This window comes from Aeromonas sp. QDB31 (assembly GCF_027707605.1).
GTDB lineage: Bacteria > Pseudomonadota > Gammaproteobacteria > Enterobacterales > Aeromonadaceae > Aeromonas > Aeromonas media.
In genome coordinates, this window is sequence record NZ_JAPCIX010000012.1 from 1 (window position 1) to 110,602 (window position 110,602).

Annotated in this window: 100 protein-coding genes, 4 tRNA genes and 1 riboswitch; of the genes, 65 read left to right on the top strand and 39 right to left on the bottom strand. The window is 60.9% G+C overall.

Annotated elements, in window-relative coordinates:
* Positions 1-492: 492 nt before the first annotated feature.
* On the top strand, positions 493-984 hold the full coding sequence (locus tag PG898_RS13210; RefSeq protein WP_202047961.1) for an RNA recognition motif domain-containing protein: 492 nt from the start codon (positions 493-495) through the stop codon (positions 982-984).
* Positions 985-988: 4 nt separating this feature from the next.
* Here PG898_RS13210 and murI read toward each other — a convergent pair whose 3' ends face one another.
* Positions 989-1,777 (bottom strand): glutamate racemase, encoded by a 789-nt coding sequence (murI, locus tag PG898_RS13215; RefSeq protein ID WP_270824402.1) that lies wholly within the window; start codon positions 1,775-1,777, stop codon positions 989-991.
* 115 nt (positions 1,778-1,892) lie between these two features.
* Complete coding sequence (locus PG898_RS13220) at positions 1,893-3,728, bottom strand: TonB-dependent receptor domain-containing protein (protein ID WP_226170935.1); 1,836 nt, start codon at positions 3,726-3,728, stop codon at positions 1,893-1,895.
* Positions 3,729-3,780: 52 nt separating this feature from the next.
* Positions 3,781-3,958, bottom strand: a riboswitch (cobalamin riboswitch).
* 209 nt (positions 3,959-4,167) lie between these two features.
* On the opposite strand from PG898_RS13220, the gene purE reads away from it, so the two are divergent.
* Positions 4,168-4,677, top strand: coding sequence for a 5-(carboxyamino)imidazole ribonucleotide mutase (gene purE, locus PG898_RS13225; protein ID WP_025325239.1), 510 nt, complete (start codon positions 4,168-4,170; stop codon positions 4,675-4,677).
* Positions 4,674-5,798 (top strand): 5-(carboxyamino)imidazole ribonucleotide synthase, encoded by a 1,125-nt coding sequence (locus PG898_RS13230; protein ID WP_270824401.1) that lies wholly within the window; start codon positions 4,674-4,676, stop codon positions 5,796-5,798. Before purE ends, PG898_RS13230 begins: the two co-directional genes overlap by 4 nt.
* Positions 5,799-5,869: 71 nt before the next feature.
* Here PG898_RS13230 and PG898_RS13235 read toward each other — a convergent pair whose 3' ends face one another.
* The 4 genes from PG898_RS13235 to leuE all read right to left on the bottom strand — a co-directional run bounded on the left by PG898_RS13235 (position 5,870) and on the right by leuE (position 10,556).
* Positions 5,870-7,066 (bottom strand): L-lactate MFS transporter, encoded by a 1,197-nt coding sequence (locus tag PG898_RS13235; protein WP_270824400.1) that lies wholly within the window; start codon positions 7,064-7,066, stop codon positions 5,870-5,872.
* Between the two features lie 109 nt (positions 7,067-7,175).
* Positions 7,176-7,907, bottom strand: coding sequence for a LytR/AlgR family response regulator transcription factor (locus PG898_RS13240; RefSeq protein WP_005326410.1), 732 nt, complete (start codon positions 7,905-7,907; stop codon positions 7,176-7,178).
* Between the two features lie 129 nt (positions 7,908-8,036).
* Complete coding sequence (locus tag PG898_RS13245; protein ID WP_005326409.1) at positions 8,037-9,710, bottom strand: sensor histidine kinase; 1,674 nt, start codon at positions 9,708-9,710, stop codon at positions 8,037-8,039.
* A gap of 207 nt (positions 9,711-9,917) precedes the next feature.
* Complete coding sequence (gene leuE / locus PG898_RS13250) at positions 9,918-10,556, bottom strand: leucine efflux protein LeuE (RefSeq protein ID WP_005326407.1); 639 nt, start codon at positions 10,554-10,556, stop codon at positions 9,918-9,920.
* Between the two features lie 222 nt (positions 10,557-10,778).
* Between leuE and PG898_RS13255 the strand changes: the two genes are divergently transcribed.
* Complete coding sequence (locus PG898_RS13255) at positions 10,779-11,999, top strand: MFS transporter (protein ID WP_270824399.1); 1,221 nt, start codon at positions 10,779-10,781, stop codon at positions 11,997-11,999.
* 82 nt (positions 12,000-12,081) lie between these two features.
* On the opposite strand, the gene PG898_RS13260 is transcribed toward PG898_RS13255, so the two are convergent.
* Positions 12,082-13,266 (bottom strand): NAD(P)/FAD-dependent oxidoreductase, encoded by a 1,185-nt coding sequence (locus PG898_RS13260; protein WP_041206615.1) that lies wholly within the window; start codon positions 13,264-13,266, stop codon positions 12,082-12,084.
* Between the two features lie 154 nt (positions 13,267-13,420).
* Complete coding sequence (gene ftnA / locus PG898_RS13265) at positions 13,421-13,945, bottom strand: non-heme ferritin (protein ID WP_005326403.1); 525 nt, start codon at positions 13,943-13,945, stop codon at positions 13,421-13,423.
* A 209-nt stretch (positions 13,946-14,154) separates the two neighbouring features.
* Here ftnA and PG898_RS13270 point away from each other — a divergent pair, with 209 nt between their 5' ends.
* Positions 14,155-15,930, top strand: a complete 1,776-nt coding sequence (locus PG898_RS13270) for a diguanylate cyclase domain-containing protein (RefSeq protein ID WP_041207114.1) — start codon at positions 14,155-14,157, stop codon at positions 15,928-15,930.
* Between the two features lie 143 nt (positions 15,931-16,073).
* Here the strand turns inward: PG898_RS13270 and fabV are convergent, their stop codons facing one another.
* The gene (gene fabV, locus PG898_RS13275; protein WP_270824398.1) at positions 16,074-17,261 is read right to left on the bottom strand and encodes an enoyl-ACP reductase FabV; all 1,188 of its coding nucleotides are present in this window, start codon (positions 17,259-17,261) and stop codon (positions 16,074-16,076) included.
* Positions 17,262-17,702: 441 nt separating this feature from the next.
* On the opposite strand from fabV, the gene PG898_RS13280 reads away from it, so the two are divergent.
* Together PG898_RS13280 and trpS are read left to right on the top strand one after the other, a co-directional pair.
* Positions 17,703-18,137, top strand: a complete 435-nt coding sequence (locus PG898_RS13280) for a universal stress protein (RefSeq protein ID WP_005326399.1) — start codon at positions 17,703-17,705, stop codon at positions 18,135-18,137.
* 192 nt (positions 18,138-18,329) lie between these two features.
* On the top strand, positions 18,330-19,343 hold the full coding sequence (trpS, locus tag PG898_RS13285) for a tryptophan--tRNA ligase (RefSeq protein ID WP_270824397.1): 1,014 nt from the start codon (positions 18,330-18,332) through the stop codon (positions 19,341-19,343).
* Here trpS and PG898_RS13290 read toward each other — a convergent pair.
* On the bottom strand, positions 19,322-20,281 hold the full coding sequence (locus PG898_RS13290) for a LysR family transcriptional regulator (protein ID WP_270824396.1): 960 nt from the start codon (positions 20,279-20,281) through the stop codon (positions 19,322-19,324). The two genes, trpS and PG898_RS13290, sit on opposite strands and share 22 nt — an antisense overlap.
* Before the next feature lie 90 nt (positions 20,282-20,371).
* Between PG898_RS13290 and PG898_RS13295 the strand changes: the two genes are divergently transcribed.
* Positions 20,372-21,271: a DMT family transporter gene (locus tag PG898_RS13295; protein ID WP_270824395.1), complete on the top strand. Its 900-nt coding sequence runs from the start codon at positions 20,372-20,374 to the stop codon at positions 21,269-21,271.
* Entirely contained in the window at positions 21,256-21,417 is a 162-nt protein-coding gene (locus tag PG898_RS13300) for a hypothetical protein (protein ID WP_005326376.1), read from the top strand. The genes PG898_RS13295 and PG898_RS13300 overlap by 16 nt, the downstream gene beginning before the upstream one ends.
* Before the next feature lie 105 nt (positions 21,418-21,522).
* Here PG898_RS13300 and PG898_RS13305 read toward each other — a convergent pair whose 3' ends face one another.
* Positions 21,523-21,999 (bottom strand): DUF6314 family protein, encoded by a 477-nt coding sequence (locus PG898_RS13305; RefSeq protein ID WP_218410686.1) that lies wholly within the window; start codon positions 21,997-21,999, stop codon positions 21,523-21,525.
* Positions 22,000-22,041: 42 nt separating this feature from the next.
* Between PG898_RS13305 and PG898_RS13310 the strand changes: the two genes are divergently transcribed.
* Positions 22,042-22,899 carry a DMT family transporter gene (locus PG898_RS13310; RefSeq protein ID WP_182787106.1) on the top strand — a complete coding sequence of 286 codons (858 nt, stop codon included), beginning with the start codon at positions 22,042-22,044 and terminating at the stop codon, positions 22,897-22,899.
* Between the two features lie 75 nt (positions 22,900-22,974).
* Here PG898_RS13310 and PG898_RS13315 read toward each other — a convergent pair whose 3' ends face one another.
* Together PG898_RS13315 and PG898_RS13320 are read right to left on the bottom strand one after the other, a co-directional pair.
* The gene (locus PG898_RS13315) at positions 22,975-23,838 is read right to left on the bottom strand and encodes a GGDEF domain-containing protein (protein WP_270824394.1); all 864 of its coding nucleotides are present in this window, start codon (positions 23,836-23,838) and stop codon (positions 22,975-22,977) included.
* A gap of 131 nt (positions 23,839-23,969) precedes the next feature.
* On the bottom strand, positions 23,970-24,674 hold the full coding sequence (locus tag PG898_RS13320; RefSeq protein WP_042650680.1) for a 3-deoxy-D-manno-octulosonic acid kinase: 705 nt from the start codon (positions 24,672-24,674) through the stop codon (positions 23,970-23,972).
* 140 nt (positions 24,675-24,814) lie between these two features.
* Here PG898_RS13320 and PG898_RS13325 point away from each other — a divergent pair, with 140 nt between their 5' ends.
* From PG898_RS13325 to PG898_RS13355, 7 genes are all read left to right on the top strand, one after another.
* On the top strand, positions 24,815-25,870 hold the full coding sequence (locus PG898_RS13325) for a glycosyltransferase family 9 protein (protein WP_270824393.1): 1,056 nt from the start codon (positions 24,815-24,817) through the stop codon (positions 25,868-25,870).
* 300 nt (positions 25,871-26,170) lie between these two features.
* Positions 26,171-26,797, top strand: coding sequence for a guanylate kinase (gene gmk / locus PG898_RS13330; protein WP_005326356.1), 627 nt, complete (start codon positions 26,171-26,173; stop codon positions 26,795-26,797).
* A 79-nt stretch (positions 26,798-26,876) separates the two neighbouring features.
* Entirely contained in the window at positions 26,877-27,152 is a 276-nt protein-coding gene (rpoZ, locus tag PG898_RS13335; RefSeq protein WP_005307060.1) for a DNA-directed RNA polymerase subunit omega, read from the top strand.
* 135 nt (positions 27,153-27,287) lie between these two features.
* Positions 27,288-29,405 carry a bifunctional GTP diphosphokinase/guanosine-3',5'-bis pyrophosphate 3'-pyrophosphohydrolase gene (spoT, locus tag PG898_RS13340; protein WP_005326354.1) on the top strand — a complete coding sequence of 706 codons (2,118 nt, stop codon included), beginning with the start codon at positions 27,288-27,290 and terminating at the stop codon, positions 29,403-29,405.
* Positions 29,406-29,625: 220 nt separating this feature from the next.
* A complete protein-coding gene (gene trmH / locus PG898_RS13345; protein ID WP_270824392.1) occupies positions 29,626-30,372 on the top strand; it encodes a tRNA (guanosine(18)-2'-O)-methyltransferase TrmH in 747 nt (248 codons plus the stop codon).
* Positions 30,362-31,402, top strand: coding sequence for an alpha/beta fold hydrolase (locus PG898_RS13350; protein WP_270824390.1), 1,041 nt, complete (start codon positions 30,362-30,364; stop codon positions 31,400-31,402). The genes trmH and PG898_RS13350 overlap by 11 nt, the downstream gene beginning before the upstream one ends.
* Positions 31,403-31,597: 195 nt before the next feature.
* Positions 31,598-32,401 carry a Cof-type HAD-IIB family hydrolase gene (locus PG898_RS13355; RefSeq protein ID WP_041207118.1) on the top strand — a complete coding sequence of 268 codons (804 nt, stop codon included), beginning with the start codon at positions 31,598-31,600 and terminating at the stop codon, positions 32,399-32,401.
* A 62-nt stretch (positions 32,402-32,463) separates the two neighbouring features.
* On the opposite strand, the gene PG898_RS13360 is transcribed toward PG898_RS13355, so the two are convergent.
* From PG898_RS13360 to PG898_RS13380, 5 genes are all read right to left on the bottom strand, one after another.
* Entirely contained in the window at positions 32,464-32,967 is a 504-nt protein-coding gene (locus tag PG898_RS13360; RefSeq protein WP_270824389.1) for an RICIN domain-containing protein, read from the bottom strand.
* A gap of 173 nt (positions 32,968-33,140) precedes the next feature.
* Positions 33,141-33,217, bottom strand: a tRNA-Pro gene (locus PG898_RS13365).
* Positions 33,218-33,275: 58 nt separating this feature from the next.
* Positions 33,276-33,361, bottom strand: a tRNA-Leu gene (locus PG898_RS13370).
* A 20-nt stretch (positions 33,362-33,381) separates the two neighbouring features.
* Positions 33,382-33,457, bottom strand: a tRNA-His gene (locus PG898_RS13375).
* Positions 33,458-33,506: 49 nt separating this feature from the next.
* Positions 33,507-33,583: transfer RNA gene (locus PG898_RS13380), tRNA-Arg, on the bottom strand.
* A gap of 258 nt (positions 33,584-33,841) precedes the next feature.
* On the opposite strand from PG898_RS13380, the gene PG898_RS13385 reads away from it, so the two are divergent.
* From PG898_RS13385 to gorA, 5 genes are all read left to right on the top strand, one after another.
* A complete protein-coding gene (locus PG898_RS13385) occupies positions 33,842-34,432 on the top strand; it encodes a TetR/AcrR family transcriptional regulator (protein WP_042650651.1) in 591 nt (196 codons plus the stop codon).
* Positions 34,429-35,535, top strand: a complete 1,107-nt coding sequence (locus tag PG898_RS13390; RefSeq protein WP_270824388.1) for an efflux RND transporter periplasmic adaptor subunit — start codon at positions 34,429-34,431, stop codon at positions 35,533-35,535. The genes PG898_RS13385 and PG898_RS13390 overlap by 4 nt, the downstream gene beginning before the upstream one ends.
* Positions 35,536-35,550: 15 nt before the next feature.
* Positions 35,551-38,631 carry a multidrug efflux RND transporter permease subunit gene (locus tag PG898_RS13395; RefSeq protein WP_270824387.1) on the top strand — a complete coding sequence of 1,027 codons (3,081 nt, stop codon included), beginning with the start codon at positions 35,551-35,553 and terminating at the stop codon, positions 38,629-38,631.
* A 121-nt stretch (positions 38,632-38,752) separates the two neighbouring features.
* Entirely contained in the window at positions 38,753-40,711 is a 1,959-nt protein-coding gene (locus PG898_RS13400; RefSeq protein WP_270824385.1) for an ATP-binding protein, read from the top strand.
* Between the two features lie 76 nt (positions 40,712-40,787).
* Positions 40,788-42,137: a glutathione-disulfide reductase gene (gene gorA / locus PG898_RS13405; protein WP_270824384.1), complete on the top strand. Its 1,350-nt coding sequence runs from the start codon at positions 40,788-40,790 to the stop codon at positions 42,135-42,137.
* A gap of 254 nt (positions 42,138-42,391) precedes the next feature.
* Here gorA and PG898_RS13410 read toward each other — a convergent pair whose 3' ends face one another.
* Genes PG898_RS13410 through PG898_RS13420 form a run of 3 tightly spaced genes read right to left on the bottom strand, consistent with a single transcriptional unit; the run spans position 42,392 to position 45,147 of the window.
* Positions 42,392-43,129: an SDR family NAD(P)-dependent oxidoreductase gene (locus PG898_RS13410; protein WP_270824383.1), complete on the bottom strand. Its 738-nt coding sequence runs from the start codon at positions 43,127-43,129 to the stop codon at positions 42,392-42,394.
* 51 nt (positions 43,130-43,180) lie between these two features.
* Positions 43,181-44,185, bottom strand: a complete 1,005-nt coding sequence (locus PG898_RS13415; RefSeq protein ID WP_270824382.1) for an NADP-dependent oxidoreductase — start codon at positions 44,183-44,185, stop codon at positions 43,181-43,183.
* A gap of 11 nt (positions 44,186-44,196) precedes the next feature.
* The gene (locus PG898_RS13420) at positions 44,197-45,147 is read right to left on the bottom strand and encodes an alpha/beta fold hydrolase (RefSeq protein WP_270824381.1); all 951 of its coding nucleotides are present in this window, start codon (positions 45,145-45,147) and stop codon (positions 44,197-44,199) included.
* Positions 45,148-45,256: 109 nt separating this feature from the next.
* Between PG898_RS13420 and PG898_RS13425 the strand changes: the two genes are divergently transcribed.
* From PG898_RS13425 to PG898_RS13450, 6 genes are all read left to right on the top strand, one after another.
* Positions 45,257-45,694 (top strand): winged helix-turn-helix transcriptional regulator, encoded by a 438-nt coding sequence (locus PG898_RS13425; protein ID WP_226170909.1) that lies wholly within the window; start codon positions 45,257-45,259, stop codon positions 45,692-45,694.
* Positions 45,695-46,024: 330 nt separating this feature from the next.
* On the top strand, positions 46,025-47,704 hold the full coding sequence (kdpA, locus tag PG898_RS13430; RefSeq protein WP_270824380.1) for a potassium-transporting ATPase subunit KdpA: 1,680 nt from the start codon (positions 46,025-46,027) through the stop codon (positions 47,702-47,704).
* Positions 47,705-47,771: 67 nt separating this feature from the next.
* Positions 47,772-49,835: a potassium-transporting ATPase subunit KdpB gene (gene kdpB, locus PG898_RS13435; protein WP_270824379.1), complete on the top strand. Its 2,064-nt coding sequence runs from the start codon at positions 47,772-47,774 to the stop codon at positions 49,833-49,835.
* 62 nt (positions 49,836-49,897) lie between these two features.
* On the top strand, positions 49,898-50,413 hold the full coding sequence (locus tag PG898_RS13440) for a potassium-transporting ATPase subunit C (protein ID WP_218410670.1): 516 nt from the start codon (positions 49,898-49,900) through the stop codon (positions 50,411-50,413).
* A gap of 252 nt (positions 50,414-50,665) precedes the next feature.
* Positions 50,666-53,254 carry a sensor histidine kinase gene (locus PG898_RS13445; RefSeq protein ID WP_270824378.1) on the top strand — a complete coding sequence of 863 codons (2,589 nt, stop codon included), beginning with the start codon at positions 50,666-50,668 and terminating at the stop codon, positions 53,252-53,254.
* A gap of 50 nt (positions 53,255-53,304) precedes the next feature.
* Positions 53,305-53,988: a response regulator gene (locus PG898_RS13450; protein ID WP_270824377.1), complete on the top strand. Its 684-nt coding sequence runs from the start codon at positions 53,305-53,307 to the stop codon at positions 53,986-53,988.
* 4 nt (positions 53,989-53,992) lie between these two features.
* Here the strand turns inward: PG898_RS13450 and PG898_RS13455 are convergent, their stop codons facing one another.
* Entirely contained in the window at positions 53,993-55,120 is a 1,128-nt protein-coding gene (locus tag PG898_RS13455) for a multidrug effflux MFS transporter (protein ID WP_270824376.1), read from the bottom strand.
* A gap of 93 nt (positions 55,121-55,213) precedes the next feature.
* Between PG898_RS13455 and PG898_RS13460 the strand changes: the two genes are divergently transcribed.
* Positions 55,214-56,002, top strand: coding sequence for an AraC family transcriptional regulator (locus PG898_RS13460; RefSeq protein ID WP_270824375.1), 789 nt, complete (start codon positions 55,214-55,216; stop codon positions 56,000-56,002).
* Here PG898_RS13460 and PG898_RS13465 read toward each other — a convergent pair.
* Positions 55,968-56,201: a hypothetical protein gene (locus tag PG898_RS13465; RefSeq protein ID WP_005326321.1), complete on the bottom strand. Its 234-nt coding sequence runs from the start codon at positions 56,199-56,201 to the stop codon at positions 55,968-55,970. The genes PG898_RS13460 and PG898_RS13465 overlap by 35 nt on opposite strands.
* Before the next feature lie 282 nt (positions 56,202-56,483).
* Here PG898_RS13465 and PG898_RS13470 point away from each other — a divergent pair, with 282 nt between their 5' ends.
* The gene (locus PG898_RS13470) at positions 56,484-57,737 is read left to right on the top strand and encodes a valine--pyruvate transaminase (protein WP_043132726.1); all 1,254 of its coding nucleotides are present in this window, start codon (positions 56,484-56,486) and stop codon (positions 57,735-57,737) included.
* A gap of 83 nt (positions 57,738-57,820) precedes the next feature.
* Here the strand turns inward: PG898_RS13470 and PG898_RS13475 are convergent, their stop codons facing one another.
* Together PG898_RS13475 and PG898_RS13480 are read right to left on the bottom strand one after the other, a co-directional pair.
* A complete protein-coding gene (locus PG898_RS13475; RefSeq protein ID WP_139751710.1) occupies positions 57,821-58,261 on the bottom strand; it encodes an Hsp20 family protein in 441 nt (146 codons plus the stop codon).
* Positions 58,262-58,353: 92 nt separating this feature from the next.
* Positions 58,354-58,767, bottom strand: a complete 414-nt coding sequence (locus tag PG898_RS13480; protein WP_025325189.1) for an Hsp20 family protein — start codon at positions 58,765-58,767, stop codon at positions 58,354-58,356.
* Between the two features lie 268 nt (positions 58,768-59,035).
* Here PG898_RS13480 and PG898_RS13485 point away from each other — a divergent pair, with 268 nt between their 5' ends.
* The 4 genes from PG898_RS13485 (at position 59,036) to PG898_RS13500 (ending at position 62,077) form a co-directional block, all read left to right on the top strand.
* Complete coding sequence (locus PG898_RS13485) at positions 59,036-59,806, top strand: MBL fold metallo-hydrolase (protein WP_139751711.1); 771 nt, start codon at positions 59,036-59,038, stop codon at positions 59,804-59,806.
* 94 nt (positions 59,807-59,900) lie between these two features.
* Entirely contained in the window at positions 59,901-60,860 is a 960-nt protein-coding gene (locus PG898_RS13490; RefSeq protein ID WP_218410708.1) for a helix-turn-helix domain-containing protein, read from the top strand.
* 65 nt (positions 60,861-60,925) lie between these two features.
* Positions 60,926-61,630: a helix-turn-helix transcriptional regulator gene (locus PG898_RS13495; RefSeq protein WP_042650675.1), complete on the top strand. Its 705-nt coding sequence runs from the start codon at positions 60,926-60,928 to the stop codon at positions 61,628-61,630.
* A 69-nt stretch (positions 61,631-61,699) separates the two neighbouring features.
* Positions 61,700-62,077 carry a VOC family protein gene (locus PG898_RS13500; protein ID WP_333563616.1) on the top strand — a complete coding sequence of 126 codons (378 nt, stop codon included), beginning with the start codon at positions 61,700-61,702 and terminating at the stop codon, positions 62,075-62,077.
* A gap of 118 nt (positions 62,078-62,195) precedes the next feature.
* Here the strand turns inward: PG898_RS13500 and gyrB are convergent, their stop codons facing one another.
* The 4 genes from gyrB to dnaA form a co-directional block, all read right to left on the bottom strand.
* Positions 62,196-64,607 (bottom strand): DNA topoisomerase (ATP-hydrolyzing) subunit B, encoded by a 2,412-nt coding sequence (gyrB, locus tag PG898_RS13505; RefSeq protein WP_042650676.1) that lies wholly within the window; start codon positions 64,605-64,607, stop codon positions 62,196-62,198.
* Positions 64,604-65,707 (bottom strand): DNA replication/repair protein RecF, encoded by a 1,104-nt coding sequence (gene recF / locus PG898_RS13510; RefSeq protein WP_005326309.1) that lies wholly within the window; start codon positions 65,705-65,707, stop codon positions 64,604-64,606. Before recF ends, gyrB begins: the two co-directional genes overlap by 4 nt.
* Positions 65,708-65,709: 2 nt before the next feature.
* Positions 65,710-66,813: a DNA polymerase III subunit beta gene (gene dnaN / locus PG898_RS13515; RefSeq protein ID WP_005326306.1), complete on the bottom strand. Its 1,104-nt coding sequence runs from the start codon at positions 66,811-66,813 to the stop codon at positions 65,710-65,712.
* An 83-nt stretch (positions 66,814-66,896) separates the two neighbouring features.
* The gene (gene dnaA / locus PG898_RS13520) at positions 66,897-68,267 is read right to left on the bottom strand and encodes a chromosomal replication initiator protein DnaA (protein ID WP_041206622.1); all 1,371 of its coding nucleotides are present in this window, start codon (positions 68,265-68,267) and stop codon (positions 66,897-66,899) included.
* Positions 68,268-68,577: 310 nt separating this feature from the next.
* On the opposite strand from dnaA, the gene PG898_RS13525 reads away from it, so the two are divergent.
* The 8 genes from PG898_RS13525 to mnmE all read left to right on the top strand — a co-directional run bounded on the left by PG898_RS13525 (position 68,578) and on the right by mnmE (position 74,934).
* Positions 68,578-69,336: an amino acid ABC transporter substrate-binding protein gene (locus PG898_RS13525; protein WP_042650677.1), complete on the top strand. Its 759-nt coding sequence runs from the start codon at positions 68,578-68,580 to the stop codon at positions 69,334-69,336.
* Positions 69,337-70,005: an amino acid ABC transporter permease gene (locus tag PG898_RS13530; protein WP_082030189.1), complete on the top strand. Its 669-nt coding sequence runs from the start codon at positions 69,337-69,339 to the stop codon at positions 70,003-70,005.
* A gap of 93 nt (positions 70,006-70,098) precedes the next feature.
* Positions 70,099-70,833, top strand: a complete 735-nt coding sequence (locus tag PG898_RS13535; RefSeq protein WP_005326294.1) for an amino acid ABC transporter ATP-binding protein — start codon at positions 70,099-70,101, stop codon at positions 70,831-70,833.
* 269 nt (positions 70,834-71,102) lie between these two features.
* Complete coding sequence (gene rpmH / locus PG898_RS13540; RefSeq protein ID WP_005307156.1) at positions 71,103-71,237, top strand: 50S ribosomal protein L34; 135 nt, start codon at positions 71,103-71,105, stop codon at positions 71,235-71,237.
* A complete protein-coding gene (gene rnpA / locus PG898_RS13545; RefSeq protein WP_025328882.1) occupies positions 71,237-71,596 on the top strand; it encodes a ribonuclease P protein component in 360 nt (119 codons plus the stop codon). Before rpmH ends, rnpA begins: the two co-directional genes overlap by 1 nt.
* On the top strand, positions 71,563-71,811 hold the full coding sequence (yidD, locus tag PG898_RS13550; RefSeq protein ID WP_010672280.1) for a membrane protein insertion efficiency factor YidD: 249 nt from the start codon (positions 71,563-71,565) through the stop codon (positions 71,809-71,811). The genes rnpA and yidD overlap by 34 nt, the downstream gene beginning before the upstream one ends.
* A 5-nt stretch (positions 71,812-71,816) precedes the next feature.
* Positions 71,817-73,463, top strand: a complete 1,647-nt coding sequence (gene yidC / locus PG898_RS13555) for a membrane protein insertase YidC (RefSeq protein ID WP_041206623.1) — start codon at positions 71,817-71,819, stop codon at positions 73,461-73,463.
* A 109-nt stretch (positions 73,464-73,572) separates the two neighbouring features.
* On the top strand, positions 73,573-74,934 hold the full coding sequence (gene mnmE / locus PG898_RS13560; protein WP_270824373.1) for a tRNA uridine-5-carboxymethylaminomethyl(34) synthesis GTPase MnmE: 1,362 nt from the start codon (positions 73,573-73,575) through the stop codon (positions 74,932-74,934).
* Between the two features lie 70 nt (positions 74,935-75,004).
* Here mnmE and fhuB read toward each other — a convergent pair whose 3' ends face one another.
* From fhuB to PG898_RS13590, 5 genes are all read right to left on the bottom strand, one after another.
* Positions 75,005-76,987, bottom strand: coding sequence for a Fe(3+)-hydroxamate ABC transporter permease FhuB (gene fhuB, locus PG898_RS13565; RefSeq protein ID WP_270824372.1), 1,983 nt, complete (start codon positions 76,985-76,987; stop codon positions 75,005-75,007).
* Positions 76,984-77,919 carry an ABC transporter substrate-binding protein gene (locus PG898_RS13570; RefSeq protein WP_396336606.1) on the bottom strand — a complete coding sequence of 312 codons (936 nt, stop codon included), beginning with the start codon at positions 77,917-77,919 and terminating at the stop codon, positions 76,984-76,986. Before PG898_RS13570 ends, fhuB begins: the two co-directional genes overlap by 4 nt.
* A gap of 151 nt (positions 77,920-78,070) precedes the next feature.
* Entirely contained in the window at positions 78,071-78,835 is a 765-nt protein-coding gene (locus tag PG898_RS13580) for an ATP-binding cassette domain-containing protein (protein WP_226170901.1), read from the bottom strand.
* 154 nt (positions 78,836-78,989) lie between these two features.
* Entirely contained in the window at positions 78,990-80,636 is a 1,647-nt protein-coding gene (locus PG898_RS13585) for a multidrug ABC transporter permease/ATP-binding protein (RefSeq protein ID WP_226170899.1), read from the bottom strand.
* Between the two features lie 61 nt (positions 80,637-80,697).
* Positions 80,698-82,806, bottom strand: coding sequence for a TonB-dependent siderophore receptor (locus PG898_RS13590; RefSeq protein ID WP_226170897.1), 2,109 nt, complete (start codon positions 82,804-82,806; stop codon positions 80,698-80,700).
* Between the two features lie 385 nt (positions 82,807-83,191).
* Between PG898_RS13590 and mioC the strand changes: the two genes are divergently transcribed.
* From mioC to glmU, 15 genes are all read left to right on the top strand, one after another.
* Positions 83,192-83,641, top strand: a complete 450-nt coding sequence (gene mioC, locus PG898_RS13595; RefSeq protein ID WP_025328874.1) for an FMN-binding protein MioC — start codon at positions 83,192-83,194, stop codon at positions 83,639-83,641.
* A 508-nt stretch (positions 83,642-84,149) separates the two neighbouring features.
* Positions 84,150-86,039 carry a tRNA uridine-5-carboxymethylaminomethyl(34) synthesis enzyme MnmG gene (gene mnmG / locus PG898_RS13600; RefSeq protein WP_139437145.1) on the top strand — a complete coding sequence of 630 codons (1,890 nt, stop codon included), beginning with the start codon at positions 84,150-84,152 and terminating at the stop codon, positions 86,037-86,039.
* A gap of 20 nt (positions 86,040-86,059) precedes the next feature.
* A complete protein-coding gene (gene rsmG, locus PG898_RS13605) occupies positions 86,060-86,686 on the top strand; it encodes a 16S rRNA (guanine(527)-N(7))-methyltransferase RsmG (protein ID WP_043132411.1) in 627 nt (208 codons plus the stop codon).
* 26 nt (positions 86,687-86,712) lie between these two features.
* Positions 86,713-87,516 carry a ParA family protein gene (locus PG898_RS13610; RefSeq protein ID WP_043132402.1) on the top strand — a complete coding sequence of 268 codons (804 nt, stop codon included), beginning with the start codon at positions 86,713-86,715 and terminating at the stop codon, positions 87,514-87,516.
* On the top strand, positions 87,513-88,421 hold the full coding sequence (locus PG898_RS13615; protein ID WP_005326273.1) for a ParB/RepB/Spo0J family partition protein: 909 nt from the start codon (positions 87,513-87,515) through the stop codon (positions 88,419-88,421). Before PG898_RS13610 ends, PG898_RS13615 begins: the two co-directional genes overlap by 4 nt.
* Positions 88,422-88,611: 190 nt before the next feature.
* Positions 88,612-89,022: an ATP synthase subunit I gene (locus PG898_RS13620; protein WP_161507796.1), complete on the top strand. Its 411-nt coding sequence runs from the start codon at positions 88,612-88,614 to the stop codon at positions 89,020-89,022.
* A gap of 8 nt (positions 89,023-89,030) precedes the next feature.
* Positions 89,031-89,813, top strand: a complete 783-nt coding sequence (gene atpB, locus PG898_RS13625; protein ID WP_025328868.1) for a F0F1 ATP synthase subunit A — start codon at positions 89,031-89,033, stop codon at positions 89,811-89,813.
* 58 nt (positions 89,814-89,871) lie between these two features.
* Positions 89,872-90,114 carry a F0F1 ATP synthase subunit C gene (gene atpE, locus PG898_RS13630; RefSeq protein ID WP_005307205.1) on the top strand — a complete coding sequence of 81 codons (243 nt, stop codon included), beginning with the start codon at positions 89,872-89,874 and terminating at the stop codon, positions 90,112-90,114.
* A gap of 54 nt (positions 90,115-90,168) precedes the next feature.
* Positions 90,169-90,639, top strand: coding sequence for a F0F1 ATP synthase subunit B (atpF, locus tag PG898_RS13635; RefSeq protein ID WP_041206628.1), 471 nt, complete (start codon positions 90,169-90,171; stop codon positions 90,637-90,639).
* 13 nt (positions 90,640-90,652) lie between these two features.
* Positions 90,653-91,186: a F0F1 ATP synthase subunit delta gene (atpH, locus tag PG898_RS13640; protein WP_043132405.1), complete on the top strand. Its 534-nt coding sequence runs from the start codon at positions 90,653-90,655 to the stop codon at positions 91,184-91,186.
* 15 nt (positions 91,187-91,201) lie between these two features.
* Positions 91,202-92,743, top strand: coding sequence for a F0F1 ATP synthase subunit alpha (atpA, locus tag PG898_RS13645; protein ID WP_005326253.1), 1,542 nt, complete (start codon positions 91,202-91,204; stop codon positions 92,741-92,743).
* Positions 92,744-92,785: 42 nt separating this feature from the next.
* A complete protein-coding gene (gene atpG / locus PG898_RS13650; protein WP_041206629.1) occupies positions 92,786-93,652 on the top strand; it encodes a F0F1 ATP synthase subunit gamma in 867 nt (288 codons plus the stop codon).
* Positions 93,653-93,685: 33 nt separating this feature from the next.
* Positions 93,686-95,074: a F0F1 ATP synthase subunit beta gene (gene atpD / locus PG898_RS13655; protein ID WP_041206630.1), complete on the top strand. Its 1,389-nt coding sequence runs from the start codon at positions 93,686-93,688 to the stop codon at positions 95,072-95,074.
* 18 nt (positions 95,075-95,092) lie between these two features.
* Positions 95,093-95,521: a F0F1 ATP synthase subunit epsilon gene (locus PG898_RS13660; protein WP_025328862.1), complete on the top strand. Its 429-nt coding sequence runs from the start codon at positions 95,093-95,095 to the stop codon at positions 95,519-95,521.
* A gap of 93 nt (positions 95,522-95,614) precedes the next feature.
* Entirely contained in the window at positions 95,615-96,976 is a 1,362-nt protein-coding gene (glmU, locus tag PG898_RS13665) for a bifunctional UDP-N-acetylglucosamine diphosphorylase/glucosamine-1-phosphate N-acetyltransferase GlmU (protein ID WP_161507795.1), read from the top strand.
* A gap of 50 nt (positions 96,977-97,026) precedes the next feature.
* Here the strand turns inward: glmU and creD are convergent, their stop codons facing one another.
* The 4 genes from creD to blrA form a co-directional block, all read right to left on the bottom strand.
* Positions 97,027-98,388, bottom strand: coding sequence for a cell envelope integrity protein CreD (gene creD / locus PG898_RS13670; RefSeq protein WP_270824371.1), 1,362 nt, complete (start codon positions 98,386-98,388; stop codon positions 97,027-97,029).
* A 117-nt stretch (positions 98,389-98,505) separates the two neighbouring features.
* Positions 98,506-99,300 (bottom strand): OXA-427 family carbapenem-hydrolyzing class D beta-lactamase, encoded by a 795-nt coding sequence (gene blaOXA, locus PG898_RS13675; protein ID WP_270824370.1) that lies wholly within the window; start codon positions 99,298-99,300, stop codon positions 98,506-98,508.
* A gap of 89 nt (positions 99,301-99,389) precedes the next feature.
* Positions 99,390-100,826 carry a beta-lactam sensor histidine kinase BlrB gene (gene blrB, locus PG898_RS13680; protein ID WP_226170889.1) on the bottom strand — a complete coding sequence of 479 codons (1,437 nt, stop codon included), beginning with the start codon at positions 100,824-100,826 and terminating at the stop codon, positions 99,390-99,392.
* A 34-nt stretch (positions 100,827-100,860) separates the two neighbouring features.
* Positions 100,861-101,535 carry a beta-lactam response regulator transcription factor BlrA gene (blrA, locus tag PG898_RS13685; protein WP_161507791.1) on the bottom strand — a complete coding sequence of 225 codons (675 nt, stop codon included), beginning with the start codon at positions 101,533-101,535 and terminating at the stop codon, positions 100,861-100,863.
* A 123-nt stretch (positions 101,536-101,658) separates the two neighbouring features.
* Here blrA and PG898_RS13690 point away from each other — a divergent pair, with 123 nt between their 5' ends.
* Both PG898_RS13690 and glmS read left to right on the top strand, forming a co-directional pair.
* Positions 101,659-102,432: a DeoR/GlpR family DNA-binding transcription regulator gene (locus PG898_RS13690; RefSeq protein WP_042650286.1), complete on the top strand. Its 774-nt coding sequence runs from the start codon at positions 101,659-101,661 to the stop codon at positions 102,430-102,432.
* A 56-nt stretch (positions 102,433-102,488) separates the two neighbouring features.
* A complete protein-coding gene (gene glmS / locus PG898_RS13695; RefSeq protein WP_161507790.1) occupies positions 102,489-104,321 on the top strand; it encodes a glutamine--fructose-6-phosphate transaminase (isomerizing) in 1,833 nt (610 codons plus the stop codon).
* Positions 104,322-104,389: 68 nt separating this feature from the next.
* Here glmS and PG898_RS13700 read toward each other — a convergent pair whose 3' ends face one another.
* Positions 104,390-105,166, bottom strand: coding sequence for a LuxR family transcriptional regulator (locus PG898_RS13700; RefSeq protein ID WP_005326226.1), 777 nt, complete (start codon positions 105,164-105,166; stop codon positions 104,390-104,392).
* 212 nt (positions 105,167-105,378) lie between these two features.
* On the opposite strand from PG898_RS13700, the gene PG898_RS13705 reads away from it, so the two are divergent.
* From PG898_RS13705 to PG898_RS13730, 6 genes are all read left to right on the top strand, one after another.
* Positions 105,379-106,140: a DUF3450 domain-containing protein gene (locus PG898_RS13705; RefSeq protein WP_161507789.1), complete on the top strand. Its 762-nt coding sequence runs from the start codon at positions 105,379-105,381 to the stop codon at positions 106,138-106,140.
* On the top strand, positions 106,137-107,432 hold the full coding sequence (locus PG898_RS13710; protein WP_270824369.1) for a MotA/TolQ/ExbB proton channel family protein: 1,296 nt from the start codon (positions 106,137-106,139) through the stop codon (positions 107,430-107,432). The genes PG898_RS13705 and PG898_RS13710 overlap by 4 nt, the downstream gene beginning before the upstream one ends.
* Positions 107,433-107,535: 103 nt before the next feature.
* Positions 107,536-108,066 (top strand): MotA/TolQ/ExbB proton channel family protein, encoded by a 531-nt coding sequence (locus PG898_RS13715; protein WP_025328851.1) that lies wholly within the window; start codon positions 107,536-107,538, stop codon positions 108,064-108,066.
* Positions 108,063-108,464 carry an ExbD/TolR family protein gene (locus PG898_RS13720; protein WP_005326222.1) on the top strand — a complete coding sequence of 134 codons (402 nt, stop codon included), beginning with the start codon at positions 108,063-108,065 and terminating at the stop codon, positions 108,462-108,464. The genes PG898_RS13715 and PG898_RS13720 overlap by 4 nt, the downstream gene beginning before the upstream one ends.
* Positions 108,461-109,123 (top strand): energy transducer TonB, encoded by a 663-nt coding sequence (locus PG898_RS13725; RefSeq protein WP_161507787.1) that lies wholly within the window; start codon positions 108,461-108,463, stop codon positions 109,121-109,123. Before PG898_RS13720 ends, PG898_RS13725 begins: the two co-directional genes overlap by 4 nt.
* A 2-nt stretch (positions 109,124-109,125) precedes the next feature.
* Positions 109,126-110,304, top strand: a complete 1,179-nt coding sequence (locus tag PG898_RS13730; protein WP_171272952.1) for a tetratricopeptide repeat protein — start codon at positions 109,126-109,128, stop codon at positions 110,302-110,304.
* Positions 110,305-110,602: the final 298 nt, after the last annotated feature.

Sequence of the window (110,602 nt, forward strand, 5' to 3'; positions counted from 1 at the left end):
TCGATGCTGTGAGTGCCCACACAGATTGCTTGATTCAAATTGTTAAAGAGCGTCACGCTTATCGCGTTGAGGAGGCGCATCTTACGCTCCTCACTTCGAAAGTCAAGCGGTTGTTTTCGCTTTTCTTTCGGCGCCTGCTTCACAAGGAAGCTGACTCATCAGTCCGGCGTGTTCCGCCGTGCTGGTAGGGGCGCATTATAGGGAGCCAGATCACGATGACAAGGGATTTTTTGAAGAAAGTCACGGAAACTTCAAATTATCCAGTTAGAAACAGCTTACCCAGTGTATATATACAATGTTATCCACAAGCCAATGATTTCAGCTCTGTTTTATTGGCATTTAACCGGGTCTTCCTTGCTTAAGGAATGCCATACTGAAGCGGATAATGTGTCCCTAGTGGTCCATGGTAGCGTCCTGTCGTAAAGCTGGTTACCATGGAGGTGAATAGAGTGTTGCACCTTTTTTGCTTTCATTTACAAAAGGTCTTTAAAGATGAATTTATCCAAGTTTCCCGTTTATGTGCAGGCGGCCGTTCTCGCTCTGGTGTTGGCGCTGGTCGGTTATCTGGTTGCCCAGGCCCTGCAGTTTTCCCTGAAAGCCGAAGTGATTTTTGCCGTAGGTCTGGCCATTGGCGGTTTCGTGGTACCGCTGTTCCTTAACCGGGCTCCTGCTGCTGCGGCCGAGCAGAATGCCAGCCAAGAAACATGCACCTTATATGTAGGCAACCTGCCCTACCGTGCCAACGAGATTGCCGTGCGCGAGCTCTTTGCCGAGCAGGGTCTGGTGATTTCCGTCCGTCTGATGAAAGACAAGGCCACTGGCAAGCGCAGGGGCTTCGGATTTGTTGAGATGCCGGTCGCCGATGCGGCCAAGGCCATAGCCGCGCTCAATGACAAGGAGTATCAGCAGCGCACCCTCAAGGTACGTGAAGCCAACGACAAGCGGGACAGAGATGAGAGGGAAGGCGCCGACGTCGACGCCTGAAGACTCAGCACAACACCTCTTCGAGTGATGACAGCCCCCATGCTTGCAAGGGGGCTGTCAGTTTTTGGGCCCGGGCATCCAGCAGGCTGCAATAGGCATGGCCCTGTCCTTCACCGATGAGGGTGGATGGAAGCGCGGCCAGTAGATGGGCCACCCGCCTTGCCACCGCATTACCCGAATCCACCAGTTGGCACTCCGGCATCAGTTGCCGGATTTCATCCCCCAGCAGCGGGAAATGGGTACAACCCAGTACCAGGGTATCCGGTCTCTCCTCCCCTTCTATCCAGTCAGCCAGCACCTTTCGCAGCAGAGCCATGTTGACCGGCTGTCCCGCCAGCTTGCGCTCGGCCTCGATCACCAGCTCGGTAGCCCCCTTGAGCAACACCCGCTTGCCCGGCGCGAACTGGGTGATGAGCTCATGGGTATATTCACGGCTGACGGTGCCCGGGGTTGCCAGCAAACCGATGCAGCCATTGCGGGTCAGGGCGGCGGCAGGCTTGATGGCGGGAACCACGCCTACCACAGGAATGCTCAGGGTGGCTCGCAGAGATGGCAGGGCTATGGTGCTGGCCGTGTTGCAGGCGATCACCACCAGATCGATGGCGTGTGCGGCCACCATGTGGCTGACCAAGCCGGTGCAGGCAGAAATCAGCTCTGGTTCGCTCAACTCGCCATAGGGGAAGTGGGCGTTGTCGAAGCAGTAGAAATAGTTGTGTGCCGGCAGGGTGCGACGGATTTCCCCATAGACGGTCAAGCCGCCCATACCGGAGTCGAACACGAGAATATTGGCCACCAGAGCTCCCCCTTGAATGCGAGGCGGCGATCATACTCCCGCCAACGGCCAATAGAAAAGGCCCCGTACAAGACGGGGCCTCGCTTTTTCCTCTCTATATAAGTAGAGCAGCGGATCAGAGACGGTAGTCGGCGGTCAGCTTGAACTCGGTGCCCGGTGAGGCATAGCCATAGGCCGGAACATAGTCACGATCGAACAGGTTGTCGATGCGACCGCCCAGGGTCAGCGCAGGTGTCACCCCGTAGCTGGCCCCCAAATTGACCAGGGTGTAAGAGCTCAGCACCACCCGCTCTGCGGGGAAGCTGCTGAAGTTCTTGTCGTCACGCTTGCCCACGTAGAGCAGCTCGGTCGACAGATCCACCGGGCCCAGCTGTGCCTGTGTCAGCCAGCTCGCCTTCTGCTTGGCGCGGCGCAGCAGCGGCTGATCGCCGTCGTTCTTGTCTTCGGTCTTGGTGTAATCGAAGCTCAGATCATGATGGAGCGGACCGGTTTCCAGCCCCAGCGCCACCTCCACGCCGCGGATCTCGGCATCCGTGTTGTCCGGTTTGCAGCTGGAGAAAGCGCTCTGGCAGGAAATCAGGTTCTGGATCTGGTTGCGATAGAGGTTAACTGACCAATCCCAGGCGGTATAACGGCCAGAGAAGTCCAGCTCCAGGTTCTTGCTCTCTTCCGGCTTCAGATCCGGGTTCTCATAACCGGGATAGTAGAGATCGAGGAAGGTCGGCGCCTTGAAGCCGGTGCCGTAGCTCAACCGCACATTGTGGTTGTCGTCGATGTCCAGCCCACTGGCGGCGGACCAGGTGTTGTGACGACCATACTGCTCGTTGTCATCGGTGCGGCCGGACAGCTCCCACAGCAGGGCCTGCCAGCGATAGCTGCCCACCGCAAACAGACCTGTATTGTCGCGATCCGGGGCATTGAAGGCCTGACCATAGCTGCGCGAATCGGACTTCATCTGCTCCTGCTGCCAATCGGCGCCACCGGTCAGGTTGAGCCCCTCGATGCCGCTCCAGCTGTTGATCCAGGAGAAGCGGGTCAAGCCGGTGTGGATCGGCTGGGCACTGGATTCCCCCTGGCTCTCCAGCCAGCTCTTCAGCTTGTTCTCGCCGTAGCTGGCTTCCAGCCGGCTGGTCAGGGTCGCGCTCTGGAACTTGAGGCCACCGTCGTACTGGAAGGCCTTCACCCGGCTTTGGTCGGCCGACTGATAGGCGTCATCCATCTCGGTCTGGTTGTCATAACCCTGGGCGTTGAAATCGGCACTCCAGGCGTCGTTGAAGGCATGGTTCATCCCGACCTGGCCATTGAGGCTGTCGAAACCGTCCCGATCCGGCTGCTGGGCACCGGCCACCACGTCGAACCCATCGGTCCGCTCATAGCCCACCAGCAGGTTCATGTCGGTCTGCTGACCCAGGGCCTGCACGGTGCGCAGTTGGCCCTGACCATATCCATGGCTGCCTGCGCCCCCCTTCAGGTGGGTCTCGCTGCCATTCTTGGCTGAGGTCTTGGTGATGAGGTTGATGACACCACCTATGGCATCCGAGCCGTAGACGGCGGCGCGCGGCCCGCGGATGTACTCGACCCGCTCTATGTTGCCAAGCGGGATCTGGCTGAGATCCGGCGTGCCAGCCACCATGGCGGCGATGGGGCGGCCATTCATCAGCACCAGGGAGTGGTTGGAGTTGGTGCCGCGGATGAAGAGGCTGCTCATATGACCCCGGCCACCCAGGGTGGTGATCTGTACCCCTGGCAGGGTCTTGAGCAGATCCGTCAGGCTCGATACCTGGCGGGATTCAATCTCGGCGCGATCGATCACCACCACAGGGGCCAGCACAGAACTGACGGGTTGTTCCACCCGATTGGCGGTGACCACCATGGTGTCATTGGCAGGAAGGGAAGACTGGGCAAAGGCCGCCGTTGGCAACAGGGCAGCCGCCAATAATTTCTTGGACATGAGAGATCCTTAAGTTCGCGTAAGCATCTACTTCGTGGCCGGTTTCTCTCGGCCCGAAATACGAACTTTGGCAGGTCTTCGGGCTTGGGGGCTGATGGCCTACAGCGACGGCTTCCCACCTGACGGCAGTGCCCTGATGTCGCTTCGTTCCCCCTTACCGCTGCGCGCCAGCTCCGGATTCTCACCGGATTCCCTTTTAAGCATGATGCGCCAAAGCGGGGGGATTATAGGCACAGCAGGATTGGATGTATAGCCATCTGGATTTCTGTCATCATTTTTCCCACAAGAGGGTGTCGAGTGGCACAATTACCGCCCTGCACCTCTGTCATGGCTGCCGTTGGGCGCAATCTGAAGGGGTCAGACGCAAGAAATGTTGAGCCAGGTCCCACGGCTTTTTGGTAACATGCGGCAAACGTTTGACACCCCCGAGGAAGCCGTAATGACGACCCCCCCAATGATCGGCCTGGTAATGGGCTCTGACTCCGATTGGCCCGTGATGCAAGCGGCCGCCCGCATCCTCAAGGAGCACGGCGTGCCCTATGAAGCGCGCGTCGTCTCAGCCCATCGCACCCCGGATCTGCTGTTCGAATATGCCGCCAGTGCCCGCGAACGCGGTCTGCGCGCCATCATCGCCGGGGCTGGCGGGGCCGCCCACCTGCCGGGCATGCTGGCCGCCAAGACCACAGTGCCTGTGCTCGGTGTGCCCATCCCGACCCGTCAGCTCAAGGGGATGGACTCCCTGCTCTCCATAGTGCAGATGCCCAAAGGGGTGCCGGTCGCCACCTTCGCCATCGGCGAGGCGGGTGCCGCCAACGCCGGTCTGTTTGCCGTCTCCCTGCTGTCGGTTGCCCAGGATGGCGACGCCCCTCGTTATCACCAGCAGCTCGACAGTTTCCGCGCCAACGAGCGCGATCGGGTGCTGGCCCTGCAACTGGAGGACCCGGCATGATACTGCCCCCCGCTACCCTCGGCATGCTAGGGGGCGGCCAGCTCGGCCGCTATTTCGTGATGTCGGCCCATCGCCTCGGTTATCAGGTGATAGTGCTGGATCCGGATCCCGCCAGCATCGCCGGCGCCGCGGCCGACGCCCAGATAGTGGCGGCCTATGACGACGCCGAGGCGCTGGCCGAGCTGGCTCGTCGCTGTGATGCCGTCACCTGCGAGTTCGAGAACGTACCGGCAGCCTCCCTGGCCCTGCTGGAGCAGCACCTGCCGGTGCGCCCTGCGGCCAGCGCCGTGCGTGTCTGTCAGGATCGCCGGGAAGAGAAAGCCTTCCTGACCCACGCCGGCGTGCCGGTCGCCCCGAACCTGACCCTGTTGCCGGGTGAGCCGCTGCCGGCCCTGCCCAGCGACCTCTTCCCCGCCATTCTCAAGACGGCCCGCGAAGGCTACGACGGCAAAGGACAGTGGACTATCCACAATGCGGGCGAATTGCCAGCGGCCCTGGCCGCCAGCGGCGTGCCCTGCGTGCTGGAGAAACGCCTGCCGCTGGAAGGGGAGTTTGCCCTCACCCTGGCCCGCAGCCCGAGCGGTGCCATCAGCGCCCTGCCCCTGGTGCAGAACTGGCACAGCGGTGGCATCCTGGATCAGACCCGCTCCCCGGCCAATGTCCCGGCCCTGGAGGCAGAGGCCCAGCGTATCGCCGAGCACATCATCGCCGCCCTCGACTATGTGGGGGTGCTGACGGTGGAGTTCTTCCTGGTCGGCGGCGCGCTGCTGGTCAACGAGATGGCGCCCCGCCCTCACAACTCGGGCCACCCCAGCATCGACAACGCCGGCTGCAGCCAGTTCGAGCTGCAGGTGCGCGCCCTGTGCGATCTGCCCCTGCCGGCACAGGCTGAGGTTCAACCCGCCATCCTGCTCAACCTGCTCGGTGATCTGTGGCAAGACGGTACGCCGGACTGGGCCGGCGCCCTGGCCCTGCCCGGCGTGCACCTGCACCTCTATGGCAAGGGCGACGCCCGCCCCGGACGCAAGATGGGCCATGTCACCGTCACCGGCCGCAACTGGCCGACGGTCGAGGCCACCGCCAGCCAGCTGCGCACCCTGTTGGGACTGCCGCCGCGCTAAGCGTCGCTGGTACCAACGAAAAGACCCGGGCCAAGGCCCGGGTCTTCTTTTTTACCGCAGTGGGGACCAGGTCAGCCCCGATCCGCCGCCACCGCAACGGGGGCCGGCAGCCGTATGGTGAGAGAGAGCACCAGGGCCACCACCAGCAACACCAGAATGAGGTTGAAGGTCGCCATGAAGCCGCCAAACAGGGAAGCCACGATGGAGCCTATGATGCTGCCCAGGCCAAAGCCCAGATAGATGACGCCGTAGTTCTTGGTCAGGTTGTTGAGCCCGAAGAAGTCGCTCACCAGGGAGGGGTAGACGGTGATGGTGCCGCCGAAGCTGAAGGCCACACAGGCCACCGCCACGAAGAACAGGTTGGCATTGAGCGGCACGAACAGCAGCAGAACCATACCCGCCAGGGTAATCAGCTGGGCGATGGTGATGACCCGGATGCGGGACATCTTGTCGGAGAGAATGCCCAGCACCAGACGACCACCCAGGTTGGCCATGGCGATGATGGCGACGGCGTTGGCGGCGACCACGGCAGGCAAACCCACCATCTTCTCGCCGATGTCCTTGGCCACCCCGATGACGTAGAGGCCGCTCATGCAGGCAGTGAGGAACATCAGCGCCAGCATCCAGTACTGCGGCTTGCGCATCGCCTCAGCCAGGGTGAAGTCGCGGCTCTCGGTCTGCTGCAGGGAGGCAGCCTGCTGGGGCGCATCCTTCATCAGCATGCCGCCCACCAGCACCATGGACATGGCAATCAGCCCCCACAGCTGGAAGGTGGTCTCAAGGCCGGAGCTGGAGAGCAGCGGCAGGTTGATGTACTTGAAGCCGAGACTGCCGAGACCATAGGCCCCGATGGAGCAGGCGGAGATCAGCCCTTTGCGCTCCGGGAACCACTTCACGCAGTTGGAGAGGGTCATCAGGTAACCGGTCCCGTCGGCGAAGCCCACCAGAATGCCGGCGCAGAGATAGAGCATGGCCAGATTGCTGGCGTGAGCGGTGAGGAAGAAGCCGATGCCGAGCAGCACGCCGGCCCCCAGGGTGACATTGCGCACCCCGAACCGCTCCTGCAGCTTGCCTGCCAGGGAGGAGGCCACCGCCAGGGAGAGGCTGAGCAGACCGAAGGCAAACGCCACCTGACTGACCGGCTCGTCCAGCTTGTCGGAGAGCTGGGCGTTGAACAGGCTCCAGGTGTAGACGGAGCCCAGCGCAAACTGGGTGATGATGGTACCGATCAGGGTCAGATACCGGGTGCGATTCATCTCTTTAGTCATGATGCGTCTCGGGGAATGGCCATAAGGAAATTGAGGCCACTATAGGCAAGACGCAGCTCGCGCCGATCGATTAAGGCATGAAATGCAGATCGGCGGGCATGAATGACAATCAGAGGCGCATCAGCTGACGGAACGCCTTGATGTTGCTGCGGCTGACCGGCACCTCGAACGGCAGATCATGGAGCCGGATGAGATAGGTGCTGTTGAACCAGGGCACTATCTCGCGGATCTTGTTGATGTTGACGCAGTAGGAGCGGTGGCAGCGGAAGAAACCCTCCGCCGGCAACCGGCTGACAAACTCGCTGAGGGCCATGGTCATCACATAACGATCGGTGCGGGTGTAGACATAGGTGAGCTTCTCGTCCGCTTCCGCATAGTAAATCTGCTCGCAGGGGGTGACGATGATGCGCTCCCCCTTCACCAGATTGACGGTGCGATTGTGCGGCGTGCCCGGCTCGCTCCCCTGCCCCACCTGCGACTTGCCTGCATGTTCGAGCTTTTGCAGCAGATTGATGATGCGCGGCTCGTTGTAGGGCTTGAGGATATAGTCGAACGCCTCCAGCTCGAACGCCTCCACCGCGAACTCCTTGTAGGCGGTGACGAACACGATGTGGGGCGGATGGCTCGACTTGTGCAGGTTCTTGGCCAGCAGCAGGCCATCGATGGAGGGGATCTGGATATCCAGGAACACCACGTCCACCTCGTGATCCTGCAGGTATTTGAAGGCCTCCAGCCCATCCTCGAAGCTCGCCACTATCTCGATCTGGCTGTGCTGGTTCACCAGATAGATCAGCTCCTCCCGAGCCAGATATTCGTCTTCCACTATGATGGCTTTCAGCATGGCATTGCCCCCTGAAGGCACGCAGGAGAGGCCAGCTCCTCCCGTATCAAACATTCATCTTCGACAATAATGGCTGTCAGCATGACAACACCTCTCGCAGCACACCCTTATCCTCAACCATGATGGCCCTCAACATGGCATCGCCTCCTGATCCGGCAGATAGAAACAGACTTCGGTACCCGGCTCCAGCCGCTTGAGGTGCAGGCCGTCACCGTACAGCAGCTTGACCCGCTGATGCACGTTCATCAGGCCTATGCTGCGGCTCTCCACCCGGCCGGCGGCCACCCCGTCGATCACCGTCTGGCTGATGCCGTAGCCGGTGTCCCGCACCGCCACCCGGATACCGCCCGCCAGCTGTTTCACCTCTATGATGACCCGGCCCGGGGCGCTGCGGGGCTGGATGCCGTGCAGGATGGCGTTTTCCACCAAGGGCTGCAACAGCAGGCTCGGCACCTGAATGTGTACGTCGTCCACCTCGAACACCACCTCCAGCTTGTCGCCGAAGCGGGCCTGCTCGATGGCCACGTAGTCACGCACCTGCTGCAGCTCCTCCTGAATATCGATGAGCTCATCCCCCTTGTTGAGGTTGTAGCGCAGGTAGTCCGCCAGATTGGCGATCAGCTGGCGCGCCTGCTGGGGCCGGATGCGGATCAGCGACGAGATGGCGTTGAGGGCATTGAACAGGAAGTGCGGGTTGATCTTGCTCTGCAGTGCGGTGAACTCCGCCTTGCGGGTCATCTCCTTGAGCTGCTCGATGCGCGACACCTCCATCTGAGTGGAGATGAGCTGGGAGAGGCCCACCGCCATCTCCTTGAGGGAGCTGGTGATGCTGTGGGTGCGGCGATAGTAGATCTTGAGAGTGCCGCTCACCGAGCCGTTTTCCCGCAGCGGAATAATGATGACCGAGTGGAAATCGGAGAGGTGATACTGGCGCAGATCGTTGTTGATGATGATCTGGTCGAGCAGCACCGCCTGCTGGGTCATGCCGCTAATGGCGTGGTGCTCGTCCAGCTCGTAGTAATCCTTGCCGACCCCCACGTAGGCCAGCACGTCACGGGTATCCGTGATGGCCACCGCATCGGCATGGATCTCGCTCCTGATCACGCCGCACACCTGACCGAGGGAGTGGCGATCAACCTTCTGGAAGAAGGGCAGCGTCTGGTTCGCTATGTCCAGCGCCAGCTTGGCCTGCTTGGCGGCAATCAGCTCCTTCTCGTCATCCAGATCCTGCACCAGCTTGATGATGAGGCCGATACAGAGCGCCCCAGCGATCATGGGATAGGCGATGTGGCTGACGATTTCCACCCCCACCTCATGGGGTTCGGTCAGCAGCCAGATCAGCAACATGGTCAGCCCCTCACACAGCATGCCCGCCAATATGCCATAGAGCCAGAGCCGCGACTTGCGGCAGCGCAGGTGCAACCAGGTTGCCAGCAGACCGGCGATGATGCTGGCGATGAGACAAGGGATCGAGGTGTGACCATCCATGTCGATGAGGTAACGGTGCAGGCCTGAGATGACCCCGGCCGGAATGCCGACCCAGGGGCCGAACAGGATGCCGCCCGAGATGATGGCGATGATCCGCACATTGATCAGCGCCCCTTCCACCGGAATGCCGGTATAGGTGCTGAACACCGCAAACAGGCAGAAGATGGAAGCCACCAGCACCAGCTCCGCCGGGGTGTGATCCCGCTTCTGGAACAGTCGCTGGAACGGCCGGGTGCGGGTCAGGAGAAAGAGCGTCATCAGCATCAGCGCCGCCCGCTCAAACACCGCCAACAACATCATCTGATTTTCGAGCATGGGGCCTCCGGCCTATGGCCACGAGGGGCGCACTATAGAAGGAATCTGGCCATGGACGGCTGACCCCGATCAAATCAGGGACATGAGACCACAACGGCAGGATTGAAAAGAGAGGGACCCTCTCATCGGGCCCCAGTGTACCGCAGGCAGGTACCAGAGAGGCATCGGGCTGCCATATTCAGCCCGATGGAGAAGGCAAGGACGGCATCAGGACGACAGGGTCGCCAGCCTGGCGGCGAAGCCCATGAAAAACAGGCCGATCAGGCCATTGCCCAACCGGGCAAGCCCCTGTTTACGTCGAAAGAAGCGGGCAACCAGAGTGCCGCCGAAGATCAGCAGGGTGAGATAGACGAAGCTCATGGCTTCCAGCATGCCCGCCAGCACTAGGTAGGAGATCCAGGTGTGGGCATAGCTGAAGTCGATGAACTGCACGAAGAAGGAGACGTAGAAGAGGATCGCCTTGGGGTTGGTGAGGCTCAAGGTGAGTGCCTTGGAGAAATAACGCTCCCCCAGCTCGACCGCAGACTCCTGCCCTTCACGCCGGGCAATGAAGTTGGCATGGAGGATCTTCACCCCCAGATAGAGCAGGTAGATGGCGCCGAGGTAACGCACCAGGGTAAACAGCAGGGGGGTGGTACGAATGAGGGAGGCGATCCCCAGGTAGGCGCAGAAGATGAGGATGGCATCGCCGACAAAGACGCCGAGGGCGGCGCGATAGCCCGGTCCTATGCCCCGTACGGTGGCGGTACGCAGCACATAAATGGAGTTGGGTCCCGGCGCAATGATGATGAAGAAGAGTCCCACCAGATAGGTCCAGACGTTGATGACTCCCAGGCTTTCGAACATGTTCCCTCCATGGCGGGCGATGGGCCGGATAGCGGCGGCAGGCTTTCTATACTAATCCGCCGCGCGCCAAGCACAAGATCTGACCTGCCATCCACACACCTTCAGGATGAACGCCTTGCACACCGATCGATAGCCACCCTGGCGTTCGCCCACTTTGGTTATGTCCAGATACACCGGGATAGGGCATGGTAGAGGGAGTATGAAACCGCAGATACCTCACCCATGGACAAGACCTTGATTACCGACACGCCGATCGCCGCGACACCCTCAGCCGACCCCCTGAACACCACCGCGTATCCGGTGATTGCCGCCATCAGCTTCTCGCACCTGTTGAACGACATGATGCAGTCGGTGCTGCTGGCCATCTATCCGTTGTTGAAGCTGGGGCTCGATCTGTCGTTCACCCAGATAGGGCTCATCACCCTTACCTACCAGTTCACGGGCTCGTTGTTGCAGCCGCTGATCGGCCTCTACACCGACCGCAGACCCATGCCGTATTCGCTGCCCCTCGGCATGGGCTTCACCCTGATCGGCTTGCTCTCCCTGTCACAGGCGGGCAGCTTTGGCGCCGTGCTGCTGTCGGCCATGCTGATCGGCATGGGTTCGTCCGTCTTCCACCCGGAATCCTCCCGGGTCGCCCGCATGGCGGCTGGCAACCAGCCGGGTCTGGCCCAATCCCTGTTCCAGATCGGCGGCAACCTCGGCTCGGCCATAGGCCCGCTGCTCGCCGCGCTCATCATAGTGCCGCAGGGACAAGGCAGCGCCGCCTGGTTCTCGCTGTTCGCCCTGGTGGGTGTCATGGTGCTCTGCCTGGTCGGGCGCTGGTCCAGCCATCACGGGGCCAACTTCCACAAGCGGATGAAGGCCCATGCTGGCAGTGGCCTGAGCCGCCGCCAGGTCGGCTGGTCGCTGGTCATCCTCGGTCTGTTGATGTTCTCCAAGTTCTTCTACATGACCAGCCTGAGCAGCTATTACACCTTCTATCTGATGGACAAGTTCAGCCTGTCGCTGGATAGCGCCCAGTTCCATCTGTTTACGTTCCTGTTTGCCGTCGCGGCTGGCACCGTGCTCGGCGGGCCGGTCGGTGACCGCATCGGCCGCAAACGGGTGATCTGGATCTCCATCCTGGGCGTCGCCCCCTTCACCCTGCTGCTGCCCCACGTCGACCTGTTCTGGACTTCGGTGCTCTCGGTGATCATCGGCCTCGTCCTGGCGTCGGCCTTCTCAGCCATCCTGGTCTACGCCCAGGAGCTGGTGCCCGGCAAGGTCGGCACCATCTCCGGCCTCTTCTTCGGCTTCGCCTTCGGCATGGGGGGCATAGGCGCCGCCCTGCTGGGTCAGCTGGCCGATGCGACCAACATAGAGACCGTGTACCAGCTCTGCGCCTACCTGCCGCTCATCGGCCTGCTGACCGCGTTCTTGCCAACCCTTAGAAAGGGATAGTGGGCCGCCCCGCGAGGGATACCGCCTATAAAAAACGCGGCCTGAGCAGGCCGCGTCTGAAGTTGATGAAGGCAAGGGTAGGTCAGCAGTACTGGCCAGCTACCCAGCCGGAAGACCAGGCCCATTGGAAGTTGTAGCCACCAAGCCAGCCGGTCACGTCCACCACCTCGCCGACGAAGTAGAGACCGGGCACCTTGCGCGCCTCCATGGTCTTGGAGGAGAGCTCGTTGGTATCTACCCCCCCCAGGGTCACCTCGGCGGTGCGATAGCCTTCGGTGCCGTTCGGCAGTATCTGCCAATCCCCCAGCAGGGTGGCCACCGCGTCCAGCTCCCGCTCGTTGTACTGGCGCATCGGCTTGCTGACCAGCTGGCCCAGCTCCACCAGCTTGTCGACGAAGCGCTTGGGCAGCTCGCGCCCCAGCACCGTCTTCAGCTCCTGAGCAGGGTGCGCCTGGGCCCAGGCCTTGAGGGCCGCCGGTATATCCAGCTCGGGCAGCAGGTTGATGTGGATCTTCTCCCCCGCCAGCCAGAAGGAGGAGATCTGCAGGATGGCGGGGCCCGAGAGGCCGCGGTGGGTGAACAGCATGGCCTCCTTGAAGCGGGTGCCATCCTCGGCGGTCACCGCCACCGGCAGGCTGACCCCGGCGAGATCGGCGAAGGCTTCTTTCTGTTCCTGATGCAGGGTGAAGGGCACCAGACCGGCGCGGGTGGGCAGCACTGTGAGGCCGAACTGCTCCGCCAGCTTGAAACCGTAGGGAGTGGCGCCGAGCTTGGGCATGGAGAGGCCGCCGGTGGCTACCACCAGGGAGTGGCAACGGATCTCGCCCTTGCTGGTGTCGAGCAGGAAGCCGTCATCCGTCTTGTTGACGGAGAGGATCTCGGTCTGGCACTGCAGGGTCACCCCGGCCCAGTCACACTCGGTGAGCAGCACCTCGACTATCTCCTTGGCGTTCTCGTCACAGAACAGCTGGCCCAGGGTCTTCTCGTGATAATTCACCCCATGCCTGTCCACCAGATCGATGAAGTCCTGCTGGGTGTAGCGCGCCAGCGCCGACTTGCAGAAGTGCGGATTGCCCGAGAGGAAGGCGTGGGGACCAGCCTGATGGTTGGTGAAGTTGCAGCGACCGCCGCCGCTGATGAGGATCTTGCGCCCCGGTTTCTTGGCGTTGTCCAGCAGCAGCACGGATCGCCCCCGATAACCGGCCTGGGCCGCACACATCAAGCCGGCCGCCCCGGCTCCGATCACCACCACATCCACCTGCTTCATCGTCACTCACCCATTAAAAGAAAAACGGCCCCTGCCAAGGGACCGTCATCGCATCCGGCAGAAACCACAGCGGCGGTTTCATGGCTGCATCAATCGAAAACGGCCCACGAGGGGGGCCGTATTGTACTGGCTGAACACTAAGTGTCCACGACTATCAGGCGTTGCCGTCCATGATGCTGGCAGGGGCGCCCTTGGCCAGCTCGGCCAGCTCCTTGTCGATGAAGTAGAGACCCTTGCCATCCTCGCCCACCAGCGACAGACGATCGACGATGCTCTTGAACAGCTTCTCCTCTTCGTGCTGCTCGGCCACGTACCACTGCAGGAAGTTGAAGGTGGAGTAGTCCTGGGTGGTGAATGCCACATGGGCCAGGCCGTTGATGCACTTGGTGATGTGGAACTCGTGCTCCAGGGTGGTGCGGAAGATGTCCCCCAGCGAGTTGAACTCGTGGGGAGGCGCATCGATGGCACCCAGCAGCGGCATGCCACCGGTTTCGCTCACGTAGGTGAACAGGCGCTCCATGTGCTGGCGCTCCTCGGCGGCGTGCTTGCGCAGAAAGGTAGCGGCCCCTTCGAAGCCCTTGTCCTCGCACCAGGCGCTCATCTGCAGGTAGAGATTGGAGGAATAGAATTCAAGATTAATCTGCTCGTTCAACTTCTCGATCATGGCTTTGGCCAACATGATGATTCTCCACTGTGATTTGGTCACGATTGTCGCCACTGTTGCAGTCTGACGCAACCAGATACGACGGCCAGCACTCGCAGTTGTGACCCGGACGCATCTCATCCTGTCACCCATACGGTTATAGAGAAGCAAAGAAACATGGTGTAGGTAGCGTCAGCCATTATGATGGCGCCAGTGGTCGGGGAAAGGATTCAATGAAATTCATTATGGCACTGGCGCTGCTCTGGATAACCCAGTTGCATGCCACTCCCTCCTTGCTGGAAGAGGCAGAATTGCAGGCGGCGCGCGATCCCGTCGGCTACCTGCAACGCCTCGACGCCAGCCCGCAGCAAAACATGGAGCTGTTCTACGCCAGAGCCCTGGCCCAGGCCGCGCTGGGCCGTTACCAGCAGGCCCTGCTGGACAACGCCCGCGCCCGCGGGCTGGCCAGTGCCCAGCAGGAGCTCCGGCGCCTGCTCGACTTCAGATTGCAGCAGATTGCCCTGACCCTGGATACCGAGGCCCCCGAGCAGGCCCTCCACCTGCTGACCCAGCTCAGGCCGGCCGTCCTGGGCCATGCCCAGCAGGAGTCCGAATGGCATGCCCTCAATGGCCTCGCACTCTACCGTACCCAGCAGCTGAAGGAGGCGATCGCCGAGCTCAAGACCGCCTTCCAGCTCAAGCAGAAAGGGCCAAGAAGCGCCCTCGCCACCCTGCAGCGTGCCCGCCTGCTGATGACCCTTGGCAACCTCTATGCCGATCTCAGCCTCCACCGGGAGGCCGAGAGCTACTATCAGGATGCCCTCGGGCAGATGGTGCGACTGAACGAGCCCAACAGCCAGGTCATCATCCGTGCCAACATGGCGCGGCTCTACATCGACATGGCACGCCCCGATCGGGCGCGCGAGCTGCTCGATGCCCTGCTGGCCACCCCGGGGCTGTCACCGCACTATCGTGCCATCGTGCTCGGCTATCAGGCCATGGTGTTCAATGCACAGCGAGACTGGCACTCGGCCTGGCAGAGTCTGGAAGAGGCGCAGGCCATTTATGAGGGGCTGGGTTACCCTCAGGCGGCCTCCCGGCTGACCGAGATCCGTGCCAGAACGCTGCAGGGACGGGGGGAGACCCAGCTGGCCTTGCAACTGCTGACGACCCAGCCAGGCCCGGTCAGCATAGAGGGCAAGGCGATGCAGGCCAGACTGCTGGCCGATCTGGGGCGCTACTCCGAGGCCTACGGGGTCATGACCCGCTACATGCAGCACTACAAACAGCACTTCAACCAGACCCTGAGCCAGCATGCCGCCGCCTTCCAGGTCGAGATGGACCTGGCCCGCAGCGAGGCCAGCAACCTCGCCTTGCAGCAGGAGAACGAGAACAAGCGCCAGCAACTGTTGTATCAACAGAGCGCCCGTTACTACCAGATGATGCTGGTCATCCTGCTGATCGGTGCCCTGATCCTGCTCGGACTCACCACCCACAGGCTGCACCGCAGCTCGCGCCACCTCTACAAGCTCGCCACCTTCGATCAGCTGACCGGGCTGCCGAATCGGCGCGCCCTGCTGGAGCGGCTGGAACAGCAGTGGCAGCTGGATGCGCCGCTGACCCTGCTCATCATCGACATCGACCATTTCAAGCAGATCAACGACCGCCACGGCCACCAGACCGGCGATCAGGCCATCCGGCAACTGGCCCGGGAACTGAAGAACTGGGCGCCGGATCTGCAACAGGTCGGGCGCTGGGGAGGAGAGGAGTTTCTGGTGGCCATGGCGCAGGATGGCATCACCTGCTGGCGGCTGGCCGAGCAGTTGAGAAACCGGATCGCCTACCTGGCCGCCCCTCACATGACCATCAGCATTGGGGTGGCAGAGCGATCACCGGACGACGACAGCCTCAGCCAGCTGATCCACAGGGCCGACATGGCCATGTACCAGGCCAAGCGTCAGGGACGCAACCAGACCATACTGGCACCGACCTCCAACCAGCCCGTCAGCAACGTCGCCTGAGGCCGGGGCGGGAAGCCATCGTGACTGCTTGATGATCGTGCATCAGACAACAGATGCCAGGGGCGCAACCAGACCATGCTGGCGCCAGGCCCCAACCAACCCGCCGAACTCACCTGCCATGTTGCCTGAGGCAGGTAACGGACTCAGGGCAGCAGCTCGGTCATTGAGGCGACATCCACCGGTGCCCCATAGTCGACGCCCGGCAGCTCGAAGCCGTTGAGTTGCATGAAGTCCTGGCGCAGCCCGGCGAAGTCCCCCAGGGCATGGAAGTTGTCCGGCGTCACCTTGGGCCAGAGCGCCGAGACGGCGGCCTGAATGGCCGGGTCGAGCTCATGGTCATCCATCCGGATCAGCCGGTTGCCGTCGGCCACCACCCCATTGGGCCCGTACATCTTGGCGGCGAACAGCCGCTGCATCTGCTCGATGCAACCCTCGTGCACGCCCCGCTCCTTCATCACCCCCATCAGCAGGCCGAGGTAGACCGGCAGCACCGGGATATAGGCGCTCGCCTTGGTCACCAACGCCTTGCACACCGACACCCAGGCGTGGCCGCCGAGCTCGGCTAGTTGCAGGTTGATGGTCTCTGCGGTGGCGTGCAGGTGCTCCTTGGCGTAGCCGATGGTGCCGTCTCTATAAAGGGGATAAGTGGATTCCGGGCCAATGTAGGAGTAGGCGACTGTCTGCACCCCTGGGGCCAGACAATCCGCCTGCTGCAGCGCCTGCAGCCAGAGCTGCCAGTCCTCACCGCCCATCACGGTGACGGTGTCGCGGATCTCCTCCGGAGTGGCAGTCGCCAGGGATTGCTGCACCAGGGCGTCCTGTTCCAGATCCAGCCCCCAGCCGCTGAAGGGCTGGCCCGTGGTCTTGAGCACGGAGCGCACCTGCCGGCCATCCGGCAGCACCCGGATGCCGCTGGCCAGGGAGTAGATCACCAGATCCACCTGCCCCAGCTGCTGGCGGATGGCGTCGATGGCCTGCTGACGCAGGGCGTCCGAGAAGGCATCGCCGATCAGGTTGATGGCGATGCGCCCCTCCTGCTCCGCCGCCTGTCGAAACCAGATGTTGTTGTACCAGCCCGCGCTGCCGAGCCCCTTGTCGGAGGGCCCGCGTTCGAACGAGATGCCCAGAGTATCTGCGCCGGCGCCGAAGGTCAGCGCGATGCGAGACGCCAGCCCGAAGCCGGAGGAGGCACCCAGCACCAGCACCCGCCTGGGCCCGTTGAAGGAGCCCGCCCCCTTGACGCTGGCGATCTGCTGCTGCACGGCGGCACGGCAACCGATGGGGTGGCAGTTGCGGGCGACGCAGCCCTGGATCTGGGGATGAATGATCATGAATGAATCTCCAAGGAATCGATGGAATACGAGGAGCGGCGGCCGCTAGCACATCGATCATCGCCAGCGTCTCCACGGGAATTGGCTAGAGCATAACCAAGAAGCCGGTGATTACCTTGATGTCGGGCGGCATATGGGCAAGAAAGGGGGGCATAAAAACAAGAGGGAGCACAAGGCTCCCCAAAGCGTTATTCAGATGCTTTTTGTTGTGTTGTGTTCATTGCGAAGCACGGGCACATCCTATTCTTCTCCCTGGATCGGGGCAATAGACCGGTTGTGATCGGCTTCAAAATCCTGTTCAAAATATGTGCGACCTTGTCCTCGAGATGGCAACCGGGGCGTACGGGTTTTCCATGCAAATCCCGAAACTGTGGTGACATCGCCGTTTTAGTTTCAGCGGACATTGGTATAGTGAATCCAGGATCAGTGAGGAGAACTCCCATGAGTGGAACCTATTACAAGCACATACTGGCCGCGATCGACCTGTCGGAAGACAACCGCAAGGTGATCGACAAGGCGGTCGACCGGGCCCGTTCCAATGGCGCCAAGCTGTCGGTGATCCATGTGGACGTGGACCTCAAGGATCTCTACACCGAGATGATCGATATCGACATCGACAACGTGCAGGATCAGGTGATCGCCGAAGCGAAAGAGAAGCTCGAGACCTTCCTGGCCTCGGTGGACTACCCCATCGAGAAGAAGCTGGTGATCTGCGGCGATCTGAGCGAGCGAGTCAACCAGGCGGTCAAGGATTACCAGATAGACCTGCTGGTGTGCGGCCATCGCCAGAGTTTCTGGAGCCTGCTCACCTCCAGCGCCCGCCAGCTGATGAATACGGTGCCCTGCGATCTGCTGGTGGTGCCCTTGCAGAAGTGATTAAACAGGCGTAGCTTGTTTATCCATGAATATCACTGCTTTCAATCGCAACAACTGGTGGTGCTGCTTATAAACAGGCGGCACCGCTTTTCTATGTGAAATTCCCAGAAGAAAACACCGTGACCGCCGAGAGGCGGTCATTGTTTTCATCCCTTTGTCGCCTCCCGGCCCACCCCAATCGGAGAGAGTGACATGCACGACCCCATTATCCTGACCGGCGATCGCCCCACCGGCAAACTGCACATAGGCCACTACGTCGGATCCCTGCGCCAGCGCGTCGAGGCCCAGCACCATTACCGCCAGTTCGTGATGATCGCCGATCTGCAGGCGCTGACCGACAACGGCCACAACCCGGCCAAGGTGACAGATCACGTGCTGGAGGTGATGGCCGACTACCTGGCCGCCGGCTTGGATCCGGCCAAGACCACCTTCTGCCTGCAGAGCGCCCTGCCCGCCCTCGCCGAGCTCACCACCTATTACCTCAATCTGGTCAGCGTCGCCCGGCTGGAGCGCAACCCTACGGTGAAGGCCGAGATCCAGCAGAAAGGGTTCGAGCGCAGCCTGCCGGCCGGTTTTCTGGTCTATCCCGTCAGCCAGGCCGCCGACATCACCGCCTTTCGCGCCACCCATGTGCCGGTCGGCGAGGATCAGCTGCCCATGCTGGAGCAGACCAACGAGATTGTGCGCCGCTTCAACGCCCTGGTGGGCAAGGAAGTGCTGACCGAATGTCAGCCCATCCTGAGCGACACCGGCCGCCTGCCCGGCATCGACGGCAAGGCCAAGATGTCCAAGTCCCTCGGCAACACCATAGAGCTAGGCATGTCGAGCGATGAGGTGAAACAGGCGGTGTTTGCCATGTATACCGACCCCAACCACCTCAGGGTGAGCGATCCGGGCCAGGTCGAAGGGAATACTGTGTTCGCCTATCTGGATGCCTTCCACCCGGACAAGGCGCTGGTAGCCGAGATGAAGGCCCACTACCAGCGCGGCGGGCTCGGCGACATGCGCTGCAAGCAGGTGCTGAACGACTGCCTGCAGACTCTGCTCGCCCCCATGCGGGAGCGGCGTCAGGCGGCCATAGCCGACAAGGAGCAGCTGCTGCGCCTGTTGCAGCAGGGCACCTTGCAGGCCCGCGCCCTCACCGACGAGGTGCTGGCTGAGGTGAAGGGGGCGATGGGGCTGGACTACTTCGCCGGGTTGCGCTGAGTCGGCGCCCCCAGCGCGTCTGCACCGTAGCGCTCGAAGGCGAGCCGGTGCAGCAGCCCCTTGAACCAGCCGATCGCCTCGTCGTGGGCGCTGAGCGGGTGGCCCGCCATCAGGTAGACGATGGGAATGGCGGGCTCCAGCTGATGCAGCCGCAACGGGTAGTAGCGGCAGAAGTGGCGCCCTATCATCTCGGGCACCACCACCAGATAGCGGCCGGTCGCCATCAGCTGCGGCACCGCCATAAAGCTTGGCAGCCGCACCCCCAGCTCCCGCGCCACCCCGAAGCGGGCCAGCCAGAGATCCACCATGGCCTGGCTGTGCCCCCAGCTGGAGGTGTGGATGTGGGGGCGACTCACCAGCTCGTCCGGCCCCAGCTCATCGGGCAGCTCGCTGCCAAAGGGTGACAGGCAGACCAGGGGATTGCTGAACCACTCCTCGCGCCACAAGCGAGGGGAGAGATGGTTGGCGCCCGCAAAACCGATCACCAGATCCAGCTCCCCCTTCTCCAGCTCCCGCTCGTAGTCACTGTCCGCCAGCTCGCACACCTCCAGCCGGCAATGGGGCGCCTGCTGCACCATGCGCTCCACCAGGGTCGGCACCAGGCCGTGCTCCACCGAGCCCGGGGTGGCGATGCGAAACACCCGCTGGGCGCTGGCGGGATCGAATCCCTTGGCCTGGCGCAAGCCCTGCTCCAGCATGGCCAACGCCTGGCGCACCGGCCCGGCCAGCGCCTTGGCCCGCTCGGTCGGCATCATCTCGCGCCGGCTCATGACAAACAGGGGGTCATCCAGCGCCGTACGCAACCGCCCCAGCGCATGGCTGACGGTGGACTGGGAGAGGTGCAGCCGCTCGGCGGCACGGGTGACGTTGCGCTCCTGCATCAGCATGTCGAACACATTGAGCAGGTTGAGGTCGAGGCGGGAAAGGGGGATTTCCATCGATATTGGCCATAGTAGAATGACGACAATTCATTTTTGGCATAGTAGCAGATTGCATAGAATGCGCAGGCGAATTACACGGAGATTAAAATGCGTAGCTATCTGTTGTTGCTGGCGATTGGCCTGTTGTGGGGCTCCCAGTTCATTTTCATGCATCAAGCCGTCACCGAACTGCCCCCCATCATGGTGGCGGCCGGTCGCGCCCTGTGCGGCAGCCTGACCCTGGGTCTGCTCTGCCTGTTCATGCGCCTCAAGAGCGAGCACACCCCCTGGCGCACCTATATGTTGATCGCCCTGCTCGATGCCACCATCCCCTTCATCATGGTGGCCTGGGGTCAGCAGTATGTGGACAGCGCCATCGCCGCCGTGGTCATGGGTTGTATCCCCTTTGTGACCATTCTGGCTGCGCCCCTGTTTATTTCTGGTGAAAGAATCACCAAGGACGGTCTTCTCTCCGTGGTCATCGGCTTCGTCGGCGTGCTGGTGCTGTTCTGGCCGAAACTGGCCAACGGCATGAACGCCGGTCTGCTCGGTGCCATGGCCATACTGTTCGGCGCCAGCTGCTTCGCCATCGGCCTGCTGATGATCAAGCGCTTCGCCAAGGACCACCCCGTGGTGGTGGCCCGCAACATACTGATCTCCTCGGCCATCCAGCTGCTGCTGGCCGCGCCCTTCGTCACCGATCTGAGCGCGCTCACCCTGCCAAGCCAGCAGGCCATCGGCGCCGTGACCGTGCTGGGGGTGTTCTGTACTGGTCTGGTCTACTTCCTCTACATGGCGCTGATCCAGAAAGCGGGCCCGACGTTCGCCTCCTTCAGCAACTACCTGGTGCCGCTGTTCGGCGTCATGCTGGGCGCCTTGTTCCTCGGCGAACAGGTGCATTCCACCACGGCCGTGGCACTGGCGCTGATCCTGGGATCGGTCGCTCTGAACCAGTGGGCCCAGCAGCGCCGTACTCGTCGGGAGGCCAGCCTATGTCAGGCATCCTGACCACCCTGTGCGGCGGTCTGGTGCTGATAGCCGGCTGGCAGTATCGCCACCGGCTGGCCGGACTGCTCGGCCTGCTGATGCTGACCCTGCCCTGGTTCTTCGACAGCAAGCTGCAGGCCATGCTGAGCTATGCCCTGAATGCCTGAATGCCATCTCTAATGTGTGACGAGAGTATATCTCTCCTGTTTTTGGGACCGTTTTTAAAAAAACCTCCGATTTGTCCCCGCTACCGGCGCTCTGCGCCGGTTTTTTTATGCCGGTTTCCCGCCCTCAGAGCAGTAGCGGTAGCTGAGCCGCTCGTTCTTGCGCGGCCCCGTGATCTGCCAGGCGAGCAGGAAGCCTTCGCCGGTTTCGGTCAGCTCGGCGCTGTAGTGATCCTGGCCGCACAGGTGCGCCTCGGCGGTGAGCCAGCGCCCGTCCCCCTGGGGCAGCAGCTCGAACAGCAGCACCGGCGCCTGGTGGCGAAGGTGGGAGAGGCTGATCCCCCACTCGCCGCGCTGCCACCAGAAGCTGTTGTGCATGGCGAGCACCCGGCCATGGGGCGTGGTGTAGCGCCCCTGCTCCGTAAACAGCCAGCCACCTTGATGATCGGTCACCCGCACCTCCCCCTCGCCACGGCCGTTCCAGTCGGTCGCAGAGCCCGCTCCGTTGCTCGCCTCGAAGGCAAAAGTGCCGATCCGTGGCAACTGTTCCCATAAACGCTGGATCGCGCTTTCCAACTCGGCCATCATAGCGCCCTCCAAATTGACAACTGACGACAATTCAATCACATGAACTACTTGATAGGGGTTACCCTGCTCTGGTCCTTCTCCTTCAGCCTGATCGGGGTCTACCTCGCCGGCCAGGTGGACGCCTACTTCTCGGTGCTGACCCGCATCGCCCTCGCCAGCCTGGTGTTCCTGCCCTTCCTGCGCCGCCGCTGGCTGCGCCCCGATCTGGTGGTCAAGCTGATGGCACTCGGCGCCATCCAGCTCGGCATCATGTATCTGTTCTATTACCACTCCTTCCTGCTGCTGACGGTGCCGGAAGTGCTGGTGTTCACCATCTTCACCCCCATCTACGTCACCCTGATCCACGATCTGCTGGAAGGGCGCTTCAAGCCGACCTACCTGTGGGGGGCGCTGCTGGCGGTGCTGGGGGCGGCCGTCATCCGCTTCGACGGCCTGACCGAGAGCTATGTGATGGGATTCCTGGTGGTGCAGGGAGCCAACCTCTGCTTCGCCCTGGGCCAGGTGGGCTACAAGGTGCTGCTGGCGCGAGAGGCGCAGCAACCGCCCCAGCTGGCGGTGTTCGGCTGTTTCTATCTGGGGGCCCTGGTGATCGCCCTGCCCGCCTGGTGGCTGCTGGGCCAACCACAATACCCGACGAGTGGATTGCAGTGGGGCATTCTGTTGTGGCTGGGGATTGGCGCTTCCGGGCTCGGCTACTTCCTGTGGAACAAGGGGGCCACCCTGGTGAGCAGCGGCGTGCTGGCCATCATGAACAACGCCCTGATCCCCGCTGGTCTGCTGGTCAATCTGGTGCTCTGGGGCAAGGATACGGATCTGTTCAGGCTCAGCGTCGGTGCCCTGCTGATGCTGGCCTCCCTCTGGATCTGCCAGCGTCAGCCGGCGCATAGCGCGGACTGACGAACCACCAGGCCTGCGGGTACAGGCCTCCTTTGACCCACAGGCGTCAGCGGGTGAGTGAGCGCTGACTAAAAATCAGCCAACCACAGTGTTGCGTTCCCGTCTGGCCTGGCCGTGGCAGGAGGCCAGCCGGGCCAGCAGGTGATCGAGCTGCTCGGCGTTCTGGCTCTGCACCAGGCCTATGCTGACGGTCACCGGCCGCTCGGGCAACAGGCTGGCATCGGCGATCTCGAGACGCAACCGTTCGGCAATCTCGAGACCGCTCAGCCGATCGGTCTGGGACAGCATCAGGATGAAACCGTCCTCATCCCAGCGGGCGAAGGGATCTTCCCGCCGCAATTCACGGCGTACTATACGGGCCAGCTTGGCAAGCATGGCGTCGCAGGTGGCCTCGCCAAACAGCTGCAATATCTTGCTGCGGTGATCCACGGTGAACTGCAGCAGGCAGAAGCTGCCGCTCTCGCTGGCCAGTCGCTCGTCCAGCAGCGACTCGAAGTGGCTGCGGCTCTCGAGCCCGGTGAGGGGGTCAGTATCGTGGCGATCGTCCAGCTGGGGCATGGCCGCGTCCAGATGGCGCACCACCCCCAGCAGTTGGCCCCGTTCGTCACGGCGCACCCGCTCTTCCAGCCGGATGTAGTGGCCCTGATGGTGCAGGATGCGGTACTCGAGCCGCAACCCGCTGCTGCGCCCCTCCCGACAGGCGTCGATGGCCTCCCCCAGACGGGGCCCGTCATCCGGGTGTACCCTATCCAGCCAGCCGAGGTCATCCAACTCGTTCCCCGCCAGCCCCAGCAGTTGCAGGCAGGAGGGATCGCGCCTCAGGCCCTGTTCGGCCGACCAGGTCCAGATCCCGGCCTCCAGCATCGCCATGGCTTCTGCCATCAGCGTCACCTCAAGCGGGGTAATGACCTCAACCCCGGGAGTCTCATACCTTTCCATCACGCGCCTCGACACCGGATCTGACTATCTGCCCATTCAGCAGCACTCAATAAGTAACATTGGCGATTGCGCCGAGCAACAGCGTCAACCCGCTTTTCCCAGATGCTCCTTTATCCGCACCCGCCACGCCCTCAGCCCTGATAGCCTTTCATCAGCTCTTGCCAGTTCTCCGGCACGAAATGGAAGCTGGTGTGAAGTTGGGACTCCTTGCTGAAGGAGCGCTGCAAACGTTCCAGATTGGCCTGCTGCCAGCTGCCGGGGGAGCGGATAGCCCCCTTGTCAAAATCGATCACCCACACCTTGCCCTCCTTGTCGAGCAGCAGGTTGTGACTGTTGAGATCCGCATGATAGACCCCGGCCTCGTGCAGCCGACGCACCGTCTGACCCACCTTGTGCCACACCTCGTCGGCGAGCGGCCCCTGCTTGAGCAGGGCCACCAGATCCTTGGCACCGCGAATACGCTCGATCAGGATGTCGGCGCGATAGAAGGGCCCCTGCTTGACCATGCGGGCCGCGAATGGCCGTGGCACCGGCAGCCCCTGTTCGCTCAACTGGGCCAGCAGACGATATTCGGCCATGGCGCGGCTCGATTCCACCCCTTCGAACCAGAAGCGATCCCGTACCAGCTTGCCCACCATGCCGCCGCGATAATAGTGGCGCAGCACCAGGTGGCGCGACTCATCCTTGACGAACCAGGTCACTCCGCGGCCTATGGCGGAGCCCACCACCTGCCGATGGGTCTGCCACCAGGCCGGATCGAACAACGCGGGGGAAGGGTCGCGGAAGGCGCCTTCGGCATACCAGCAGATCTGGTTGTGGGCGGTCTGTGTCAGCATCATGAGTATTCCGGTCGATAGTGGGGCGCAATGCATCCCGTCATGGGGACTGTGCCGGTCGGGCAGCTGGCGCAATTTTACAATCCACAAGGGAGTTTGCATAATGCCATCCATCCATTTTGCCACCGTTGCGCCACATCATGCCGCTGTTCCAAACGCCGCCCTCCTCCATCTGCATCCTGCGGCTCTCCGCCATCGGGGATTGCTGCCATGCGCTGGCGCTGGTGCGCGTCATCCAGCGAGCCTGGCCAGAGACTCGCATCACCTGGGTAACCGGCAAGATAGAGGCCACCCTGTTTGCCGATCTGCCCGGGGTCGAGGTGATCCCCTTCGACAAGAGCAAGGGCTGGCGTGGCTACCGTGATCTCTGGCGCACCCTCAAGGGGCGCAAATTCGATGCCCTGCTCCACCTGCAGGCTGCCCTGCGTGCCAGCATCGCCACCCTGGGCATCAGAGCAAAGATCAAACTCGGGTTCGACAAGGCGCGGGCCAACGACGGCCAGTGGCTATTCACCAACCATCAAGTGCCTTCCCCTGCCTCCCCCCATGTGCTGGATGGTTTCCTCGCCTTCGCCAAAGAGCTCGGCATCCGGGATCTGACCCCGGACTGGCAACTGCCCATCAGCGCCGAACATCAGGCGTGGGCAAAGGAGAAGATTGGCGGCAAACCGACCCTACTCATCTGCGCCGCCGCCAGCAAGGCGTTCAAGAACTGGACCGCCGAAGGCTATGCCGCTCTGGCGGATCACGCCGCCAGCAAGGGGTTTCAGGTCTATCTTTGCGGCGGGCCGGCCAGGCTGGAGCGGGATCTGGCTGCCGACATCCAGCGCCTGAGCCGGAGCAAGCCAGTGGATCTGGTGGGGCAGACCAACCTCAAGCAACTGCTGGCACTCATCAAGGAAGCCAGCCTGGTGCTGGCCCCCGATACCGGCCCCACCCACATGGCGACCCTGACGGGCACGCCGGTGATCGGCCTTTACGCCCATCACAACCCGGATCGCACCGGCCCCTATCTGTGCCGCGCACATGCGGTCAGCGTCTATCAGGAGCTGATCGAGCAGGAGACCGGCAAGCCGCTGGCGGCACTCGACTGGCGTACCCGTCTCAAGGATCCGGACGCCATGCGCAAGATAACCAGCGAACGTGTCATCGCCGCCTTCGATAGGCTCTGTGCCGAGCGCCAGCTGCCGGGCTGAGGGGCAACTCGGAAATTCCGAGCCCTGAGGCAGGGATAATCTGATGGCCCGAGCCGGGTGCCGGGGGCAGAATAGCGGCCGATGTGGGTAACGCTCCCGCAGCAAGCAACGAATACTTTGATCGGCTGGAATATGATTCCGGCCGTTTTTTTATCCGCCTCCATCTGCTAACATTCGCCGCCTTTACAACCCCCTGACTCAAGAATTTCCCGCGTTTTGCGAGCGACTGTCTCCCTTTCGGGCACATGACGGCAGCCTCTGCTACAACCAAAACACGGGTCATCGCTTAAAGGTACAGACATGGCGCAACAAGGCACTCTCTATATCATCTCCTCCCCGAGCGGGGCCGGTAAGTCCAGCCTGCTCAATGCCTTGCTGACCCAGCACAACGACGCCGGCAAGATGCAGCTCTCCGTCTCCCACACCACCCGCGCCACCCGCCCCGGCGAAGAGCACGGAGTGCACTACCACTTCGTGCAGGTGGAAGAGTTCAAGGCGTTGATCGAGCGCGGCGATTTTCTGGAGTGGGCAGAGGTGTTCGGCAACTACTACGGCACCTCCCGCGCCGCCATCGAGGCCTGTCTGGCCCAAGGCATCGATGTCTTCCTCGACATCGACTGGCAGGGGGCCCGCCAGATCCGCGAGCAGATGCCGACCAAGTCTATCTTCATCCTGCCCCCGAGCCGGGAAGAGCTGGAGCGCCGCCTGATCGGCCGCGGCCAGGACAGCAGCGACGTGATCGCCGGCCGAATGGCGAAAGCCATTGCCGAAATGGTGCACTACGACGAGTATGACTATGTCATTATCAATGAAGACTTTGAGCAGGCACTGTTCCAGCTCAGGGCCATCATAGAGTGCCAGCGGCTGGAATTGCGCCAGCAACAGCAGGCCCAACAAAACTTGCTGCAACAGCTACTGGCAGAATAGGCCAAAAACAAGTAAACTTTTGCGTCATTTTTAAACACTGCTTTTTCAAACACAGAAAGCCCAAACACTGGAGTCCTGCATGGCACGCGTTACTGTAGAAGATGCTGTAAAACAGGTAGGTAACCGTTTTGACCTGGTGCTGGTCGCCGCACGCCGCGCCCGTCAAATCGCGGTACAAGGCAAAGATCCCCTGGTCGACGAAGAGAACGACAAGCCGACCGTGATCGCCCTGCGCGAGATCGAACTGGGTCTGGTCAACAACCAGGTAATGGATACCCAGGACCGCTACGAGCAGCAAGAGCAGGAAGCCGCCGAGCTGGCTGCCGTTGCTGCCATCGCCGAAGGCCGCGGTTAAGTCAGTCATTTCTCATGGTCGGCGCCCGCCCGGGCGCCGACTGTTCTTCCCATTTACAACCGCTCGAAAACCTCGCAAACTCGAGGGCATACCCTCAATTCTACGGATTGTCGTTTCACCGCTGCGGGGACTGTCTTGTATTTATTTGAAAACCTTAAAGAAATAGCCAGTTCCTACCTGCCTTCCGAGCAGGTTGAGAAGCTCAGGCAAGCCTATGTGGTGGCCCGTGACGCTCACCAGGGACAGATGCGTTCCAGCGGCGAGCCTTATATCACCCACCCGGTTGCGGTTGCTCGCATTCTTGGCGACATGCGACTCGATCACGAAACCCTGATGGCCGCCGTGCTGCACGATGTCATCGAAGATACCCCGGTCACCAAAGACGATCTCGCCGAGCTGTTCGGCAACGCCGTTGCAGAGCTGGTCTCCGGCGTCTCCAAGCTCGACAAGCTGAAGTTCCGCGATCGCAAGGAAGCCCAGGCCGAAAACTTCCGCAAGATGGTGATGGCCATGACCCAGGACATCCGGGTCATCCTGATCAAGCTCGCCGACCGCACCCACAACATGCGCACGCTCGGCTCATTGCGGCCGGACAAGCGTCGCCGCATCGCCCGGGAAACCCTCGAGATCTTCGCCCCCATCGCCAACCGCCTCGGTATTCATACCATGAAGAACGAGCTGGAAGAGCTGGGCTTCGAGGCGCTCTATCCGATGCGATCCCGCGTGCTGCGCGAATCGGTGCGCCGCGCCCGCGGCAACCGCCGCGAGATCATCGACTCCATCCAGAGCGAGATTGAGGGTCGCCTGCGCGAGGCCGGTATCGATGCCCAGGTCAGCGGCCGTGAGAAGAACCTGTTCTCCATCTACAACAAGATGGAGAAGAAAGAACTGCAATTCCACGAAGTGATGGATATCTATGCTTTCAGAGTGAGAGTGAAGGACATAGATACCTGTTACCGGGTGTTGGGGCAGATGCACAGCCTCTACAAACCGCGTCCTGGTCGCTTCAAGGACTACATCGCCATCCCCAAGAGCAACGGCTACCAGTCTTTGCACACCTCATTGGTGGGGCCGCACGGGGTGCCGGTGGAGGTGCAGATCCGTACCGAGTTCATGGATCAGATGGCCGACAAGGGTGTCGCCGCCCACTGGGCCTACAAGCAGGATGGTGACAGCTCGGGCACCACGGCCCAGATCCGCGCCCAGCGCTGGATGCAGAGCCTGCTGGAGTTGCAACAGAGCGCCGGCAGCTCCTTTGAATTCATCGAAGGGGTCAAGACCGACCTCTTCCCCGACGAGATCTACGTGTTCACCCCGGAGGGCCGCATCATGGAGCTGCCCGCCGGCGCCACCCCGGTGGACTTCGCCTACACGGTGCACACCGACATCGGTCACGCCTGCGTCGGCTCCCGGGTCGACCGCCACCCCTATCCGCTCAGCAGCCCGCTGCATTCGGGTCAGACGGTGGAGATCATCACGGCGCCGGGCGCCCGCCCCAACGCAGCCTGGCTCAACTTCGTGGTGACCACCAAGGCACGCTCCAAGATCCGCCAGTTCCTCAAGAACCTGCGCACCGAAGAGTCGGTGGTGCTGGGTCGTCGTCTGCTCAACCATGCACTGGGCGCCAAGAACATCGAAGACATTCCCGAGCCGCGCATCAAGCAGGTGCTGGCCGACACCAAGCACGAGAACCTGCAGGGCCTGCTGGCCGACGTCGGACTGGGCAATGCCATGAGCGTCATGGTGGCGCGCCGCATGCTGGGTGACGAGCTGCCCCCGGAAGAACAGCCGAAATCCAGCAGCAAGAAGATGCCCATCAAGGGGGCCGACGGCATGCTGGTCACCTTCGCGAACTGCTGTCGTCCGATCCCCGGGGATGCCATCATCGCCCACATCAGCCCGGGCAAGGGACTGGTCATTCACCAGGAGTCCTGCCGCAACATCAAGGGTTACAGCCGCGAACCGGACAAGTACCTGCCGGTGCAGTGGGAAGTGGACAAGGAGCAGGAACAGGAATTCCGTACCGGCATCAGCATCGAAATCGTCAACCACCAGGGTGCCCTGGCGGAGCTGGCCAACGTGATTGCTGCCACCGGCGCCAACATCCACGCCATCAGCACAGAAGAGAAGGATGGCCGGGTCTATCTGGTCACCCTGCTCATCACCACCAAGAGCCGCATCCACCTTGCCAACATCATGCGCAAGATCCGGGTGATGCCCAATGTGCTCAGGGTGAGCCGACAGAAAAACTGAACACAGGCGGCGCGAGCCGCCTGCTGCTTTTCAAGAGACACTCATGGCCCCATGCAGCAGGCCACCGGCCTTGTTGCGTGCACCAGCCTCACGACATAGAAACCGATATGACTCCTGAACGCTTTAAACGGATCTCCGACATGCTGGCCCAGCGCCAACTCGATTTGACCGTCTGCATGCCTGGAAAGACGTCCACAAGCCTCACTCGATAGAAACTGACATGACACCTGAACGCTTTAAACGGATCTCCGACATGCTGGCCCAACGCCAGCTCGATCTCACTGTCTGCATGGAAGAGGTCCACAAGCCTCACAACCTGGCCGCCATAGTGCGCACCGCCGATGCCATCGGCATCCATCGGGTTCACGCCGTCTGGCCCAAGACCTGGATCCACAAGCGCAAGGGCACCGCCCGCGGCAGCCAGAACTGGGTCGACGTCAAGCTGCACCCGGACATCGGCAGCGCCGTGGCCGAACTGAAAGCCTCCGGCATGCAGATCCTGGCGACCCATCTCTCGGAGAGCTCGGTGGATTTTCGCGCCATCGACTACACCAAGCCGACCGCCATCCTGGTGGGCCAGGAGAAGCACGGCATAGGGGAAGAGGCGCTAGCCCTGGCCGATCACCATATCGTCATTCCCATGGTGGGCATGGTGCAGTCCCTCAACGTCTCAGTGGCCGCCGCCGCCATACTGTACGAAGCCCAGCGCCAGCGCGAGCTGGCCGGCTGCTATCAGCGCGGCTGCCCGCTCGACCCACAAGAGCAGAACAGCATACTGTTCGAGGGGGGCTACCCCATCTATGCCCAGCTCTGCAAAGAGAAAGAGATGCCTTATCCCCAGCTTGGCCCGGCCGGCGAGATCCTGGCAGACGAAGCCTGGTGGCAACGGATGCAGCTGACCCGCAAGGGCTGGGCCGCACAACAGGACGATCCCCTGGATATGGAGTATCCAACCGATGAAGTTTAACGCTCTGCCCCTGCTGGCCCTGACCCTGTTTTCTGCCGGAGCCCTTGCCGTGACCAATCCCTATCAGCTGACCACAGAAGCCGACGTCCCCGCCCTCCATCAACAGACGCTGCCGGATTTCTGGCGCGACCATGCCGCCCCGGGGGAGTTCAAGGGCAAGGACGGGGTGACCATCCGCTATGCCGCCCTGCGCCAGACCAAGGTGGACAGGGCCATCCTCCTCGTCAACGGCCGGGTCGAGAGCTACCTCAAGTATCAGGAGCTGGCCTGGGATCTGTGGCGTCAGGGCTACAGCCTCTATCTGATCGACCACCGCGGCCAGGGGCTGTCGGATCGCCTGCTGGCCGACAAGGAGAAAGGCTATGTCGCCGACTTCGACGACTATGTGCTGGATCTGAAGCAGTTCCATGACCAGGTCATACTGGCGGACAAACCCGCCAAGCTGTTCCTGCTGGCCCACTCCATGGGCGGCGCCATCTCGGCCCGCTATCTGGAGCGCTGGCCGGATGATGTCGAGGCGGCCGTGCTCTCCTCCCCCATGATGGGCATCAACCTCGGCGGCCTGCCCAAGTGGCTGGCCCAGGGGCTGGCGGCCACCATGGATACGGTCGGCAGCTGGTGGGGCGAGCCCCCCTATGGCCCGGGCCAGACCGGCTATGTCTCCCATGAATTTGCCGACAACGGCCTGAGCCACAGCGAGTCCCGCTACCAGGCATTCCGCCAGCTCTATGAGCAGCATCCGCAGATCAAGCTGGGTGGGGTGACGGCCCACTGGATCCGCGAGGGCATCAAGGCCGGGGATGCCGCCATCGCGGAGGCAGACAGGATCAAGACGCCGCTGCTGCTGATCCAGGCCGGGGAAGACGGCATTGTCGATAACCAGGCCCAGGACAGCTTCTGTGACCGGCTCCAGTGTGAAGGGGGCAAGCCGCTGCGGATCGAGGGGGCATGGCACGAGCTGTTCATCGAGGCCGATGCCCAGCGCCTGCCAGCCCTGACCGCGACCCTGGACTTCTTCGCCCGCTTCTAGTGGCCAGTTGCATGACTTGCCAGGGGCTTGGCCAGCGTCCTGCGTCCAGTATGGCGTCACTTGCCACCCAGGCGCAGTCTGCACCGGCACGGCATCAGACCCCAGGACTGGTTATTTTTTGGATCCCTAAATAAATGGGGCCACACCGGACGCTGGGGTACACTGCCCCGGCGTTCCACTGATGCCGAGGTAATGATGTTCAAGGTAGTTGTGTCCGATCTCGATGGTACCCTGCTCAACGGGCAGCACCAGATCTCCCCCCGCACCCGGGATACCCTGCACCGTCTGGTGGATCAGGGGATCAAGTTCGTGGTGGCCACCGGCCGTCACCATGTGGATGTGCGCAGCATCCGCGATGCGCTGGGGCTGGATATCTACCTCATCACCTCCAACGGCGCCGTGGTGCACGACAAGCAGGACTCTCTCGTCTTCAACCAGGCACTGCCGAGCACGGTGGCGGCCGAGCTGATCGCGCTGGAGCGCGACCCCTCCATCCACATCAACGTCTACTACGGCGACGAGTGGCTGGTGGAAGAGGAGATGCCCTGGCTGCTGCAGTTCCATCACGACTCCGGCTTCAGCTATCGCCTGACCGATCTCGCCAGTCACCCGCTGGACAAGATCAACAAGGTCTTCTACATCGGCGAACACGAGAAACTGCTGCAGATAGAGGCAGAGCTAAACCAGCGTTATGGTGATCGGATCAACGTCACCTTCTCCCTGCCGGATTGCCTCGAAGTGATGCACGCCGGGGTACACAAGGGCAATGCCGTGCGCGCCGTGCTGGAACAGCATGGGCTTGAGATGTCCCAGGCGGTCGCCTTCGGGGATGGAATGAATGACTTCGAGATGCTGAGCATGGTGGGCCGCGGTGTGGTGATGGGCAACGCCCATGATCGCCTCAAGCTTGCCCTGCCGAACCATGATCAAACCCTGAGCTCGGACGAGGATGGCGTCGCCGTTTATCTGGAGCGACTATTCGCCCCCGTTGTCGCCTGATCTCCTCGCCATGAGTGCAAAAGGGTGGTCTATAGACCACCCTTCTTACATTCTTGGTATCCTCACCATATCGAGCTGGGGGGCATCAGACGCTCCAGCAGGCTGCTGGTCGGCGTCCAGGTGAAGCTCTGATTGGCGCCACCGTAGCACTCGGCCAGCCGCAACGGCACGGCGGATCTGTGGCGACGACCGGCCACATCCAGGCACAGTGACACCTGTCGGTTGAACAGACGATCCCCCTGCCACTGCCATTGGTGGCTGTCATTCTCGCACCCTTCCACGACAAGGCCGTCTGTGCCCGTGGCGATCAGGCAGCCCTGCGCCAGCAGCAAGGCTCCCGCATCCCAGCTAAACAGCTGGTTGGGCCCCTGATCGCAAGGCTGGGTGAGCAGGTGGCCCTGCTCGTTCAGGGCCACGCAGAAGCCACCGTCGGTCACCAGGGTGGCCGGGGGCACCGGTGTGGACCTGGGGGCAGCCCCCAGCAGCAGGTTCTCTGGTCTCGGCGGCAAGACACAACCGCCGAGCAGCAGTGCCATCAGGGCAAGCAATCGGATATGAAAGGGCATGAGGTGCGTAGGCCTGTGTCTGAGTGGGTCGTGAGTATCCACTATTCTCGTGGCTCCCGGCCAAGCATAACGAACCCATGGCGAACAGGCGCCTGCAGAAATGTAAGCAGAGGTGACAAAGGTATAGATACGCAGAAAAGCAAAAACCCCGCCGAAGCGGGGTTTTCATAATGTGGTCGGTGATAAAGGATTCGAACCTTTGACCCTCTGGTCCCAAACCAGATGCGCTACCGGGCTGCGCTAATCACCGATGGGTATTTCCAAAATACAAAGATGACCATCTGGTCATCCTCGTCATACAGCAAGTATGGTGCGAAGAGAGGGACTCGAACCCTCACACCCGGGGGGCACTAACACCTGAAGCTAGCGCGTCTACCAATTCCGCCACCTTCGCATACCTGACAAGCTGTAAAATGGGGTGGCTGATGGGGCTCGAACCCACGACAACCGGAATCACAATCCGGGACTCTACCAACTGAGCTACAGCCACCACAGCTGTTTTGTTCCACAACAACGCCCGCTTAACCGGCGCACGTTGATGGTGCGCCCGACAGGATTCGAACCTGTGACCTCTGCCTCCGGAGGGCAGCGCTCTATCCAGCTGAGCTACGGGCGCTACGCTGTCGAACGGGGCGCATTATTGATGATGGCGCCCACCTTGTCTACTCTTTTTTTGTCACAAGGAATCAAGCGATTGTTTTTCAATCTCTTTGTGCAGTTTTATACCTATTCTTCACGCTTTCGAGCCAAATCATCTTCACGTGACCCGCTTGTGCATACTCATCTTGCAGTAAACTGACTGGCATCCCTTGACTTGTCCTCTCCTCCACCTAGAATGAATGAACGTTCATTCAGTCACCGAAATCTGATCACCATGGATAAGAAAGAACGCATCTTCGAGGCGGCTCACGAGATCCTCGGCGAGCAGGGCTTCTACGGCCTCTCCATCGCCATGGTTGCCAAGAAAGCCAAGGTCGCGGCCGGGACCATCTATCGCTACTTCAGCGACAAGGATGATCTTGTCCGCCAACTCTACCTGCACACCATTCTCAAGTGTCATCCCCAGATCATGGAGGGGGTGCAAATAGAGGAGGTGTCATATCGTCAGTATCGACGCCTCTGGCTCAATATCGACGCCATCTTCACCAACTATCCCAACGCACTCAAGTGCAAATTGCAGTACGAAAGTTCTCCATTGGGGGCTGAATTGGAGCGGGATCCGGTCATAATGGCGACGTGGGCGCCACTTGAGCGCTTCTTCGAGCAGGGACGCCAGCAGGGATTGTTCATTGATCTCCCCGTCCTGGTGCTACAGGCATTGAGTCTGGATTGCGTGGCCAACCTGGCACAGCAACGCCGGGTTCACGATTTTGTATTGACGCAAGAACAGCTGGAGACGGTCATCCGAGCCAGCTGGAATGCCATTTTAAACCCTAATCATTCCATCACAGGAGCCTGTTCATGAAAAAGTGGATGGCCATCATGTTGCTGATAGCACTCGCCCTGTTCGGCAGTGTCATCGGCTTCAATATGTTCAAACAGAAGAAGATTGCAGAGTTCATGGCCAATCGACCCGAGCCAGAGTTCCCGGTGACCGCCATGGTGACCAAGGCGCAAGACTGGGTCCCCACCATAGAAGCGATCGGCTTCATCGAGCCGAACCAGGGGGTCACCCTCTCCAGTGAGCTGGCAGGCACCATCGACAAGATCAGCTTCGAATCCGGGGCACAGGTCAAGGCGGATCAACTGCTGCTGAGCCTGGATTCCAGCGTGGAAAAAGCCAACCTGAACTCCTCCCAGGCCAGACTGCCTGCGGCTCGAGCCAAGTTCCAACGCTATCAGAACCTGTACCAGAAAAACTCCATCTCCCGCGATCAACTGGATGACGCCGAAGCCGCCTACCGCTCCCTGGAGGCGGACATCGAGAGCCTGAAGGGCACCATTAACCGCCGCGAAGTCCGCGCCCCCTTCGGTGGTGTCGTGGGTCTGCGCAACGTCTTCCTCGGCCAGTATCTGGAACCCGGTACCGAGATCGTGCGGTTGGAAGACACCAGCGTGATGCGCCTGCGCTTCACCGTGCCTCAGACCGACATCTCCAAGATTTCCCTCGGCCAGACCATCAAGATCAACGTGGATGCCTATCCCCAGACCCAGTTTGACGGTCAGATCACCGCCATAGAGCCAGCGGTCAACTACCAGAGCGGCCTGATCCAGGTACAGGCCAGCATCCCGAACAACGGCGGCCAACTGCGCTCCGGCATGTTCGCCCGTGCCAGCATCATTCTGCCCACGGTGAAAGACCAGATAGTGATCCCGCAGTCTGCCATCTCCTTCACCCTGTATGGCGAGAACGTCTATGTCATCCATGAGGCAGACGGCGTGAAACGCGCCAAGCAGGTGGTAGTCAAGGCGGGCGAGCGTCGCGGCAATGATGTCCATGTGTTGTCCGGCATCAAGGCTGGCGATCAAATCGTGCTGTCGGGCCAGGTTCGCCTGAGCAACGATACCAAGGTGCACGTGGTCGACAACGATGCCCTTGCCGTTCCGGCACAAACCCCGATGCTGTAAGCGCGGAGATCTGCGATGCGATTTACTGACATATTCATAAAACGGCCGGTGCTGGCGATCTCGCTCAGCTTCCTGATAGCCCTGCTGGGCTTCCAGGCCATCTTCAAGATGCAGGTGCGGGAATACCCCGAGGTGATCAACACCGTCATCACGGTCAACACCAGCTACTATGGCGCCAGCTCGGATCTGATCCAGGGCTTCATCACCCAGCCGCTGGAGCAGGCGGTTGCGCAAGCCGATAACATCGACTTCATGACCTCCTCCAGCCAGCTGGGCAGCTCCACGGTGACGGCCTACATGAAGCTGAACACCGACCCCAACGCCGCGCTGTCCGACATCCTGGCCAAGGTCAACTCGGTACGATCCCAGTTGCCCAAAGAGGCGGAAGACCCTTCGGTCACCTCCTCCACGGGTTCCACCACGGCGGTGCTCTACATGGGCTTCACCAGCCCTGAGCTGAACTCCAGCCAGATCACCGACTACCTGGAGCGGGTCATCAAGCCCCAGCTGTTTACCGTAGGCGGGGTGTCCAAGGTGGACCTCTACGGCGGGGTCGAGTTTGCCCTGCGGGTGTGGCTGGATCCGGCCAAGATGGCCGCCTTCGATCTGACCGCCAGCGACGTGATGACGGTGCTCAACAGCAACAACTATCAGTCCGCCACCGGTCAGGCCACCGGCTATTTCACCCTGTTCAACGGCAATGCCGAGACCCAGGTCAGCAATACCGATGAACTCAAGCGCCTGGTCGTAGCGACCCGGGATGGCAAGGTGATCCGCCTCTCCGACATCGCCAAGGTGTCGCTGGAGAAGAGCCACGACATCTATCGCGCCAGCGCCAACGGCCGTGAGGCCGTGGTGCTTGCCATCAATGCCGCGCCGACCGCCAACCCCATCAACATCGCCCACGATGTGCTGGAGCTGCTGCCCAGCCTGAAGAGCAACATGCCGAGCACCATGCAGGTCAACATCCTGTATGACTCCACCATCGCCATCAACGAGTCCATCCACGAGGTCATCAAGACCATACTGGAGGCGGCCGCCATCGTACTGGTGGTGATCACCCTGTTCCTCGGCTCCTTCCGGGCCGTCATCATCCCCATCATCACAATCCCGCTGAGTCTCATCGGCGTGGTGATGATGATGGACATGTTCGGTTTCTCCATCAACCTGATGACCCTGCTGGCCATGGTGCTCGCCATCGGCCTAGTGGTGGATGACGCCATCGTGGTGCTGGAGAACGTCGACCGCCACATCAAGGAGGGGGAAGAGCCGTTCCGGGCCGCCATCATAGGTACTCGTGAAATCGCCGTGCCGGTCATCGCCATGACGGTGACCCTGGCTGCGGTGTACGCGCCCATCGCCCTGATGGGGGGCATCACCGGCTCCCTGTTCAAGGAGTTCGCGCTGACCCTGGCGGGGGCGGTGTTCGTCTCCGGCATCATCGCCCTGACCCTGTCACCCATGATGTGCGCCAAGATGCTCAGGGCCAACGAGACCCCGAGCAAGTTCGAGAGCACGGTACATCACCTGCTGGATCGGATGACGGCCCGCTACGACAGCATGCTGCATGCCGTGATGCAAAAGCGCATCGTGGTCATCCTGTTCGCCGTCATCGTGTTCGGCAGCCTGCCGCTGCTGTTCAAGTTCATCCCGAGCGAGCTGGCCCCGTCCGAGGACAAGGGGGTCATGGCCGTGCTGGGGACGGCACCGTCCAATGCCAACCTGGACTACATCGAAAACACCATGGTGGACGTGAACAAGGTCCTGGATGACCAGCCCGAAATCGCCTACTCCCAGGTCTTCTCCGGGGTGTTCAACGCCAACCAGGCCTTCGGCATCGCCTCCATGGTGCCCTGGAGCCAGCGTGAGGCGAGCCAGAAAGAGGTGCTGGATCGAGTGGCCGGCCTGGTGAAGGACATCCCCGGGATGGCCATCACCACCTTCCAGTTCCCCGAACTGCCGGGGGCCTCCAGCGGCCTGCCCATCCAGTTCGTCATCACCACCCCGAACAGCTTCGAGAGCCTGTTCCTGATCGCGGGTGAGATGCTGGCGGCGACCCAGGCCAACGGCCAGTTCGTCTATTCGGATCTCGATCTGAACTACGATTCGGCCACCATGAAGATCAGCATCGACAAGGACAAGGCGGGTGCCTACGGCATCACCATGCAGGACATCGGGACCACCATGGGCACCATGATGGCAGACGGCTACGTCAACCGGATCGATCTGGATGGCCGCTCCTACGAGGTGATCCCGCAGGTGGAACGCAAGTACCGCCTCAACCCCGAGTCCATCAAGGGTTATTACGTGCGCGCCGCTGACGGCAAGTCGATCCCGCTGGGCAGTCTGATCAAGATTGAAGTGGTTGGCGAGCCCCGCGCCCTGCCCCACTTCAACCAGCTGAACTCCGCCACCATAGGCGCCGTACCGGCACCGGGTGTGGCCATGGGGGATGCGATCAACTGGTTCAAGGCCACCGCCGAAGAGAAGCTACCGCAAGGCTATCGTTACGACTTCATGGGGGAAGCCCGCCAGTTCGTGACCGAAGGCAACGCCCTGTACGCCACCTTCGCACTGGCGCTGGCCATCATCTTCCTGGTGCTGGCCATCCAGTTCGAGTCGGTACGTGATCCTCTGGTCATCATGGTGTCGGTGCCGCTGGCCATCAGCGGGGCGCTGATTGCCCTGGCATGGGGCATGGCCACCATGAACATTTACTCCCAGGTGGGTCTCATCACGCTCGTTGGTCTGATCACCAAGCACGGTATTCTGATCTGCGAGGTGGCGAAGGAGGAGCAGCTGCTGCACGGCATGAACCGGATGCAGGCCGTGATGCAGGCCGCCAAGGTGCGTCTGCGTCCCATCCTGATGACCACGGCGGCCATGATCGCCGGTCTGATCCCGCTGCTCTATGCGGCAGGTGCGGGCGCGGCCCAGCGCTTCAGCATCGGCATCGTGATCGTGGCGGGTCTGGCCATCGGCACCCTGTTCACCCTGTTCGTGCTGCCGGTGATCTACACCTTCCTGGCCTCCGAACACAAACCGCTGCCGGAATTCGACGAGTCCATTCCGGCCAAGGCAAAGGGAAGTCATTGATCCTCAGCCGACACCAACAAGGCCCCGAAAGGGGCCTTGTTTTTATCCATTTCATGACCCACGACATGAGTCCATGAAGCAGTTAAACTAAGCCGTTCGCAATCCAGACCGCAAGGATGCCATGTCAGGAATCTTCTCCAAGGCCTTCGGCCTTAACGGACTCTCTTATCGTCTGCTTTCCTACATTCTGATCTGCAGTACCGTGCTGGCGCTGGTCATCACGGTGCTGCAGCTCGCCTGGGACTACAACAAGGACGTGACCGTCATCGAGGCCAGCATCGACCAGATCGAGGCCTCCTTCCTGCAACCCATCTCCGCCAGTCTGTGGAACCTGGATGAGGAGCAGGTCAAGGTGCAGATCGAAGGCATCATGAACCTGCCCAATATGCAGTTCGTCATGGTCAAGGAGATGCTGGGCAACTCGGAAGTGCCGCTGCTGACCCAGGGTGTGGAGCAGGCGCAATACGACATCTCCCGCGAATTCAGCCTCACCTATCAGGGGGAAGTGGTCGGCAAGCTGTTCGTCGCCGCCACCCTGGAGCAGGTCTACCAGCGACTGATCGAGAAGTCGGTGCTGATCCTGGTCAGCCAGACCATCAAGACCCTGGTCGTCTCGCTCTGCATCCTGGTCATCATCTATTACCTGGTGATCCGTCATATCAACCGCATCGTCAGCTACGCCCAGAAATTGAGCCTGGATCGGCTGGCGGTGGAGCTGACGCTGGAGGGGCGCCCCCTGCCCCGCAAGCATCCGGACGAGTTCGATGCGCTGGCCGCCACCCTCAACCAGATGCGTACCCGCCTGAACGACGAGTTCACGGCCCGCCATCAGGCGGCGGATCAACTCCAGCAGGAGCGGGACTTCTCCGCCACCCTGATCAACTCGGCCAACATGGTCATCTGCTGCATGGAACCGGATCTCAACATCGCCAGCATCAACCCGGCCGCCATCCTGCTCACCGGTTACCATCATGAGGAGTTGCTCCAGCACAACTGGCTGGATCTCTTCGTCAGCCAGGAGCAGAGGGCCGAGCTGGCAGCCATCCTGTCGGACCAGGGCTCTCTCGATGACAGGGAGATCATCATGCATGACCAGCAGGGCCACGAGCTCGTCCTGCAGTGGACCTTCGCCCCCTTCTACGAGGGACCCAATCTCAAGTATCTGATTGGTTTCGGTTATGACATCACCCGTCTGAAGAAGGTGGAGCGGGAGATCACCCTGTTCAACGAACAGCTGGAAGGCAAGGTGGCGGAGCGTACTCGCAGCCTGAGCGATGCCAACGACCAGCTGGGCAAGGCCTATGACGACCTGAAACAGGCGCAGCAGACCCTGGTGGAGTCGGAGAAGATGGCCTCCCTCGGTTCCCTGGTGGCCGGCGTGGCCCACGAGATCAACACTCCCATCGGCATCAGCGTGACCGCCTCCTCCTATCTGCAGGAGCAGGTGGCCGACTTCAAGCAGCACCTCGAAGCCAAGCAGTTGTCACGCTCCTATCTCAACGAGTTCACCCAGAATCTCGACGAGTCGATGCAATTGCTGCAGGGCAACCTGAGGCGAGCCTCCGAGCTCATCGCCAGCTTCAAGCAGGTGGCGGTGGATCAGTCGTCCGAGGCGCGCTACAACTTCAGCCTCGCCGACAATCTGCATCAGGTGGTGGTCTCCCTCGGCTACAAGCTGAAGAAGGCCCAGTGCGAAGTCGACATTCAATGCGATCCCAAGCTGGCCATCTACTCCTTCCCCGGCAGCTTCACCCAGATCTATTCCAATCTGATCCTCAACTCCATCCATCACGGTTTCGACGGCTGGGACAGGCCCAAGAAGATCACCATCAGGGTGGAGCAGCAGGGTGACGAGCTGGTCATCGATTACAGTGACAACGGCCGCGGCATCCCCCCGGAAATACTGCCGCGCATCTTCGATCCCTTCGTCACTTCCAAGCGGGGCCAGGGGGGGAGCGGGCTCGGCACCCACATCATCTACAACCTGGTGGTGCAGTTGCTCCGTGGCCGCATCCATTGCGCCAGCGAACCGGGCCAGGGAGCCCAGTTCCATATTCGCCTGCCCATCCAGCAGAACTGAGCGTCGGCTCTTGTGAGCCGGCCACTTTGTCCCCATCATGCTGTGATTGCATTCTTAACGAGCGGAGAACCTCGCAATGGCACAGCATTTTGACTATATCGCCATCGGCGGCGGCAGCGGCGGCATCGCCTCGGCCAACCGGGCTGCCATGTATGGCAAGAAAGTCGCCCTGATTGAAGCCAAAGAGCTGGGGGGTACCTGTGTCAACGTCGGCTGCGTGCCGAAGAAGGCCATGTGGTATGCCGGCCAGATCGCCGATGCCCTGAGGTATGGATCCGACTACGGCTTCGATACCACCCTCAATCACTTCAGCTGGGCCAGGCTGGTCGAGTCCCGTCAGGCCTACATCGGCCGCATCCACAAGTCCTATGAGAACGTGCTGGGCAAGAACCAGATCACCGTCATCAAGGGCTTTGCCCGTTTCGTCAGCAGCAACACCATCGAGGTTGATGGCGAGCAGTACAGCGCCGATCACATACTGATCGCCACCGGCGGCCGCCCCGAGGTTCCGACCATACCAGGTGCTGAATTCGGCATCGACTCCGACGGCTTCTTCGAGCTGCAAGCCCAACCCAAGCGGGTCGCCGTGGTCGGCGCCGGCTATATCGCCGTGGAGATCGCCGGCGTGATGCAGGCACTCGGCTCCGAGACCCACCTGGTGGTGCGCAAGCATGCGCCGCTGCGCAACTTCGATCCCATGATCCACGAGACCCTGGTGGAGATCATGGCCCAGGAAGGGCCCAAGCTGCACACCCACGCCGTGCCCAAGGCCGTGGTCAAAAACGCCGACGAAAGCCTGACCCTGCAACTGGAAGATGGCCGCCATCTCACGGTGGACTGCCTGATCTGGGCCATCGGCCGCATGCCCGCCACCGACAACCTCAATCTGGCCGCCACCGGCATCACCCTGGACGAGCAGGGCTTCATCCCGACCGACAAGTTCCAGAACACCGCCGTCGCCAACCTCTATGCGGTGGGTGACAACACGGGGCGCATCCAGCTCACCCCGGTGGCCGTCGCGGCCGGTCGTCGCCTCTCCGAGCGGCTGTTCAACAACAAGCCCAACGAGCACCTCAACTACGATCTGGTACCGACCGTGGTGTTCAGCCACCCACCCATCGGCACCATAGGGCTGACCGAGCCGGAAGCCATCGCCGAATACGCTGAAGATCAGGTGAAGGTCTACCGCAGCCAGTTCACCGCCATGTACTCGGCGCTGACCCAGCATCGCCAACCCACCCGGATGAAGCTGGTCTGTGTCGGCCCGGAAGAGAAGGTGGTCGGTCTGCACGGTATCGGCTTTGCGATGGACGAGATACTGCAAGGTTTCGGCGTTGCCATGAAGATGGGTGCCACCAAGGCAGACTTTGACAACTGCGTTGCCATCCATCCGACCAGTGCGGAAGAGTTTGTGACAATGCGATAAGCACGTTTGAAGCTGGCCTGTCACTATCAGGCCAGCTTCAATAACTGCGTTCCCACTCCTCATCCCACCAGTGCAGAAGAGTTTGTGACAATGCGATAAGCACGTTTGAAACTGGCCTGTCACTATCAGGCCAGCTTCAACAACTGCGTTCCCACGCCTCATCCCACCAGCGCGGAAGAATTTGTCACGATGCGCTAAGCACGTCGAAGCCGGCCTGATCACCATCAGGCCGGCTTCGACAACTGAATTCCCCTTTACAGCCCTTGACGTGCCGCATCCAGAGCGGTCCAGCGTTCGGCGACATGAAGCGGCGGAATCGTCACCAACTCGCGGCGATCGAACCCGACCAATGCAGCATCAACCAGCTCGCCCACTTCCATCACCTCGGGGAGAGTGTTGACATCCACACCTGCATGCGCCCAGATTTCGGTGCGGGTTGTGGCCGGCAACACGGCTTGCACGTAGACCCCTTTGGGTGACAGTTCATGAGCCAGCCCCTGCGACAAAAACAGCACGTAGGCTTTGGTCGCACCGTAAAGAGAGATACCGAACTCGGGCGAAAATCCCACCACAGAACCAATGTTGACGATGCTCCCCGTGCCGGATTGCGCAAGGCGCGGTGCGATCGCTGCGGCGAGCCGCGTCAATGCGGTTATGTTCAGCGCGATCTGGGATTCGATGGCCTCGGGAGATTGCTCCAGAAAATGCCCGGATTGCGGCATACCGGCATTGTTAATGAGGATGCCGATACGTGCGTCATGCCGCAGGCGAGTTTCCAGTGCCGGCAGCTCTGCCGAATTGGTCAGGTCAGCCTGCAGCACCTCAACGGCTATCTGGTGTTGCTCACGCAGGCGCATGGCCAGTGCATCCAGGCGCGACTTGTTGCGCGCAACAAGAACAAGATCGTGGCCGCGACGAGCAAAACGTTCAGCATAGGTGGCTCCGATACCGCTGGAGGCGCCGGTGATAAAAACAGTCGGAAGTGTGGTCATGTTATTTCCTTGATATGAGTTACGTGGGTGAACGAACCAATGCAGCCGTGATCACTGCTTGATGCTGACGACGACCTTGCCCCTGGCGTGGCCCTTGGCGAGGTACTCCAGCGCTTCTTTGGCCTGGTCGAACGGGAATACCTTGTCGATCACCGGCTTGATGCGTTGAGCGTCGAGCAGCTCGCCGATTTCGGTGAGTTGGTCGCCATCGGGACGCACAAACAGGAACGAGTAGGCGATATTCCGCTTGTTCGCCCGCGACCTGATTTTTCGGCTCATCAGCCCGAACAGGAGGCGGAGCAATACGTTCAGCCCCCGGGCCCGCGCGAAGGCAGCATCCAGCGGGCCGGTGAGGGAGATAATCTTGCTGCCCGGTTTGAGGATATCGATGGCTTTTTCGATCGCATCTCCCCTGACGGTCCCCAGCACGGCGTCGTAGCCGTGCAGTTGGTACTCGAATGCCTGTTGCTTGTAATCGACCACCTCATCGGCCCCCAGCTCGCGCACCAGTTCGATGTTACCGCTACTGACGGTGGTGCCCACCTTGGCCCCCAGCAGCTTGGCAAGCTGGATAGCAAAGGTGCCGATGCCACCGGATCCGGCAGGGATAAACACCTTTTGACCAGCCTGCAGATTGGCGCGCTCCTTCAGCGCTTGCCATGAGGTGAGCCCGACCATCGGGATCGAGGCGGCTTGCACGAAATCCAGATTGGCTGGTTTCAACGCCGCTGCGCGCTCAGGCACCACCGCAAATTCGGCCAGCGATCCGGTTCCGAAATCGAAAATACTGGCGAAGGCGGCATCGCCCGGCTTGAAACGGGTCACCTGACTGCCAACCTCGGTCACGACACCGGCCAGATCGCTGCCCAATGTGGCGGGAAGCTGAAAGTGAAGCACCGGTTTGAACATGCCGGTCGGAATCATGTTGTCGATCGGGTTCAGGCCAGCGGCATAAACCTGAACCAGCATTTCGTCCGCCTTCAGTGCGGGACGCGGGATATCCGTGAGCCCAATCTCCGGCGACTTGCCGTAACGTTTGAATGTGAGTGCTTTCATGGTTCGGTCATTCATCCTTGGCTGTGCATCGGGGTCAGGTCTGCGTCATCCGCGAGGAAGGCCAGCACCTCGGGCACAAAGGCCCGATAGTGCTGAAAAATGCCACCGTGCCCCGAGTCGGGGTAAATCGTCAGTCGGGCATTCGGCAGCCGGCGAGCCATGTCCGCTGATAGTCTGCTATCGACCATCAGGTCATGGTCACCATTGGCCACGAACACCGGTTGCGTGATGACCGAGAGATCATCCGGCGCACTCAATCCCGCACTCCGGATCGCCTTGAGCTGGGCATATCTGGCCTGCAGGGAGATGGGCTGGTCACGGTCAGTCGTGCGCGCTTTCAGGCGAGAGAAGTACTCTTTTGCCGCGCGCTTGCCATCAGGTGTGCGGGGAAAAAACAGGAAGTGCCGCGGATCGTTCAGCGTCAATGCCGCTTTGAGGTAGGCGGTGGCGGCAATCTTGTTGATCTCGTCGATACCGCCACCTCCCCGCGGCCCGGTCCCAGCAAGCACAATCCGGCGCACCAGATCCGGCGCCTGCAAAGCCACCATTTGCGCCACACCACCACCTAACGAAAACCCGAGCAGATCGACCTGCGACAATCCCATGGCGCGAATAAAGGCGATGGCATCACGTCCCATCTCCTCAATGGTATGTGGCACCGCTCCCCCCGAGGCGCCGACGCCGCGATTATCGAAAGCGATAACCCGGCGCTTCGCCGCGATGCCATCGATAACACTGGGATCCCAGTCATCGAGTACCGCCATCAGATGGTGCAAAAAGATCACCGGCACACCGGTGTCGGGGCCCAGCGCCCGATAGGCAAAAGATGTTCCGTTCACATCAAGGGTACGGGTCGGCACATCTTTCCAATGCATATGCCCTGTCTGACGTAGTGTTGTCACCGGGCGGTGACCGGCAGATCTCCCGGTTATCGAGGCGATCCCCATCTTCTTTGTAACCATGTCCGAGATCTCCGTGTTGGGTGGATTGTTTGTGGTTGCAGTGTTACTATCAAATTGATATCAACTTACTATCAATTCACAACCAAGTCACTATCAAAACAGTATGAACATGAAAAAAAGTTACGATACCCCATGCCCAATCGCGCGCAGCATGGCGATTGCTGGTGATGCATGGAGCATATTGATCCTGCGCGATGCCCATGCCGGTCTCACTCGCTTTGATCAATTCCGGAAAAGTCTGGGGATAGCACCCACGATGTTGACCCGCCGACTGGCGACGTTGACCGAAGAGGGTTTGCTAGAAAAAAGGCTGTATTCTGAACATCCACCCCGTGAGGAGTATCTGCTGACCGCCGCCGGTCGCGATTTTCTACCGATACTCTTCATGATTGGTGAGTGGGGTCGCCAATATCGGGGCGACGACAACATGATCCGTTTCTTCGATATGGAGGCCGGCACAGAAATCAAAGCCATCGTGGTCGATGAAGTGACCGGGGCAAAAATTGGGACCCGCCCGCTGCGCGTGGTGATGCCTGATGAAAACTGACAGATGATTTGGCAATCGCATCGTCTTTCACCCAAACCCGGCCCAGGCCGGGTTTTTTGATCCCTCCCCACCCGTTCGCCTCTGAAACCGGCGTTCTTTACGCCGATTTTACGATCCCCAAATGCCCCTTTATGGCGCCTTTACGGCCGTTTTACATACCCTTTCAGCGTCAATGACACCAACGGAGTCGATATGGATTTGCATCGACTCTCGGCGCTAATTATCTCAACGGAGTCGTTATGAATTGGCTATACCTGCTGCTGATCCTCGCTCTGATCGGTTATCTGATGCGTGCACTGATGCACAGCGACCATGAGTGAGGGATCTGATATGTGGCAAGAAATAATCTATCCGGTGGCCTTCGTGCTGCTGGTCCTGCTGCCGGCACCCCTGCTCGGCAGCTATATGTATCGTGTGTTCGAGGGCAAGAGCCGCTGGCTCGCGCCGGTCGAGCGCGCCACCCTGGCCTGCTGTGGCACGGACGGACGGGAGCAGGACTGGAAGTCCTACGCCCTCAGCCTGCTGGCCTTCAACGGCGCCGGATTCGGTCTGCTGTTCCTGATCCTGATGGCCCAGGGCCTGCTGCCCCTCAACCCGCAACAGCTGCCGGGCCTGAACTGGCAACTCGCCTTCAACACCGCGGTCAGCTTCATGACCAACACCAACTGGCAAGCCTATTCCGGTGAGGCCAGCCTCTCCTACTTCAGCCAGATGGTGGGACTCACTACCCAGAACTTCGTCTCGGCCGCCACCGGTGCCACTGTCGCTATCGCACTGTTTCGCGGCCTCTCCCGCCAGCAGACCATACACCTTGGCAACTTCTGGCAGGATCTGGTGCGCTTCTGCCTCTATGTGCTGCTGCCCATGGCGTTGCTCATGGCGCTGCTGCTGGTGTGGCAAGGGGTTCCCCAGAGTCTGTCGGCCTATCTGCCGTTCCACGCCCTGGAAGGTCAGGAGCAGTTGTTGCCGCTCGGCCCTGCCGCCTCGCAGATCGCCATCAAGCAACTCGGCTCCAACGGCGGCGGTTTCTTCGGCGTCAACTCGGCCCACCCGTTCGAGAACCCGACCGCCCTCTCCAACTGGCTGGAGATGGTCGCCCTGCTGACCATTCCCGCCGCCCTGGTCTGTACCCTGGGCCGTTACGTGAAGGATACCGGCCACGGCCGCGCCATCCTCACCGCCATGACGCTGCTGTTCGTGCTGGGGCTCGGTCTGTCCGTCTATCAGGAACTGCAACCGGATCCGGCGCTCGCCCAGCTCACCACCCAGGCAGGCAACTGGGAAGGCAAGGAGAGCCGTTTCGGCCCTGTACTCTCCAGCATCTGGGAAGTGGCGACCACATCGGCCTCTAACGGCTCTGTAAACGCCATGCACGACAGCTTCACCCCGCTGGGTGGCATGGTCGGCATGATCAACATGCTGCTCGGTGAGGTCATCTTCGGCGGCGTGGGTGCCGGTATCTACGGCATGATGCTATTCGTGCTGTTGACCGTGTTCCTGTGCGGCCTGATGGTTGGACGCACCCCGACCTATCTCGGCAAGCGTCTCGGGATCACCGAGATGAAATGGGTAGTCGCCAGCATGCTGGTGATGCCGGTCGGGGTTCTGGTGATCGGCGGGGTAACGCTGCTGATGCCGGATGCCACCACCATCATGGGTCACGACGGTCCTCACGGTCTGTCACGCCTCATCTATGCCTACGCCTCGGCCGCCGGCAACAACGGCTCGGCCTTCGGGGGCTTCGCCGCCGCAGACAACTGGCAGTGCGTCGCCATCGGTCTGGCCATGCTGCTCGGTCGCTTCGGCTACATCATTCCGGTACTGGCCATAGCAGGTCAGCTCTCGCGCGCCTCCCAACAGGATGCCGGCGAGGGTGACTTCCCCATCCGCGGTCCGCTGTTCATCACCTTGCTGATCATCACAGTGCTGCTGATAGGCGGTCTCTCCTTCCTGCCGGTACTGGCGCTGGGCCCCGTCGCCGAGCATCTCCTGATACTGGGAGCGCTCTGATGACCCTGTTCATGTCAGTCACTTTACCGATGCCAATGACCGAACATCTGATGCTGGGAGCATTCAAATGAGCAAGTCCATCTCCATCCCTGCCCGTACCGAAAAGGTGAAGGGCAAGGGCAAGAAACAGACCTCACAAGTCGTGCAGGCCATGATCGAAGCCTTCTATCGCTTCAACCCCAAGGCGCTGTTTGGCAGCCCCATACTGTTCACCCTCTGGCTGGCCGCCGTGATGGCGACCGTGGAGTCCCTGCTGGGCCAGCCCCTGTCCGGGGTCACTCCCAGCCTGGCCTGGCAGCTGACGGCCTGGTTGTGGCTGACCCTGTGGTTTGCCAACTTCGCCGAAACCCTGGCAGAAGGCCGCGGCAAGGCGCGGGCCGACAGCCTGAAGGCGGGCATGAGCCAGCTCCAGGCACGCAGGGTGCGGGATCTGAAAGATGGCCAGGGCGAATGGGTCGCGGCCACCAGCCTGCAAAAAGGGGATCTGGTGCTGGTGCGCAGCGGCGAGATGATCCCGGCCGACGGTGAAGTCGTTGCCGGTATCGCCTCCGTCAACGAGGCCGCCATCACAGGTGAATCCGCCCCCGTCATCCGCGAGTCCGGCACCGACCGCAGCGGCGTGACCGGCAACACCACTGTGGTGTCCGACGAGATCTGGGTCCGTGTGACCAACAATCCCGGCGAGAGCACGCTCGACAGAATGATCGCGTTGGTCGAGGGAGCCAAGCGCCAGAAGACCCCGAACGAGATGGCACTCGATGCCCTGCTGGTGGGTCTGACCCTGATCTTCCTGCTGGTGGTCGCCACCCTGCCCTGGTTCCTCGACTACAACGGCACCCAGGTACCGCGGCTCTACCTGCTGGCCCTCTTCATCACCCTGATCCCGACCACCATAGGGGGCCTGCTCTCCGCCATCGGCATCGCCGGCATGGACCGGCTGGTGAAACTGAACGTGATCGCCAAGTCAGGTCGTGCCGTGGAGGCCGCCGGTGACGTGCGCACCCTGCTGCTGGACAAGACAGGCACCATCACCTTCGGCAACCGCATGGCCGACGAGCTGATCCCTGCCCCCGGTGTCGATCCCTCCCTGCTGGCCCAGGCCGCCATGCTGGCCTCCCTCGGCGACAACACCCCCGAGGGCAAGTCCATCCTGACCCTGGCTGGCAAGAGCATGGCCAAGCCGAGCCAGCTCGAGAGCGACAAGGTGATCCCCTTCAGCGCCGAGACCCGGTTGAGCGGTCTGGATCGCAACGGTCATCAATATCGCAAGGGGGCCGTGGATGCGGTGCTCAACTACCTTTCCCTCGATCGCAAGGGAGTGCCCGAGCTCATCCTGAAGGCGGTCGACAACATCGCCCGTCAGGGCGGTACCCCGCTGCTGGTCTGCACCCACGAGCAGTTGCTGGGGGTGGTGTACCTCAAGGACATCATCAAGCCAGGCATCAAGGCCCGCTTCCAGATCCTGCGTCACATGGGGATCCGCACTGTGATGATCACCGGGGACAACCCGCTGACCGCCGCCGCCATCGCCGCCGAAGCCGGGGTGGATGACTTCATCGCCGAGGCAACCCCGGAGAAGAAGCTGGCCTATATCCGCCAGGAACAGGCCGATGGCCGCATGGTCGCCATGTGCGGTGACGGCGCCAACGACGCACCGGCCCTGGCTCAGGCGGACGTGGGACTGGCCATGAACGAAGGCACCCAGGCCGCCAAGGAGGCGGGCAACCTGGTGGATCTGGACTCCAACCCCACCAAGCTGCTGGACGTGGTGCTGGTGGGCAAGCAGTTGCTGGTCACCCGGGGCGCCCTGACCACTTTCTCCATCGCCAACGACGTGGCCAAGTACTTCGCCATACTGCCGGCCCTCTTCATCGCCGCCTACCCGCAGCTGGGGGCGCTGAACCTGATGCAGCTCGGCAGCCCAGAGAGCGCCATACTGTCGGCCATCATCTTCAACGCCCTGATCATAGTGGCGCTGGTACCGCTGGCGCTGCGGGGGGTCAACGTGAAGGGCTCTGCCGCCAGCCTGCTGCGCCGCAACCTGTTGATCTATGGTCTCGGTGGCCTGGTCGTGCCCTTCATTGGAATCAAGTTGATCGACCTGGTCATCACCGGCCTGGGGCTGGTGTAACTAACTGACTGAGATGCGGGCCAACCCGCATCCCCCTCAATACCCTTTGGAGCAAGAGAATCATGATAGCAATCAGAACCCTGCTGACCCTGACCCTGCTGCTGGGTGTCGGCTACCCCCTGGCCGTCACCGGACTGGCCCAGCTGCTGTTCCCCTGGCAGGCCAACGGCAGCCAGCTGACAGATGCCAAGCAGCAGCTGGTCGGCAGCGCCCTGCTGGCGCAGAAATTCGAGCGGGCGGAGTACTTCCACTCCCGCCCCTCCGCCAGCGACTTCACCACCATAGGTAGCGGCGCCAGCAACTTGGGGGTGAGCTCCCCCCTGCGCAGCGAATTTGCCAAGGCCCAGGGTAACTACCAGTCCCCCGCCATGCTGACCCGCTCAGGTTCTGGCCTGGATCCCCACCTGCCTCTGGATGCCGTGCTGGCCCAGGTGGATCGCGTCGCCAAGCAACGCGGGCTGGATCCCGCTTCCCTGACGGAGCAGGTCAAGTCGTCGACACAAGCTGGTATCCTTGGCCCCCAGGTGGTCAACATACTCCAGTTGAATCTGTTGCTCGATCAGCACAAGGACGCATGATGGCGCGCCAGGCTGCCCCGAGTTGGAGGGCGACCCAGATTGTCGAACCGAGCCGGCAGTTGCTCCATAAGGATGATGATGCGTGATGTGGTAAAAGCGGGTGCCTTGCTGACAAGCATGAAACAGGAGCACGGGAATGCGTGATGAGGTACAGGCGGGTGCCTTGCTGGCAGGCATGAAGCAGGAGTACAGGAATGCGTGATGAGGTACAGGCGGGTGCCTTGCTGGCAGGCATGAAGCAGGAGCACGGGAATGCGTGATGAGGCTCGGGCCGACGCCTTGCTGGCAAGCCTGGAAGAGGAACACAAGGGCAAGCTGAAGGTCTTCCTCGGCGCCGCCCCCGGCGTAGGCAAGACCTACGCCATGTTGCAGGCGGTACGGGAACAGGCCAGGGAAGGAGTCGACATTCTCATCGGCGTGGTCGAGACCCACGGGCGCCAGGAGACCCTGGCGCTGCTCGACAAGCTCGCCATCCAGCCACGCAAACTGCATCACCACCGCCAGCAGCGACTGGAGGAGATGGACCTGGATGGCTTGCTCGAACGCAAGCCCGCCATCGTAGTGGTGGATGAGCTGGCCCACACCAATGCCCCCGGCAGCCGCCACGAGAAACGCTGGCAGGATGTGGAGGAGTTGCTCGGCGCCGGCATCGATGTCTACTCCACCCTCAATGTTCAGCACCTGGAAAGCCTCAACGATCTGGTGTGGCAACTGACCGGGGTCAGGGTCAAGGAGACCCTGCCCGACCAGGTGCTGCTGGAAGCGGACAGCATAGTCCTCATAGACCTGCCCCCCAAGGAGCTGCTCGGCCGGCTCAAGGAGGGCAAGGTCTATGTGCCCCATCAGGCCAAGGCCGCCCTGCAATCCTTCTTCTCCCTCAACAACCTGACCGCCCTGCGCGAGCTGGCGATGCAGACTGCCGCCAGCCACGTGGAAGGGGATTTGCAACTGCAGTGGCAGGCGGCGGGCAAGACCACGCTACCGCTGCGGGGCAAGCTGATGGTCTGCCTCGGGGATCAGCACGGGGCCGCCCTGGTACGTTACGGCCACCGCTTCGCCCAGCGTCGCCAACTGCCCTGGCTGGTAGTACACATCGACAGCAAGGGGCAACGTTCCCCTGAGCTGGAGCAGGCGCTGGCGCTGGCCTCCCAGCTGGGTGCCAGGGTGCTGACGCTCTCCAGCCCGGCGGTCGCCGATGCCCTGCTGGAGACAGCCGAACAGCAGCAGGTCTCACAGCTGTTGCTTGGCAAGCCCCACAGCCCACCCTGGCGCCGCTCCCTGGTGCAACACCTGCTGAAACAGGCGCAGGGATTCGAGATCACACTGGTGGACACCGGGAAGCGCAAACCCAGCCTGAAGTTGCACCCTGCAGGCCCCAGGGAGATTCGCCAAAGCCTGCTGGCCCTGCTGATCATGGGAACGACCTCGGCCATCGCCTGGGGCTTCTCTCACTGGCTGCCCTCCGCCTCCCTGCCACTGCTGTTCGTACTGGGGGTGCTCGCCACTGCCCTCTCCACCAGCCTGGTGCCCGCCATCCTGGCGGCAGTGCTGGGGTTCGTCGGCCACAACCTGCTGTTCACCGCCCCCTACTTCTCCCTGAGCGTCGCCAACCACAGCGACCTACTCAATCTGTTCGTGCTGCTCATCGTCGGCATGACGGCCGGGCGTCTCGCCTCCCGCCAGCGCCAGCAACTGGTGGGCTTGCGCGAGACCCAGCAGCTTGGCAACGCCCTGCTCTCTCTCAGCCAGGGATTAGCCACCGCCAGCAGCCCGGTGGAGGTGCTCAGGCAGGGTACCCAGGCCATCTCCCTGGCCCTGGGACAGCCCGTGTTTGCCCTGGATGAGGAGTACCAATACAGGGCCGGAGACGAGGTACGGGGACCTGGCCAGACTGACAAGGCCGCCATCGACTGGTGCCTGGCCCAGAAGCAGAGCGCGGGGGCTCACACCGCCACCCTCAATGCGGCAGAGGCCCAGTATCACCACCTCACCGATGATCTGGTGCTGGGGATACGGCTGGCCAGCCCGCTCGCCTCCTCCGCCGAGCACCAGTTGCAGGCGTTGCTCACCGACATCCGTGCCGCCCTGGCGCGGATCGATCTCAACGAGCGGTTGGCCGACAGTCAGTTGCAGGCGGAGACGGATCGGATGCGTGCCGCCCTGCTCTCCTCGGTCTCCCACGATCTGAAGACACCGCTCGCCACCATCATGGGGGCCGGCAGCACACTACTGGAATACGGTGACCGGATCAGTGCCGAGGATCGCAGCGAGCTGCTTCACTCGGTGCAGGAGGAGGCGCGCCGTCTGCACAGCTATGTGCAGAACCTGCTGGACATGACCCGCATCGGCTCCCCGGACTTCCAGTTGAAGCGGGAGTGGGTCGACCTCGCCGACCTGGTGGAGAGTGCCCGCAAGCGGCTGGACTCCTCCTGGCGCCAGCACAGGCTGCTGATCCACTTCGATCAGCAGATCCCCCAGCTCTATGTGCACGGTGCCCTGATCGAACAGGTGCTGGTCAACATCCTCGACAACGCCTCCCGCTACTCGCCAGCCGGCACCCCCATAGAGTTCAAAGTGATGCTGGCGGACCCGGACCTCATCATCGACATCATCGACATCGGGGTTGGCATCGCGGAGTCGGATCGGGACAAGATCTTCAATCTGTTCTACACCCAGCCGGTGGGGGATTGCGGCAGTCGCGGCACCGGACTTGGACTCGCCATTTCCCGCGCCATGATAGAGGCCCACGGTGGTCGCATCTGGGCATTCTCCGGCCCCAACGGCAACGGTACCTGCATGCGCATCTCCCTGCCGCTCTCCCTCAACTCACCTGAGGTATGATGCGTACATTTCGGGTTCCTGACCCTTCAACACTCGCCTCTGGAGGTTAGATGGCTCATATCCTGGTCATTGATGATGAAGCGGCCATTCGCCGCTTTCTGCGGATCAGCCTGATTGCCGAAGGGCACCAGGTGAGCGAGGCGGTGGGTGTCAACGAAGGGCTGGCGCAGTATCGCCACCTCAATCCCGATCTGGTGATCCTGGATCTCGGCCTGCCGGACGGGGATGGTATACAGATCTTGCAGGCCATCCGCGAGCATCACCCCAACCCGGTGCTGGTACTGTCGGCTCGGGATTCGGAACAGGAGAAGGTACGGCTGCTGGATGCGGGGGCCAACGACTACATGAGCAAGCCGTTCGGCATCGGGGAGATGATGGCCCGCATCCGCGCCTTGCTGCGCCAGCGAGCCGGAGTCAGCAGCGGCGAATGCCGCCACTTCCCGCAATGTGGTCTGAGCCTGGATACCGGCAGTCACAAGGTGACCATGAAGGATGAAGAGATTTCCCTGTCTCGCAAGGAGTTCGCCCTGCTGCAGGCCCTGGTGTGTCACCCTGGCAAGCTGGTGATGCAGACCCAGCTGCTCAACGACATCTGGGGGCCAAGCCACAAGGAAGATACCCACTATCTGCGCATCGTCATCGCCAGCCTGCGCAAGAAGCTGGGGGATAACCCCCAGCAACCCAGTCTGATCGAAACCGAAGCCGGCATCGGCTACCGTTTTATCGGTAGCTGATGTTTCACGTGGAACGCCGTCCGCTACACAGTACGGCCACTAGACCACAGCCAACTATCAGCAGACCCAGATCCTGCAAGCCGGCCGCCAACGCCAGCCCCAGGCTGAGCAGCAGGTAGTAGGCCAGCCCGAACAGGGCACCGGCGCTGCCTGCCACCTCCCGATAAGCCAGCAAGGCCTGACTCAATACGTTGGGGATAGCGATACCATAGGCCACCACAACGCCCATCATGGGCAGCAGGAACCAGAGCGAACTCTGGCTCGCCCACACTGCAGCACCCGCTCCCAGTGCCAGCGATGCGGCCAACTGGATGAGTGAGGCCGGTTGCCACCCTTTACCCAGCAGGCGCTTGTTCAGCAGGCTGCCGAGCAGGGTCGCCAACGCCAGTACGGCACCGGAATAACCAAACTCGCTGGCACTCCACCCCTGCTCAGCGAACAGAAAGGGCGCCAGGCTGTAGTAACCGAACAGCATGGTATTGAACAGGGCGACCAGCAGGGCGCTGCGCCAGAGTCCACCATCCCGAGCCATCCGGCACGCCAGTGGCCAAAGGGCAATACTGGTCGTGGTTTCTGGACGGGTTTCCGGCAACCGCCAGCTGGCGATCAATCCCAGCACCAGGGCCAGCACCATCAGGCCGCTGAAGACCCCCAGATAGCCAAACTGCTCGGCCAGCAGACCACCACTCACCAGCCCCAGCACAGGGCTGATGGACAGGGCCGCCCCCATCACAGAGAAGACCTTGGCCAAATCACTGCCCTGGTAGCTGTCACGCAGCATGGTCTGGGTCACGACCGATCCCACGGCGGCCCCAAAGGCCGAGATGATCCTGGCCAGCAGCAGAGTTTCAAATTCGGTCGCCAGCAACGCCAGCAAGGTACCGAGTCCGTAGGTCAACAGACCGGCCAGCATGGCCGGGCGCCGCCCTATCAAATCACAGAGCCGACCCCAGCAGACGACACCCACGGCAAACGCCAGAAAATAGACCGACAGGGTCTGGGACGCCTGCCCGTCGCTCACCCGGAACTGGGTGGCGATCTGGGTCAGCGCCGGGCTGTAGATGGTCTCCACTATCTGGGGGAACATCATCAATCCCACCACCAGCCAGAGCGGTGGCAACTTGTTGTTCATGACAAATCTCCTTAAATAAGAGGTTGCCATTCTAGAGAGACTCTAAATGTCTGATTACAATATCCAGGACTATAAACATCAATAATCGGACATATGGCCTTTATTCTTCCCGATCACCCTTTCGACCCCGACCGCCTGAATGGCGGCGTGATCGGCATTGCCTCCGCGCTGGGTTGGCATGATTCCGGCCAACATGTGCACCAATGCCACCAGCTGCTGTTTGCCCAGGCCGGGTGCATGACGATAGAGCTGGGCAACCAGGTCTATCTGTTGCCACCCAGCCGGGCGGCCTGGCTGCCGGCTGGTGTGCCCCATCAGGTTTTGATGCGCGGTGTGGTGGCCTATCGCTCCCTTTACTTCACGCCACAGCCAGAGCTGCCAGCCAGCGTGCAGGTGGTGGCAGTCAATCCACTGCTGCGGGAAATCATTGAACGAATGGCGCTCTGGCCATGGAATAAGCCTGAAGCGGAACAGCGCCTGACATTGGCGCTGTTCATGGAGGAGCTGGCGCAAGCACCGCGGGAAACCTGGCAACTGCCACTACCAACGGATGCGCGACTGGGGGCTTGGCTACAGGAGATAAAGCGGGGCAACATCCTGCCCGAGCGGCTCAACCGGCTGGCCGAGCGGGTGGGTGCCAGTGACAAGACCATAGGTCGCATCTTCATGAAGGAGACCGGCATGAACTATCAGGCCTGGCGCCAGCAGTGGCGATTGTTGCGCGTCATGGAGCTGCTGGCCGAGGCCGTGCCCATCAGCCGGATTGCCACTGCGCTGGAGTTTTCCAGCGACAGCGCCTTCATCAGCTTCTTCAAGCAACACACGGGACAAACTCCCCTGCGTTACCTCAACTCTCGGGGTGAGTCGCATCAGCCGAGCTAGCTTCTACCACCAGGGTATCGAGCGCCAGTGGCTTCAAGTTGCTGAGGGCATCCAGCACCACAGCCCGGGATGCCTGCTGCTGCTGGGCCAGCATCTCCTGCCCCAGTTTGGCGGTATCCAGCTCAGGTCTGAGGTTTTCAATTGCCATGACATTCAGGCTCAGGGTGCTCATTATCAGGGTGGCGATCAGGGTCTTCATCTGGTTTGCTCCGGTATGATTGAGATGACCAGAGAGTTATTCCAATAGTCGTGCCAACTATATAAGTAGTTGATTTTGTTTAAATAAAATAAAAACAGATTCCATTTGAGGCATCCACTTCCATCTTATTGGTTATTTTAAAACCCATAAGTGGTTATTTTTACCACATCCATTTTCCGAAGCCCGTTCCACGTGGAACGTCCCATGATTTTGATCGACACCCGCTTTTAAACTGAGATATGGTGCTAGCTCCCCCGTAACTGACTCTGGATCTGTCACCGAATGGAATTCTCCTTGTTCGGCGAGAAGTTCACTCGCCACGCCGGCATTACCCAACTCATGGATGACCTCAATCAGGGTCTGCTCAATCCGGACGCCATCATGCTGGGAGGCGGCAATCCGGCCCCCATCCCCGCCATGCTGGAACGCTTTCAGACCGAGGCCAAGCAGCTGCTTGACAATGGCGAGCTGATCAAGGCCATGGCCAACTACGATGGCCCGCAAGGCAAGGACAGGTTCACCAAGGCGCTGGCCGCCCTGCTCAAGAGAGAGCTGGGCTGGGACATCTCGGCCCGCAACATAGCCCTGACCAACGGCAGCCAGAATGCCTTCTTCTATCTGTTCAACCTGCTGGCCGGCGAGTTCGCCGATGGCCGCAAGAAGAAGGTGCTCTTCCCCCTGGCCCCCGAATACATCGGCTATGCGGACTCGGCCCTGGCGGAGGATCACTTCGTCGCCTACAAGCCCACCATAGAGAAGCTGGCCGACGGCCAGTTCAAATACCATGTGGATTTCGAGAGCCTGGAGGTGGGCGACGACATCGGAGTGATCTGTGTCTCCCGTCCGACCAACCCCACAGGCAACGTGCTGACCGATGAAGAGATTGAGCATCTGGATCAGATCGCCCGCGACAAGGGGATCCCGCTGCTGCTCGACAACGCTTACGGCGTGCCCTTCCCTGGCATCATCTTCAGCGAGGCCAAGCCGTTCTGGAATGCCAACACCATCCTCTGCATGAGCCTCTCCAAGCTGGGCCTGCCGGGCACCCGCTGCGGCATCGTCATCGCCGACGAGAAGATCATCCAGGCCATCACCAACCTGAGCGGCATCATCAACCTGGCGCCTGGCAGCCTGGGACCCGCCATCACCATCCCCATGATAGAGAGCGGCGAGATCATCGCCCTGAGCGAGCAGGTGGTGAAACCCTTCTACAAGCAGAAGGCCGACTTCGCCGTGCAACTGCTGCGAGAAGCCATTCCCGATCCGCGCTTCCACATCCACAAACCGGAAGGCGCCCTCTTCCTCTGGCTCTGGTTCGAAGGCCTGCCGATCCACTGCCAGGCGCTCTACGAGCGGCTGAAGGCGAAGAACCTGCTGATAGTGCCAGGTCACTACTTCTTCCCCGGCATCGACGACCCCGAGTGGCGCCACAGTCAGGAGTGCATCCGCCTCAACTACTCCCAGAGCGAGGAGCTGGTGCGGCGCGGCATCGCCATACTGGCGGACGAAATCAACGCCATTTACCGCGGCAGCTGACTCGCCTGCAGATAAAAGAAAGGCCTGCGATCGCAGGCCTTTCTCGTCTCTGGTGTCAGGCTCCCCGGCCTGACATTCCCGGCTTAGCTCGGCAGCGCCAGCTGATCGGGTTTGCCGATGGGGATGGCGCGGGGCTTGAGTGCCTCCGGCAATTCGCGGGCGAGATCTATGGTCAGCAGACCATGCTCCAGCCTTGCCCCCTGAACCTCCACGTGCTGGCTCAGCTTGAAGGCGAGCTCGAAGTCACGCTCGGCGATCCCTTGATGGAGGAACTGACGCTCGCCAGCCACAGCGGCCTTGCGCCCCTTCACCTTGAGGGTGCCGTTTTCGGTCTCCAGCTCCAGCTCGTCGCGCTCGAAGCCAGCCACGGCAACCGTGATGCGGTAGCCGTCATGCTCCCGCTTCTCGATGTTGTAAGGGGGATAGGCTGCCGCCTTCTGGTCGAACAGGCCTTCCAGCTCGCGGGCCATCCGCTCGAAGCCGACGGCATTGGAAGAGAGGTGAGAAAAATCGAGGTTACGCATAATCCTATCCTTCTAATAAGCAACAGGTTTGACTCTCCACAGGCCCGTCATCGGCACCCGGGAAATGTGAAAATCGCAGTGAGTTCAGGCTGTCAGCCGTTAATCTCTATCTTGCGGGGCTTCATCGCCTCGGGCACTTCACGGGCCAGATCGATGTGCAGCAGACCATTCTTGAGATCGGCCCCTTTCACCCGCACATAGTCGGCCAGCTGGAAGCGACGCTCGAAGCCGCGCTCGGCGATGCCCTGATAGAGATAGTGGCGCTCGGTGTCAGCCTGCTTGTTGCCTTTCACCGTCAGCAGATTTTCCTGGAAGCTCAGCTCCAGCTCTTCCTGGGTAAAGCCCGCCACCGCCATGCTGATGCGGTAGTCGTTGTCACCCAGCTGCTCGATGTTGTAGGGGGGATAACCAGCATTGCCATTGCTGGCTGCAGATTCGATGAGATTGGCCAGACGATCGAAACCAATGGCAGAACGATAGAGCGGAGAAAAGTCGATAGAACGCATAGTATTACCCTCTTGTGAGCGATAACGGATTGTTTGCCCTCCTGATGGACGGGCGCCTGGTCGAAACCTCTGTCGAGCGTTCCGGCCTTGTTACCTATATAGGGGCTCACTTTTTCCTTTCAAGGGATTTTTTTAAGATTTTTTACTTATGAGGCGCTCCATCCTGTTGACCCGATAGTGATGATAATCGACCCATGGGCCACTGATGGCAACGCGCTCCGCCCCCCATAATGGGTTGCATATACACCAGCCAATATGGAACCATCCCATGAAGATTACCCAGGTTCGCAACGCCACCCTGCTGCTCGACTATGCCGGCACCCGCTTTCTGATCGACCCCATGCTCTCAGCCAAGGGTGCCTTCCCCGGCTTTGAGGGCACCGCCAACAGCCAGCTGCGCAATCCACTGGTCGAGCTGCCGCTGCCGATCGATGAGCTTGTCGATGTGGATGCCGTTATTGTCACCCACGATCATCCTGACCACTGGGATGATGCCGCCAGAACGTTGGTCCCCAAGCATCTGCCGCTCTTTGTACAACATCAGAAAGATGCCGATGCCATTCGTGCCAGTGGCTTTGAGGATGTCCGCCTGCTGAGCGAGCAGGCCGAATTTGCCGGTATACACCTGCAGCAGACCGGTGGCCAGCACGGCAGCGATCAACTGATGGCGGTACTGGGCGAGCGCATGGGTGAAGTGTGCGGCGTGGTCTTCTCCCACCCAGATGAGCCGAGTCTCTATCTGGCCGGTGATACAGTCTGGAATGCTCAGGTGAAACAGGCCCTGCAACTGCACCAGCCCGAGGTGATCATCCTCAACTGCGGCGATGCCCAGGTGCCGGGGCTCGGTTCCATCATCATGGGCAAGGAGGATGTCGCCGCCGTATATCAGGCTGCACCACAGGCCACCCTGATCGCCAGCCACATGGAAGCGGTCAACCACGCCGTGCTGTCACGCCAGGAGCTGCGCACCTATCTGACAGATCGAGGCATGACGGATCGGGTACGAGTGCCGGAGGATGGCGAGGCTCTCTCACTGTAACTAACAGGGCCATGCCGAACATCGAGCATGGCCCTTAGGCTTTCGGCTGCAAACGCTTATGATGATTGCTCTGCGCAGAGAGGATGCCAACGCCATGCCTTCCCCCATCGTTGCCGTGGTGACCTTCGATCACTTCAGCCCTTTTCACTGCGCAGTCCCCTGCCTCATTTTCGGCGATATCCTGCCGGGTCAGCCGCTGTTCGAGCTCAGGCTCTGCTGTGGTGACGCCAGCATCCATTCCCATTCGACACAAGGTTTCACCATTCAGGCACCCTATGGGCTGGAGGGGCTGACCGAGGCGGACATCATCGTCATCCCCTTCTGGCACGATCCGGCAGTTCGGCCGCCCGTGGCGCTACTCGATGCCCTGATCGCCGCCAGAGCCAGAGGCGCCCGGCTGGTCGGACTCTGTCTCGGCACCTATGTACTGGCCTATGCCGGCCTGCTGGAGGGACGCAGGGCCTCGACCCATTGGGAGTACGAGCAAGACTTCATGAGCCGCTTTCCCGCCGTGCAACTCGATACCAATGCTCTCTATGTGGATGACGAGGGGTTGGTCACCTCGGCAGGCACCGCGGCCGGATTGGACTGCTGCCTCTATCTGGTGCGGCAGTACTACGGCTCGGCCATCGCCAACAAGGTGGCGCGGCGGCTGGTGATCCCGCCCTACCGGGAAGGAGGTCAGGCCCAGTTTATCGAGCAGCCGGTTCCCGCCTCCACCCGCGATACCAGGATGAACCAGTTGCTCGATCATCTGCGCGCTCATCTGGCCGAACCCCATACCCTGGATACTCTGGCGGCCCATACCCTGATGAGCCGGCGCACCTTTACCCGCCGCTTTCATCAGGCCACTGGTCTTTCGGTAGGTGAATGGCTGCTGGCGGAGCGGCTCAGGCGCAGTCAGGAGTTGCTGGAGGTGAGCGGTCATTCCATTGAGCGTATCGCTGAACTGATTGGCTTCAAGAGCGCCACCTCCCTGCGCAATCACTTCCGGGCACGTTTCGCCGTCTCTCCCAGCGAGTGGCGCCGAGCATTTGGCGGCAACAAGCCATGATGATGCACTTTGTACCCTTTCAACCCGCTATGGCAGGATAACCAAAAATCCCGAGGAGACATCCCATGTCCCGTTCCGAACGCCTGCTGGCCCTGCTCCAGCTACTACGCGGCCACCGCTACGCCATCACAGGCACAGAGCTGGCCAGCCGGCTTGGTATCAGTCTGCGCACCCTCTATCGGGACATCGCTACCCTGCAGGCGCAAGGCGCCCATATCGAGGGAGAACCGGGTATCGGCTATGTACTGCGCCCCGGCTTCATGCTGCCGCCGCTGATGTTCAGCGAGGAGGAATTGGATGCGCTGGTATTGGGGTCGCGCTGGGTGGTCGCCCACGGCGACAGCGCCTTGAGTGCATCGGCCAGCAGTGCGCTGGCCAAGATAGAAGCCGTGTTGCCCGCCGACTATCGCCAGCAGCTCCAAAGCAATGCCCTGCTGATCGGCACCTCTCGCGGCGACAGCCCCGTCGACGAGGCTCCACTGCGCAGCGCCATCCGCCAGCAGCGCAAGGTAACCCTGAGCTATCGGGATCTCAAGGAGGAGAGTTCGGAGCGCACCGTATGGCCCTTTGCCCTCGGCTACTTCGAACAGGTGCGGGTACTGGTCGCCTGGTGCCAGCTGCGCCAGGGCTTTCGTCACTTTCGGGTAGATCGCATCACCTGGATGAAACAGGAAGAGAGCCGCTATCCCAAAAACAGAGAGAGCTTGCTGAAAGCATGGCGCGCCACCCAGCAGATCCCGCAACCCAAATTCATTGCTGACAGAAACTGACAGCAGGTGACGCCATGCTGACGGGGTCGGCGCAGATGCGCCCTCCCCGAAACAAGGAGCGTCACCATGTTGTTAGTCCCACCACTCACCATTCTCTATGTCGCCAATCCGGCGCGCAGCGCCCGCTTCTATCACAAGCTATTCGGCCGCCCGCCGGTAGAGGAGTCCCCCACCTTTGCCATGTTCGCGTTCGAATCGGGAGCAAAACTGGCGCTCTGGTCCAACGCCACCGTCGAACCCGCAGCTACCCAGAGTGCAGGGGCCATGGAGCTGGCCTTCCCGCTGCCCGACGAAACCAGTGTCGATAAGGGCTTGGCCGAATGGCAGGCTCACGGCCTGACCATCATCCAGCAGCCGACCCGGATGGAGTTTGGCTATACCGGCATGGCGCTTGATCCCGATGGCCATCGCCTGCGCCTCTACTGCCTGGCACCGGGACTGGGCTGAGTCGGAATTATCAACACCAAGGTGGTTTCATGTTTCACGTGGAACGTGCTATTTCCCTCTCCCTGAAAACAAAAAAGCCGCTCACAAGGAGCGGCTTTTTACTGTCTGACCGAGTCGATTAGACGTCGAGGTTGGCGACCCGCAGGGCGTTGGTCTCGATAAAGTCACGACGGGGTTCGACCGCATCACCCATCAGGGTGGAGAAGAGCTGGTCAGCACCGACGGCGTCGTCTATGGTGACGCGCAGCATGCGACGGGCTTCCGGATCCATGGTGGTTTCCCACAGCTGATCCGGGTTCATCTCGCCCAGTCCTTTATAACGCTGGATGTAGATGCCACGCTTGCCTTCGCCCATCAGCCAGTCGACGGCTTCCACGAAGTTGGCCACCGGCTTCACCTTCTCGCCACGCTTGATGAAACCGCCATCCTCGATCAGGTTGGCGATCTCCTTGCCCAGGGAGACCAGCTGACGGTATTCACCGGACTGCAGGAAGTCGTAGCTGAGCGGGTATTCGCGGTCGACACCGTGCTGACGTACCACGGCGTGGGGCACGAACAGACTGCGCTCTTCGTCACGACGAACCTGGATCTGGTACTGGATGCCGTGGTTGCTTTCGTTGAGCACGGCTTCCATTCCCTGGCACCAGGCCAGCAGATCGCTCTCGCTGGCCAGCAGGGTCTCGTTCAACTCAGGCTGATAGATCAGCTGGGTCAGCACGGCATCCGGGGCGCGGCGGGACATGCGGGTGATCAGGTGAGAGACGGCACGGTGCTGGTTGACCAGACGCTCCAGCGCCTCGCCACCGATAGCCGGGGCAGACTCGTTGACGTGCAGGGTAGCACCGTCCAGCGCCATGGAGGTCTGGTACTGCAGCAGCGCATCTTCGTCTTTCAGATACTGCTCCTGCTTACCCTTCTTGACCTTGTAGAGCGGCGGCTGGGCGATGAAGACGTAGCCACGCTCGATGATCTCCGGCATCTGACGGTAGAAGAAGGTGAGCAGCAGGGTACGAATGTGCGCACCATCGACGTCCGCATCCGTCATGATGATGATGTTGTGGTAGCGCAGCTTGTCCGGGTTGTACTCGTCGCGACCGATACCGCAGCCCAGTGCCGTGATCAGGGTGCCTACCTCTTGCGAGGAGATCATCTTGTCGAAACGGGCCTTCTCCACGTTCAGGATCTTGCCCTTGAGCGGCAGGATAGCCTGGTTCTTGCGGTTGCGACCCTGCTTGGCGGAGCCGCCAGCAGAGTCCCCTTCCACTATGTAGAGTTCGGAGAGAGCCGGATCTTTCTCCTGGCAGTCAGCCAGCTTGCCGGGCAGACCGGCGATGTCCAGCGCACCCTTGCGGCGAGTCAGTTCGCGGGCCTTGCGGGCCGCTTCACGGGCACGTGCCGCATCGATGATCTTGTTGACCACGATCTTGGCGTCGCCCGGGTTTTCCAGCAGGAAGTCCGCCAGCTTCTCGCCCATTGCCTGTTCAACGGCAGTCTTCACTTCGGAAGAGACCAGCTTGTCCTTGGTCTGGGAGGAGAACTTAGGATCCGGTACCTTGACGGAGATGACCGCAATCAGGCCTTCACGGACGTCGTCGCCACTGGCGGCAGACTTGGCCTTCTTGCTGTAGTCCTCTTTATCCATGTAGGAGTTGAGGGTACGGGTCAGCGCGGTACGGAAGCCCACCAGGTGGGTGCCCCCATCCCGCTGCGGGATGTTGTTGGTGAAGCAATAGACCCCTTCCTGATAGGCGTCGTTCCACTGCATCGCCACTTCGACGCCGATGCCATCCTGCTCTGTAGTGAAGTGAAACACCTTGGGATGGATCGGGGTCTTGTTCTGGTTCAGGTATTCGACGAAGGCCTTGATGCCGCCCTCGTAGCAGAAGTGAGCCTCGCGGCCATCCCGCTCGTCCATCAGGCGGATGGAGACACCGGAATTCAGGAAAGAGAGCTCACGCAGACGCTTGGCCAGGATCTCGTAGTGATACAGGGTATCGGTAAAGATGGTTGGGCTCGGCCAGAAGCGGACTTCGGTACCTGTGCCCGTGCTGTCGCCAATCTGCTTGAGCGGCGCCTGCGGCTCACCCAGGTGATAGGTCTGCTCGTAGACGTGGCCGTTGCGACGTATGGTCAGCAGCAGCTTGTCAGAGAGGGCGTTCACTACTGAGACACCCACGCCGTGCAGGCCGCCGGATACCTTGTAGGAGTTGTCATCGAATTTGCCGCCGGCGTGCAGCACCGTCATGATGACTTCGGCGGCGGAGCGGCCCTCTTCCTCGTGCATGTCGACCGGGATGCCCCGGCCATTGTCACGCACGGAGACGGAACCGTCGGAATGGATCTTGACCTGAATATCGGAGCAGTAGCCAGCCAGAGCCTCGTCAATGGAGTTATCGACGACCTCGAACACCATGTGGTGCAGGCCCGAGCCATCATCCGTATCGCCGATATACATCCCCGGGCGCTTGCGGACCGCATCCAGGCCCTTCAGCACCTTGATATTCGAGGAGTCGTAAGTATTTTCACTCATAGCTTACTCTCTGCCTTCTCTAACGTTTCGGAGATCTTGCCTTGTTCCACGTGGAACAGCTTGCAGTCACTCGCATCCATCATGTCTGCGAGCTGACCGGTATCGATGGCGGTGATAAACACCTGGGACGCGCACTGCTTCAGCCTTGCGGCCAGCAGGCGACGTTTGTCGACATCCAGTTCAGAGGCAAAATCGTCAATTAAAAAAATACAGCCACGGCTGCTATGTTGATTCAAATAGAGCCCTTGAGCCAGTCGCATGGCACAGACCAGCAACTTCAACTGACCCCTGGACAAAATATCCTGAGCGGGTACCCCGTTCGCCTTGAGCCGCACATCCGCCTTCTGCGGACCGACCCCAGTGTACCCCAGCGAACGATCCCGCTCGAACCCCGCCTCCAGCAAGTCGCCGAGGGGCGTCTCTCTCTCCCAGCCCCGATAGAAACCGAGGCTGATGTCGAATTCCGGCAGAAAATCCGCCGTCATCTCCTTGATCAGGGGGGTAATGGCCTGACAATAACTGGCGCGAAACTCCGCCAGTTCACCCCCGAGCCGCACCAGCTCCTGATCCCAGAACGCCAGCTGGCGATACTGGCTGCTCTGGCGCAGCAGCGCATTGCGCTGTTTCAGCAGACGCCGCACCCGTCCCCACAGGGAGAAGAAGGTCGGCTCCTGATGGAAGACGCCCCAGTCCAGCCAGGCCCGGCGAGCCTGGGGCCCGCCGGTCAGCAGGTTGAAGCCATCGGGGTGGATCAACTGCACCGGCAACAGTTCTGCCAGATCGGCCAATCGCTGGGCCTGGGCCCCGGCGATCTTGAGCTGAGTCTCACCCCCCTTGTCCTTGGCAAGCCCGATGGGCACCTGACGCCCTTCCAGCTCGCACTGGGCAAACAGGGTAAACGCCCTCTCCCCCTGGCGGATGACCCGCCCGGTCAGGTGAGTACGAAAAGAACGACCGAGACCGAGGTAATGGATGGCTTCCAGCACGCTGGTCTTGCCGCTGCCATTGCACCCGACCAGAATATTGAGGCCGGGGGACAGCGCGAGACTGGCGTGCTGGATGTTGCGAAAGTCGCTGAGCTGGAGTTTGACCAGGGACACGACTAGATCCGCATCGGCATCACCACATACTGGGCATCTTGGCTGTCAAAATCCTCAATAATGGCACTGCTGATGGAATCGCTCAGGCTGATCCGGATTTGGTCACATTTTAACGTATTCAGCACGTCCAGCACATAGGAGACGTTGAAGCCGATCTCCATCTCGCCAGCGGCATATTGTACGTCAAGCAGCTCCTCGGCTTCTTCCTGTTCCGGGTTGTTGGCGGTGATGCGCAGCAGGTTTTCCTGCAGATTGAGACGCACCCCACGGAATTTCTCGTTGGAGAGGATGGCGGCGCGGGCGAAGGCCTGGCGCAGATCCTCACGACCGGCGATCAGGGCCTTGTCGCTCCCCCGGGGAATGACGCGACGCCAGTCCGGGAAGCGGCCATCCACCAGCTTGGAGGTAAAGATGAAGCCATCCAGGGCGGCACGCAGGTTGCTGCGACCGACCTGCAACCGCACCGGCTTGTCTTCCGCCTCCAAGAGGCGCACCAGCTCCAGCACGCCCTTGCGGGGCAGAATGACCTGATGATCGGGCAGCGATTCCCCGACCACTTCGCGGCGGCAGGTGGCCAGGCGGTGACCATCGGTGGCGACGGTGCGCAGGCCATGGCCCTCGCTCTCGAACAGCATGCCGTTCAGGTAGTAACGCACATCCTGGCTGGCCATGGAGAACTGGGTCGCATCGATCAGTTTTTTAAGCTCCAGCTGGCTGATGTCGAACTCGAGCACGGATTCCCAGTCCTCGATGTTCGGGTACTCGGTCGCCGGCAGGGTCGAGAGATTGAAGCGGGAGCGGCCGGAACGGATTATCAACCGCTCGCCTTCGGTGTTGAGACGGATATCCGCCCCTTCCGGCAGGCCGCGGCAGATATCTAGCAACTTGCGGGCCGGCACTGTGGTACGCCCATCCTGGCTGTCGCTGCTGAGATAGACCTGGCCTATCATCTCCACCTCGAGATCTGTCCCGGTCAGCGACAGCAGGCCATTGCTGACATCGAGCAGGACGTTGCCGAGGATGGGCAGGGTCGGCCGGCCACCCAGGGCACCAGACACCAGTTGCAGAGGACGTAACAGGGCCTCACGGCTAATTTCGAGCTGCATCTGTGCTCTCCGTTGTGATTAGGAGGAAAATTTTCGGATCAGGTTGGAATATTCGAGCCCCATCTGTCCACTCCGTTCCGTTATCAGGACGAAAGGGTACGGATCAGGTTGGAATAGTCTTCCTTGATGTCGTGACTCTCCTCCTTCAGCTGCTCGATCTTGCGGCAGGCATGAAGAACGGTGGTGTGGTCACGGCCACCAAAGGCATCCCCTATCTCCGGCAAACTATGGTTGGTCAGCTCCTTGGCCAGGGCCATCGCCAGCTGACGCGGGCGGGCAACGGAACGGGAACGACGCTTGGACAGCAGATCCGCCAGCTTGATCTTGTAGTACTCCGCCACCGTCTTCTGGATGTTGTCGATGGTGACCAGCTTCTCCTGCAAGGCCAGCAGGTCGCGCAGCGCCTCGCGCACGAAGTCGATGTTGATGGCACGGCCGGTGAAGTTGGCGTTGGCGATCACCCGGTTGAGGGCGCCTTCCAGTTCACGGACGTTGGAGCGCAGACGCTTGGCTATGAAGAAGGCCACTTCGTCCGGCAGATGAATCTGGTTCTCGTCCGCCTTACGCATCAGGATCGCGACGCGGGTCTCCAGCTCGGGCGGTTCGATCGCCACCGTCAGGCCCCAGCCGAAGCGGGACTTGAGGCGATCCTCGACACCGTTGATCTCCTTCGGATAACGATCCGAGGTCAGGATGATCTGCTGGTTACCTTCGAGCAGGGCGTTGAAGGTATGGAAGAACTCCTCCTGGGAGCGCTCCTTGTTGGCGAAGAACTGGATGTCATCGATGAGCAGGGCATCGACGCTACGGTAATAACGCTTGAACTCTTCAATGGCGTTATTCTGCAGCGCCTTCACCATGTCCTGCACGAACCGTTCGGAGTGCATGTAGATGACTTTGGCGTCTTTCTTGCGTTCCTTGATGGCGTTGCCAACGGCGTGCAGCAAGTGGGTCTTGCCCAGACCGGTGCCGCCATAGAGGAACAGCGGGTTGTAAGCGCCACCCGGATTGTCGGCCACCTGACGGGCCGCCGCTCGGGCCAACTGGTTGGACTTACCTTCGACGAAATTCTCGAAGGTGTAGTTCACGTTGGTGTTGCTCTTGTGGTTCGGCTCGGGCTTGGTTTCAGCCTTGCTTTCCCAGCTCTTGTGAGAGTTATTCACAGGATCGACACCGCGCGCCGGCGCTCTTGCGACCGCGACGGGATGGGGACGATTACCGATGTCAAAACGCAGGGTGGGAGCATCGGCTCCGCACAGCTCGTTGATGATGCCATTGACCCGGAGCAGGTACTTGTCGCGTACCCAGTCCAGAACGAAGCGATTCGGTGCATACAGGGTCAGAGTATTGTCACTCAACTCCGCTTGAAGCGGCCGGATCCACATGCTGAATTCTGCCGAGGGCAACTCATCTTGCAGCCGGTTAAGGCACTGCTGCCATAGCGAAGCAGTCACTCTAGACTCCCGTCAATTGATTAAGTAAAGACCGGCTATTCTACGTTTTTAGTGGCTGGATCTCCAGTTGCCGCCGCACGGATCCAGCAAATAAGATCCTTGACTTTCAAGGATCCAACGCCCCAGGATCTGATTTCATCCCCAAAGTTACCCACAGCCACCGACCGGTGATGTGGACAGAATGAGAGCCTGCTGCTGCGGTTATTTTATATAACCAAATATCATTTATTCTTTATATTTTATTCCAATAACATCAGCGCCAACCCGTGATTACAACTAAAAATACAGAACTACAGAGAGAGGAATCCCCATGAAAACCACCATCAAGCTGATTTCCGGCGCCGCCATTCTGCTGGCCAGCCTGTCCGGCCAGGCCATCGCCCAGGAAACCATCAAGGTCGGCATGTCCGGCAAGTATTTCCCGTTCACCTTCGTCAAGCAGGACAAGCTGCAGGGCTTCGAGGTGGACATGTGGAACCAGATCGGTGAGCGCACCGGTTACAAGGTCGAGTTCGTCACCGCCAGCTTCTCAGGCCTGTTCGGCATGCTGGAAACCGGTCGCGTCGATACCATCTCCAACCAGATCACCATCACCGACGAGCGCAAGGCCAAGTACGCCTTCTCCCAGCCCTACGTCTATGACGGCGCCCAGATAGTAGTGCGCAAGGGCAACAGCACCATCCACGGTCTCAAGGATCTGGAAGGCAAGACAGTTGCGGTGAACCTGGGCTCCAACTTCGAAGAGCTGCTGCGCAAGAACGACCCCAACAAGAAGATCGACATCCGTACCTATGACTCCAGCTTCGAGCAGGACGTCGCCCTGGGTCGCATCGATGCCTTCGTGATGGACCGCGTCTCCACCGCCCAGCTGATCAAAGAGTCCAAGCTGCCGCTGCAGCAGGCAGGCGCACCGTTCGAGACCATCGAGAACGCCCTGCCCTTCCTGAAGACCCCGGAAAAACAGGCCGTGCTGAAGAAGGTCGACGAGGCGCTGACCGCCATGCGCAAAGACGGCTCCCTGACCAAGATCTCGGAAAAATGGTTCGCAGCGGACATCACCAGCAAATAAATGATGGAATTTGATCTCGAGTACACGCTAGGGCTGTTTCCCATCCTGCTCAAATACCTGGGCACCACGATGGAAATGGCCCTGTGGGGATTCGTATTGGCACTCGTACTGTCGCTGATCCTGGCGATAGTACGAGTGTTTCGCGTTCCCGCAATTCACTGGCTGGCGATGCTGTATATCTCGTTCTTCCGGGGGACCCCCCTGCTCGTCCAGCTGTTCCTGCTCTACTACGGGCTGCCGCAACTGTTTCCGATCTTCGTGGGAATGGATGCCTTTACCGCCGCCATCATAGGTCTGACCCTGCACTTCGCCGCCTACATGGCCGAGTCGATCCGGGCCGCCATTCTCGGCATCCACAAGAGCCAGATGGAAGCCGCTCTCAGCATCGGCATGAGCCGGCTGCAGGCGATGCAGCGGATCATACTGCCACAAGCTGCCCGCATCGCGACACCATCGTTGATGAACTACTTCATCGACATGATCAAGAGCACCTCACTGGCGTTTACCCTGGGAGTGGCGGAGATAATGGGCAAGGCGCAGATGGAAGCGGCCTCCTCCTTCAAGTTCTTCGAGAGCTTCATGGCAGTGGCCCTGGTCTACTGGGTGGTAGTCATCTTCTTCACCCGCTTGCAGCACCTGCTGGAAGTACGCCTCAATCGTGCTTACTAAGAGGATGCCAGCGATGATGAACAAGCCATTACCCACTTGCGGCACAGGCTGGAAGTACCTCTCAACGGCCGCGCCTGTTAAAGGAGACCTGTCATGATCAAGTTAACGGGTCTTTCCAAGGCCTATGACGGCAATCAGGTATTGAACGGCATCGATCTGGAGGTGAAGAAGGGTGACATTGTCGTCATCATCGGTCCCTCTGGCACCGGCAAGTCAACCCTGCTGCGCTGCCTCAACCTGCTGGAGACTCCGGATGCAGGCACCCTTGCCATCGATGATCTGCAGCTGGATCTAGCCCATGCCAGCGAGCAGCAGGCCATTGAGCTGCGCAAGCGCGCCTCCTTCGTGTTCCAGAACTATGCCCTGTTTGCCAACAAGACGGCGCTGGACAACATAGCCGAGGGGCTGATCACCGTCTGGAAACAGCCGAAGGCGGAGGCCCGTGCCACCGCCCTTGGCATCCTCAAGGACATAGGCCTCGCCGACAAGCAGGACGCCTACCCGGCCTCCCTCTCCGGCGGCCAGCAGCAGCGGGTCGGCATAGGTCGCGCCATGGCGGCTCACTCCAAGGTCATCCTGTTCGATGAGCCCACCTCGGCCCTGGATCCCGAATGGGTCGACGAGGTGCTGGGGCTGATGAAGGAGCTTGCCCGCCAGCATCAGACCATGGTGGTGGTGACCCACGAGATCGAGTTTGCCCGTGATGTCGCAGACCGGGTGATCTTCATGGAGGGAGGCCGGATCGTCGAACAGGGCCCGCCGGATCAGATATTGGTCGATCCGCAGGATCCCCGCACCCGGGAGTTCCTGCGAAAAGTGCTGAAATAGCTCTCTCTTTGGCGGCCTGGCCGCCTTTTTTATTGGTGGATCCTTGTTTAACCCGGGGTTGCCAGTATAATTCGGGGCCCTTGATCCTCTGGATCCTGCCAGCTTCTCCTGCTTATTGTTGAGCCAGAAGAAGATGAGAGGGAACGGCGGATTGACGAGAAGCCGAACTCTGTTTAGAATTCGGCCTCTTTTGCTAGTCGTCACACGCTATAGCTGGCGCGTCGGCTAAGTGTGACAATCAAAACTGTACAGAAATACGGAATCGAATCATGAAACGTACTTTTCAACCGTCCAACCTGAAGCGCAAGCGCTCTCACGGTTTCCGCGCTCGCATGGCTACTGCCAACGGCCGCAAAGTTCTGGCCGCTCGTCGTGCCAAGGGTCGTGCCCGCCTGGTAGTCTAATGCCTACCCAGCACACCTTCTCTCGGGAGTTACGTCTGTTAACTCCCGAACACTTCAAACGCGTTTTCGCCGAGCCTGTCCGGGCCGCTTCTCCGCAAATTACGCTTCTTGCTTGCCCCAATTCCCTCGAACACCCCCGTCTTGGCCTAGCTGTGCCCAAAAAAGCACTCAAGCGTGCCGTCTGGCGTAATCGTGTCAAACGAGTGGTACGGGAGAGCTTCCGTCTCAATCAAGCCAATCTGCCCGCTATCGACATCGTCGTCATAGCCAAGGGTGGCGTGAAGGAGATGGACAACGAAGAGCTGTTCAAGTTACTGGAAAAGCTATGGCGCACTCTGTCACGCCGTTGCAATGGGTAGCTATCAAACTGATACGCCTGTATCAGCTAATCATTAGTCCCCTGCTCGGGCCGCGCTGCCGTTTCACCCCGACTTGTTCCCAATTTGCGATAGAAGCAATCCGACTTCACGGTTTCATAAAAGGCGTTTGGTTAGCCAGCAAACGTCTATTAAAATGCCATCCCTTATCCGAGGGTGGTTATGACCCGGTTCCGCAACCAAAGCGAAGAAACTGAAGACTATGGAATCACAACGCAATTTACTCCTGATCGGTTTGCTGTTCGTGAGCTTCTTGCTCTGGCAACAGTGGGAGTCCGACAAGGCTCCGAAGCCGGCCCCGACTACCGTGGCCCAAACCGAACATTTCGTACCTGAAGCCGGTCAGACCGGTGATATTCCTCAGGTTTCCGAGCAAGCCAACGCCACCACCGCACGCAAGCTGGTCACCGTCTCCTCCGACGTGCTCAAGCTGACCCTGGATACCCAGGGCGGTGACATCGTCTCTGCCGAACTGCTGGCCCACAAGCTGGAAGAAGGCAAGGAACAGCCATTCACCCTGCTGACCAGCCAGCCTGCGCACCTCTATGTTGCCCAGAGTGGTCTGGTGGGTCGCGATGGCCCGGACAGCCAGCCCCAGGGTCGTCCCACCTATGAAGCCGCCCAGACCAGCTACCAGCTGGCCGACGGTCAGGATCAAGTCGTCGTACCGATGACCTGGACCGACAGCAAGGGCGTCGTCTTCACCAAGGAGTTCGTGCTCAAGCGCGGTGACTACGCCATCGGTGTCGATTACAAGATCGACAACAAGTCTGCCGAGCCGGTTCAGGTGCAGTTCTATGGTCAGCTGAAGCAGACCGTGACCACGCCGAAGGACCAGGAAGGTCATGCCATGGTGGCCAGCGCCTACCGTGGTGGTGCCTTCTCCAGCGAAGATACCCGCTACAAGAAGTACACCTTCGACGAGATGAAGGATGCCGACCTGAACAAGACCACCAAGGGTGGTTGGGTCGCCATGCTGCAACACTACTTCGTCTCAGCCTGGGCACCGAATGCCGAGGACACCAACAGCTTCTACAGCCGCGTGATCCCGGGTAAAGACCAGGCCATCATAGGCTACAAGGCGCCGCTGGTTGACGTGGCTGCCGGTCAGCAGGCCGAAGTGAGCGGCAAGCTGTGGGTCGGTCCCAAGTTGCAGGATCAGATGGCCAAGGTGGCAAACCACCTGGACCTGACCGTCGACTACGGCTGGCTCTGGTTCATCGCCCAACCGCTGCACTGGCTGCTGACCGTGTTCCACGGTTTCGTCCAGAACTGGGGTGTAGCCATCATCATGCTGACCCTGCTGGTTCGCGGCATCATGTTCCCGCTGACCAAGGCCCAGTACACCTCCATGGCCAAGATGCGCATGCTCCAGCCCAAGCTGGCGGCGCTCAAGGAACGCTTCGGTGACGATCGCCAGAAGATGTCTCAGGGCATGATGGAGCTGTACAAGAAGGAGAAGGTCAACCCGCTCGGTGGCTGTCTGCCGATCCTGGTGCAGATGCCCATCTTCATCGCCCTGTACTGGGCACTGATGGAGTCTGTCGAGCTGCGTCACGCGCCGTTCGCCTTGTGGATTACCGACCTGTCGGTGAAGGACCCCTTCTTCGTGCTGCCAATCCTCATGGGTGCCTCCATGTGGTATCTGCAGAAGATGAGCCCGACCACCATCACGGACCCGATGCAGCAGAAGGTGATGCAGTTCATGCCGATCATCTTCACCTTCATGTTCCTCTGGTTCCCGGCAGGTCTGACCCTGTACTGGCTGGTGAGCAACGTCATCTCCATCACCCAGCAGACCATCATCTATCGTCAGCTGGAAAAGAAAGGCCTGCATACCCGCAGCTAATCGTTCCCGATGGCAAGATGGATGACAAAAGAGGCGGCCTTCGGGCCGCCTTTTTTATTACAATGACCCCACTGCTGTGAACCATCAGCGAACAAATGAGTCAAGCAAGATGACAACAGATACCATCGTGGCCCAGGCCACCGCCCCCGGCCGGGGTGGCGTCGGCATAGTCCGCGTCTCGGGCCCCGCCGCCGAACGAGTCGCCGAAATCGTACTCGGTCGACTGCCCAGGGTGCGCTATGCCGAATATCTGCCGTTCAAGGACGAGCAGGGCCAGCCTCTGGATCAAGGCATAGCCCTGCTGTTCAAGGCCCCCAACAGCTTCACCGGCGAGGATGTGCTGGAGCTGCAGGGCCACGGCGGCCCCGTCATCCTGGACATGTTGATCCGCCGCATTCTGCAAATCGAGGGCATCCGCCCTGCTCGTCCCGGCGAGTTCAGCGAGCGCGCCTTCCTCAACGACAAGCTGGATCTGGCCCAGGCCGAAGCTATCGCCGATCTGATCGAAGCCTCCAGCGAGCAGGCGGCCCGCAGTGCCATGCACTCCCTGCAGGGACAGTTCTCCGGCAAGATCCAGCAGCTGGTGGAGAGTCTCACCCGATTGCGCATCTATGTGGAGGCCGCCATCGACTTCCCGGATGAGGAGATCGACTTCCTCTCAGACGGCAAGGTGGCGGGGGATCTGTACGGCATCATGGCAGAGCTGGATGCGGTGCGCGGCGAAGCCAAGCAAGGCGCCCTGCTGCGGGAAGGGATGAAGGTGGTGATCGCCGGTCGTCCCAACGCCGGCAAATCCAGCCTGCTCAACGCCCTGGCAGGGCGCGAATCCGCCATCGTCACCGAAATCGCCGGCACCACCCGCGACGTGTTGCGCGAGCACATCCATCTGGATGGCATGCCGCTGCACATCATCGATACCGCCGGCCTGCGCGATACCCAGGACAAGGTGGAGCAGATCGGCATCGAGCGTGCCTGGGCCGAAATAGAGCAGGCCGACCGGGTGCTCTTCATGGTGGATGGCACCACCACGGATGCGGTCGACCCGCGGGAGATCTGGCCGGAATTTGTTGATCGGTTGCCAAAAAAGATCGGTCTCACAGTTGTGCGCAACAAGGCCGACCTGACCGGCGAGGATCTGGCTCCGAGTCAGGAGCTGGGTCACGCCGTCTACCGCATCTCCGCCAAGACCGAGCTGGGGCTGCCCGCCCTGCGCGAGCACCTGAAAGCCTGCATGGGCTTCCAGGGCAACACAGAGGGGGGCTTCATGGCTCGCCGCCGCCACCTGGACGCCCTGGAGCGCGCCGCCGAGCGGCTGCTGGTGGCCAGGGAGCAGCTCGAGGTCTTCGTGGCCGGCGAGCTGGTGGCCGAGGAGCTGCGCCTGGCCCAGGAGTCCCTCAGCGAGATCACCGGCGAGTTCAGCTCGGACGATCTGCTGGGTCGCATCTTCTCCAGCTTCTGCATCGGCAAATAAGCCTGCACGGCAGGCAATGAAAAGCCCGGGATCATCCCGGGCTTTTTTTGTGCATTTTTTATCCGCAAACCTAGAGGCGGCGCAGGCACCACATGAAGTAAGCGCCCCCTAACAAGGTGGAGACCAGCCCGACCGGCACCTCCTGCGGGAACAGGATCTGCTGGCCGACCCAGTCCGCCAACACCATGAGCAGGGCCCCGCATCCCGCCGCTCCGAGCAGGTGCCAGCGCGCACGCACCAACCCCATCAGCTTGGCCATGTGGGGGGCCAGCAAACCGGCGAAGGAGAGCGGGCCTATCACCATGGTCGCACTGGCGGTGAGCACGGCCACCAGCAGCAGTATGATGAGCTGGGCGCGGTTGAGACGAATGCCGAGCGCAGTCGCCACCGCCGGCCCCATGGGCATCAGATCGAGCCAGCGGCTCACCAGCAGGCAGGCCGCCAGCATCAGCAGCGCCAGACCGGTCAGGCCATAGGCCACCGGCGGGGTGACGTAATAGGTTGAGCCGGACATCCAGGAGAGCAACTGCTGCACCCGCAGGTCGCCGTTGGCCAGGGCGATGGCCTGCAGCGGCTCGAACAGCGCCGTGATGGCGATGCCGGAGAGCAGGATCCGCTCCGGCTGGAAGCCGTTTTTGCGGTTGATCAGCACCAGCAGCAGCAGGCAGACGAAGGCTCCCAGCACGCCCCCCAGCAACATCAGGGGCAGCGGCAAGGCAGGCAGCAGCAAGGCCGTCGCTATCACCCCCATAAAGGTACCGCCGCTCACCCCCAGCAGCTCCGGGCTCGCCATGGGGTTGTTGCTGACCCGCTGCAACAGGGTGCCCGCCAGCGCTAGCAGCACGCCAGCCGCCCCAGCCGCCAACGCGCGCGGCAGGCGCCACTCCAGCTGGGCTTGCCACCTGAACCAGCTCGGCCAATGCCAGCCATCCATCCCCTGCCCAAACAGCAGGGAGGCGATCACCGCCAATACCAGCCCCATCAACAGCAGGCCAATAAGGCGAACGGGTGCGCCATGGCGTGCCACCGTCAGGTCGCTGGCGGCCTTGGGGGCGCCAGACTTGAAGGCAAGCCGAGGGATAAGCCAGAGCAGCAGCGGAGCCCCCAGCAGGGCCGTCATGGCGCCGGTCGGGATCAGCACGGGCCAGAAGCGGGTCAGAGATTGCAGCAGCAGATCGGTGGCCGCCAGCAGCAGGGCGCCCAGCACGGGGGCCCACAGCAGGCGTAAACCGAGCTGCCTCACCCCCAGCATCCGCACCATCACAGGGGCCGCCAGCCCGATGAAGCCGATCAGCCCCACTACGCTCACCACGCAGGCGGTGATGAAGACCGCGAGGCCGAGGCCGGCGAAGCGCAGCTGCTTGAGGGAGACCCCCAGGCTACGAGCGCTGGCGTCATCCAGCTCCAACACCGCCAGGGGGCGAACCAGCAGCGCCGCCAGCACAACCGCCACCAGCAACCGTGGCAGCAGGTAGAGGACGCCGCTCCAGCTGTTCTGGGCCAGGGAACCGCTGCCCCACACCAGCAGGCCCTTGAGCTCCTCCTGGAAGAAGAGCAGCAGCCCCATGCTGATGGCCGCCAGATAGAGGTTGATCACCAGGCCGGCGAATACGATAACCACAGGGTTGAGCTGGCGACGCCAGGCCAGGGCAAACACTAGTGCCATCGCAAGGCTCCCCCCCGCCATGGCGATCCACTCGCGCCCGATCAGCAGCCAGGAGGGGGCGAACAGGGTCACCATCATCAGCGCCAGCTGGGCGCCGGAGGCCACCCCCAGCGTGGTGGGGGACGCGAGGGGATTGCGCAGCACCTGCTGCATCAGGGTGCCGGCTAGCCCGAGGGCGGCACCGGCCAGCAGGCAGACCACCAGCCGCGGCAGCCAGCTGAAGTGAATGACCGCCTGGCGGGCGTCGTCCAGATTGGGCGAGAAGATGGCCTGCCACCAGGGCGCATCCGGCAACTGATGGGCCAGATCCCAACCGGCCAGCACGCCGGTAAGCAGCAGCAGGCAGAGGCCGGGGCGCAGCAGAGAGGCGGGAAGAAGGTGATTCATCGGGTGCCCCCCTTGGTGTTCACATGGGTTGCCGGATCGGAGGGTGACGCCTCTCGCAGGGCCTCACTCAACAGGTCGGCGAAGCGGCGGGCGGCCAATATGCCGCCGAAACTCCAGACGGCGGGCAGATGGAGCACCTTGCCCTGCTTCACCAGCGGTAGATGCTGCCAGAGCCCGGGCTCCTGCAGCCGCTCGCTCACCCCGACCGGGACAGGATCCACCACCACCAGTCGGGCCTCAGGCAGGGTAAGGAATTGTTCCAGACTGACCACAGAGAACCCCCAGGCATTGGTCTCCCCCTGCCAGGCGTTGTGCAGGCCGAGCCGCGCCATCACTGCCTCGAACAGGCTGTGGCGACCGAATACCCGCACGTGGCGCTCGTCGATAAACTGCACCAGCAACAAGGGTGGCAGCTCCGCCGGCAAGCTTGTCTTCATCCGGGCCAGATCCCTGTCCAGTACGGTGAGCTGGCGCTCGGCCTCGGCGGTTCTGTTCACCAGCGCGGCTATGGTCAGGGTCGCCTCGCGCAGCCGCTGCCACAGATCCGCATCGGGTTCATAGAGGGCGATGGATTGCACCGGGGCGATGCGGGACAGGGTAGGCTCCAGCGACGCCATCAGCGGGGAGATGAGGATGAGGTCGGGCTTGAGCTCGGCCAGCAGCTCGCGGTTAGGCTGCATCCGCAGGCCGATATCCACTACATCCACCGGCAGTGTCGGCTCCCCGACCCAGGCGCGATAGGACTCCACATCCCCCATGGCCAGCGGTGTCACGCCGAGGGCCAGCAGGGTTTCGGCTATGGTCCAGTCCACGGTGGCGATACGCGGAACCGTACCGTCGGCAACAGGGGCTACGGGCTGCGTCTCGGCCTGCGTCGCCAGCGACAGCAGCAGGCTGACGAGGCAGGGGACAATTTTAAGTAGACGATTCAAGAGAGGACCCCGGCTAGACGATGGCGATGGCATGGTCATGGGCCGGATGGCGAATGACCTCCATCGGGATGCCATGGTGCATGGAGTGCAGGGTCTCGCCAGTCTGCAGTGATATGGGTACAAATAAACGCATCGGGATAACAAACCTTGTCTAAACGATGGCGATGGCATGGTCATGGGCCGGATGGCGAATGACCTCCATCGGGATGCCATAGATGGCGTGCAGGGTCTCGCCAGTCATGATCTGTTCGGGCTCACCGTGGGTCAGCAGACGACCGCCGTGCAGTGCCACCAGCCGATCGCAGAAGCGGGACGCCATGTTGATGTCGTGAATGACGATGACGACCCCGAGGTTGAGCTGGCGACTGAGCTGCCTGACGAGGGTGAGCACCTCCACCTGATGAGCCACGTCCAGGGCGGCCAGCGGCTCGTCCAGCAGGATGAAGCGGCTCTCCTGGGCCAGCAGCATGGCCAGCCAGACCCGCCCCCGCTCGCCGCCGGAGAGGGTATCCACCAGCCGGTCGGCAAACCCCTCGGTATGGGTCAGCGCGATGGCCTTGTCGACCTGGCGGTGATCTTCCGCCCCCATGCGGCCCAGCAGGCCGCGCCAGGGATAGCGCCCCATCTCCACCAGCTCGCGGCCAAGCAGGTTCTCGGCGCTCGGCAGGTGCTGGGGCAGATAGGCCACCTGACGGGCGAAGTCCCGGTTGCCCCACGCCTGCAGCGGCTTGTCATCGAACAGTATCTCCCCATCACTCAGGGGTTGCTGGCGTGCCAGCAGCTTGAGCAGGGTGGATTTGCCCGAGCCGTTGTGGCCGATAAGGCCATAGACCCGGCCCTGCTCGAAACGCAGGCTGGTGGGTTGCAGCAGGGTGCGGTCGTTGACCGCGAAGCTGGCGGCTTTCATCTCAAACATGATCTGCTCCTGTGCCGGCTCTGTGCTCGACGCTCGGGTCGGTGAGCGCCATGGCTCGGCGAGCGTTCACCATAAAACCGGCAGATTTCCTCTCAAACATGATTCATTCCTGTGCTGAAAGGGGTTGGCGCTCGCCTCCCCCTTGCGGCCGGTATCAGACCGGCACCTCGCTATCCAGATGGGCGACCGCATCCCGGCTCACCTGCTCGCGCCGCTCGCCGGTCAGCTCGGTGAGCTGGCCCTGACGCATCTCCAGCAGGCGGTCCGCCAGGGAGAAATAGAGATCGTCATGGCTGATGGCGATCACCGTCTTTCCCATCTCCTTGAGGCGTGGCAACAGCACCTGATAGAAGATGCGGCGGAACTGGGGATCCTGATCCGCCGCCCACTCGTCAAACAGCATCACCTCGCGCTGCTCCGCCAGTGCCAGCAGCAGGGCGACTCGCTTGCGCTGCCCCTGGGAGAGATCGATGTTGGCAATGAAGCCCTCCTCGATGGCAAGCTTGCTGCCCATCTGCAGCCGCTCCAGCCACTCGGCCACCAGGGCCTCTTTCGGCTCGGGCCCCAGCAGGTGCTGGAACAGGTGATAGTCGGTGAAGATGGCGGAGAAGAGCGCCAGGTAGGCGTTGCGATCGGCAATGGGTTCACCATCCAGCAGGATCCGGCCAGAGACCGGCTGATAGAGCCCGGTCAGCAGCATGGCCAGGGTCGACTTGCCGGAGCCGTTGCCGCCAATGATGAAGATCTGCTCCCCACGCTCAATGGTCAGATTGATGGGCCCCACGGCGAAACCGCCCTCCCCCTGATAGTGAAAGCTCACCTCCTCCAGCTCGATGCGTTGCCAGGCACTGGGGGCCGGCGGCAGCGGGAACGCGGGCTCCGGCTCGGCCAGATTCAGGGTCGCTATCTTGTCGAACGCCACCTGGGCCGAGATCAGGGTCGGCAGGGCGCCAATGCCCTGCAGCAGCGGGGTACGCAGGAACAGCAGGGTCAGGGCGAAGGTGGCCGCCACATTGGTGTTGGCCCAGCCGAGGCCATTGGCCAGGAAGAAGACCAGGCCTATGGCCCCCAGCATCATGATGTTCGACCAGTTCACCGCGCTCAGGTGATAGGTATCGGCGCGGATGATCTCCCGGCGGTAATCCCGGGCGTTCTGCTCATAGAGCTGGTGATAGACGAAGTGGGCACGCTCGCGATTGAGCGCCAGCTCCTTGCTGCCCGCGATGATGGACTGGTAGTTCTGGTAGAGCCTGTCTTCGGCCTGACGCATCCGGGCCAGGTGGCGATAGACCCGGTTCACCAGCAGCCAGCCCACCACCATGGTCACGGTGACCCAGAGGGCGGTAACACCGAGCAGGGCGGGAGAGAGCAAGCCGAGGTAGATGATGGAACCCAGAGTGAGCACCAGCCCCTGCACCAGCTCCGGCAGGCGCACGAAGGCGATGGTGATCTGGCCTATATCGCTGGAGAGGGAGGCCAGCAGCGGCCCCTGCCCTATCTGACGAATGCGGGCGACGTCGGTGTCCAGCAGTTGCTTGAGCAGGCGGCCGCGCAACCGGTAGACGAAATGATGACCGAGGGTGGTCAGGGCCAGCTGAGAGCCGAGCGTGATCACCAGCAGCAAAAAGATAAGACCGACAAGCTGACCCAGGATCGGCAACGGATCGCCAACTGACTCGATAAGGTATTGGTTGATAAAGGCGATGACACCTATCCCGCTGACAGCACTGAGCAGGCTGAGCAGGGTAATGGCGATGAAGGGCCAACGGTATTGGCGGTAAACCAGTGACAAGAGTTCCATGACAGGCCTGTGTACAAAAAGAAGGAGGGCGGGAGCTTGAGGCTCCCGCCCGGCCTGTATTTTACCAGCGGTAGTTGACTGAGCCGACTATGCTGCGCGGCTCACCGTAGTAGCAGTAGTAGTCACAGCTCGCTACATAGGTGTCGTTCAGCAGGTTGTTGACGTTGACCTGGGCACGCCAGTTCTTGGCAAAGTCATACCCGATCATCGCATCCCACACCGTCTGGGCCGGCACCTGGGCCGAACCGTAGATGGGGGTGTAGTCCGCATTCACGGCACCTATGCCGATGCTGGAGCCGATGTAACGCACCCCGGTGCCCACTTCCAGCCCGGAGACAGGACCCTGCTGCACCTTGTAGTTGCCCCAGAAGGAGGCCTGGTGACGCGGGATCAGGCTGGCCTGGCGATCACCGTTGCCGGTGTCGTTGGTCTTGGCATCGGTGTAGGTATAAGCAGCGGTCAGACGCAGCGCCTCTGTGGCCTGCACGCTCCCTTCCAGTTCGATCCCCTGGGAGGTCACTTCACCAGCCTGGGTCTGCTGGCCGGATCCTGTAGAGACGAGCGAGTTGGTCTGTTCCAGATCGAACAGCGCCAGGTTGATGTAGCCATCGAGGAAGCTGGGGGCGTACTTGATGCCGGTCTCATACAGCTTGCCTTCCAGCGGTTTGTAGGAGTTCTTGGTGTTCGGGTCTATGCCAGGCAGCACTTCGAACGACTCCGCATAGGCGAAGTACGGGGAGAGGCCGTTGTCGGCCAGGTACATCAGGCTGCCGGAGAGCGAGAGGTTGTCGTCATACTGCTTCTCGTTCTTGCTGGTGGCTTCGCTGATGTTGTGGGTCTCCACATAGTCGAAGCGGCCGCCTGCGGTCAGCAACCAGCGATCGTCCCAGCGGATCTGATGCTGGGCGTAGAGGCCGCTCTGACCCTTGGTGTTCTTCTGATAGGTGGCGGTGGACTCGTCGAAGCCGGGGAAGCCGCTGTAATCCGGGTTCATGGTGTCGATGGACCCCATGCCGTAGTTGTCGGCCTCGACCCCTTCGTTCACGTGGCGCTGCAGATCTATCCCCATCAACAGGGTCTGCTCGGTGCTGTCCGTGTTCCAGTAACCCACCAGCTGGTTGTCCATGGTGGCACTCTTGGTGTCGCCGTCACGGTAGACCAGGCCGCGGTAGGCGGTGGTGCCTTCATAGGTCGGGAAGATATAGGTCTGGCGCAGCAGCAGATCGTTGTAGTTGAAGCGGACGTTCTGCTTGAACTCCCAGGTCTGGTTGAACTGGTGGGCCAGCTCGTAACCGGTAGATATCTGGGTGTTGCGGTTGCGATCATAATCCGGCTGACTCAGGTTGGTGGCGGGATCGATCTGGCCGCCCTCGGTATTGAGGGTGCCATAGACGGGGAAGAAGCCGTTGGTGGGCACTCCTTCGTCATGGAGGAAGCTGGCCAGCAGGGTGAGACTGGTGCGATCCGAGATGTCCAGGGTCACGCTCGGCGCCAGGTAGGCGCGCTCGTTGTAGGTGCCATCCAGCACGCCGTCGCGCTCTTTATAGAGTGCAACCATGCGATAGCGGCTGTCGTCGGTCAGATCGTCGGAGAAATCGACCCCGACCTGACGCAGATCCCGGTTCCCCAGTTGCAGATTGACCAGGCCTTGCGGGGTCGCGGTGGGGCGCTTGCTGATGGAGTTGATCACGCCGCCGGGAGGTGCCTCGCCGTAGAGGATGGAGGCCGGGCCCTTGAGCAGCTCCACGCTTTCCAGACCAAATGGCTCCGGGGTCCAGACATAGTAACCGGTGCCGAACAGGCGGTTGCCATCAAGGTACTGGGCGGCATCGAAGCCACGCACCTTGAACCAGTCGGTGTTGTTGTCGGAGCCATAGAAACCGGTGAGCACGCCGGAGCGGTAGCGCACGGACTCGTCGAGCTGCTGCACGGCGTGCTGATCCAGCTCCTCGCGGTTGACCACGGAGACGGCACGAGGGGTCTCGGCCATGGGCACCTCGACCTTCATGGCGGTGCCGGTGACCACCATGGTTTCAGCCGCCTTGGGCAGCTCTTTATCCGCTTGTTCAGCAGCCAGCACAGGCAGGCTCGCCAGCAGGCAGGAGAGCGGCAACAGCTGGGCCCCCCTCTTTCGCATCACTGCATTCTGGGTATTTTTTTGCGCAATCATATAAGTGTCTCAAATATCAATGAGTTATATTTTGGTTTCTTATTATGGGTGCCCAATGCGGCCGGTCTGCCCGACTCCTTAGGCGAATAAAGCGGCACAATGCTACTACAAGAGCCATGATCGAATCGATTCAATAATTGCTAATCATTTGCATCTCTATTGTTACCTGCTGTATCAACGGACGACTTTTCCGGTAGAAAGACTCATTCAGGAGGGTGATCAAAAGAAGGGAACACAGAGGAAGATGAAAAAAGATGGCGAGGGCGGCCTCTGCCATAAAAATCGTGAAGGATCCTTATCCCCAAGCTTTATCCATATTTATCCACATCCTTTGGCGGTAGAATCCCGGCTCTCCATTTCTTTCGATGACATCAGGATCCATTCCATGGCCAAACTCAATCTTGTCGTCGGCTCCATGCTGGGCGCCGCCGAATATGTCGCAGATCATGTCGCCAGCCTGCTGGAACAGGCGGGCCACCAGACCCGGATCCACAACCCGGCCAGCCTGGCCGAGGTGCTGGCGGAGCCGGATGCCATCCTGCTGGTGATCACTTCCACCCACGGTGCCGGCGACGTGCCCGACAATCTTCAGCCCTTCGCCAAGGATCTTGCCGACCAGCATCCTGATCTCAACGCCTTGAAATATGGGGTGATCGGGCTTGGTGACCGCAGTTATGACACCTTCTGCCAGGGTGGCAAGACGCTGGATCGGCTGCTGGCTGAGTGTGGCGCCAGCCGGATCGGGGATCGTCTGGAGATAGACGTGACTCAGCATGAGATCCCGGAAGATGCCGCCGAAGCCTGGATCCATGACTGGATGCAGATGATCGCCTGATCAGGACCCGGGAGATCCGGTAAAAAAACCTCGATCTCCCCGCTTGTCCACAAATTCCTATCCACCAGGTTATTAACAGATAGATCCGGGAGAGTTGTTCTACACGGTTACCCACAACGCCCAGGGGTAATGTGCATAACTATAGTGTTAAGCTCTGTAAAACCTATAGTTATCCATGTATGAGATCTTATCCAGTTCTGGTCTGTGTATAAAACCACTGGTTATCCCCCCGTTCACGGCCCTGGGATCCAAGCTTTTCCACAAGCTGGGATCGTCTTTAAACGGATGATCTTTATGATCAAAAAGGGCTTATCAACAGAAATCGTGGATCCTAATAAAAGATCCAGTAAAAGATCGATCTAAAGATCCTTAAGATCTACTAACGGATCCTGCATCCATACTGATCCTGAAGTAGACGTTCCCCTCAAGAGGCGAAACGGATAGAATGATCCGCCCTTCAGCCCAGGCAAATAAAGATCTTCAGGCGTGCAGATCAAGGTGATCCCCAATGCAATACCATGAACAATTTGATGTGATCGTCGTCGGTGGCGGTCATGCAGGAACCGAAGCAGCAACAGCGGCCGCCCGTATGGGTCTGAATACCCTGTTGCTGACCCACAACATCGATACGCTGGGACACATGTCCTGTAATCCGGCGATCGGCGGGATCGGCAAGGGACACCTGGTCAAGGAAGTGGATGCCCTGGGCGGGATCATGGCGCAGGCCATCGATCTTGGCGGGATCCAGTTCCGTACCCTCAACTCCTCCAAAGGGCCCGCGGTGCGAGCCACCCGTGCCCAGGCGGATCGCCTGCTCTACAAGGCCGTGGTGCGCCAGACCCTGGAGAATTACCCGAATCTGAAGATCTTCCAGCAAGCCTGTGACGATCTCGTCATGGACGGTGATCGCGTCGCCGGCGTGGTCACCCAGAGCGGGATCCGCATCAGTGGCAAGACGGTGGTGCTGACAGTCGGCACCTTCCTGAACGGTCTGATCCACATCGGGATGGAAAACTACAAGGGCGGCCGCGCCGGGGATCCTCCCTCGATCGCCCTGGCGCAGCGTCTGCGTGAGCTGCCGCTGCGCATCGATCGGCTCAAGACTGGCACACCGCCACGCATCGATGCCCGTACCGTCGATCTCTCCGTGATGCAGCAGCAGCACGGTGACGATCCTCGTCCCGTCTTCTCGTTCATCGGCAACGCCAGTCAGCACCCGCGTCAGGTGCCCTGCTACGTTACCCACACCAACGAGAAGACCCACGAGGTGATCCGCAACAACCTGGATCGCAGCCCCATGTATGCCGGGGTGATCGAGGGGATAGGCCCCCGTTACTGCCCGTCGATCGAGGACAAGATCACCCGCTTCGCCGACAAGACGGCGCACCAGATCTTCGTCGAGCCGGAAGGCCTGACCACCCACGAACTCTACCCGAACGGGATCTCCACCAGCCTGCCGTTCGACGTACAGGTGCAGATCGTCCGTTCGATCCGTGGCTTCGAGAATGCCCACATCACCCGCCCCGGCTACGCCATCGAATACGACTTCTTCGATCCGCGAGATCTCAAGGCCAACATGGAGAGCAAATGCATTCCAAACCTCTTCTTCGCCGGCCAGATCAACGGCACTACAGGCTATGAAGAGGCGGCCGCCCAGGGGCTGATGGCCGGTCTGAACGCCGGTCTGCGAGCCCAGGGCAAGGACGCCTGGCATCCCCGCCGGGATCAGGCCTACATGGGTGTGATGATGGACGATCTCTCCACCCTGGGTACTCGCGAGCCCTACCGCATGTTCACCAGCCGCGCCGAATACCGTCTGCTGCTGCGAGAAGACAACGCCGATCTGCGCCTGACAGCCATAGGTCGCGAGCTCGGCCTGGTGGATGACCATCGCTGGAGCCTGTTCAACACCAAGATGGAGCAGGTGGAGCAGGAGCGTCAGCGCATGCGTTCAACCTGGATCCACCCGCAGCACCCGTCGCTGGAGGCAGTCAACGCTCTGGTGAACACGCCCCTGACCCGGGAGCAGAGTCTGGAAGAGCTGCTGCGTCGCCCCGAGGTGACCTACGATGCCCTGATGGCCATTGAAGGGGTCGGCCCGGCGCTGGAAGACGCGGCCGCGGCGGATCAGGTGGAGATCCAGATCAAGTACGCCGGCTACATCGAGCGCCAGCACGACGAGGTGGAGAAGCAACTGCGCAACGAGAATACCCTGTTGCCGCTGGACATGAACTACCGCGACGTGAACGGTCTCTCCAACGAGGTGATCGCCAAGCTGAACGATGCCAAGCCGCAGACCATAGGTCAGGCCTCCCGCATCTCCGGCATCACCCCGGCGGCCATCTCCATCCTGCTGGTTCACCTGAAGAAACACGGCCTGCTGCGTAAAACCGCCTGAGGAATTCCCCGTTGGAAAACATGCTGGAAAGATTGAACGGCCTGCTCATGCAGGCCGGTATTGTTATCACCGATATCCAAAAGACCCAGTTGGTGCAGTTGGTTGAGTTGCTGCACAAGTGGAACAAGGCTTACAATCTCACCTCGGTGCGAGATCCGGACGCCATGCTGGTCAAGCACATCCTCGACAGCCTGGTGGTGAGCCCTCACCTGCACGGTGAGCGTTTCATCGATGTGGGCACAGGCCCCGGCCTGCCCGGCCTGCCATTGGCGATCATCAATCCGGACAAGCAGTTCGTGTTGCTGGACAGCCTGGGCAAGCGGATCAACTTCATCCGCCAGGTGATCCAGGAGCTGGGGTTGACCAACGTGACACCCGTCAAATCCCGGGTGGAAGAGTATCAACCCGAAGTGGGCTTCGATGGTGTACTCAGCCGGGCCTTCGCCTCGCTGGAGGACATGCTGAGCTGGTGTCACCATCTGCCGTCACCCGAAGGGAGCTTCCTTGCGCTCAAGGGACAATACCCCGAGCAGGAACTGGCACAGTTGCCTGCCAGCATTCGCCTGGTTGCCGCCCATCAATTGGTGGTGCCGGAGCTGGAAGGTGAGCGTCATCTGCTGGAATTCAAACATATCCAGCCCGAATAGGGTCGCAGTTTCATTTAGGGGACAGTGTGGGAAAAGTCATTGCCATAGCCAACCAGAAGGGTGGAGTGGGTAAAACCACCACCTGTGTGAATCTGGCCGCCTCCCTGGCCGCTACCCGGCGCAAGGTGCTGGTGATCGATCTGGATCCGCAGGGCAATGCCACCATGGGCAGCGGCGTCGACAAGTACGAAGTTGAACGCACCGCCTATGAACTGCTAATCGACGATGCACCCATCAACGAGGTGATCATCCCCGAAACCTCGGGTGGCTATCACCTCATCGCCGCCAACGCCGACGTGACCGCGGCCGAAATTCGGCTGATGGAATTCTTCGCCCGCGAGATCCGCCTGCGCAACGCCCTTGCCTCGGTACGGGACAAATACGACTACGTCTTCATCGACTGCCCGCCTTCTCTCAACATGCTGACCGTCAACGCCATGGCCGCTGCCGATTCCGTGCTGGTGCCCATGCAGTGTGAGTATTACGCGCTGGAGGGGCTCACCGCCCTGGTAGACACCATCAGCAAGCTGGCGGCCGTCGTCAACCCGGAGCTGAAGATCGAGGGGGTGCTGCGCACCATGTTCGATCATCGCAACCGGCTGGCCAATGATGTGTCCGATCAGCTGAAACAGCATTTCGGGGACAAGGTCTATCGCACCATCATCCCCCGCAACGTTAGACTGGCGGAGGCGCCGAGCTTCGGTGCCCCGGCCATGCACTATGACAAATCATCGGTGGGGGCCAAGGCCTATCTGGCCTTGGCTGGCGAGATCCTGCGTCGTCAGGAGCAGGAGTCTCAGCCGATCACCGCAGACCGAGAGAGCATATGACGCCGAAGAAACGTGGGCTGGGCAAGGGGTTGGACGCCCTGCTCAGCACCAGCACGGCCGCCCGCCAGAAACAGGTGATGAGCGACCAGCGTACCGAGCAGGCCATGGCGCCCACCAACCAGGGCGAGCTGCGCAAGCTGCCGCTGGAGTGGCTGCAGTCCGGCAAATATCAGCCACGCAAGGACATGTCCCAGGATGCGCTGGAAGACCTGGCCAACTCGATACGGGCGCAAGGCGTGATTCAGCCAATAGTGGTACGCTCCATCGGCGAGAATCGCTTCGAAATCATCGCCGGTGAACGGCGCTGGCGCGCGTCCCAGCTGGCCCGGCTCGAGGTGGTGCCCTGCCTGGTCAAGGACGTGCCCGACGAGGCTGCGGTGGCCATCGCGCTGATTGAGAATATCCAGCGCGAGGATCTCAACGCCATCGAAGAGGCGGTGGCCCTGCAGCGACTGCTGACCGAGTTCGAGCTGACCCACCAGCAGGTGGCCGAAGCGGTGGGCAAGTCCCGCACCACGGTGACCAACCTGCTGCGCCTCAATCAACTCAACGAGGACGTGAAGCGCTTCGTCGAGCACGGGGATCTCGACATGGGTCACGCCCGGGCCCTGCTGGCCCTGAGCGGCCCAGCCCAGTCCGAACTGGCCAAGCTGGTTGCCCAGAAGGGGCTGACGGTGCGAGATACCGAGAAACTGGTGCAGAAAACGCTGGAACCGGCAAAAACCAAGGTCGAACCCGTCCGTGATCCCCAGTTTGGTTACCTCGAGCGCCAGATTTCAGAAAAAATTGGCAATCAGGTACAGCTTCAGCCGGGCAAGAAGGATAGCGGCAAGTTAGTAATAAGTTACGATAACTTGGCAGATTTGGACCGGGTATTGGGCTATTTTGGTCTGTCAGAATCGTGATTTTTACGCTTTTTGTAGTAATAAAACATCCATTCCTTTCGATATGAACATAACCTTAATTTCGCGCGGAAAGCCGCAAAAATTAAGGATTTTTGCCATGTTGCAATAGCCGTCTTCACGGGTATAATTTGACCGGCTTTTCGAGCTGTGAACCTGGGGTCTTCGGATCCCGATTTTTTACAGTTCTGTAATGTTCAGGGGTAGGTTGGTGAAACAGAAAGTAGCCTTGGAAGGTTTGACGCTGGCCTTGGCTATGCTCGTTTGTCAGCTCGTCCTGATCCTGGCGATCAGTTCCGTCTGGTTTTATCAGACCGGGGCGTTTGCCGGACGTTCTTCCTTCTTTGGGGGAGGAATGTACTGGGTTCCTCAAGCCCTGTTCACACTCTGGGTTCTGCGCCGCAAGGTGACGAAAGAGAGCGTGGGCCTGGTCTTGCGGGACTTTTATGGTGGGGCAGGGATTAAGCTCATTACTACAACAGGACTTTTCGCCCTGATGTTTGGCTCCGGGATCGAGGTCGACACCGTCTCGTTCTTCGCCACTTATATCCTCGCCCTCGTTGTACAGTGGATAGTTTCATTCACGCTTAACAACCACTATTAGGAAAACTCATGTCTGCAACCGGAGAAGTCCTGACTCCTCAGGGATATATCTCCCACCACCTGACCCACCTGCAAGTCGGGTCCGGGTTCTGGACGGTGAATATCGATTCCATGATATTTTCCGTCTTGCTAGGCGCCCTGTTTATCTGGTCGTTCCGCCGCGTAGCCGTCAAGGCCACCAGCGGTGTGCCCGGTAAGCTGCAGTGCTTTGTGGAGATGCTGGTCGAGTTTGTGAATGGTAACGTCAAAGACATCTTCCATGGTCGGAACCCGGTCATCGCACCGCTGGGACTGACAGTGTTTGTCTGGATCTTCCTGATGAACTTCATGGATTTGATCCCCGTTGACTTTATCCCTCACGCTGCACAGTTGATGGGTGTTCCCTATCTGCGTGTGGTTCCCTCTGCTGACGTTAACATCACCATGTCCATGGCTTTGGGCGTGTTCTTCTTGATCCTGTACTACAGCATCAAGGTCAAGGGTATCAGCGGATTTGTGAAGGAGCTGACGCTTCAGCCTTTCAACCATCCCGCTGCCATCCCGGTTAACTTCATCCTTGAAACCGTCACGTTGATTTCCAAGCCTGTTTCATTGGGTCTGCGACTGTTCGGCAACATGTATGCTGGCGAACTGATCTTTATCCTGATTGCGGGTTTGTTACCCTGGTGGTCACAGTGGATCCTGTCCGTGCCTTGGGCAATTTTCCACATCCTGATCATCACTTTGCAGGCGTTTATCTTCATGGTTCTGACCATCGTCTATCTGTCGATGGCGCAAGAAGACCATGGTTGATGCAACTCAAATAATCCTTTTTATACAATCAATTACATCTAAATAAATGGAGATCCTCATGGAAAACTTGAACATGGACCTGCTGTACATCGCTGCTGCAATGATGATGGGTCTGGCGGCTATCGGCGCCTCCATCGGTATCGGTATCCTGGGTGGCAAGTTCCTGGAAGGTGCTGCTCGTCAACCGGACCTGATCCCTGTTCTGCGTACCCAGTTCTTCATCGTCATGGGTCTGGTGGATGCGATCCCGATGATCGCCGTTGGTCTGGGTCTGTATGTGATGTTTGCGGTTGCTGGCTAAGTCTCTACGACTCCCCAGGCATAACCCATTAACTAACTTAAGAGGACATAGGCTGTGAATATCAACGCCACCCTCCTCGGCCAAGCAATTGCTTTTTTCTTCTTCGTAGTGTTTTGCATGAAGTACGTATGGCCGCCGTTGATCGCTGCCATCGAAGCCCGTCAGAAAGAAATTGCTGATGGTCTCTCTTCTGCCGAGCGTGCCAAGAAAGATCTGGATTTGGCCAAGGCCAACGCCACCGATCAGCTGAAAGAAGCCAAGCACCAGGCTGCCGAAATCATCGATCAAGCCAACAAACGCAAGGCCCAGATCATTGATGAAGCCGCTGTCGGAGCTCAAGCAGAGCGGGAAAAAATCCTGGCTCAGGGCCGTGCAGAGATCGAAGCTGAACGTCATCGTGCCAAAGAAGAACTGCGCAAGCAGGTTGCTGCTCTTGCCATCGCGGGTGCAGAGAAGATCCTGGCACGCCAAATCGACCAGGCTGCCAACAGCGACATCGTCGACAAACTGGTAGCAGAACTGTAACGGGAACGGGGCTATGTCTGAACTGACTACAATCGCTCGCCCCTACGCCAAGGCTGCTTTCGAGTTTGCCGTTGAGCACAAGGCGGTTGACCAATGGCTGGAGATGCTCGGTTTCGCCGCACAAGTGGCCGAGAACGAGACCATCCATAACCTGGTAAACGGCTCCGTGGCCGCCGAAGAACTGGCAAACCTGTTTGTCGGTGTCTGCGGTGAGCAGCTCAACGAGCATGGTCAGAACCTGATCCGGGTGATGGCTGAGAATGGTCGCTTGGGTGTGCTGCCGGCTGTCGTTGCTGAATATGTCGCGCTCAAGGCTGAACTGGACAAAGAAGTTCAGGCTGACGTGATTTCGGCGATCGAACTGACCGACCAGCAGAAGGCCGCTATTCAGGCTTCTCTGGAACAACGTCTCGCGCGCAAAGTGAAGCTGAATTGCAGCACAGATGCGTCCTTGATGGCCGGGGTGCTCATCAAGGCCGGTGATCTGGTTATCGACGGCACGGTCCGCGGTAAGCTGGATCGCATGGCCGACGCGCTGCAATCTTGATTGGGGTATTAGAGCATGCAACTGAATTCCACTGAAATCGCCGAGCTGATCAAGCAGCGCATTGCGCAGTTTGATGTCAAAAGCGAAGCGCGTAACGAAGGTACCATCGTCTCTGTGAGCGACGGTATCATTCGTATCCACGGTCTGGCCGATGCCATGCAGGGTGAAATGATCGAGCTGCCGGGTAACCGCTTTGCTCTGGCATTGAACCTGGAGCGTGACTCCGTTGGTGCCGTTGTCATGGGTCCCTATGCCAACCTGGCTGAAGGGATGAAAGTAAAAGGTACCGGCCGTATTCTGGAAGTGCCGGTCGGTCGTGGTCTGTTGGGCCGGGTGGTCAACACCCTGGGTCAGCCGATCGACGGTAAGGGTCCGGTAGACAACGACGGCTACTCGCCGATCGAAGTCATTGCCCCGGGCGTTATCGAGCGTAAGTCTGTTGACCAGCCAGTCCAGACCGGTCTGAAAGCCATCGATGCCATGATCCCTATCGGTCGTGGCCAGCGTGAGCTGATCATCGGTGACCGTCAGGTTGGTAAGACCGCCATCGCGATCGACACCATCATCAACCAGAAAGACTCCGGCATTAAGTGCGTCTACGTTGCGATTGGCCAGAAGGCCTCTACCATCGCCAACGTGGTGCGCAAGCTGGAAGAGCACGGCGCCCTGGCCAACACCATAGTGGTTGTCGCCTCCGCCTCCGAAGCCGCTGCCCTGCAGTACCTGGCTCCTTATGCCGGTTGCTCCATGGGTGAGTACTTCCGTGACCGCGGTGAAGACGCGCTGATCATCTATGATGACCTGTCCAAGCAGGCCGTAGCTTATCGCCAGATCTCCCTGCTGCTGCGCCGTCCGCCAGGACGTGAAGCTTACCCGGGCGATGTCTTCTATCTGCACTCCCGTCTGCTGGAGCGTGCTTCCCGCGTCAACGTCGAGTACGTCGAGAAGTTCACCAAGGGTGCCGTGACTGGCCAGACCGGTTCTCTGACCGCGCTGCCGATCATCGAAACCCAGGCCGGCGACGTGTCTGCGTTCGTTCCGACCAACGTGATCTCCATCACCGATGGCCAGATCTTCCTGACCACTCAGCTGTTCAACTCCGGTATTCGTCCGGCGGTTGACCCGGGTATCTCCGTATCCCGTGTGGGCGGTGCCGCTCAGACCAAGATCGTCAAGAAGCTGTCCGGTGGTATCCGTACCGCGCTGGCCCAGTATCGTGAACTGGCGGCCTTCGCCCAGTTCTCTTCCGATCTGGACGATGCGACTCGCAAGCAGCTGGATCATGGTCAGAAAGTGACCGAGCTGATGAAGCAGAAGCAGTACTCTCCGATGAGCGTGGCTCACCAGTCTCTGGTGCTGTTCGCCGCCGAGAAGGGCTACCTCGCCGATGTCGAACTGAGCAAGATCGTCGACTTCGAAGCCGCTCTGCTCTCTTACGCCAATACCCAGCATGCTGAGCTGATGGCTGAAATCAATGCCAAGGCCGACTACAACGACGCGATCGTTGGCAAGCTGACTGCGTTGCTGGATAGCTTCAAGGCAACCCAGACCTGGTAAGCGTGTGTGGCAGCGCAAGCTGCCACCTGATGGAGAGAAGAGATGGCCGGCGCAAAAGAGATACGTAACAAGATCGGGAGTGTGAAGAACACTCAGAAGATCACCAGCGCTATGGAAATGGTGGCAGCCAGCAAGATGCGCCGTGCGCAGGAACGCATGTCTGCCAGCCGTCCGTACGCTGAAACCATGCGCAAGGTGATCGGCCATATCGCTCAGGGGAACTTGGAATACAAGCACCCCTACCTCATCGAACGTGAGGTCAAGCGAGTGGGTTACATCGTCGTCTCCACCGACCGTGGCCTGTGTGGCGGCCTGAACATCAACCTGTTCAAAGCTGCCCTCAACGATATGAAGCAATGGAGCGCGAAAGGTGCCAAGGTTGACCTGGCACTGATCGGTAGCAAGGCCTCCAACTTCTTTGAACGGCACGGCGCCAAGGTGAAAGCCCACGTCTCCGGACTGGGTGATAACCCGAGCGTCAATGACCTGATTGGTTCAGTCAAGGTCATGCTGAAGGCTTACGACAACGGTGAGATTGACAGGCTGTACCTGGTGTACAACAAGTTCGTCAACACCATGGTTCAGCAACCAAAAGTCGATCAACTGCTGCCTTTGCCCGTAACAGAAGACAGCAAGCTCGCCAAGAAACACCACTGGGATTACCTCTATGAGCCTGATCCCAAGCAGCTGCTGGATACCCTGTTGATTCGCTACGTCGAATCCCAGGTGTACCAGGGTGTGGTAGAAAACTTGGCAAGTGAACAGGCAGCCCGAATGGTTGCCATGCAAGCCGCGACTGACAACGCCGGCAACCTGATTAACGATCTGCAACTGGTGTACAACAAGGCCCGTCAGGCCAGTATTACCCAGGAACTGACAGAGATCGTATCCGGTGCTGCTGCGGTGTAAGGCAAGGGTTATCAAAGGTTTAGAGGATTTGACATGAGTAACGGTTTCATCGTCCAAATCATCGGCGCTGTAGTGGACATCGAGTTCCCGCAGAATGCCGTGCCCCAGGTGTACGATGCACTGAAAGTCATCAGCGAAGGCCAAGGCCAGGGTCTGGTACTGGAAGTTCAGCAACAGATCGGCGGCGGCGTCGTTCGTTGCATCACCATGGGCTCCTCCGACGGTCTGCGTCGTGGGTTGGAAGTAGTTAACAGCGGCAAGGCCATCCAGGTACCGGTTGGTACCTCGACCCTGGGTCGTATCATGAACGTACTGGGCGAGCCCATCGACGAGAAGGGTCCGATCGGCGAAGAAGAGCGTTGGTCCATCCACCGCGAAGCTCCCAGCTACGAAGATCAGTCCAACAGCGCCGAGCTGCTGGAGACCGGCATCAAGGTTATCGACCTGGTTTGCCCGTTCGCCAAGGGTGGTAAGGTCGGTCTGTTCGGTGGTGCCGGTGTAGGCAAGACCGTCAACATGATGGAGCTGATCCGTAACATCGCGATCGAACACAGTGGTTACTCTGTATTCGCCGGTGTGGGTGAGCGTACCCGTGAGGGTAACGACTTCTACCACGAGATGATGGAGTCCAACGTACTGGACAAAGTATCTCTGGTTTACGGTCAGATGAACGAGCCGCCCGGAAACCGTCTGCGCGTCGCGCTGACCGGTCTGACCATGGCAGAGAAGTTCCGTGACGAGGGTCGTGACGTGCTGTTCTTCGTGGACAACATCTACCGTTACACCCTGGCCGGTACCGAAGTATCCGCACTGCTGGGCCGTATGCCTTCTGCAGTAGGTTACCAGCCGACCCTGGCCGAGGAGATGGGTGTTCTGCAAGAACGTATCACCTCCACCAAGACCGGTTCCATCACCTCAGTCCAGGCCGTTTACGTGCCTGCGGATGACTTGACCGACCCGTCTCCGGCGACCACCTTCGCCCACCTGGATGCGACCATCGTTCTGTCCCGTCAGATCGCGGCACTGGGTATCTACCCGGCCGTTGACCCGCTGGACTCCACCTCCCGTCAGCTGGATCCGCTGGTGGTAGGCAAGGATCACTACGAGACCGCTCGTGGTGTGCAGATCGTGCTGCAGCGCTACAAGGAGCTGAAGGACATCATCGCCATCCTGGGTATGGATGAACTGTCAGAAGAAGACAAACTGACCGTATCCCGTGCCCGTAAGATCGAGCGTTTCCTGTCCCAGCCGTTCTTCGTGGCCGAAGTATTTACCGGTTCTTCAGGTAAGTACGTGCCGCTGAAAGAGACCATTCGCGGTTTCCAGGGCATCCTGAAAGGCGAGTATGACGATCTGCCCGAGCAGGCGTTCTACATGGTTGGCGGTATCGACGAAGTCGTCGAGAAAGCCAAGAAACTGTAAGCCTCGATAGGAGGGCCCATGGCTGAGATGATCTCATTTCACCTGGATGTAGTGAGCGCCGAAGGGAAACTGTTTTCCGGTCGTGTGCAATCTGCCCAGGTAACAGGCTCCGAGGGTGAGCTGGGTCTCCGCCACGGTCATGCTCCGTTGCTGACTGCCATCAAGCCGGGCCTGGTCCGCTTGATCAAGCAAAATGGTAGCGAAGAGGTGCTGTACATCTCCGGCGGCATGCTGGAAGTACAACCCGAAGCCGTGACCGTGCTGGCCGATACCGCCATTCGTGCCGATGACCTGGATGAGGCGAAAGCCCAGGAAGCCAAGCGTCGTGCCGAAGAGCGGATCAGCAGCTCCCATGGTGATATCGACTATGCTCAGGCATCTGCCGAGCTGGCCAAAGCAATGGCCCAGCTGCGGGTTATCGATATCGTCAAAAAGAATTACCGCTAATCACGGTGATGTAAAAAGCGACCTTCGGGTCGCTTTTTTTTTGCCCGTTGGATAGACTCCGCCGGGTATTTCCTCATGTTTCAAAGGCTGGCTATGTCTCTCAACGTCGTGATCCTGGCTGCGGGTAAAGGTACTCGCATGCGTTCCGTTCTGCCCAAGGTGCTGCACCCCGTCGCCAACAAACCCATGGTGTCCCATGTGATCGACACCGCCCGCCAGATAGGTGCCGAGCAACTGCACCTGGTCTATGGCCACGGTGCCGAGCTGCTCAAGGAGCGGATCGCCGCCCCGGATCTCAACTGGGTACTGCAGGCGCAGCAACTGGGCACCGGCCATGCCGTCGCCCAGGCGATCCCGTTCTGGCAGGATGAGGATGATGTGCTGGTGCTCTACGGCGATACCCCGCTGATCCAACCCGAGACCCTGCAACGGCTGCTGGCCGCCAAGGCCGACGACGGCATGGCGCTGCTGACCGTGGTGCTGGACAACCCCACCGGCTACGGCCGCATAGTGCGGGAAAACGGCCAGGTGGTCGGCATCGTCGAGCAGAAGGATGCCAACGCCGAACAGCTCGCCATCCGCGAGGTGAATACCGGCGTGCTGGTGGCCAATGGCGCCCAGCTGAGCGGCTGGCTGTCCCGTCTGGACAACAAGAACGCCCAGGGGGAGTTCTATCTCACCGACGTGATCGCCATGGCCCATGGGGATGGCTGCCCCATTGCCGCCGTCCACCCGGACAGCGCCATGGAGGTGGAAGGGGCCAACAACCGGGTCCAGCTGGCGGCCCTCGAGCGCAGCTATCAGCAGATGCAGGCCGAGAAGCTGATGATCGCCGGGGTCACCCTGATCGATCCGGCCCGCTTCGATCTGCGCGGCACCCTGGAGATCGGTGAGGAGGTGGTGATCGACGTCAACGTCATCATCGAGGGCAAGGTCAAGCTCGGCAACCATGTGCGCATAGGTGCTGGCGCTGTGCTGAAGGATTGCGAGATTGGCGATCACAGCGAGGTGAAACCCTACTCCGTTATCGAGGGTGCCCTGGTGGCCGATCAATGTTCGGTCGGCCCCTTCGCCCGTCTGCGCCCGGGTGCTGTGCTGGAGCAGGATGCCCACGTCGGCAACTTCGTCGAGATGAAGAAATCCCGTCTGGGGGTTGGCTCCAAGTGTGGTCATCTGACCTACCTGGGGGATGCGGACATCGGCGCCAAGGTGAATATCGGCGCCGGTACCATCACCTGCAACTACGATGGGGTGAACAAGTTCCAGACCATCATCGAGGATGACGTCTTCGTCGGCTCCGATACCCAGCTGGTGGCGCCGGTGCGCATCGGCAAGGGTGCGACTCTGGGGGCGGGTTCAACCATCACCAAGGATGTGGCCGAGCACGAGCTGGTGATTACCCGGGTGCCCCAGCGCCACATCAAGAACTGGGCTCGCCCGGTCAAGAAGAAGTGATGCCCGATCAATGAAATAAAACCGGCGCCCTCAGGGCGCCGGTTTTGTTTTCAGCTCTCCTGATTCGGGGTTGGGGAAGGGGGCGGGTTACCCATCACCCCATACCAGTCCAGCTTGCGGGTCAGCATCATGATCAGTGCCAATATGGTGAACAGCAGCAGGGCGCCGAGCAGCAGGGCTATCTCCTCGGCTTGCAGCAGCCCGAACAGGATGGCGTAGACCAGCCCGAGCAGGGCCGCGAAGCCGAGGCCCTGACGCGGCCCCCCCAGCACATGGCTGAGGTAGAAGCCGTTGAGCGACACGCTGGCGAGGCTGGCGACCAGATAAGCCCAGCCAAAGCCGAGGTGCTCGGTCAGCGCCAGCAACACCAGATAGAAGATGGCCAGACCCATGCCCACCAGGGCGTACTGGATCGGATGCACCCGCAGCCCCCTGAGCAGCTCGAACATGAAGAAGCTGAGGAAGGTGAGGCCGATGAACAGCAGGGCGTACTTGGCGGCCCGCTCGTTCAGCTGATAGTGATCCACCGGCTGCACCAGGCTGACGCTGAAGGTCGGCAACTCGCTCCCGGCTCCCTTCATCATGCGGGTGAAGCGCCGTTCCATGTCGGTGGCAAACCAGCTGGTCTGCCAGCTGGCGTCGAACCCATGATCGTTCAGGGTGCGGTTGCCGGGCAGAAAATCGCCGATGAAGTTGGGATGAGGCCAGTTGCCACTCAGGTTGAACCTGCTGTCCTGGCCGATCGGCACCACCTCGAGTGCGTTCATGCCCTGCAGGTTCAGCTCGATGTGAAAGCGGCCATCTTCCCCGGGCAGGCTGTCGAGCGGAGCATGGATGCCGGCCAGACCGTCTCCCAGCAGGGCGCCGGGGGTGAACTGAATGCGCCGCTCCCCCAGTTGCAGCTCGGGCACGCTGCTGATGCCGCGGGCATCGGACAGCACCAGGCTGAGGTAGGGCTTGCCAGGGATCAGGGCAGGATCCGCGGCGTCGAAGCTCAGGTCCGGGTTGCCGGCAACCAGTGCCTTGTCGGCCAGGCTGGCCGGCAAGTGGCCAGAGAGGGAGAGCCGGCCTTGATAGACCTGGGCCTGATAGATGCCGAGCTTGCGCGGGGTGACCTCCATGCTGGCCCGCACATCCAGCCTGTCCGGCAACAGGTAGCGATAGACCCGCTCCTCGCGCACGAAGCGCTTGCCATCCTGCTCGACGGTGACGGCCCGGGTATAGGGTTGCACCAGCACAGGCCCCAGCAAGCGCTGTGGCCCGCTGCTGCTGGCCATGATGCTGTGGATGGCCTGGCTGCGGTAAGCCTGGCGCTCCCGGTTCAGATCCATGATGGCGTGAACCGGGATCATCAGCAGCAGGCAGAGCAACAGCAGCAGGGCGATCTTGTGGGTGATTATCTGTTTGACCATGGCGCATCTCCTTGTTGGTGAACGGGAGTGTGCCCTGGTCGGGTGAAGCGGGGATGGGGCCCTGTGAAGTGGGGGTGAAGGGGATAAAAAAACCGGCGCCTTGCGCCGGTCTTGGCATCACAGCTTCTCCAGCTGTTCTGGCAGTGCGGCAAACACCTCTTCCCTGGCCCTGAGGGAGGCAAACTGCTTGCCAGGCTTCTGGATGACGGTGTGGACGAAGATGAGCTTCTGATCCTGCTTGCTGGCCCAGCCGACGAACCAGCCGATCTGCTGATCCCGGTCGAGGCTGCCATCCAGCAGTTTGGGGTAGCCCATGCCGGTCTTGCCATGGATCTGCCAGCCATCGATGTCGGGCTGACGCAGGATATTGGCCGTGTGCTGCAGTGTCTGGGCGGAGACCGGCAGCTTGCCGCTCACCAGCTTGCCGAGAAAGCGTGCCTGCTCCTGGGGGCTGATGGCAAGGCTGGAACTGAGCCAGGCCTGGGTCAGGCCGTCATGTTTGCCAGGGTTGCCCGAGAGATCCCGGTTGCCGTAGTCGAAGCGGTCCACGTATTGCTGGAAGCGCGCCGCCCCCAGCCACTCGGTGAGGCGTTGGGAGTACCAGATCACCGAATAGGTCATCCAACGGCTCGGGGTGGTGGTCTGCTTCCATTCCGGCAGGAAGTCAGGGTCACCGGCTTTGAATGGCAGAGCTGGCAGTTGCTCATCCACCAGGAAGCCGCTGTCATAGCCCATCAGCGCCAGCGGGATCTTGAAGGTGGAGGCGGGAGGCAGCTGGCTGGCGCAGTCACCCTGGGCACTGAAGGGCTTGCCGCTGCCATCGGCGAACAGCAGGCAGCCGGTGGCGGCGCTGGCGGGCAGGGAGCAGAAGAGACCGGCGGCAAGCAGGCTGGATAACAGAATGCGGGACATGAACATCTCCTTGATTCATCAGAACGCGGGTAGACGGGTCCGGGCAGGACCCTATCCGAGGAGGCGCAGCTTAGCCCGGCTCTGTGTGTTCAGTGTGAAGTCTTCTGGCCGGCAGGCAGCCAGAGCTCGGCCAGCACGCCGCCTTCCGGCTGGTTGCCCAGGGTCAACCGACCGCCGTGCTGGCGGGCCACCTCGGCGGCAAAGCTGAGCCCCAGGCCGCTGCTCTTGCCCTTGTCGGGCCTGGGCAGGGAGTAGAAGCGCTCGAAGATGCGTGGCAGCGCGTAGTCCGGAATACCTGGCCCCTGATCCCGTACCCGGAAGCAGTACCCCCCCTCCTCCATGGCGCCGCTCAGCCGGATGTGACCCCCGGCGGGTGAGAAGTCGAGAGCGTTGTCCAGCAGGTTGCCCAGCGCCTGCTCCACCAGCAGGGGATCCCACTTCTGCCTGGGGGCGTCGGCTAGCTCTGCCCCCAGGGCCACCTGACGACGGACAGCGACTATCTGGCGGGCATCGAGCGCCCGCCTGCCCAGCGTGGCAGGGGCTGTGGCCTGTCTGTCCAGCCCCGGCCCCGATTCGAGGCGCGCGAGCTGCAGCATACGCTCGATCAGCTGCTGCATGCGGGCCGTCTCCAGATTGATGTTGCCAATAAAGCGCCGCGCCACCTCGGGTGGCGGTGCCTCGGCGAGGATCTCCCCTGCCCCGCGGATGGCGGCCAGCGGGCTTTTGAGCTCGTGGGTCAGGCTGTGCACATAGGCTTCGATATAGGCCTTGCCATCCAGCTGGCGGCGCATGGTCTCGAGGGATCGACCGAGCCGGTCCAGCTCGGGGCTGTGGAGCCTTGGCAGGCTGGCGGGCTGGCCCTGGCTGACCGCATCGGCGTAGTGCACCAGCTTGCCGATGGCGCGGTTGAGCCACCACACCAGCAGGGTGCCGATGAGCAATGAGATGAACAGCAGCAGGGCGGCCCCCTGCAATAGCTGGTGCTCGCTGCGCTCTATCATGGGCAGCAGGGTGCGGTTGGGCTTGGCAACCGTGAGAGAGCCCAGGATCTCCTCCCCCTCGCGCAGGGGGGCGGCAACGTGCATCACCGAGCTGGCGGGATCGTCCGGATCGCTGCGGGTGCTACGGGCGCCGTATTCGCCGCGCAAGGTGCGGTAGACGTCGTTCCAGCGCGAATAGTCCTTGCCCAGATCCACCCCGTCCGAGTCATAGACCACCTTGCCTTTAGCGTCGACCACATAGATGCGGTACTCCGCCTGCTGTTTGAGGTGTCCGTCGATCAGGGCGTTGATGGGGCTCTGGTTGAGGCGGGAGAAGGCGCTGGCCAGCCGGCCATCCGCCATCTTCCCCTCCTGCAGATCGTCCAGGGCCAGGGGGGCCAGCAACTGGGCCATGTCCACCAGGGTATCCTCGGTGGCGCTGCGCACCCCGGGTTTGATCTCCTCGACGAAGATCTCCAGCACGAACCAGGCGGCCAGGGCGAAGATGAGCACCAGGCCGCACAGCAGTTGCAATCCGATTCTCATCTCATCCCCCGGCCGGTGCCCGGCAACCCTGAGTTCATGCCAATTCCAGGCTGTAGCCCAGCCCGCGGTGGGTCAGGATCAGATTGGCCTCGGAGTCCCGCTCCCGCAGCTTGGCGCGCAGGGTCTTGATGTGGGTGTCGACGGTGCGATCCAGGCTCTCTTCGGCCCCGCTCCACACCAGATCCATCAGCTGCTGGCGGGAGTAGACCCGGCCCGGCGCCTGCATGAGAGTCTTGAGCAGCAGGTATTCGTAGCGGGTGAGGGTGAGAGGCTGACCGTGGAAGCAGATGCGGGCCCGCTCCTCGTCCAGTGCCAGCAGAGCGCTGGGCTGGGGGGCGCTCGGCTGGCTGCGGCGCAGTATCACCCTCACCCTGGCGCACACTTCCCGCGGCGAGAACGGCTTGGCCACGTAGTCGTCGGCCCCTATCTCCAGCCCGATCAACCTGTCTATCTCCTCGCTGCGGGCGGTGAGAAACATCAGGGGAGTGTCGGTCAGGGCCCGCACCTGCTTGCACAGCTCGAAGCCGCTGATGTCCGGCAACCCCACATCCAGGATCAGAAAATCCGGGCGCGACCGTTCCAGTCGCGCCAGCAACGGCTGCCCGAGGGGAAACCACTCCACCTCGAAACCATCGGTCTGCAGGGCATAGATCAGGGTGTCGGCGATGCTGGCCTCATCTTCCACCAGCCAGATGACTCGTTTTTGCATGGCGTCCTCGTCACAAATCGGCCTGACCATTCTGGCATCGAACCAAATCGGATCCTATTTGCCGTTTGATTTTTCCCAAAAAGGTATTAATATTTCGCCACTCTTTCGAATCGAAACTTTAAGATGACCAAACGCAACACTCAACAGCGCCGTCACACCATAGTGACCCTGGTGCAGGAACAGGGCGAAGTCAGTGTCGATGCCCTGGCCAAGCACTTCTCCACCTCGGAAGTGACCATCCGCAAGGATCTGGCCGTGCTGGAGACTGGCGGTCTGTTGCTGCGTCGTTACGGTGGTGCCGTGCCCCTGCCGAGCGAGATGGTGGTGGACAGCAATCCGGATCAAGTTTCGAAACGAAAGCTGGCCATCGCCCGTGCCGCCGCCGAGCGCATCCGCGATCACAACCGCGTCATCATCGACAGCGGCAGCACCACCAGCGCCATGATCCCCATGCTGGGCAGCAAGCGCGGGCTCATCGTGATGACCAACTCCCTCAACGTGGCCGGCGCCCTGCGCGAGCTGGAAAACGAGCCTACCTTGTTGATGACCGGCGGCACCTGGGATCCCCACTCCGAATCCTTCCAGGGGCAGGTGGCGGAGCAGGTGCTGCGCTCCTATGACTTCGACCAACTGTTCATCGGCGCCGACGGCATAGACCCGGAGCGGGGTACCACCACCTTCAACGAGCTGGTGGGCCTCTCCAGGGTGATGGCCGAGGTGTCCCGCGAGGTCATCGTCATGGTCGAGTCGGAGAAGATTGGCCGCAAGATCCCCAATCTCGAACTGCCCTGGTCGAGCATCCATACCCTGGTGACCGACGAGGGGCTGGCCAGCGAGGCCAGAGCACAGATCCAGGCCAGGGGGATCGCGCTGATTTGTGCTCCCGTGGCGGTTTAACCCAAACATCCAACTATCCAAACGAATTTCCGTTTTTACCTCTTGAGGAGAAGTCTATGTGTGGCATCGTCGGGGCCGTCGCCCAACGTGATGTGGCTGAAATCCTGGTAGAAGGCCTGCGCCGTCTGGAATACCGCGGCTATGACTCCGCCGGTGTGGCGGTGTTCAGCGCCGATCGGCCGCTGCAGCGAGTGCGCCGCCTCGGCAAGGTGGCCGAGCTGGCCAAGGCGCTGGAAGAGCAGTCCGTCCATGGCGGCACCGGCATTGCCCACACCCGCTGGGCGACCCACGGCGAGCCCTCCGAGCGCAATGCGCACCCCCACGTCTCCGAGCACATAGTCGTAGTGCACAACGGCATCATAGAGAACCACGAAGAGCTGCGCAGCCAGCTGCAAGGCATGGGCTACGAGTTCAGTTCCGACACCGACACCGAGGTGATCGCCCACCTGGTTCACCACGAGCTGAAATCCGCCCCCAGCCTGCTGGCGGCCATGCAAGTCACGGTGAAGCAGTTGCGCGGTGCCTATGGCACAGTGGTGATGGACAGCCGTGACGACAGCCGCGTGGTGGTAGCCCGTTCCGGCTCCCCCCTGGTGATTGGCCGCGGCATCGGCGAGAACTTCATCGCCTCCGACCAGATGGCCCTGCTGCCGGTGACCCGCCGCTTCATCTTCCTTGAAGAGGGAGACGTGGCCGAGGTGACCCGTCGCGACGTGCACGTCTTCGATACCAATGGCAACGCCGTGGTACGCGAGGAACTGGAGTCCGAGCTCTCCCACGACGCAGGTGACAAGGGCGAGTACCGCCACTACATGCTCAAAGAGATCTACGAGCAGCCCAAGGCCATCACCAACACATTGGAAGGCCGTCTGGGCAACGATCACGTGGTGGTCGAGTCGTTCGGCAACGGCGCCCGTGCTATTTTCGACAAGGTGGAGCACGTCCAGATCGTGGCTTGCGGCACCTCCTACAACTCCGGCATGGTTGCCCGCTACTGGTTTGAAGAGATAGCCGGCGTCTCCTGCGACGTGGAGATTGCCTCCGAGTTCCGCTATCGCAAGTCCGTCGTGCGCCCCAACAGCCTGCTGGTGACCCTGTCCCAGAGCGGCGAGACCGCAGACACCCTGGCGGCCCTGCGCCTGGCCAAGGAGTCCGGCTACATGAGCTCCCTGGCCATCTGCAACGTGCCGGGCTCCTCCCTGGTGCGCGAATCCGACCTGGCCTTCATGACCCGGGCCGGTGCCGAGATTGGCGTCGCCTCCACCAAGGCCTTCACCACCCAGCTGGCCGGCCTGCTGATGCTGGTGGCCTCCGTCGGTCACTGTCGCGGCAACCTGAGCGCCGCCGCCGAGGCCGAGCTGGTCAAGGCGCTGCAAGCCCTGCCGCTACGCATCAAGGAGAGCCTGGCGCTGGCCAAGGATATTGAAGCCCTGGCCGAAGAGTTTGCCGACAAGCACCACAGCCTGTTCCTCGGCCGTGGCAGCCAGTACCCCATCGCCATGGAGGGGGCGCTCAAACTCAAGGAGATCTCCTACATCCACGCCGAGGCCTATGCCGCAGGTGAGCTCAAGCACGGCCCGCTGGCACTGATCGATGCCGAGATGCCCATCATCGTCGTGGCGCCGAACAACGATCTGCTGGAGAAGCTCAAGTCCAACGTGGAAGAGGTGCGCGCCCGTGGCGGTATCCTCTATGTGTTCGCCGATGCGGACGCTGGCTTCAAGAGCGACGAGACCATGCGGGTGATGAGCCTGAATCACGTGGAAGAGATGATTGCCCCCATCGTCTATACGGTGCCGTTGCAACTGCTCTCCTACCACGTCGCCCTCATCAAGGGCACCGACGTGGATCAGCCGCGCAACCTGGCGAAATCCGTCACCGTGGAATAAGCCGTTGTCAGACATGAAAAAAGAGCCGCTGTTGCGGCTCTTTTTTTGGTTGCTTGGCGGGGTTGCCGTTACGATAGCCGCAGGTTGGTGATGGTCACGTCGTCCAGCGAGGGCACTATGATGCCGCTGGAGATGCTCTTGGCGATCGCCTGGTTGCGGTTCTTCGAATCCGTCTTGTTGGTGACCTGATTGAGGTGGAAGTTCACGGTACGCTCGCTGATGCCGAGTATGGTGGCTATCTCCCAGGAGGTCTTGCCCTCGCTGGCCCAGAACAGACACTCCTTCTCCCGATCCGACAGCTCGGCCAGATGTTTCATCAGGTCCGGCCTGCTCTTTATCAGCTGCAGCGCCGCGTTGAAGATGTAGCTGGCACAAAATGACAGCATGGGAACGTTTTCAAACATCAGGTCAGAGTTGGACCTTTCCTTGCTGATGAAGGAGAGGATGCCGTGTTCCCCCTGAGGGGTGTGCAGCGGGAAGGAGACACCGTTTCTCACGCCAAAGTCGGCGGCGAGGTTCATCACTTCCCGGCTGGCGCTGGGCAGCCAGGGAGAGTCGCAGTCGAGCTTGTTCCAGAAGATGGGCTGGGTCTGCTTCAGGCCCAGGAAGACCACAGGATCCTGGGTCAGGTAGTGTCGCTCCGTGTAGGCATCAAACCAGCTGGTCGGGCAGTTGTTGAACAAGGCCACGTGTGATTTCTGCATGCTGATGGGAAAAATGATCAGCAACCGAAAGTAATCAAAGCCCATCTGATGGCTGAAGCGCTCCAGTTGTTGCTGGATATCGCTGGTCTTCTTGGCCTTGGTGAACCGATCTATGTGTTCCCAGATCGCATCGTTAAACATGTAAGTCTCCTTCTTCGACCACTTATCATCCTGATCGAAAAGACATTTTTTAGTTATTTAAAATGGTGTTGTGACTACCAACGCCAGTTGTTCCCGTGCTTGTCTAAAAAGTATCCTGTTTTTTCAGCCACAGGCCAAGAAAATCATCTGATTGCCAGTGGCACGACTCTTTGAGACAATGAGAATAGTTATCATTGTTAAGATTGTGTACCATGAAAAAGATCTGGGGTCTGGCCTTGTTGCCATTGGCCGTTCATTTCGTCGCCTCGGCAGACGATCTGGTCGCGCCCGCACTGAAAAACAGCATCGCGGATGGGAAAGCCTCCCAACAGCGCGTAGAAAAGGCGGCCGATGCCGCCGTTGCCGCCCGGCTGGAGCTGCAAAATGCCCAGTTGCAACTGCGGGATCTGGAAGCCTACAACCGCTACATGCAGTCTCTGGTGGCCGATCAGCAGAATGAGCTGGGCAAGCTGACTCAACAGCTGGAAGCGGTGCAGGAGACCCGTCAGGGCCTGATCCCGCTGATGTTGCAGATGCAGGCGGATCTGGAACAGCTGGTGCAGGATGACATTCCCCTGCGCAAGGAGGACCGTCTGGCGCGGGTCGAGCAGCTGAAGGTGACCCTGGCCCGGGCGGACGTGAGCGAGGCGGAGAAGTTCCGCCAGTTGCTGCAGGCCTACCAGATCGAGGCCGAATACGGCAGCCGGATGGATGCCTATCCCGCCCAGCTGGCGCTGGATGGTGCCGAGCGCCGGGTCGATGTGCTGGCGCTTGGTCGCGTCTCCCTGCTGGCCATGACAGCCGATCGCACCCAGGGCTGGCGCTGGTCCGCCGAGAGCAAGACCTGGTTGCCGCTGGATAGCGAGTGGCTCACCCCCCTTGCCGATGCGCTGGACATGGCGGCCGACAAGAAAGTCCCGCAACTGTTGCATCTGCCCCTGTCTGTCGCGCGTAGCCAGGAGGCTCAGTCATGAAATGGTTCCCCCTTCTGATCACCCTCTCCCTCTGCTCCCAGCTGGCCCTTGCCAATGAAGAGTGGCAACAGCAGGAACGGGCCCGCGAGCAACAGGCACAGCAGGATCTCGCATCAGTCTCCACCGAATTGCACAGTGCCCGCGCCAGGCTGGCTGAGGCCCAGCGCCTGAGCAAGGAGCTGGCTGGCCAGTTTGCCAGCAATGAAAAGCAACTGGTCGAACTCAACACCCGCTGGGAGCAGGCCTCCGGCGACATGAACGAGATCTTCGCGGTGACCCGTCAGGGCGCCAGCGATGCGGTCAAGCTGCTGGGTGACTCCTCGGTGCAGGGCCAGTATCCGGATCGCCTGACAGCCTTGAAGGCCATGGCCCAGGACAAGCAGGTGCCGGATCGCGCCGCCCTTGCCCTGCTGCCCGCCACCCTGTTGCAGGAGATCCGCGAGTCGGGTCGGGTTGTCCAGTTCGATGGCAAGGTGCTCAATGCCCAGGGCACGGCCAGTGAGCAGGAGCTGACCCGGGTCGGCAGCTTCGCGCTGTTTGGCAGCGAAGGCTTCCTGCAACCGAGCGGCGAAGGGCTGATCCCTGTACTGGGACTGCCCGGCGGCTTGCTGTCCGAACTGACCGCCTATAAGGGCAAGGAAGGCGAGGCGTTGCCGCTGGATCCCTCCCACGGCGTCCTGCTCGAGATGCAGGCCCAGGCACCGACCGTCTGGCAGCAAGTCCAGCAAGGGGGCCAGGTAGGCGCCATCATAGTGCTGCTGGCCGCCATCGGCCTCGGCATTGCCGCCGTGCGGCTCTGGACCCTCTCTCGCGAACTGACCCTGGTGCGTCGCCAGCTCAAGAGCGGCGAATACCACGCCGACAACGCCCTCGGTCGGGTGCTGACGGTGGCGGACAAGCACCCGGAGCTGAGCATGGAGACCCTCGAACTGAGGCTGGACGAGGCCATACTGCAGGAGACGCCCCGGATGGAGCGTGGCATCGGCATGGTCAAGGTGATCGCGGCCATTGCCCCCATGCTGGGGCTGCTCGGCACCGTGACCGGCATGATAGGCACCTTCCAGGCCATCACCCAGTTCGGTACCGGCGATCCCAAGATCATGGCGGGCGGCATCTCCATGGCGCTGATCACTACGGTACAGGGGCTGGTGGCCGCCATTCCGCTGATCCTGGCCCACAGCCTGCTGCAATCCCGTTTCACCGAGCTCTCCAACGTGCTGGAGCAGCAGGTCGCCGGCATTCTGGCCGAGCGGGCCGAGAATAACGGGGACGGGATGGAGCGGGTGGCATGATGGTCGACATCTGGCAACAGTTGCAGGGTTTTATTGAACGTGGCGGCCCCGTGCTGGCCGAGCGCGCCGATGGCAAGCAGAGTGAAAAGATGGAGCGGGTGGCATGATGGTCGACATCTGGCAACAGTTGCAGAGCTTCATGGGCCGTGGCGGCCCGGTGCTCTGGGTCATCCTGGCCTTGCTGGTGCTGATGTGGATTCTGATGATCGAGCGGTTGCTCTACCTCAATCTGGGCTTCGGCCCGCTGCAGCGGCAGCTGTTCGGCCGTTGGCAGGGACGCAGCGAGCGTCACAGCTGGCACGCCAAGGCAATCCGCAGCCGCTGGCTGGCCGAGGCCGAACTCGAGCTCAACCGCCATCTCATCTTCATCCGCACCCTGGTGGTGCTCTGCCCCATGCTGGGCCTGCTCGGCACTGTGACCGGCATGATAGGCGTATTCGATGCGTTGGCCGCCGCCAACCGCTTTAACCCGGAGAGCATGGCGGGCGGGATCTCCCGCGCCACCATCCCCACCATGGCAGGCATGGTGGTGGCGCTCTCCGGCGTGTTGTTACTCAGTCGTCTCGAGAGCCAGGCCAAGCGTGCGCTGGCCAAGACCCGGGACGGCCTGCGAGAAGAGAAGGTAATGCAATGAGACGGCAATCCAAACGCCAGCGTGATGAAGTGCAGATCGACATGACCCCCATGCTGGATATCGTGTTCATCATGCTGATCTTCTTCATCGTGACCACCTCCTTCGTACGGGAAGCCGGGCTAGAGGTGCACAGGCCCCAGGCGAGCCAGGCCAAGGCGCAGAAGTCCTCCAGCATCATGCTGGCGATCGGCGCCCAGGGGCAGATCTTCCTCGACCGCAAACAGGTGGATGTGGAGCGGGTGCAGGCCAGTCTGGCCCGCCTGCTGTCGGAGCAGCCCGAAGCCAGCCTGGTGATCCAGGCCGATGAGCGGGTGCCCCATGGCAAGGTGGTGCGGGTGATGGATGAGGCCAAGGCGGCAGGCATCGCCAATATCGCCGTGGCGGTGGCGCCGAAATGAAGTTCAAGCTGATGAGCCTGGGGCTGGGGATTGCTCTCAGCCTGGGGATCCTGCTGTTCATGGCCACGCTGGTGGAGCCGCCCAGAGGGGAGAAGGCGAGCGCCGAGCAGAAATCCATCGTCATCAACATGCAGACCGAGGTGAACGAGGTGCAGGTGCGCGAGCGTCCGGTACCCCAGGAGCCGGAACCCTTGCCGGAGCCTCCCGCCGCCCTGGCGTCCACGCCAATGCCCATGCCGGCGGCGGCCCCGCTGCCCTCGGTGCAGCCCAGCCTGGATCTGGTATCCAGCCTGAGCGCGGTGCAGGTATCTGCCCCCGGGGTCGCAACCAGCCCCACCCCGGTGGCGAGCGGCAGCTTCCATGGTCAGTCACAGGGCGCGGGCATAGGGGTCGGCGACATGCTGACCCCCCTGCAGCGGGTCGAACCCGTCTACCCCTATCGGGCCCAGCAGGCCGGCATAGAAGGTTCGGTGACCCTGCGCTTCACGGTCGATGCCGAGGGGCGAGTACAGGATGTGGAAGTGATCGACGCCAAGCCCAAGCGACAGTTCGAGCGGGCGGCGATTCAGGCCGTCAGCAAGTGGCGCTACCAGCCAAGACCGGGTGCCACCGACAAGCTGGTGCAAACCATCAATCTCAAATTCAAATTGGAGTCATAACCATGTTGCGGATCTGGATCTGTCTGCTGGCCCTGGTCAGCCAAGCCTGTCTGGCCATGGAGGTGAGTCCTCATTTCTCCCGTCAGCTGGAGCCTGTGATGAAGCTCTATCAGTCGGGTCAGTGGCAACAGGCCCAGAACAAGGCGACCGGGCTCAAGCCTGGCTCCGATGCCGAGCGCGCCTGGCTGGCCCAGTTGCAGGCTTCACTGGCGGCCAACCTGCAGCAGACCGCACAGGCGAGTCGCTACGTGGAACAGGCGCTGGCCTATAAAGAGTGGCCCGAGCAGCAGCAGCTCCAGTTGCTGCGTCTGCGTGGGGATATCCAGGCGCAGCAATCCAACTGGTCAGGCGCCATCGCCAGTTACAAGGCCGCACTGGCACTCAAGTCCGACGATGCCTTGCGTCTGCGCCTGGCCGGCCTTTATTACCACAACAAGCAATACGGCGAGGCGGTCAGCCAGAGCGAGCAGTTGCTGAAGAAAGGCTGGCACAAGCAGACGGCGATCATTCGCCTCTCCGCCCTCACCGCCCTGCAACGTTATGGTGTGGCGGCAGAGCAGGCGGAAGAGCTGATCCGCCACGAACCGAAAGAGAGCAAGTGGTGGCAACAGGCGGTGTCGCTCAACCTCTCTGCCAAGCGCGGCGATCAGGCGCTGGCGCTGCTGCAAACCGCCATCGACAGAAAGTTGATGGATGATGCCGCCGCCCGCAACCAGCTGATCCGTCTTTATGCCTGGCAGGGACTGCCTTATCGCGGTGCCCGTCTGCTGGAAGCGGCCATGGCCAAGGGACAGATGAAACAGAGCGCCGACAATCGCCAACTGTTGGCTCAATTGTGGGAAGGTGCGCGTGAGTGGCCGAAGGCCGTCGATAGCTGGCAGTTGCTTGCCCGCGAGCATGCCCATCCCAAGGCGGCCATGCGCGCCGCCGAGCTGCTGTTGCAACAAGGCAGAGCGGATGCGGCCATGACCCAGCTCGCGGCCATCAAGTCGGTGAAGGGTGAGCAAGGCAATCGCGCCAAGGCGCTGCTGGTGCAGGCGCACCTTAATAAGGAGCAGTATGCCCAGGCGCTGGAGCTGGCTCGCGAGCTGCAACAGCAGGACAACTGGCAACAGCGTGCGACCAGCTGGGTCAACTACATCCAGGCCCAGACTGATGGAGTGAACAAAAAAGCGGCATGAAACAGGGCTAAAACTCGCATTTCATGAGGTTCAGCCTGCTTTTTCAGCAAACGAACGCATTTTTACAAAAAGCCCTTGTCATCCCGGTGCGGCTCCCTATAATGCGCCCCTACCAGCACGGCGGAACACGCCGGACTGATGAGTCAGCTTCCTTGTGAAGTGGGCGCCGAAAGAAAAGCGAAAACAACCGCTTGACTTTCGAAGTGAGGGGGCGTAAGATTCGCCTCCTCAACGCGATAAGCGTGACGCTCTTTAACAATTTGAATCAAGCAATCTGTGTGGGCACTCACAGCATCGA

What these genes read in the sequence shown, in the direction of transcription:
- PG898_RS13210 (WP_202047961.1), top strand. Translation starts at nt 493, where the DNA reads ATGAATTTATCCAAGTTTCCCGTTTATGTGCAGGCGGCCGTTCTCGCT.
- PG898_RS13220 (WP_226170935.1), bottom strand. Translation starts at nt 3,728, where the DNA reads ATGTCCAAGAAATTATTGGCGGCTGCCCTGTTGCCAACGGCGGCCTTT.
- purE (WP_025325239.1), top strand. Translation starts at nt 4,168, where the DNA reads ATGACGACCCCCCCAATGATCGGCCTGGTAATGGGCTCTGACTCCGAT.
- PG898_RS13230 (WP_270824401.1), top strand. Translation starts at nt 4,674, where the DNA reads ATGATACTGCCCCCCGCTACCCTCGGCATGCTAGGGGGCGGCCAGCTC.
- PG898_RS13235 (WP_270824400.1), bottom strand. Translation starts at nt 7,066, where the DNA reads ATGACTAAAGAGATGAATCGCACCCGGTATCTGACCCTGATCGGTACC.
- PG898_RS13240 (WP_005326410.1), bottom strand. Translation starts at nt 7,907, where the DNA reads ATGCTGAAAGCCATCATAGTGGAAGACGAATATCTGGCTCGGGAGGAG.
- PG898_RS13245 (WP_005326409.1), bottom strand. Translation starts at nt 9,710, where the DNA reads ATGCTCGAAAATCAGATGATGTTGTTGGCGGTGTTTGAGCGGGCGGCG.
- leuE (WP_005326407.1), bottom strand. Translation starts at nt 10,556, where the DNA reads ATGTTCGAAAGCCTGGGAGTCATCAACGTCTGGACCTATCTGGTGGGA.
- PG898_RS13255 (WP_270824399.1), top strand. Translation starts at nt 10,779, where the DNA reads ATGGACAAGACCTTGATTACCGACACGCCGATCGCCGCGACACCCTCA.
- PG898_RS13260 (WP_041206615.1), bottom strand. Translation starts at nt 13,266, where the DNA reads ATGAAGCAGGTGGATGTGGTGGTGATCGGAGCCGGGGCGGCCGGCTTG.
- ftnA (WP_005326403.1), bottom strand. Translation starts at nt 13,945, where the DNA reads ATGTTGGCCAAAGCCATGATCGAGAAGTTGAACGAGCAGATTAATCTT.
- PG898_RS13270 (WP_041207114.1), top strand. Translation starts at nt 14,155, where the DNA reads ATGGCACTGGCGCTGCTCTGGATAACCCAGTTGCATGCCACTCCCTCC.
- fabV (WP_270824398.1), bottom strand. Translation starts at nt 17,261, where the DNA reads ATGATCATTCATCCCCAGATCCAGGGCTGCGTCGCCCGCAACTGCCAC.
- PG898_RS13280 (WP_005326399.1), top strand. Translation starts at nt 17,703, where the DNA reads ATGAGTGGAACCTATTACAAGCACATACTGGCCGCGATCGACCTGTCG.
- trpS (WP_270824397.1), top strand. Translation starts at nt 18,330, where the DNA reads ATGCACGACCCCATTATCCTGACCGGCGATCGCCCCACCGGCAAACTG.
- PG898_RS13290 (WP_270824396.1), bottom strand. Translation starts at nt 20,281, where the DNA reads ATGGAAATCCCCCTTTCCCGCCTCGACCTCAACCTGCTCAATGTGTTC.
- PG898_RS13295 (WP_270824395.1), top strand. Translation starts at nt 20,372, where the DNA reads ATGCGTAGCTATCTGTTGTTGCTGGCGATTGGCCTGTTGTGGGGCTCC.
- PG898_RS13300 (WP_005326376.1), top strand. Translation starts at nt 21,256, where the DNA reads ATGTCAGGCATCCTGACCACCCTGTGCGGCGGTCTGGTGCTGATAGCC.
- PG898_RS13305 (WP_218410686.1), bottom strand. Translation starts at nt 21,999, where the DNA reads ATGGCCGAGTTGGAAAGCGCGATCCAGCGTTTATGGGAACAGTTGCCA.
- PG898_RS13310 (WP_182787106.1), top strand. Translation starts at nt 22,042, where the DNA reads ATGAACTACTTGATAGGGGTTACCCTGCTCTGGTCCTTCTCCTTCAGC.
- PG898_RS13315 (WP_270824394.1), bottom strand. Translation starts at nt 23,838, where the DNA reads ATGGAAAGGTATGAGACTCCCGGGGTTGAGGTCATTACCCCGCTTGAG.
- PG898_RS13320 (WP_042650680.1), bottom strand. Translation starts at nt 24,674, where the DNA reads ATGCTGACACAGACCGCCCACAACCAGATCTGCTGGTATGCCGAAGGC.
- PG898_RS13325 (WP_270824393.1), top strand. Translation starts at nt 24,815, where the DNA reads ATGCCGCTGTTCCAAACGCCGCCCTCCTCCATCTGCATCCTGCGGCTC.
- gmk (WP_005326356.1), top strand. Translation starts at nt 26,171, where the DNA reads ATGGCGCAACAAGGCACTCTCTATATCATCTCCTCCCCGAGCGGGGCC.
- rpoZ (WP_005307060.1), top strand. Translation starts at nt 26,877, where the DNA reads ATGGCACGCGTTACTGTAGAAGATGCTGTAAAACAGGTAGGTAACCGT.
- trmH (WP_270824392.1), top strand. Translation starts at nt 29,626, where the DNA reads ATGACACCTGAACGCTTTAAACGGATCTCCGACATGCTGGCCCAACGC.
- PG898_RS13350 (WP_270824390.1), top strand. Translation starts at nt 30,362, where the DNA reads ATGAAGTTTAACGCTCTGCCCCTGCTGGCCCTGACCCTGTTTTCTGCC.
- PG898_RS13355 (WP_041207118.1), top strand. Translation starts at nt 31,598, where the DNA reads ATGTTCAAGGTAGTTGTGTCCGATCTCGATGGTACCCTGCTCAACGGG.
- PG898_RS13360 (WP_270824389.1), bottom strand. Translation starts at nt 32,967, where the DNA reads ATGCCCTTTCATATCCGATTGCTTGCCCTGATGGCACTGCTGCTCGGC.
- PG898_RS13385 (WP_042650651.1), top strand. Translation starts at nt 33,842, where the DNA reads ATGGATAAGAAAGAACGCATCTTCGAGGCGGCTCACGAGATCCTCGGC.
- PG898_RS13390 (WP_270824388.1), top strand. Translation starts at nt 34,429, where the DNA reads ATGAAAAAGTGGATGGCCATCATGTTGCTGATAGCACTCGCCCTGTTC.
- PG898_RS13395 (WP_270824387.1), top strand. Translation starts at nt 35,551, where the DNA reads ATGCGATTTACTGACATATTCATAAAACGGCCGGTGCTGGCGATCTCG.
- PG898_RS13400 (WP_270824385.1), top strand. Translation starts at nt 38,753, where the DNA reads ATGTCAGGAATCTTCTCCAAGGCCTTCGGCCTTAACGGACTCTCTTAT.
- gorA (WP_270824384.1), top strand. Translation starts at nt 40,788, where the DNA reads ATGGCACAGCATTTTGACTATATCGCCATCGGCGGCGGCAGCGGCGGC.
- PG898_RS13410 (WP_270824383.1), bottom strand. Translation starts at nt 43,129, where the DNA reads ATGACCACACTTCCGACTGTTTTTATCACCGGCGCCTCCAGCGGTATC.
- PG898_RS13415 (WP_270824382.1), bottom strand. Translation starts at nt 44,185, where the DNA reads ATGAAAGCACTCACATTCAAACGTTACGGCAAGTCGCCGGAGATTGGG.
- PG898_RS13420 (WP_270824381.1), bottom strand. Translation starts at nt 45,147, where the DNA reads ATGGTTACAAAGAAGATGGGGATCGCCTCGATAACCGGGAGATCTGCC.
- PG898_RS13425 (WP_226170909.1), top strand. Translation starts at nt 45,257, where the DNA reads ATGAAAAAAAGTTACGATACCCCATGCCCAATCGCGCGCAGCATGGCG.
- kdpA (WP_270824380.1), top strand. Translation starts at nt 46,025, where the DNA reads ATGTGGCAAGAAATAATCTATCCGGTGGCCTTCGTGCTGCTGGTCCTG.
- kdpB (WP_270824379.1), top strand. Translation starts at nt 47,772, where the DNA reads ATGAGCAAGTCCATCTCCATCCCTGCCCGTACCGAAAAGGTGAAGGGC.
- PG898_RS13440 (WP_218410670.1), top strand. Translation starts at nt 49,898, where the DNA reads ATGATAGCAATCAGAACCCTGCTGACCCTGACCCTGCTGCTGGGTGTC.
- PG898_RS13445 (WP_270824378.1), top strand. Translation starts at nt 50,666, where the DNA reads ATGCGTGATGAGGCTCGGGCCGACGCCTTGCTGGCAAGCCTGGAAGAG.
- PG898_RS13450 (WP_270824377.1), top strand. Translation starts at nt 53,305, where the DNA reads ATGGCTCATATCCTGGTCATTGATGATGAAGCGGCCATTCGCCGCTTT.
- PG898_RS13455 (WP_270824376.1), bottom strand. Translation starts at nt 55,120, where the DNA reads ATGAACAACAAGTTGCCACCGCTCTGGCTGGTGGTGGGATTGATGATG.
- PG898_RS13460 (WP_270824375.1), top strand. Translation starts at nt 55,214, where the DNA reads ATGGCCTTTATTCTTCCCGATCACCCTTTCGACCCCGACCGCCTGAAT.
- PG898_RS13465 (WP_005326321.1), bottom strand. Translation starts at nt 56,201, where the DNA reads ATGAAGACCCTGATCGCCACCCTGATAATGAGCACCCTGAGCCTGAAT.
- PG898_RS13470 (WP_043132726.1), top strand. Translation starts at nt 56,484, where the DNA reads ATGGAATTCTCCTTGTTCGGCGAGAAGTTCACTCGCCACGCCGGCATT.
- PG898_RS13475 (WP_139751710.1), bottom strand. Translation starts at nt 58,261, where the DNA reads ATGCGTAACCTCGATTTTTCTCACCTCTCTTCCAATGCCGTCGGCTTC.
- PG898_RS13480 (WP_025325189.1), bottom strand. Translation starts at nt 58,767, where the DNA reads ATGCGTTCTATCGACTTTTCTCCGCTCTATCGTTCTGCCATTGGTTTC.
- PG898_RS13485 (WP_139751711.1), top strand. Translation starts at nt 59,036, where the DNA reads ATGAAGATTACCCAGGTTCGCAACGCCACCCTGCTGCTCGACTATGCC.
- PG898_RS13490 (WP_218410708.1), top strand. Translation starts at nt 59,901, where the DNA reads ATGCCTTCCCCCATCGTTGCCGTGGTGACCTTCGATCACTTCAGCCCT.
- PG898_RS13495 (WP_042650675.1), top strand. Translation starts at nt 60,926, where the DNA reads ATGTCCCGTTCCGAACGCCTGCTGGCCCTGCTCCAGCTACTACGCGGC.
- gyrB (WP_042650676.1), bottom strand. Translation starts at nt 64,607, where the DNA reads ATGAGTGAAAATACTTACGACTCCTCGAATATCAAGGTGCTGAAGGGC.
- dnaN (WP_005326306.1), bottom strand. Translation starts at nt 66,813, where the DNA reads ATGCAGCTCGAAATTAGCCGTGAGGCCCTGTTACGTCCTCTGCAACTG.
- PG898_RS13525 (WP_042650677.1), top strand. Translation starts at nt 68,578, where the DNA reads ATGAAAACCACCATCAAGCTGATTTCCGGCGCCGCCATTCTGCTGGCC.
- PG898_RS13530 (WP_082030189.1), top strand. Translation starts at nt 69,337, where the DNA reads ATGATGGAATTTGATCTCGAGTACACGCTAGGGCTGTTTCCCATCCTG.
- PG898_RS13535 (WP_005326294.1), top strand. Translation starts at nt 70,099, where the DNA reads ATGATCAAGTTAACGGGTCTTTCCAAGGCCTATGACGGCAATCAGGTA.
- rpmH (WP_005307156.1), top strand. Translation starts at nt 71,103, where the DNA reads ATGAAACGTACTTTTCAACCGTCCAACCTGAAGCGCAAGCGCTCTCAC.
- rnpA (WP_025328882.1), top strand. Translation starts at nt 71,237, where the DNA reads ATGCCTACCCAGCACACCTTCTCTCGGGAGTTACGTCTGTTAACTCCC.
- yidD (WP_010672280.1), top strand. Translation starts at nt 71,563, where the DNA reads ATGGCGCACTCTGTCACGCCGTTGCAATGGGTAGCTATCAAACTGATA.
- yidC (WP_041206623.1), top strand. Translation starts at nt 71,817, where the DNA reads ATGGAATCACAACGCAATTTACTCCTGATCGGTTTGCTGTTCGTGAGC.
- mnmE (WP_270824373.1), top strand. Translation starts at nt 73,573, where the DNA reads ATGACAACAGATACCATCGTGGCCCAGGCCACCGCCCCCGGCCGGGGT.
- fhuB (WP_270824372.1), bottom strand. Translation starts at nt 76,987, where the DNA reads ATGAATCACCTTCTTCCCGCCTCTCTGCTGCGCCCCGGCCTCTGCCTG.
- PG898_RS13580 (WP_226170901.1), bottom strand. Translation starts at nt 78,835, where the DNA reads ATGTTTGAGATGAAAGCCGCCAGCTTCGCGGTCAACGACCGCACCCTG.
- PG898_RS13585 (WP_226170899.1), bottom strand. Translation starts at nt 80,636, where the DNA reads ATGGAACTCTTGTCACTGGTTTACCGCCAATACCGTTGGCCCTTCATC.
- PG898_RS13590 (WP_226170897.1), bottom strand. Translation starts at nt 82,806, where the DNA reads ATGATTGCGCAAAAAAATACCCAGAATGCAGTGATGCGAAAGAGGGGG.
- mioC (WP_025328874.1), top strand. Translation starts at nt 83,192, where the DNA reads ATGGCCAAACTCAATCTTGTCGTCGGCTCCATGCTGGGCGCCGCCGAA.
- mnmG (WP_139437145.1), top strand. Translation starts at nt 84,150, where the DNA reads ATGCAATACCATGAACAATTTGATGTGATCGTCGTCGGTGGCGGTCAT.
- rsmG (WP_043132411.1), top strand. Translation starts at nt 86,060, where the DNA reads ATGCTGGAAAGATTGAACGGCCTGCTCATGCAGGCCGGTATTGTTATC.
- PG898_RS13615 (WP_005326273.1), top strand. Translation starts at nt 87,513, where the DNA reads ATGACGCCGAAGAAACGTGGGCTGGGCAAGGGGTTGGACGCCCTGCTC.
- PG898_RS13620 (WP_161507796.1), top strand. Translation starts at nt 88,612, where the DNA reads ATGTTCAGGGGTAGGTTGGTGAAACAGAAAGTAGCCTTGGAAGGTTTG.
- atpB (WP_025328868.1), top strand. Translation starts at nt 89,031, where the DNA reads ATGTCTGCAACCGGAGAAGTCCTGACTCCTCAGGGATATATCTCCCAC.
- atpE (WP_005307205.1), top strand. Translation starts at nt 89,872, where the DNA reads ATGGAAAACTTGAACATGGACCTGCTGTACATCGCTGCTGCAATGATG.
- atpH (WP_043132405.1), top strand. Translation starts at nt 90,653, where the DNA reads ATGTCTGAACTGACTACAATCGCTCGCCCCTACGCCAAGGCTGCTTTC.
- atpA (WP_005326253.1), top strand. Translation starts at nt 91,202, where the DNA reads ATGCAACTGAATTCCACTGAAATCGCCGAGCTGATCAAGCAGCGCATT.
- atpG (WP_041206629.1), top strand. Translation starts at nt 92,786, where the DNA reads ATGGCCGGCGCAAAAGAGATACGTAACAAGATCGGGAGTGTGAAGAAC.
- atpD (WP_041206630.1), top strand. Translation starts at nt 93,686, where the DNA reads ATGAGTAACGGTTTCATCGTCCAAATCATCGGCGCTGTAGTGGACATC.
- PG898_RS13660 (WP_025328862.1), top strand. Translation starts at nt 95,093, where the DNA reads ATGGCTGAGATGATCTCATTTCACCTGGATGTAGTGAGCGCCGAAGGG.
- glmU (WP_161507795.1), top strand. Translation starts at nt 95,615, where the DNA reads ATGTCTCTCAACGTCGTGATCCTGGCTGCGGGTAAAGGTACTCGCATG.
- creD (WP_270824371.1), bottom strand. Translation starts at nt 98,388, where the DNA reads ATGGTCAAACAGATAATCACCCACAAGATCGCCCTGCTGCTGTTGCTC.
- blaOXA (WP_270824370.1), bottom strand. Translation starts at nt 99,300, where the DNA reads ATGTCCCGCATTCTGTTATCCAGCCTGCTTGCCGCCGGTCTCTTCTGC.
- blrB (WP_226170889.1), bottom strand. Translation starts at nt 100,826, where the DNA reads ATGAGAATCGGATTGCAACTGCTGTGCGGCCTGGTGCTCATCTTCGCC.
- blrA (WP_161507791.1), bottom strand. Translation starts at nt 101,535, where the DNA reads ATGCAAAAACGAGTCATCTGGCTGGTGGAAGATGAGGCCAGCATCGCC.
- PG898_RS13690 (WP_042650286.1), top strand. Translation starts at nt 101,659, where the DNA reads ATGACCAAACGCAACACTCAACAGCGCCGTCACACCATAGTGACCCTG.
- glmS (WP_161507790.1), top strand. Translation starts at nt 102,489, where the DNA reads ATGTGTGGCATCGTCGGGGCCGTCGCCCAACGTGATGTGGCTGAAATC.
- PG898_RS13700 (WP_005326226.1), bottom strand. Translation starts at nt 105,166, where the DNA reads ATGTTTAACGATGCGATCTGGGAACACATAGATCGGTTCACCAAGGCC.
- PG898_RS13705 (WP_161507789.1), top strand. Translation starts at nt 105,379, where the DNA reads ATGAAAAAGATCTGGGGTCTGGCCTTGTTGCCATTGGCCGTTCATTTC.
- PG898_RS13710 (WP_270824369.1), top strand. Translation starts at nt 106,137, where the DNA reads ATGAAATGGTTCCCCCTTCTGATCACCCTCTCCCTCTGCTCCCAGCTG.
- PG898_RS13715 (WP_025328851.1), top strand. Translation starts at nt 107,536, where the DNA reads ATGATGGTCGACATCTGGCAACAGTTGCAGAGCTTCATGGGCCGTGGC.
- PG898_RS13720 (WP_005326222.1), top strand. Translation starts at nt 108,063, where the DNA reads ATGAGACGGCAATCCAAACGCCAGCGTGATGAAGTGCAGATCGACATG.
- PG898_RS13725 (WP_161507787.1), top strand. Translation starts at nt 108,461, where the DNA reads ATGAAGTTCAAGCTGATGAGCCTGGGGCTGGGGATTGCTCTCAGCCTG.
- PG898_RS13730 (WP_171272952.1), top strand. Translation starts at nt 109,126, where the DNA reads ATGTTGCGGATCTGGATCTGTCTGCTGGCCCTGGTCAGCCAAGCCTGT.